Raw genomic sequence first — 114890 nt, 5'->3', positions numbered from 1 at the left:
GGGCTCGACGATGGTCGCACCGGGCCCAACGGCGGTCCCGATTTCACCGGCGTGCCGGCGGAGCAAGGCCATCTCGGTCCGCGTCGGGTAATACTCGGGCTGCTCGGTGATCTGCTCGAACAGCGCCGCACCAGTGGCATCGTACAGGTACTTGCTCGGAATCTGCTTCTGTTGCTGGGCAAGGCCCTGCAGCACGTCGGCTCGGAACGCCGCGAGTTCCTGGTCACGCCCGCGAGACTCAAGCGAAGTCGTGTCGCCTTGCGCAGCGTCGAGATCGAGCACGACGGCTCGGCGCTCTGCGTTGGTGTTGGTCATGGTCATTCAGGCAGTATCTTTCGCGAGGCGCAGGCCGCTGAACTGCCAACGCTTGTCGGGGTGGAAGAAGTTTCGATACGTCGGCCGGATGTGGCTCGACGCAGTGGCGCACGAGCCGCCACGCAGCACGTACTGGCCGCTCATGAACTTGCCGTTGTACTCGCCGAGCGCTCCGGGCTCGGCCGCGTAGCCGGGGTAGGGGTCGTAGCCGCTGCGGGTCCACTCCCAGACGGTGCCGAACATGCCCTCGAGCTCGCCCGGGCCGGCGTGGTCCTCGGCGTCCAGAGCAGTCGGATGGAAGACGCCGCGCTCGAGCATGTGGGCCGTCTCGACGGCGTCAGTCCACGACGCGTCGGTCCGCTCGAGGTCACGCAGGCATGCGGCCTCCCACTCGAATTCCGTCGGCAGCCGCGCGCCGGCCCAGCGTGCAAACGCCTCGGCCTCGAAGAAGCCGACGTTCGAGAGCGGCTCGTTGGGGTCGACGTCGCGCTCGCCGTGCATGGTGGTGACGCGCCAGCCGCCAGCCGGCCCGCACCGATCGCCATCCGGCCTGATCCAGTACATCGGCGCTTCCCAGCCCTCGCGTTTCACCGCCGCGGCGCCCTCGTCGAGCCAGAGGTGCTCTTGCTGGTAGCCACCGTCCTCGATGAACTCGATGAACTGGCCGCACGTCACGGGCCGGCTCGCCAGCGCGAAGGGCCGCAAGAAGACCTTGTGCATCGGCTGCTCGTTGTCGTAGCAAAAAGACGGACCATCGCATCCGATCCACAGCAGGCCGGCCTCAAACTCGACCCACTTGGGTGGCCGTTGACCGGCCCGATGGTCGGCCGGGCCGGCGAGATCGTCGCGCGGGTCGTAAGCCTCGCACGCCACGCCGCACCAGAGTGCATGGCGAATGTCCGTGAGCAGGAGTTCCTGATGCTGCTGCTCGTGGTTGATGCCGATCTCGGTGATGCGTTGCGCCTCGTCGTCCAGGTGGTCCGACGCGAGCAATGCCATCATCCGCTCGTCGACGTACGCGCGGTAGTCGAGGACGGCCTGGAGCGACGGCCTGGTCATCAGCCCGCGAGAGTGGCGGGGCTGGCGATCGCCGACCTGCGTGTAGTAGCTGTTGAAGAGGTAGGCAAAGCGATCGTCGAAGCGCCGGTCGGGCTCGACGCGTGAGAGCACGAACTGCTCGAAGAACCACGTGGTGTGCGCCAGGTGCCACTTCGCGGGGCTCGCGTCCGTCATCGATTGGACGACGCAGTCCTCGGGCGTCAACGGACGACGGAGAGCGTCGGTCGCGGCTCGCACGGCCTCGTACCGCTCCGCCAGCGAGGCGCCGACGAGGGGCGCTCGTGCGATGCTGATTCCCATATCGCCCGTCCTTTCGCGTGGGGGCGTGTCGGATCGCATCAGGCTAGCGCAAGCATGCGGCGCAATCACCCCATCGCCCGGACATAGTGGATTCTCCGAGAATCGTGAGGAACTTCTAACGTCTGCGAGCCCCCGCGGGCGAGAGAACGCGTTCGAGCCCATCGAGCAACAGCGTCAGCGCCACCGCCATCAACGCCGCAGGCACGAGTCCCGCCAGGATGAGCACGGTGTCGACGCGACGGATGCCCGCAAGGATGGGCACGCCGTATCCGCCCGCCGCGATGAATCCTCCGAGCGTGGCGGTGCCGACGTTGATCACCACCGCCGTCTTGATGCCCGCGAAGATGCTCGGGAGGGCGAGCGGCAGTTCCACGTCCAGTAGCATCCGCCCGCGGGGTAGGCCGAGCGAGCGTGCCGAGTCGCGGACCGATTGCGAGATCTGCGTGAGCCCCGCGTGCGTCGTTCGCACGATCGGCAGCAGCGAGTACACGAACAGCGCGATGATCGTGGGAATCTGTCCGGTGATGGCGAGCAGGCTGACCAACAAGGCCAGCAACGCCAGGCTCGGGATGGTCTGCAGGATGCCGCTCACGCCCAGCACGACCTGCTCGAACTTCCGCGAGTGCGCGGCAACCACGCCCAGCGGCACGGCGATCGCGATCGCCAACAGCATCGAGACGCCCACCAGCACCGCGTGCTCGGCCGTGCGCCGGGGAATCTCGCCGACCGCCTGGCGGATACGCTCGTTGAGGGTCAGTGCGCCGCCAGCGATGCCGCCCGTGTCAAAGTAGTTGCGTGCCACGTCGCGCTCCTCGCGGCCCTCCACGTCGACCTGGGCGTTGAGCGACGACATCGCCGCTTCGTCGAGCACGCCAGTGAGCGACTCGATCGCGACGATCGCCTCGGGCATGCGTTGGGCAAGGTCGATGCGGTAGATCCAGACTGCGTCGTAGCGGGGAAAGTGGCCAAGATCGTCGGAGAGCACGGTGATGCCCATGCTCTGGATCTTCGCATCGGTCGTGTAGATCTCCTTTGCGTCGATGGCCCCGCTGCCGAGTGCCTGGTAGCCCAGGTCGTGGTCGATGCCCTCGATGTCGGTCTGCGGCAGGCCGTAGGCGTCGCGCAGTGCTCGCCATCCATCATTACGCTCGATGAATTCATTCGTGAATCCGAAGGTCAATTCCGGAGCATTCCGCAGATCGCTGATCGTGCGGAGTCCGTACCGCTCGGCAGTGGGGGGCATGACGCCGATGGCATACGTATTGTTGAAGCCGATGGGCTCGCTCATGGCCAGGCCAACGCCCGCCAGCGCGTCGCGCAGCTCGGCCTCCGTCGTGAGGCCTTGATCGGCGAAGACCTCGCGTAGCAGCGTGCCCGTGTACTCCGGGTAGACGTCGACCGCGCCCGACCTGACTGCCTCGAACACCAGCCGCGTGCCGCGGAGCGATGACTTGTGCTCCACGCGCAGGCCGTCGCGGGTTGCCCGCTCGGCGAGCATCTCGCCCAGCAGCACCGACTCGGTAAAGCTCTTCGATCCGATCGTCAGCGTTTCTTGGCCTTGGGCCACGGCGGCAACGCACAAGATCAAGAGCGCGATCCGGCCTCTCACGACGCGGCCCCTTGCAGCCCGTGCAGACGCCGCTGAGCGCTGACGAATCGCCGCACGAAGTCGCTGGCCGGCTCGCGCAGCATCGCCTCGTGCGGACCGTCCTGGGCGATCTTGCCCTCGTGCAGCAAGACCACGCGGCTGGCCAGGTGCTGCGCCTCGGCCAGGTCGTGCGTCACCAGCACCACCGTCTTGTCGAGGCGGTCGAATAGCTCCTTGAGTTCGTCCTGCAAGTCGGCCCGAACCATCGGGTCGAGGGCGCCCAGCGGCTCGTCGAGCAGCAGCGCCTCGGGATCGTTCGCCAGCGCCCGCATGAGTGCGACACGCTGACGCTGCCCACCGCTCAGTTCGTGCGGAAGTCGAGCCAGCAGTGATGCGTCGAGTTGCACGAGCTCTGCGAGTTCGCGTGCTCGCTGACGCGCATCGGCCCGGCTCCACCCAAGCCGCCTCCCCAGCAACGTGGCGTTCTGCTGCGCGGTGAGGTGCGCAAAGAGCCCGCCCTCCTGCACGACGTACCCGATGCGCCGCCGCACGGCCGTCAGCAACGACGGCTCCAGCGGACGGCCATCGAACGCGACCTCTCCCGCGTCGGGCTCGATGAGCCCATTCATCAGCCGCAGCAGCGTCGACTTGCCGCAGCCGCTGGGCCCGATGAGCGCCACCGTCGTTCCGGGCTCGATGGTCAGATCGATCCCGTCGAGCACGACCGTCTGCCCGAAGGCCTTGTGGATGCCGCGGAGCGCGAACATGCCCGAGGCTAGCGCGCTGCGATGGTCGATATCACGCGAGCTTCGCAACCACGAACGTCACATCGTCCTCGTGGCAGTGCTCGCCGCATTGCTCGGTGTGGTCGCTGCGGATCGCCTCGGCGATGTCCTGGGCCGATTTGCCGGCGTTCTCGCGCACGATCTGCTGCAGCCGATCCATGCCATAGAACTCGCCGTCGGTTCGCTTGGCTTCCCAGATGCCGTCGGTTGACAGCACCACGACGTCACCCTTCGCGAGCGGCTCGGCGTCGTACGTCTCGTAGGGCTTGGCCCCGAACAACCCCAGCGGGATGCCTCCGCCCGAGAGCTCGAGGAACCGGTCGTCCGCCGCACGATAGACCATCGGCGGTCCGTGACCCGCCGACGCCCACGACAGCCGCCCGCGCTGCGCATCGAGTACGACCAGCAGCATCGTCATGAAGCGCTCGCCGCCCGTGTCTTCGACGAGCAACTCGTTCAGGTGCGTAAGCAGCTCGCCGAGGCTCCCCGGCTCGTGGCAGCGGCTCCGGAGGATGCCGCGCGCCGTCGCCATCAGCATGGCCGCCGCCACGCCGTGGCCGACAACGTCGCCGATCGCCAGCGCCGCGCAGGAGTCATCCAAGCCTTCGATGTGAAGGTAGTCGTAGTAGTCGCCGCCCGTCTCGTCGCAATACACGCTGTGCCCCGCGACGTCGAGCCCTTCGACGTCAGGCGGGTCCTGCGGCAAGAGATTCTTCTGGACTTCCATCGCCAGGAGCAGGCTCTCTCGCAACCGCACGCGGTCCTTGAGATCCTCCGCCATCACGTTCACCGCGTCGGCGATGCGTCCGAGCTCGGCCGTCGCACCCGGTTCTACGCGCTCGTCCAACTCGCCCTCGCCCACGCGGCCGATCTCGCGCACGAGCCGTGAGACCGGGAGGGTGGCGAGCAACCCCAGCACCAGGCCAAGCAGGATCGTCGACACGAACGCGATGGTGATCGCCCGGTCGCTGCTGGTTCTCGTGGCGGCCAGGGGCTCGAGCAACTCGGCCTCGGGCAACGCCGTGATGATCCGCCAGTCGAGCCCCGGGGCCTCGCGGTAGCTCGACACCCGCACGAGCATCGGCGCCGACGCGATGACCGCCGTCGACGTCGTCGGCTGACGCCGGGGCGCGGGCTGGCCAGTGGTGCCGCCCGATGGTGCTTGTCCATCAGTGTCGTCGAGCGCCTCGCCCTGCCCAGCGACGATCCGAGCAGCGTGGTTGGCGGCATCGCGCACCCGGGCGTCGGGGCTCTGGGTGGCCAGCGGCGCAACGGGAAGCCCGTCGACCTGGGCGATGGTGGGTACCTCTTCGGGCGGCAGCGAGTGCGCGATCAGCCGGCCGCCCTCGTCGACAACCAGCACGAAGCCCGCCCGCCCCACGCGCAAGGTGCGCAAGAACGCGGAGAGGTCCTCGAGCCCGATCTCCGCCGAAAGGACGCCCAGCAGCTCACCGCGTCCGGCCTCGTCATCGGCCGGTGCGTGCACGGGCTCGACGAACGGCAGACCGAGGGTCGTCGCCTGACCGTCCACGTTGAGCCACGCGTACGGCTCGAGGAACGTCGCCCGATCGGCCTTCACCGCGCCCACATACCACGGCCGCACGCGAGGGTCGTATGGATAGCCGCCCGTGCGATCGATGATCTCGCCCGCGGCATCGACGGCGTACTCGACGACGAATCCGGTGTCGGTCGAGTCGTTGTCCGTGGCGGTCTGGGCATCGGCGACGGCGAACTCGGCATGCAGCTTGCCCGGATAGCGAAACACCCACGTGGCCCGGCCGTCGGTGCTGCCCCAGCTCAGCCCGCTGAGCATGTCCATGGCGGTGGTAAACTCGAACAGCGGCTTCCGCCAGGAGCGAAGGTCGCTGGCGTCCAGCCTGCCGCTGAGGATGTGGCCGCGCTGCACCCTCGTCGCCCGGGCCGGTGTTTCGAGAAGCGTGCCCAGGCGCTCGTTGATTCGGCCATGAATCTGGGACATCTCGGCCGCGTTCAGGCGCCGCGTCGTTTGGGCCGTATCCTCGATCCACAGCTCGACGAGCACCAGCGTCGCGAGCGCGACCGGCACGCCCATCAGCAGCGGCAGCAGCACGCGGATGGACACGCGACCAAGCAAGCCGCCGTGGCCCATCAGCCGTCGCTTCACACGCCCTCCACCGGCAGCGTCTGCACGATGTTCTCGACGATGGGGTCGCTATGCACGCCCTCGGCTTCGGCCTCGAAGTTCACGACGATGCGGTGCCGCAGCGCCGGAAGCGCGATGGCCTGCACGTCCTCGATCGCCACCGAGGGCCGGCCGTCGACGAGCGCCCGGCACTTCGCGCCCAGGATCAGCGCCTGTGCCGCACGAGGCGAGGCCCCGACTCGCACGTACTGGTTCACCATGGGCGTCGCGAACCGCCCGTCCGAGTCGCGTCCCTTCGGGTGGCTGCTGAGCACCAGGCGGATGGCGTAGTCGCGAACCCGGTCGGTCACGGCCACGCGGCGCACGAGCTTCTGGTGCTCGAGGATGGTGGCGGCATCGAGCACCGCTTCGGCGTCCTCGGCCGTCGCGCCCGTCGTGCGGGCGATGATCTCGCCCATCTCCTCGCGTGAGGCGTACCCGACCTGCAGCTTGAAGAAGAACCGGTCGAGCTGGGCCTCGGGCAGCGGATACGTGCCTTCTTGCTCGATGGGGTTCTGCGTCGCCAAAACGAAGAACGGCGCCGGCAGCTCGTGCGTGGTGCCCGCCACCGTCACGCGCCGCTCCTGCATGGCCTCCAGCAGCGCGCTCTGCGTCTTGGGCGTCGCTCGGTTGATTTCGTCGGCCAGGACCATCTGCGCGAAGATCGGCCCGCGCTGAAAGGCGAATTGCCGCTTCACGTGCCCGCCCGCCGTCTCGACCTCGTCGATGACCGTCGTGCCCGTGATGTCCGCGGGCATCAGGTCGGGCGTGAACTGCACGCGGCCAAAGTCCAGCGAGAGGGCGCTCGCCAGCGTGCGCACCATGAGCGTCTTGCCGATGCCCGGCACGCCCTCGAGCAACGCGTGCCCGCCCGTGAACAGGCACGTCAGCAGGCCGTCGACGATCTCCCGCTGGCCCACCACGACCCGGGCGACCTGGTCGCGTACGGCGGCGTAGTCGGCCCGGAACTTGTCGGCCGCGGCTTGCGTTGCTTCCGTCGATGTCGTATCCGCGTCCATGCAGGCTCCGTTGGCGTGCTCGTAGTTGGTCGAAGATCAGGGAATCGGCGTCTCGAGCTCTTCGCTCGCCGCTCCGGCCGCCTTGATGTCGGCCCAGGTCTTGACGGTGCGCGTCGAGAGGCCACGCACGGCTCCTTCGACGGCGCCCACGGTGCCGGCCGGGAAGCCCTTGGTCAGCACGACGGTATCGCCCTCAACGGTGACCCACGAGAGATCCCGCTCGGTCCCCACGCCGATCTCCAGCCGGCCGCCCTCGTCAAGTCGCTTCTGGCGGCCTGCCTCGCCCTCGAAGCGTCGTCCCTCGTGGTAGGCCAGCTCTTCGGCGAACTGCCGTGCATCGGCGTCGCTATCCCACACGCTGATCCACGCCGCCGCAAGCCGACCGTCGTCGTGCTCCCACACCTGGAAGCGGTCGCCGTCCCAGCCCTCGGCCGCCGCGATCGCATCGGGCGTGTTGCCCAGCAGCACCCGCGTCTGGAACTCGCCGAATGTGTTCTGGGCCACGGGCGTCCAGCCCAGGTCTTCGAACACGACCTCGGGCATCGTGATCGCAACCGGATCATCACGCTCGTCGCCCAGGTACTTCTCGATGTGTAGTAGCTGCTCGGTCGACAACGGCGGATCGTCGAAGGCCGCGTCCACGCTCTCGAAGCCGCCCCGCTGCACCATGGTCGTCACCAGCACGTAGCCGTGGATGTACGGGAAGATGAGCGTTTCCTTGAGGATGGCGGGCATGGCGTTGGCCTCGGCCCCCATCATGCCCCCGCCCGCGCCCATCATCGCGCCCATCGCGGCGGGATCTTGCCGCAGCAGGTTGGTCATGTCACCGTCGGCGTCCATCATGGCGCCCGTGCCGATGAGCGTGGCGTCGCCCTCGACCAGGGCCGTGAGCGCCAGCCGGACGTCGTCGTCGTCCATCGACAGGCCCATGATGGTGTTCAGGTCGTGGTGCTGGTCTTGCAGCGCGTGGGTGAACTCGTGCGTCAGGATGTTGCGCATCATCGGGTCCATGAAGCCCGGCGCACCCGCGGCCATCTCCCCGACCATCTCGCCCATGAATTCCTCGAGGTCATCGGGCAGGATCACGTGCTTGGCCTCGGGGTCGTAGAACCCGCCCGCCTGCGACACGACCAGCTTGATCATGTCCGTCAGCACGTCCGAGTCTCTCGGCACCAGGTCGAACGCCTTGTACCCGCGGTCGATCTGCACGCGCCACTCGGGGGGCATGTCGCGGTCGACGATCGAAAGGATCTCTTGCTCGATCTCCGCACGAGACATCAGCTCGACCGGCACGTCTTGCAAGAACAAGAGGCCGCGCATCTTCTCGGCCCGGGCCTTGCCCTCTTCGGCCCAGCGGCTGAGTTGCTCGGGATCGCTCCCCAATGCAGAGCCGCACGTGGTGACCAGGACAGCGGCAAGTGCAAGCGTTCGTACGATCATGGATGCCTCCGGCGTGACGCCAAGTGTACTCGGGACGCCTCTCTCAGATGCCCGAATACAGCTTCTCCAGCACCTCGATGCCGCGATCGATCGTCTCGGGAGACGACGCGAAGCTCAAGCGGAAGTGCGTGTCGCGGTCGCTGAAGATGCCGCCGGGGATCACCAACAGCTTTTTGGCGATCGCTTCTTCGACGAACTGCGTTCCGGTCTTCCCTTCGGGCACGCGGGGAAACAGATAGAACGCCCCGCCCGGCACGGCGACCTCGGTCCACTTGCTCAAGGCCTCGACCAGCGAGTCACGACGCTGCTTGTACTCGCGCACCGTCTCGGTCATGTCCACGTCCATCGCCGCGATGCACCCGTGCTGGGCCATCGACGGGGCGCACACGTACGTGTACTGCTGGAACTTGGCGATGTGGCCCATCAGCTCGGCCGGCCCCGCCGCATAGCCCATCCGCCAGCCCGTGACGCCATACGTCTTGCCAAAGCCGCGGATGACCAGCACGTCGTCCTGGGCGCCCAGGAACCGCGCCGGGGATGGGCAGCGGGGGCTGCGAGGCTCGCCCACCATCGCGTCGTCCTCGAAGTCGTCGAACGTGAACTCGTCGTAGATCTCGTCGCTGATCAGCAGCACGCCCTTGCTGCGGCAGAGCTCGAGCAACTCGCGGCACTCGTCGACCGTGCCCACAACGCCAGCGGGGTTCGATGGTGCGTTGTACAGCACCAGCTTTGTGCGCTCGTTGATCAGCGGCTCGACCCGCTCGGCCGTCATGCGGAAGTCGGGGTACGTATCGCACCGCACGGCCGTGCCGCCGCACATGGTCGCCACGTGCGGATACATCACGAAGTAGGGGTCGGGGATGATCGCCTCGTCCCCCGGCCCGACGAGTGCCATGAATGCCAGGAAGAGCGCGCCGCTGGTTCCGCTGGTCACCAGCACCTCCGGGTCGCCCGGCCCGCCGAAGGTCCAGCCCAGGTCTCGCGCGAGCCAGTCCACGAGCTTCTCGCGGAGCGGGGCGATGCCCTGGGTCTGCGTGTACCCATTGAAGTCATGCTCGATCGCGTCTATCGCGGCGCGCTTGATCGGCTCGGGCACCGGAAAGTCCGGCTGCCCGATGCTCAGGTTGATCGGGTTCTCGATCTGGGCGCCGAGCTGGAAGATGCGGCGAATGCCCGAGGCATCGACGGCCCGGGCGCGGTCGGTCACGAGGCGGCGTACGTCCATGCCCCCATCGTTCCCACCCGTGCGCCGAAAAGCGCACGCCCCGGCGGAGAATCGAGGGAACGGCCGCGCAGGCCCCTAGAAGACGCGGACCTTCGGAAGGCCCAGGGCCTTCTTCTCGTCCTTGACCATCTTTTTCTCTTCGAGCAGCTTGGCAACGCGCTCGGCCCGGGTCAGGACCGACCGCTTCTGGACCAACGCGCCACCCGTGCGAAGCGAACTGTGGAGGCTCATGCCGATTCTCCTGCGAAACAGCCCGAGCCAACTCGCCGGCCCGGGCTGAGATGATAGACGGAAAACCACCGAGCCGCCACTGGAGGGCACGGGAGCACCAGGCAAGACGACTCACAGGACGACTCAGCCGTCGAATCGGATCCAGAAATACTGCCCAGTCGCGTCGTAGGGGCCGCCCTGGTCGCGTGGTGCCCGCTGCAGCAGTCCCACGACCCTGCGAACGAGTGCTTCACGCTCGGATGCCGTGGCCCTGAACTGGCCGCTCGGCACGGCCATGGCCGTGTAGAGCCCGTAGCCGTCCTGTCCCGGTTCTGGCAAGGCCATCGCCGGGATCCCGTTGCTCACCAGGTAGTTCGCCAGGCTCTCGCTCCGCTCGCGGGCCATGCCGCCAGCCAGCTTGAGGTAGTTGTGGTTGAGCTTGCGGACATCGACCGAGACGTCGATCGGCGCCGGCTCGGGGTCGGGCGTTGCCGCCGGCGGCTCGCTTCGCTCGGGTGGCGGCTGCGTTTGGGTCTCGCCCCGTCGCGGCGTCTCGATCTGCGACAGTGCCGAGGGGTCGATCGGTCCGGCTGTCCCGCCTTCGACGTCCTCATCAAGCGGATCGCTGATCGGGCCAGGCTGCCCCGCACGGTCGAGATAGGCCCCGAGTTCCGCCTTCTGATTGCGCTCGCCCAGGTTGTATCCGAGCGCCCACACACCCACGACTGCCAGCAGCACCGCGACCACGGCGCCGTAGATCCACAGCATGCGCACCCGGACCGAGCTATGCGGATGCATGCCCGACCAGTCGGCCGCTCCCGCGGGCCGCTCGGGCTTGGGTTCGGGCTTGGTCCGCTGAGGCGTCGGCTCAGGCTCGGGCCGTGCTGCTGCTCGCCGCTGCTCGCGTTCGGGCTTCGCCGGTGCGGCGATTTCCTCGAGCGAAGCGGCCCTGGCCGGCTTGCCGGGCTTGCTCTCGACGGCGCCAGATGCATGCCCGTTGGTGGGTTGCGGCGGCTCGGGCTCGGCCACCGGCTTGGTCGGAGTGCCGCGAAGCACCCCCGGCTGCCCGTTGCCCCCGGCGCGGCCTTGGCGTGATGCCTCGTTCTGCTGGAGCAACTCGAAGAGTGGGGGGCGGCGGCTTGCCATACCAACAGTCTATCTCGGCCCGAGGCCGCGTCGTTCATCGGGTTTCCGGCCGATTTCTCCCGCGACGGCGATTCCCTCCACGCCGCCATCGGCCGAACGGTCCTTGCCCTATCATCGGCCCCATGACCGTGCCAGAACAGGACATCCTGCGGATTGCGCCCACCCCGACCAGCGCCACCGAACGGCTCTATGTCCGAGAGGTCGTCGTCGGATTCGGCACCACCATGCGGCACTTCTTCACCAGCTTCGGCCAGGGCAAGGTCTTTCCGGGCAAGAACACCAACCGGGCCCTGCAATATCCCGAGGAGCGGCGAGAGCACCTCCCGGTCGAAGAGGGCGGCATCAACGCCAGCAACTTCCGGGGCGTTCACCGCCTGAACCGGGACGAGGACGGACGCGTCAAGTGCGTCGCCTGCATGATGTGCCCGACCATCTGCCCGGCCAACTGCATCCACATCGTGGCCGAAGAGAGCCCGTGGGACGACCGCGAGAAGTACCCCAAGAAGTTCGAGATCGACGAGCTTCGGTGCATCTTCTGCGGCATGTGCGAAGAGGCCTGTCCGGTCGACGCCATCGAGCTGACGACCGAGTACGACATCACCGGGCAGAGCCGCCAGGAGCTGATCTTCGATAAGGAGAAGCTCCTGCACGTCTACGACGTCACGATCGACAAGAAGCCGATGTGAAGCCGGCGGCTTCCCAATGCAAACACAATCCGATCGTTTCATGTTGACGAAACGCAACGCGGACGTCGTTTTCGTTATCAGACGTCTAGGTTCGACGTCGAAAGCCCGATAACACTCGCAGCTCCTGACTCCGGACCGGATTTGGCAAGCTGGGTAACCGGAAGAGCGAGCGTCCAGATAATTCAGACACGAAGAAGAGAAAACGCTCTGGATTCCTAGCGGAGGGTCGGTTAGGCTGTAAGCTAAGAGGAGATTGTCCCGATCCCACCGGGAGACTGGGCGGCCTATTGGTCGATCGTCGGGACGCATCGAACGGGCACGAAGCCCATGAGGAGATGCAGAGATGGGTCACACCAAGCTTCTTGCGATCGCAGGCGTTGCTGCTACGGCAGCCGTTGCAAACGCCCAAGCCATCCTGACGTTCGGGTTCACCGACGTCGACGGCTCCTTCACGGCGAGCGATAGCTCGTTCGTGGGTGCCTCGACCGCGGCGACCTCGGGCGACGTGACGCGCCTGGCCAGCCCGGGCGGCACGGCCGTGTTCGAGCCCGGCTTCGTCGGCACCGGCGCGTCTGATTTCAGCTTCGATATCGACGTCATGATCACCGGCGCCGGCACTGCTGACGGCAACGGCACGTTCAGCATCGTCGATGTCCACGGCGAGACGCTCTCGGGCAGCATCGATGGCGAGTTCATCCAGCTCGGATCGGGCGGCATCATCGCCTTCAACGGCCTGCTGTCCGGCGTCGATTTCAGCGACGTCAGCGGCGACGGCACGTTCGACGGCCCGACCGCTGGTTCGTTCTCGACGGACCTGCCCGGCACGGCACCCTACGACGGTGCCCTCGTCCAGCTGTTCATCTCGGGTTCGGGCGGCTTCTTCGACGCCGACTTCACGGGCGTGTCGACCCAGGTGAGCGGTGAGGTCATCCCCGCTCCCGCGACGCTGGCCCTGCTCGGCCTCGGTGGCTTGGCCGCCGCTCGCCGCCGCCGGTAAGGCGAGCACCAGCCTCGGTCGCCTCCCTCGATCGAGTAATAGACCCATCGCCGACAATCCCGCTGGGATTGTCGGTTTTCGTGCGCCGATGGCGCAGTTCGTAGTGGATCTTGCTCACATGATTCGGTGCGTCATGCCCTACTCAGTCGGCGCGACCGCGGGCGGCAGCAAAGCCGATCGGAGCTGAGTGTTGAGATCAGCGGCGGCCGCCGACACGCCCCGGGTCCAGTCGGCACCCTGCCCCGCGTAGATCACCGATCGGCTGGCGGTGGCCAGCAAGCCACGCGACGGATCGTCGCCAGCGTGGCGTGGGTGGATGGCAAAGGCGCAGAGATCCTGCACGCTCGCGCCCTGGGCACCAAGTCCCGGCAGCAGGAACAACTGCTCTGGCATGACCGCCCGCAGGACGCCGGATTGATCGTGCTGGGTCGCACCGACGACCGCATGCACGCCCGACCGGCTCCGGCCCAACTCGGCCACGAGTCGTCCCACGTGCATCGCCAGCGTGCCCCCCGACCGCAGCGGCACGTCTTGGACGTCTGCCGAGCCGGGATTGCTCGTACGCACGAGCACGAACACCGCCAGCCCCGCGTCCAGGTACGGCTCAACGGTCTCCATGCCAAGATACGCACTCACCGTGATAGCCTGCGTGCCAAGGCTTGCGGCTGCAGCGGCGTAGTGGCGTGCCGACACGCCGATGTCCCCCCGCTTGGCGTCGAGGATCACTGCGAGCCCGGCGTCGCGTGCGTGCCGGATGCCCGCCTCGAGGGCGACGAGCCCCGCAACGCCAAGCCGCTCGTAGCACGCCGACTGGAACTTGACCGCGCTCGCCGACGGCGCGACGGCGTCGATGACGCCACGCGCGAACGCCTCGAACGCCGGCCCGGGCTCCGAGCCGCTCAGTGGTTCGGGCAGCTTCTCGACCAGCGGATCGATGCCGACGCACAGCGGGGCCCCGCACCGCTTGTTGGCGTCGTGCAGGGTGCGGTCGAACTCGGTGCCGGCGCTATCGTGGTGCATGTCTAGGACGATAGAACCCCCGCGAGCGCGGCACGCTTGCTCGGGACGCAAGGCATGAACCAGGAGCCGGCCCCGGCCAGCCTCGACCTCGACCGCGTGAAGGGCCTGACCGTGCGCTGGCAGGACGGCAGCGAGTCGTTCTATCCGCTCGCATACCTCCGCCGCATGTCTCCGTCGGCCGACATGCGGCAGCTTCGCGAGGAGATGCAGACCAACCCGCTGGTAGTCGTGCCCGATAGCGGCTCGGGCTCGGAGCTCCGGGCCGTCGATGCGCAGCTCGTGGGCCGCTACGCCATTCGCGTGACCTTCTCCGATGGCCACCGGACCGGCATCTTCAGCTGGGACTACCTCCGCTCGATCGATCCCAATGCCGATCGCGCCGGCGCGGACGAAGACCCATCGGCATGACCGAGCAAACCCTGAGCCTGACCAGCCCGCTCATCGAGCTCCACGGCGTCGGACCGCGCCGCGCCAAGCAATTCGCGGCACTGGGCCTGACCAACGTCGGCAAGCTCGTTGCCCATCTGCCGATGCGGCACGAGTGGCACGAGCCCACGCGCCCGATCGCCGAACTGGTCGAGGGCGAGCAGGGCTCGGCGGTGGGGGAGATCACCTCGACGCGGATGGCCGGCCGCTTCCCCAAGCAGCGGCTGCAGGCCAAGCTGACCGACGACTCGGGCTCGATCGACCTCGTCTGGTTCAACGGCGGGTACCTGCGCTCGCAGGTCCAGCCCGGCGTGCGGCTCCGCGTGCAGGGCAAGGTCGCGACGTACAACCACCACCCGCAGATGGCCAACCCCACTTTCGACGTATTGCCCGAGGCCGACGAGGCCGACGTACCAAACGCCGGCCTCGACCGGCGCCTCGTTCCCGTGTATCCCGCGGGCGAGGGTCTCAAAAGCCGGGCCATCGCCGACGCCATCGCCGCCGCCCTGCCCGCAGCGCTCCCGTTCATCGAAGACCACTTGGATGAGGCCTTCCGCGACCACCACGCTTTGCCCGAGCTGCGCGAGGCGTACCGGATGCAGCATGCACCCGCCAACAAGGACGAGGTTGCCGTCTCGCGCCGCCGCCTGGCATACGACGAGCTGCTCATGCTCCAGCTCGGCGTGCAGCTCCGCCGCGCCGAGCTGAGGCAAGAGGGCCGTGCCATCGCGCTGCGGGCAGACGACGCGCTGCACGAGCGCATCGTGTCGCGGCTGCCCTACACGCCGACGCCCGGCCAGCTCGCCGCGATGCACGAGCTGGCCGGCGACCTCGCCCAGACGACGCCCGCCAACCGACTGATCCAGGGCGACGTGGGCTCGGGCAAGACGATGGTCGCCGCCTATGGGATGCTCATGGCCGTCGCCACCGGGCACCAGGCCGCGCTCATGGCCCCCACGGAGATCCTCGCCGAGCAGCACGAGCGTTCGCTTCGGGCGATGTTGGAGAGAGCAGACGTGCGCGTGGCGATGCTGACCGGCGCCCTCGCGCCCGCCGATCGCCAGCGCGTGCTGGCAGACCTCGCGATGGGCCACGTCGACATCGTCGTCGGCACGCACGCCCTGCTCACCGACACGGTCAAGTTCAAGAGCCTCGCCCTGGCCATCATCGACGAGCAGCACCGCTTCGGCGTGCACCAGCGTGCGGCCCTGCGCGAGAAGGCCGGCGAGACGATCCCCCACACGCTCGTCATGACCGCGACGCCCATCCCGCGCACCATCGCCATCAGCGTGCTGGGCGACCTCGACGTGACGACCATCGGCGACATGCCGCCGGGCCGCCAGCCCGTGCACACCGAGCACATCCCGACACCCTCTCGCGACTGGGCGTACCAGCGGCTGCGCGAGCACGTCCGCGGCGGGGGTCTCGCGTTCGTCGTCGCACCCGCGATCGGCGACAGCTCGCAGCAGCTCGAGCTGGTCGAGCCATCCGAGCCAACGGCGAGCAAGGAGCCTTTCGTCGGCGTCATCGATCTCATCAAGGAGCTCCAGTCAGGCCCGCTCGAGGGCGTACGCTGCGGGCTCCTGCACGGCAAGATGCCGACCGCTGCGCGTGAGGCAGCGATGGAACGCTTCCGCAGCGGCGAGGCGCCCGTGCTCGTCGCGACCACCATCGTCGAGGTCGGCGTCGACGTGCCGGGCGCGACGTGCATGGTCGTCGAGCAGGCCGACCGCTTCGGGCTCGCCCAGCTCCACCAGCTCCGCGGGCGCGTCGGTCGCGGCGGCATGCCCGATGGGCTTCGCGCCGAGTGCCTGCTCGTGGCAGACCCGACCACCGACGTCGGTGCGCGGCGGATGGAGGCGATCACCAGCACCAACGACGGCTTCAAGCTCGCCGAGGCAGACTTCGCGCTTCGCGGGCCGGGCGAGATGTTTGGCTCGCGCCAATCAGGTGCCTTGCCCCTGCGCGTGGCGGATCTGGTGCGAGACGCTGAACTGCTTGAACTCGCACGCCGCGACGCGCAAGCCTGGGTCGAGCGATCCCCCAAACTGGGGAACGCCGAGGACGCCGTGCTTAGGCGTCGCGTGTTGCGAACGGTGGGCGAGTGGCTCGGGCTTGCCGACGTCGGATGAGCGGGACACAATACCTGCGTGAGCCGAGATGGGATCGCAGCGAACGACGGCGTGCATGCGGGCGAGCGGTTGCACGACCGGTTGCAGATCGCCGTCGGCGATCGGACGTTCCGCCGCGTTGGTCAGATAACCAACACCCACCCCGAGACCGTGCGCCGATACCTCGGCGGGCATGCACCGAGCGTCGACTTCGTCTCGCGGCTCTCCGAGTCGCTCGGGCTCAACATCAACTGGGTGCTCACCGGCCGCGGCCCCATGCGGCAGGCGCAGGTGAAGCCGCACGTGCTGCGGGAGGCCAACGCCACCGATCTGCTCACCCACGTGGCACTCGCCATCGAGCGGCTCGAGTCGCGGATGGATCGGCTGGAACGCTACACTCAGGTGCTCGAAACGATGATCCGCCAGGGCGAAAACGCAGCCGCGAAGCCTGCGACGAGCGTCGAGGCCAAGCCGCCAGAGGGTGACCATGTCAGCCCAGCCTCAGCCGAAGGACGATCCGACGCCGCCCGATCACGGGCCGATTCCGTCGCCGACGCTCTCGCCCAGCGACCACGTCCAGATGCTCGTTGAGTTGCTCCGTCCGGCCGGCGCCGAGCTTGGCCGTCGCTGGCTTGCCTGCCTCATGCTCGCGCCCGAGTCCGAGCGCGAGGCCATCGTCGACTCGATCGAGCGACGGATGGCCGAGCTCTACCTGAGGCCGGGCGGCGACCGCTCGGTCAGCGTCGCACACCCGCCCGAGCAGCGCGAGGGCTTCGTCGAGCAGAAGTTCACGACCTACGGCGTCAAAGAATCAGACGACTCAGTCTCGTGAGCCGGCGCTGACGGTCAGGGTCGCCGCCGACGATTCGGCAGGTGCCTGCGTGTGCAGCTTGCGGGCGCGGTGCTCGCTCCAGTCGGTCACCTGCAGGTCGGGGCTCTCGGGTCCGTCGTGCGTGCGGATAACGTCGTAGGTGTTGTCGCGCTGCGAGGGCACGTAGCCCGCGTCGCGAATGAGCCGGCACAGCACGGGCTCGTTGAGGCAATACGTCGTGCCCGCCGACGACACCACGTTCTCCTCCATCATCACGCTGCCCATGTCGTTGGCGCCGAACTTCAGTCCGACTTGGCCAACGTGCGGGCCCATCGTGACCCAGCTGCTGCCGATCGAGTAGATGTTGTCGAGCATCAGGCGACTGAGGGCCTGCGTGCGCAGGTATTGCGTCGCGCCCGCGAGCCTGAGGCGGCGACCAAACTCGGGGTGCTCGTCCTTCGTCCCGCTGCCGTCGAGCTTCGCGACGACGTCGCCCGGGAAGTCGCCGGCGTCGCCCTCGCCCTCGCCCCACTCGCGCAGCCGGCCCAGCGGCGTATTCTCGCGCTGGAAGGGCCAGCTAATGAACGCCTTGTAGTGCCCGAAGCTGGGCGTGGCGATTGGCTCGCCCGGCCCGGCGTCCATGGGGTCTCGTGCGCCGCCCTCGAGCAGCGCCCGGTCCTGCCAGTCTCGCACGAGCCGCATGTGGTGCACGCGGTCGCCCAGGCCCTCGATGTGCCCGAACATCATCGTCGCACTGGTGAACATGCCCAGCGTGTGCGCGACGTACATGCAGGTCAGCCACGCCTCGGCGTTGCACTTGCCCAGGCCGATCTTTCGGCGAACGGCCGGCGCGAAGATCTCGCCGCCGCCGCCGGGCAGGCTGTCCAGCCCAGCTTCACGCAGCCGCACCATGACCCAGCGGATCTTGTCCTCGAGCGTCGCGCCGGGCGGATCGAAGAAGTGCACAAACTCGATGAACTCCGGCGGGCTGAACGCGTGGATGTGGATGTGCGGGAAGCGCTCCTTGATCCCGCTCAGAAGTCCAAGGTACCAGTCCAGCGGCAGCGCCGGGTTCATGCCGCCCTGCATGAGGATCTGCGTGCCGCCGATATCGCTGAGCTCGGCGATCTTCTCGTAGATGTCCTCGTACTCGAGCGTGTACGAGTCGTGGTCCTCGGCGTCTCTCCGGAACGCGCAGAAGATGCACTTCGCGCTGCACACGTTCGTGTAGTTGATGTTGCGGTCGATGACGTAGGTCCGGTAGGTGTCGCCGTGTACCTGCCGGCAACGCGCGTCGGCCCAGCGCCCAAGCTCGGCGAGCGGCATGGTTTGCAGGATCTCCAGTCCCTGCTCGGGTGTCAGCCGGGCCTGTCCCCGGACGACGGCACCCAGCAGCCCGGGGTCCTTCGCCGGGAATTCGGGGTGCTGCGGCGGGGCTGCGTAGATCGAGGGCATCGAGGTCTCCCAAGGAGTCCAGGTCCGTGCTTCGGGACATTGTTGACGCCCCAGGACCATCGGTACAGCATACTTTCAGAAATAATTGAAACCTGCTCGACGCGTCCGATCTTCCCGGAATCTGGGCCGGCCCTCCCGCTCGCGCGGGCAGTATCGACTGGGCAAGCGCCCGATCCGGCAGTGGTCGGCCGCGTCGCTTGGAATCACCCGGATCCGATTCGATACGTCTCCTTGAGGTGCCGCGCACCTCGTAGGAGGATCGTGCCGATGCCCTATTCCGCCCGCCCCCACGTCTCGGGGGCCCTGGTCCAGCTCCGCACCACCGTGACCTGGTCGGCCATGGCCGTCATCCTGGCGGCGGTGCTGCAGATGCTGTCCTTCGGCTTCGTGCACTTCACCGACGTCCGCTGGACGGTGCTTGAGACGCCGCCGGCCGCCCAGCAGCTCACCGTCGTCACGCCCGAGGCCGGCTCGGGCGAGGCCCGCGGTTCTCGGACGGGCCGGGCCGCGACGCGCGGTGCTCGAACCGTGTCGACCGAACCCGAGAAGGTCCTCAGCCGCTGGGACGGCACGCTGCGCACGTTCACCGACGCTTCGGCGTCGATCGGCCTGATCTCCGTCGCAACGCTGTGGGTGGCCGTGGGGCTCGGCTCCGTGGTCGCCGGCGGCGGGAGCGTGCCGGGCGTCGAACAGGCCGTGCGGGCGAGCACGTGGGCAACGGTGCTCGGCCTTGCCTCGTTGCCGCTGGTGATCAATCTCCCGGGCCTGCCGCTCAACGGGACGTTCGTGAGTTATCAGACACTGCTGTCGTCCAGCCAGGGCCCGCAACAGCTCGACTCGGTCGCGTTGCTGGCCTCGCACGTGGCGTTGCCGCTGGTGGCCGCCGTGCTGGCCGGCTACGTGCTGTGGTGCTTCCGCGAGGGCGTCGAGGCCGGCGTCATCGTGCGGTCGGTCAGCGAACTCGACCGCAAGCTCGACAAGGAGTTGGAGACCATCCGCTCCTCGGGCGTTGGCAGCAACCACGGCCAGCGGACCGTGGGGGTCGTCGATCGACCAATGGGCGATCACGGTCCCTCCGAGGCCGAGCGCCCCAAGTCCCGATCGTGGGTCTCCGACCGCGACCGAAGCATGGGCGACAACAGCCCGGGCAACCCGCTCCGCCGCCCGATGTGAGCCGGGCCCACGGGCCCGTTGCCGCGGCGTAGGTCCGGCTGAAGTTGAGCATGTCGGTGGTTCCAGAAGGGAACGCGAACACCCGTTCCTGTTGACGGCCATGTGCACCCGTCGGACGCATGACCGGGTCGTCTCCGGTGCGAACCGGAAAGATCCTGGGCTCGGCGACTCGCATGAACCAGGTCGACGATCTTGGTCGCCTGAGGCCAGTCCCTCTTGCGTCGCGGGCTTGGATCGGTCAGAATGTGGTCATGATCCGTCTGACCCTCATCCTCATGGCCTTCATCGTCGCCAGTAACACGCTCGGAGACGAGCCTTGCGGGCCGCAAAGACTCGTCGCGCCTCCGGGGGTCGAGGCAAACGGATTTGGAGAATCGACTGCGACGAACGGGCGATTCTGGTTCGTAGGAGACACGCAGGCCAGGGTTGGCTGCTGCACCACAGGTACAGTCCACGTGTACGAGGATGTCGGCGGCGAACTCGTGTACACGCAAACACTGGTGCCGCATGATGCGGCCGGATTGGACATGTTCGGTACGTGGATCTCGGCGGATGGCAACCGGGTGCTGATTGGTTCATACCGCTTCCGGTGGACGATGACTCCGGGTCGCGGAGGCGGCTTCGTCTACGAATTCGATGGCGAATCCTGGGTAGAATCGGGGAGGCTTGCGCCACCTTCAGATTTTGAGGGCGACGGTGGTGGAGCCTTCGTTTCGCTCAGTGAAGATACGGCCGCCCTGTCTGTTTCAGACTACTTTCCTCGTCAAGTTTGGATCTACGGGCCGACTCCGGAAGGTTGGACGCTCGAGCAGAAGGTCGAGTCTCCAGACCCAATGACGCCCGACGAGGGATTCGGATACACATCGGTGCTGCATGATGAGTGGCTGTTCGCCCCGGCGTACCGGGACGCCACGCATGTACGAGATGGCGGCTCGGTGTATGTGTTTCGTCGCGACAGCGAAGGCGCTTTTGGGTTCTCGCAAAAGATCATGCCGCCCGAACCGTATGAAGACAATCGCGAGTTTGGATTCTGGCTCGCTCTAAACGGCCACACCCTCGCCATCGCGGCCCGCCGCGTCAATCGCGACGTCGAGTTCCAGGGCGCCATCTTCATCTACGAGCTCGAAGGCAACCAGTGGGAGCTCCGGCAGGAACTGACCCAGAGCGAGCCCCAGCAAGGCGACGAGCTGGGCCACCGCATGGCGCTCACCGGCGACCTGCTGCTCGCGCGCACCAACCGCAACGGCAGCGACCCCGGCCACGACGGCACCGTGCTGCGATTCGAGCGCGACGCCGCGGGCGAGTGGCACGAGGTCGGCGAGCTCGTACCCAATCCCCCCAGCTACGCCGGCTTCTACGGCATCTCGATCGCCACCGACGGCCGCCACGCCATCGTCGGCGCGCCCGAAGACCACGCCGGCGGCTCGTCTTGGCCCGGCGCCGGATACTTCTTCGACCTAGCCTGCAACGCGTGCCCCGCCGACCTCGACAGCGATGGCACCCTCACCATCTTCGACTTTCTCGCCTTCGCCAACCGCTTCCAGGACGGCGACGCACAAGCCGACTTCGACGGCGACGGCGAGCTGACGATCTTCGACTTCCTGGCGTTCCAGACGGCGTTCGATGCGGGGTGCTGAGCAAAAAGGAAGCGACGGAGCGACGAAGGGGTGATGGGAAGCCGGCCTGCCCTCCGACGCCATCGCCCGTTGCCAACCACCCGGCCCTGAAAGTCCGCGTCGTCAGCCCAGTGGCAGGTGCTTGGCGACGACGTCTTGCAGCCGGTCGCCGTCGAGGTGCGTGTAGATCTCGGTGGTGGCAATGCTGGCGTGGCCCAGCATCTCTTGCACGACGCGCAGGTCGGCGCCGCCGGTCATCAGGTGGGTCGCGAAGCTGTGCCGAAGCATGTGGGGGTGGATGCCGGCCAGGCCGACCCGCTTGGCCCAGCGGTTGACGATGACCCACACCGCGGTGCGTTCCAGCGGGCGCCCGTTGCGCGAGACGAACAGCCGGCCCATGTGCGGGGCACCGCGCTCGACGAGCCGCGGCCGGCATTCCTGGCGATACCGTGCGATCCAGTGGACCGCGGGCATGCCCATTGGCACCACGCGCTCCTTGTCGCCCTTGCCGCGGACGCGCAGGATGGCCACGTCGCGGACCGGGTCGTCGTCGGCCAGGTCGCACAGCTCGGTGGCGCGCACGCCGCAGGCGTACATGAGCTCGAGCATCGCGCGATCGCGCAGCCACAGCGGTGGCCCCTTGCCGTGCTCTGGCGGATGCGGTGCTTCGACCAGCGTGCTCACTTGGCTGGGCGAGAGCGTCTTGGGCAGCCTGCGCCAACGCGCGGGCCGCAGCAGCGGGTCGGTGGGATCCTCGGCGACGACGCCCCGTGCGTGCAACCAGCGGCACCAGGCGCGCACGCTGGCGAGATGGCGGGCCAGGCTCGGAGCCTTGAGCCCGCGCTGGCTCGAGAGCCGGCCGAGGTGGTCAGCCAGCGCTCGCGGATGGACGTCCCTCGGATCATTGACGCCGTGCTCGACGAGATCGGTCGCCAGGTCTCGCAGGTCGCGGGCGTACGCGAGCCTGGTGTTCTGGCTCAGCCCGCACTCGATGCGCAGGAAGGCCAGGAAGCCGCGTAGCGCGTCCTGGTAGGCGGCGGGCAGCTCGGCCATCCCTGGAATCTCGAGCGGGTTCTGTGCCACGCTGACCCCTATCGGCATCCGTGGGCGCATGGCAAAAGGCCCGCCCCGAGATCGGGACGGGCCTTGGAAGGTTATCTCAGAAGGTCTTCGCTACGCGGTTTAGCCGAGAAGCTGGAGGACCGACTGGGGCTGGCTGTTGGCCAGGGAGAGGATGTTGGTGGTCGAGGAGACCAGGATCTGGCTGCGAGTCAGCTGGGCCGTCTCGGTCGCGAAGTCGGTATCACGGATCACCGACTCGGCCGCACGGGTGTTCTCCAGCGAGATCGACAGGCTGCGGATGGTGGCGCCAACGGTGTTCTGCTGGAACGCACCGAGGCGGCCACGCAGGGTCGAGACCTGCTCGATGGCCGTCTCAACGACCTCCTGAGCGCCCGAGAGATCGGCACCCTCAGAGATGTTGAGCGACTTGCCCGAGGCCAGATCGCCCAGGAAGCCGTCGGTCGAGTTGCCCAGGTTCCGAACGGCAACGTTGCCGATGCCCAGGCTCACCTTGCCGGCCACGTCGACCTGTCCGGCGAGCTGGAAGTCGGCGCCACCGCCGGTGATCTGCAGGGTCGGCGCGCCGGAGCTGGCCTCGACGGCGCCCAGCGTCTGGCTGGACGTGGTATCGAGGGTGAGCTCGATGTCGAGGAAGTCGGTGTTGATGCGCAGGTTCTTGCCGTCGGCCACGGCGCGGATGCCGTTGATGGTGCCGGCGATGTCCTGGCCCAGATCGCGGACCTCGTTGGTCGCGTTGGCGAAGGTACTGCGGATGGTCGTGTCGGCGGTGCCGAAGTCTTCGTCCTCGAGGTCGTAGATGCCCACGCCGGTACCCTGGACGCTGGCATCGTCGATGACCTTGACCGAAACGAACTCGTTGTCGCCGAACTCATCGCTGCTCAGCAGGATGCCTGTGCCCGACACGGTGGCCGTGATGCCGGTGACCTCGCTGAAGTTGTTGATGGCCGCGGCGATGTCGGCGTTGGCCACGCCCGAGCTGAAGCTGAACTCGCGGCTGCCGAGGCGGCCGCCGATCTCGATGCGGAAGTCGTCGCCGCTGCCGTTGAGGTCGAGGCTGCCCGTGGTGGACAGGAAGAAGCCGGCCTGCTGGGCCGACTGGGTGACCAGGGCATCGACGTCGAGCGTGGCGCTCTCGAACTTGGCACCGTTGATCTTGAAGTCGGTGACCTCGCTGGCAACGTCCTGGGCGCGATAATCGAAGCTGCCGTTGAGCAGCTTGGTGCCCTGGAAGCTGGTAGCCGAGGCGATGCGATCGATGGTCTGCAGGATCGAATCGACCTGCTGCTGGTTGGCCAGCTTCTCCTGCTCGCCCAGGCCGGCCTGGTTGGCCGTCGTGGTCAGCAGGCCCTGGAGCTCGTTCAGCAGGTTGGAGACCTCCTGGAGACCGCCCTCGGCGATGTTGATCACCTGATCGGCGCGCTCGGCGTTGCCGATGGCGGCGGTCAGCGCGGTGGCCTCGGCACGAAGGTTCTCCGAGGCGATCAGGCCCGCCGGGTCGTCCTTGCCCCGGTTGATGCGGGTACCCGTGGACAGCCGCTCCAGCGACTGGTTCAGGTTCTTGTTGTTCATGCCAAGCACACGCTGGGCGAGAAGCGACTGCACGTTCGTGTTGATCCGACTCATTGCGACGATCCTCCGTGGACCTGTGCCCCGCATACTCGCGGCACCGGGCGTCACCGCGGGGCGGCTGCCCCGCACTTGCGCACGTCGCTGCCTGGCGTCCGTACCAGGTGCTGTCCCGTGCGTTGGAGGTTGGATCGACGGAAGCCAGACGCCAATTCAGTCCGTCTGGCCCAGAACCGGAAAATCGCCCCACAACGCGACGTGGCCCGGGGCAAACCGGGCCGCATCGCGTGCGATGAGAGTCTGATAACCGCCCTGGGGCGGGTCACGACTATGTTATAGGGCCTAGCCGAGCAACTGCAGGACGCTCTGGGCCTGCTGGTTGGCCAGCCCGAGGATGGTGGTGCCCGAGCTCGCCAGGATCTGGGCCCGGGTCAGCAGGCTGGTTTCCTTCGCGAAGTCGGCATCGCGGATCAGCGACTCGCTGGCGGTCAGGTTCTCGACCGAGAGCGCCAGCGACCGGATGTTGGTCTGCAGCGTGTTCCGCTCGAAGGAGCCCAGCCGCCCACGGACGATGGTGATCTCGTCGATGGCCGTGTCGGTGATGCGGCTCGCGGCGGTGAAGTTGCCGCGGTCCTTGCTGCTGGCCAGGCTGTTCTCGCGGCCCGACTTGAGCGACTCAAGGAACTCCAGCGAGCCGTCGACGACCGTCCCACCCAGCCGAGACGCCGCAACGGAGTTGATTCCGAAGTTCACCTGCTGCTGGGCGACGACCTCCGAGCCGAGCTGGAAGAGCGAGCCGCCGCCGGTGATGTCGAACGACGAAGTCTCGCCGGCACGCGTTGCGAAGTCTTCGGTGAGGATCAGATCGAGCGAAAGCTGCGTGCTGGCAGTCTTGACGCTGAGTCCGTCGCCGGTCGCGAGGGCGCCGTTGATGATCGCCTGGACGTCGCGACCCTGATCGCGGACGGCCGTCAGCAGGTCGGTGCCCACGCTGGTCCACGGGAAGGGGTCGTTGTCGCCGATGGAGAGCTCGTCCGCAAACTTGTACGTCTGCCACGCACCGTCGGGGCCGGGGTCCTGGAGTCGCTCGACCGATACGAAGGAGCGCGTTCCGTATCCCTCGCTAAAGAAGACGAGGCCGCTGGCGGCATCGCCGTTGATGAGCTCGGCCGTCACGCCGGTCGAGGGCGTGAGGCGGTTGATGGCGCTGGCGACCTCGGTAAACGACTGGCCCGAGGTGAACTCGAGGCTCACCACGCCGTCGGGTCCGCGAACCTCGAGGACCACGGTTGAAAGAATCGTGCCGTTCCCTGGTGCACCCGGCGTGGGAAGGTCTCCGCGGACGTACAGCCCGCCCTGCTGGGCAGAGTTGAGGATCTCGATGTTGACGTCCAGCGAGTCGCCCTGGGAGAAGCTTGCCGCGCGGACGTCGGTCTTGGCGACGGCCGACGTGGCGATGCCCGAGGTCTGGTAGCCCAGCGAGCCGTCCAGCAGCCGCAGGTCGCCGAAGCGCGCAGTGTCGGCGATGCGGGTGATCGAGTCGATGGCCGAGTCGATCTGGGCCTGGTTGGCGGCGATCTCCTCGTCGGAGAAGGCGCCGGTGTTGGCCGCCTCGACGACCAGGGCCTTGATGGAGTTGAGCAGGTCGTTGACCTCGGTGAGCGAGCCCTCGGTGGTCGCGATGACCGCCGAAGCGCGCTCGGAGTTCTTGATGCCCTGCTCAGCACCGCGGATGTTGGACCGCAGCCGCTCGGAGATGATCAGTCCGGCGGGGTCGTCGGCACCGCGGTTGATCCGCAGTCCCGTCGAGAGTCGCTCGAGCCGGGTATCCAGCTCGCGGTTGGTCCGCGAGAGGTTTGATCGGGCGATCATGCTGGGGACGTTGGTATTGATGCGAGTCATCGCGATCCTCCGTGAGCCTCAGCCGCACTCCGTCGCGGCCTGCTGGAACTGTCCGTCGAAGCGACGTGGGCCGACGGCCCTCAAGGCGTGATCAAGGTCAGGATGAAGCCTGCCTCCGTGTATCGTTCTTGGCGGGTGCAACGCGGGCGGGCTTGGGCGCCGCATCGGCGTGGTCGGCCCCATTGCTCGTTGCCGAGCCATTGCTCTGGCCGATGCGCCCCGCCGGGCTGAGCCCCGCGCGGCGGCCGGGCCGGATCGCCGAGCTGAGCGCGCCGAACTCGCTGCCCTTGGCCTCGGCGGCGCGCCTGTTCTCGGCCTTGATGGCCTCGTACACCTCTTTGCGATGGACGGCGACCTGGGCCGGGGCGTTGATGCCCAGCCGGACCTTGTCCCCGCGGATGTCGACGATGGTGATCTCCACCGCGTCGCCGATCATGATCGTCTCGTCTCGTTGCCTCGACAGCACCAGCATCCCTGCGCTCCGTCCCCCCATCGGTGGGGGTGTTGATGTGGCTCCGGTCCTTCATCGCCACGTGCCGTCAGGCCGTTGCGGCCGTCGTCTGATCGCTGCCGACCTGCATGATCGTGTGCCTGGTCGACCAGCGCTTGTCGGCGAGCACGAGTTGCTGGCCGCTGAGGTTTAGGGTGTTGATGAGCAGGGGGCCTTGGAGGTTGGCCGTCAGGACCTCGCCCACCTTGTTGACGATCACGAAGACCTGGGCGTCGTCCATCTTCTCGATGCTCAACGCCTCGGCCTGCTCGGGACGGATCGGGACCTCGTACTCCTTAAAGAAGAGCGCCGGATCCGTCAGCACGAACGCGAGCGCGGGCTCGTCGACCGATTGCAGCCAGAAGAAGCACGCGTCTTCGCCCGGCTCGAGCAGGCAGTACCGCCTGTGGTCGGGGAAGCCCAGGAGGCCCTGGGGAAACGTGATGACCTTGTCGTCGGCGATGTCCACCACGCCGAATCTGGTCGTCTTGACTTGCATGCCGTACTCCTCCGGCCGGGCGTTCGCCCACGTGTGTGCCGATGTCTGTCCTAAACCAAACGAATCCTTCGATCCGAGCCCGGGGTTCCTACCCCAGGAAGTCGAGCAGTGATTGCTGGCGGCTGGTCGCCGTCACCTGGAGTGCTGCCTGGAGCTGGACCTGCAGCTGGCTGAGCTCGATCGCCGCCGAGGCGAAATCGGTGTCCTGCAGCCCGCTGCGTGTTGCCTCGTCCAGAAGCACGATGTCCTCCCGCAGTTCCTGGGCTTCCTGCACGCGTCGTGCATCGCCCCCAACGATGGCCCGCACCTGCGCGATCTCGCTCAGGCGGGTCTCGACCGCCTCTCCCGCAAAGGTGATGCCAGTTTCGTCGTTGTCGAGCAGCGCCTGGCGCAGATCCAGCAGGTCGCTGAAGATGTTGCGCACCCGCACCTGCGCGACGTCGTTCCCGACGAGCGTCGAGCCCTCGGCATCGAACGTGCCGTCCGCAAGGCCGAGATCTCGCAGCGAGCCCGAGCCGTTCAATGCTTCGACCTGCAGCGGGGCCGCGAAGGCGCCCGACTGCTGCAGAGCCAGCCCGCCGGGACCGGTCTGCACGAGGCCGGCCTCGAACTCGCCCGGCACGGCGATGCCCGCGTCGGTCGCCGCCTGGTTGATCCTTGTCGAGATCGCCGCCATCGTCGTCAGGTCTTCGGGGCGCAGGTCGACGTCGAAGCTCCGGCCGTCGCCAAGGGTGACGCGGAAGTCGGTGTTGCGATCGGGGTCGAGGACGCCGGTCTCAGGATCCGCGACGCCGTCGATGATCCGGATGCCGCGGCCGTCGTTGAGGCTCGAGACGTCGGTTTCGGACGAAAAACTGCGGATTCCCAGTCGCTGGGCGGTATCGAAGTTGCCGTCGATCTCCTCGACGCTTAGTCCGTTGCCCACGGCGACGGCAAGATCGCTGACCAGGTCGATAGTGTCGGTCTCGCTGTTGAGCTCGACGCGGACGCCCAGGCCGGTCGCCTCGACGGCGTTGCGGATGTCCTGGATCGTCTCGGCCTCGCTGAGGTCGACGATCTCGGTCTGCCCGCCGTTGCGGATGCGGATCTGGCCCAGCGGCAGGTCGTCGATGGTGGGAATCGAACTCAGCCAGGTCAGCCTGGGATTGAGGTCTTGGCCCGCGCCGGCGGTCGCCGTGAAGGCGCCACCGCCGCCCAGGCCCAGGTCCGCCGCCGTCGTGCCTTCGGCGACCTCGCCGAAGGTGAGGCCCGGCACGGGTCCCGTGGCATCCTCGGCCAGCAGGTCGATGCGCAAGGACCGCGCTTCGAAGCGCACGCCCTGCGGACCCAGCAGCGTTCGCCCGGTCCGGTCCTCGATCCGGCGGATGCCCGCCTCGATGGCGTCGGCCACGTCGCCGGCCACGTCGGCGCCGGTCAGGTCCACCCGCTCGGTCTCGCCGTCGATCGCCAGTTCGATGTTGCCCAGTTGCACGCCCTGGCCGCGCGCGCCGCGCAGTTCGTCGACGGGCGTGTCGGGCTCGACGGGCGCCAGCAGCTCGGCGAAGCCGCGGACCCGTGCCGAGGTGCCGCCGAGCGGGCTGCCCGGCCCGAGCGTGAGGGGCACGTCGACGCCCGGACCCAGATCGATCTTCAGGCCGTCGCCCGAGGCCGCGAAGCGATAGCCGCCGAGCATCTGCGTGACGGGCTGGCTGCCCGGGAAGTCGCCGCCGAACATGTGGCCCACGTTGCTCTTGCGATTGGACACCTCGAGCACCTTGTCGAGCAGGCCCTCGACGGTGACGGCGGCGCCCGCGCGGTCGTCGGCGTTAAACGTGCTGTTGACGTACTCGAGGGCGATGCTCTTGGCCTCGAGGGCCGAGTCCTGGGCGTCGCCCAGTGCGCCATCGAGCAGGTCGAGGGCGGTGCCGGCGGTGTCGAAGTTGCGCAGCCACTGGGTCGAGCGATCGAGGGACTGGTTGATCGATGAGATGGCCGCGGCCCGGACCGGATCGTCGCTGACGCGGTTGACGTCGCGGCCGGTCGCGAGGCGCTGCTGCACGTTGAACAGGTCGACGTTGTTGCGGTTGATGCGGTCGAGCTGCACCTGCGCCAGGAAGAGCGTGGGCGCCCGTGCCAGTCCCGCGGGAATGCTGCTCATGGCCGGCCTCCGATGGTGGGGGTGTGTGCCATCAGTTGAAGATCGCCAGCAGCTCTTGCTGCAACTGGTCGACGACGGCGATGAACCGGGCGGCGCCCTGGTAGGCCTGCTGGTGGGTGACGAGGTTGATCGCTTCTTCGTCCAGGCTCACGCCGCTGGTGGCGGCACGCTGGGCCTCGATGGACTCGCGAACGACCGCGGCGGCCTCGGCGTTGGTCCGCGCTGCGTCGACCTGGGCTCCTACGCCGCCGGCCACGGTGGTCCAGAACTCATTGAGGTTCTGCCCGCCCAGGGCCTCGAAGCCGCCGTCCTGCAGCCCCGCCATATCCAGGGCGGCGGCGTTCTCGCGGAATTCGCCGTCCGAGCCGATGCGGCCGACCTGCAGCAGCGTGGGGTCGTCCGCGATGTCGCTCCGGACGGCGATGTCGTCGGCGCTGGTGCCCTCGAAGAACGCGTTCATGCCAATCGCGCCGAGCAGTCCGCTGCTGTCCTCGCTGAAGCTGAAGCGGGCGCCGTTCTCGCCCGTGACGCGGAGGCGGCCGTCGGCGGTGAATTCGGCCGAGATGCCCTCGACCTGGTCGAGCGCCTGTCGTATCGACTCGATCGAGGCGTCGTCGATGGTACCGGCGGTGCCGTCGTCGCCCAGACGGTCGAGGTCGACTTCGATGCGTGTCGCCTCGCTCGTGCCCGTCGCGGGGTTCTGCACGTGCACAAGGAACGAGCCATTCTGAAACTCGAAGGGCAGGTCGGCGGTGGAGGGATTGGCCTGGTCGTTGAGCGGGAGCAGGCGATCGTCGGGCGGAACGCGGAGCTGGCTGGTGGCCTCGGTCAGGCCGTCGGGCCCGCTGGCCGTCGCGTGGATCTTGTTTGTCTGGAAGATCAGCTCGGCTGCCAGGCGATCGAGCTGGTCAAGCGTCTCGCCCACGGCGTTGGTCCGCGCATCGAGCAGCGCGCCGACCTGGCCCGAGATGACCGGCAGCTCCGAGCCGTCGGCCCGCGTGCGCACCGAGACCTGCTCGACGCCGTCGATGCTCTCGCGGCGGAGCTCGATGCCGCGGCTGTCGCCGGCGAGCACCATGGGCGTGCTGCCGACGTAGACGTCGACGATGCCCGACTCGCGTTCGACCGTGTCGATGTCGATCAGCCCGGCGAGCTCGTCCAGCACGCGGTCGCGCTGGTCCTGCAGCGTCGACGTGTCGCCGCCGCCTACGCGGGCGCGGGCGATGTCCTTGTTGATAGCGGCGACCTCGCCCAGGAGGTCGTCGGCGCGGGGCACGAGCGTGTCGAGCAGGCCGTCGGTCTGCCGCCTCTGCTGGACCAGGTCCTGGCGAATGCGCTTGATGTTGCTCACCAGCGTCTCGGCCTGCTGCACCACGACGCCGTCGGAGGCGACGAGGGTGGAGCGATCGGACCAGGAGCCGAAGAAGTCGGTGAGCTGGCTGGTCAGGCCGGTCTCGCTCAGCTCGCCGATGGCCGATTCGAGCGACGCGAGGGTCTGGAGCGTCTGGTTCGACTCGCGCTCGCGGGCGATCTGGCCTCGGAGCCTCGCGATGACCGCCTCGTCGATGATGCGATTGAGCGACGACGGCGCGACGCCGCTGCCCGACTGCAGGCGCTGGAAGGGGTCGTTGGACTCCTGGGGCGTCAGCAGCAGCGAGCGGCGTGCATAGCCGGGCGTGGCCACGTTGGCCATGTTGTTGCCGGTCACCTGCACGCCGAGCTGGTGCGTCGACAGGGCGCTGGCGCCGATGCGCAGTGCGGAGGTCAGGCCCATGTCATCGCCCCTCTCGGTTGGCTTGGCGTGGCGTCACGAGACAAGGTCCACCCCCCGCACCGCATGACTACCCGACAGGGCGCCCGTCGATGCGTAGACGCCCGCGCGATTGGCGTGCGCCAGCACCTGGCGTGCCAGCCCGTCGAGGTGGGCCACGACGCTGCTCGCGGCCGCGTGCACGATGCGCTGCTGGCCCTGACACTCGAGGACCGCCTTGCGGGCATGATCCGCCGCGGTCGCAAGGGCCCGGCCGACGTCGGCGTCGTGCCGACCGACCGCGCGTGTCAGGTCGCTCAGGCTCGCCGCCTCGGGCAGCTTGAGCGCCTGGCAGAGGCTCCGAACGGCACTACGCCGCGACTCTTCGGCATCGGCCAGCTCTCGCCCGATGGCCCGCTGCTGCGCGACGACGTCGGCGACCTCGCTCGTCCGCATGCCGGCGATGGCCGACCGCTGGGCGCGGGCGAGCGACGCGAGGGCGTCGTTGGCGCGCGCGATCGCGTCGATGGCGACGACCAACCGGTTGGCGTGTTCGAGGACGTGCGTCATGCGAAGAGGCCCTCCGTGGCCCTGGATTGCTGGCGGGTGAGGTCGGCCTCGATCCGATCGACGAGCGGGAACCTCGAAGCGCGCACGAGCTGCCGGCTGAGCACGCGGTCCATGATCTCGCCGAACTGCTTTTCGCCCGAGCCGGGGCCAAAGGGCGGGGCCGCGTTCGTGCTCTCGCGCATCTGGGCCAGCAGCGGCTCGACGAAGGCCATGGCGACGAAGTCCTCGGCCGCGCGGCGTGCCGATCCCTCGGCGCGCGGGTTCGCGTCGTCTCGTGCGATGACGGCCGAGAAGTCGCGCTGGCGCTCTTGCACGACGGATTGGTGCGTGATGGCGGTGTCGATACGCATGGGCTAATCGATGTAATCCACGTCGGCGTGCAGGGCGCCGCTCTCGTCCATCATCTCCAGGATGTCGATCTGCTGGGCGACGGGCATCTCAAGTGCCCGGAACGCGGCGAGCAGGTCGCTCAGCTTGGCCGTCTCGCGCCCATCGGGCGTCGACGCCAGCCCCGTCCAGACCTCCTCGCTCGTCACGGGCGTCTGCGGGGTGATGATCGGCGCGGGCTGGGTGACGGTGAGCTGCATCGCCTGGTGGGCCACGCCTACGGGGCTGATGTCGACGTTGGCCGTCGCGACGATGGCGCCCGTTCTGCGATTGATGATCACGCGAGCCGGCAGCTTCAGCAGGTCGGGGTCTCGCACGCGCCGCGTCATGATGAAGTCGAGGAACTGCGGGAGCGCCCCGCGATCGGCCTCGGGCACGGAGATTTGCACGATGCGGTCGTCGATCGGCTTGGCGACCGGCGGCAGATCGAGCGCGTCGGAGTTGTAGTACGCGTCGTTGATGGTCGTGGCGACGAGCGAAGTCGCCGAATGCCCCGCGTACTGCTGCTTGACCTTGAGCTTGAATTCGTCGCCGATCTCCACCGGCACGATGTCGCGGACGAGCTCGACGCCGTTGCGGATGCGCGCGTTCTGGAGAGAGGTGGCGCTGTCGATGATGAGGCTACCTCGCGCGAACCCGAGCAGCTCTCCGCCCGGTTCCGCGCGCCGCAGCGGCGAGATCGTCAGCTCGCCGCCCTCGAGGCTCGTGGCGCCGTTGAAGGACGTTAGCGTGGCCGTGAACTCGTCGCCCCTGCGCCCGCCGGTGTTGGGGATGGTGGCCCGCACCCACACGAGCGCGACCGATCCCGAGTCGGCGAGTTTCTCGGGGCTCGAGACCGGCAGGCCCTGGCTCCGCATGAGCGCTATGAGCGGTTCGACCGAGACGCTGTCATCGAGTGGGTCGCCCGTGCCGTTCAGGCCCGTGACCACGCCCAATCCGAAGAGCTCGGTGGTGGTGGCGTTGGCGAACTCCACGATCTCGCGGATGTCGAGCTCCGCCCGGCGGGGGAGCGGCTGGGGCGTTTGCACCGACCCCAGCTGAGCGAGGGCGGGTGCGGCGAACAAGATCATGGACGCGATGTATGGGGTGATGCGCATGGGCCTTCCTTAGAACGGCAGGATCCACTCGACGAAACGCGTCAGCGGCCCCTTCGTCGCCGCGTCGCGGACCTCGCCCTCGTGCTTGACCTCCAGCCGAAGGTCGGCGAGCTGGTTGCTCTGGATGGTGTTCTGCTCGGTGACGTCCTCGGACCGGCAGTTGCCGCTGAGGACCACCGTCTTGGTCTCTTCGTCCGAGGCCGTGAAGCGGCGGGCTTCGAGCACCAGCACGCCGTTGGGCTTGACGTCGATGACGGTGGCACTGAGTCGATCGGTGATGCGGTCGGTGCGTTCGTATTCGCCCTCGCCCTCGAACTCGCGCTCCGCGGCGTAGCGGAGCAGCTCGAGGTCGCTGATGCTGCTGTTCTCGAGCCGCAGGTTGAGCAGTTCCTCGATGCTGAGCGTCGCGCCTAGGGTGGCCGATCCCTCGGTTTCCTTCGTGGTCTCGAGGGTTTGCTCGCTCGTCTGCGTCGACGATTCGTTCACGATGATCGTGATGATGTCGTGGATCTTGAACGCCCTGGGCTCGGGCGGACGCACCACGAAGAGCGACACGCCGTAAAGGTTGGCCGCAGGGTCGCGCTCGACCGGCGTCGAATCGCTCGGGCTCGCGGATTGGGCGAATGCCGGCATCGCAACCGCCGCGATCAGGATTGCTGGGAGAATCGCTTTCACGGCGTCGTGCTCCTGCTCACCATGACGGCCGCGCCCGGCCCTTCGATGCGTGCCCGGAATCGGATGCGGTCGGCCCGCGTCGGGGCGATCTTCTCGAACTCGATGACCTCACCGGGACGTCCGGCCTCGCGGGCTCGCGCGAGCATGACGACGGTGATCGTGGGCGTGATGACGCGGACCTGGATGCGATCGCCACGCTCGACGGCGACGGCGGCGCGGACGTCGGATGCGCCAACCACGTGGTCGGCCTTCAGGTTCGTGGCCGCCTCGTGGTCGACCACGACGTCACCCGGTGCGGGGGTCTGGCCGGCGTCCAGCCACCGGCGTTCGAATCGAACGTCGGCGGGCGTCAGCACCTGCCGGGCCCGGACGTTCCGCGTCATGACGGCAACGTTGCGGCGGATGCGGACCTGGGCGTCGGCCCGGCCGCGGACGGCGACGCCCGCCTCATCGTCGTACATCACGATCTCGAGTCGCATGGTGTCGGAGAGGCCCGAGTCGTCGAAGTACGGCACGAGACCCGCCGTCGTGTGATCGAGCAGCCCGTCGGTCGCCGACGTCCAGCGGACCTCGACGTCGCGCGGTGCGACCTTGAAACGCTGGGCGATCCAGCGCTCGGCAAGCTCGCGGACGGTGCCCGGTGTGGCCGCTCCGGCAACCGCGGAGGTCTGCGCCGTCGAGCCATCGACTTCGGGAGAGACGGCGAGCGTCCGCACGTAGCAAGGCCCGCCGCGGAGCTCGAGCACGCCCCAGTTGGCGTCCGCTTCTTCCAGGAGATCGCGCAGGGCCTGCGCGTCGATCTTGCGCCATCCGGCCGGGTCGGCGGAGATCTCGGCAAGCTCGATGGGCGTGCCTCCCAGCCGCTCGGCCTCGTCGCCGTGCAGGGAGGCCACGTCCGCCAGCGTCACGTCCTGCCCAGCAGGCGTGAGCACGGTAGATTGCAGCGTGATGGTCGACGTGCCCTGACCGGCCACGAGCGTCGCGGCGAGCAGGACGACCAGGATGGCGAACGCGGTGCGCATGGTGCTTCTCCGCCCATGCAACCTCAACTGGCGTGCCAACCGCCGGCGTGATCGGGACTAGCGGCGGAGCTGGGAGATCGTCGAGAGCGCCTCGTCGGCCGTGCGGATCGACTGGCTGTTCATCTCGAAGGCCCGCTGGGTGCGGATGAGCTCGATGAGCTCGCGCGTCGGGTCGACGTTGCTGGACTCCAGCGCGTTGTTTCGGAGGCCGCCGCGGCTGTCTTCGAGCGGCGCGCCGGACTGGGGAGCACCGCTGGCCACGGTCTCGGCAAACAAGTTGTTGCCGAGCTGCTTGAGGCCCTTGTTGTTGATGAAGGTCGCCAGCTCGATCTGGCCGGCAGACTGCAGCTGTTCGCTTCCGGGGACCCGCACCCAGACCTCTCCGTTCGCGGAGATCTCGATGGGTCGGATGGCGTTGTCGGGGATCTTGATCCCGTCCACCAGCCTCCGCCCTTCGCTGTTGGCCAGCACGATCTCGCCGTCGGCGTTGAGCGTGAAGTTGCCCGCTCGGGTATAGGCGACGCTACCGGGGGCGATCGAATCCTCGACCTGCACTCGGAAGAAGCCGTCGCCCTCGATGAAGATGTCCAGGTCGTTGCCGGTCTCGATGGGGGCGCCCTGCTCGAAGCTCACCTGCGTGCCGCTGACCTTGACGCCCAGGCCGACGTACAGGCCCGTCGGTCGCTGATCTCCGGTGGCGGTCTCGACGCCGGGCTGCTGCCGCTCGATGTAGTAGAGGTCCTGGAAGTTTGCCCGGCTGGCCTTGAAGCCCTCGGTATTCACGTTGGCCAGGTTGTTGGCCGTGACGTCCAGGCGGGTCGAGAGGGCGCGCAGGCCCGAGGCGGCGGATTGCAGTGCGATGGCGGCCATGGGCGGGGTCTCTCCTCAAGAAGCCAGCGAATCGGGAATTCAGCCAACTCGCGCAAACGTATTGATGGCCTGGTCGAGCAACTGGTCGTGGTAGCCGATCATCCGCGTGTTGCTCGACACGCTCTTGCCGGCGTTGGTCACGTCCATGAGCGCCTTGATGGGGTCGACGGCCGAACCCTCGAGCATGCCCTGCCGCACGAGCACGCCGCTCTGCAGGGGCTGGCCGATGGCCTCGTTCATGACCTGCTGGGGCGCTTCGTACAGGCCCTCGCCGCGCTTGTGCAGGCGTGACGGGTCGGGCACGCTTACCACGCCGACCTGGCCGAGCATGCCGCCGTCTTCGTCGTAGATGAATCCTTGGACGTCGATGGTCACGGGCTCGTCGGGCAACGCGATCGGCCCGCCGCCCGGCGAGAGCACGGGGAGTCCCGTCGTGCTCTGGACGAGGAAGCCCCGATCGTCGCGCGTAAAGCGGCCGTCGCGGGTGAGCTGCGTCTGCTGCCCATCGGGCGTGGCGACCGAGACCAGGAAGAAGCCGTCGCCCTCGATGGCCAGGTCGAGGTCGTTGCCGGTTTCTTGCAGCGGGCCCTGCTCGAAGCTGACCCGCCTGGGTCCGGCGAGCACGCCCGCACCGAGTTGCTCTAAAAGAGGATCGCTCGGCATGAACGGCAGCCCGTCCTCGGCCCGGACGACCGTGCGGCCCAGGGCCGTTGCGCTGTCGGGCTTGAAGGCGGTGGTGTTCACGTTGGCCAGGTTGGCCGCCGCCACGTCGGTGCGGTACAGCGAGACCAGGGCTCCCGAGGCCGAGATGCGCATGCCCTGCTGCATTTAGTTGCGCTCCCACGGGTTCTGATCCGAGCCGCGGGCGTGAGCACGAGGACCATGCCCGGTGCTGGCCGAGCCGCCTTGGGCCGCGACGAGCTGGATGAGACCCAGCGCCTGCCCGCCGATCTCGCCGCGGCGGAGCTTTTCCTGGAGGCTCACGACGCTCCGCAAGGCTTCTTCGGGCGGGCTCGGCTGCCATTGGTCGGCGTGGGATTCGCGCATGATCTGCCTCCCGGGAGGGGTCGATGCCGTCCCGCGGGCGGATACACTCAACTCGCGTGCCAACCGGCATCCCCATCGGCACCGGAACGCACGGGCCGCCTTAGCTCAGCTGGTAGAGCAGCGGTTTTGTAAACCGCAGGTCGTCGGTTCGAGTCCGACAGGCGGCTCTTGACCCCCGTCACGGCCTGCGCCCCGGGCGCAGCCCCTGCGCTCGTTCGCAGCCCCTGCGCCAGTTTGCAGCCCCTGCGCTCTCATGCCCGACCCGCACCCAATCGTCCTCTTCGACGGCACCTGCGCCTTCTGCGATCGAACGGTCCGGCTGCTGACACGGCTCGATCGGAGGGACGTGCTCCGCTACGCACCACTCGCGAGCGAGGCGGGCCGCTTCCTGCTCGATCGCTTCGACGTGCCCGAGTCCATCGACTCGATCGTGCTGATACATCCTAATGGCCGGGATGATCATGCGCTGGTCGAGAGCAACGCCGCCATCGCCGTCGCCCGCCGGCTCGGCTTCCCGTGGTCGCTCGCGGCCATCCTCAAGATCATCCCCCGCCCCCTCCGCGACGCCTGCTACCGCTTCATCGCCCGGCACCGCTACACCGTCTTCGGCCGCGTCGAGCGGTGCTCGCTGCCGACCGAGACCCAGCGGCGGCTGGTGGTCGAGACGAAAGAGGCAGCAATGGGGTTGATCGAGAGCGACGGAGGGAGCGAGCGCACGCCGTAGTTCCACGGGCGACGGCTTTGTGGAAGTCGAGCGACACTTGGCGTGAAGGTTCTTGCGCCCTAACCGCAGCCGGCATCGAAGCGATTCTGGAATGCCAAGAGATCGAAGATGGTCAGGACGCCATCGCCATCGAGATCGGCCTGCAAGTCGCCCAGGTCGAACTGATTCTGGAAGGCCAGGAAGTCGAACAGCGTCAGCTCGCCATCGCCGTCGCGGTCGGCGGCGCAGGGCACGAGCGTGACGATGCTCGTGCCGTAGATCAGGTGGGCCGGGCCGATGCCCGCGGGGTCGGCGGATTCGACCGCGTCGAACCGTCCGTGCACGGTCAGGCCGGTGATGATCTGGAAGCGATCGGCAAGGCCGGGCAAGTACCCGCCCTCGTAACCGACGGCCAGCGTGCCGCCCAGCGTGATGGAGTCCGGGCCGGTCAGGCCGTCGTGCTGGTCGGGCTCGGGCCCGGCGATATCCAGTTCGAGCCTGGAGGACTGCTCGAAGTCGAACACGCCGCGGAGCTCCATTCGCCCAATGCCGCCCGCGCCACCGTCCGAGCCCGGAGCCACCGTCCCGGCGATGGTCGCCGGGCCGAAGATCCTGCCCTGCCCGGTGATGCGGGCCGAGGGACCCAGCGTGAGCGTGCCGGCATCGGGATAGACGAACGCGTCGCTCGTCTCGGCGCCGTGCAGACGCACCAGCCCATCGAGCACGGCGCCCTCCTCCACGAACAGCCCGGCCTCGTTGGTCGTCGTCACGCCGTCGCTGACGACGATGGCGCCCTCGATGGCGACGTCGGGACCCAGCGTCAGGTCATAGAACGGCAGCACGCTCATCTCGCCTCGGATGGTCGAGTGCCGCACGACCGTGTCGCGATCGGTGAAGAACCTGCCGCCGGCGGTCGCATCGATGAGCACGCCGTCGAGCAGGCGGCACTGCTGCAGGACGACGCGGCTGCCGGCGTTGCTGCGCAGCTCGCCGCCGGTCAGCGTGCCGATGAAATAGAGCACGCCATCGGGCCTGGCCTCGATCAGTCCGTCGCTGAAGATGTCCCCGATGATGGTGCCCTGGCCCGACACCACGGTGTCTTCGCCCAGGAAGACGTCGCCGCCCGCGACGCCGGTCGAGTCTCGGAACGTCGCCTGGATGCCGGCCGCTCCGTTGAGTCGGATCACGCCATCGACCGTGACGCCGCCCCGCACGAACAGCGTCGCGGCTCCGGCGATCATGACGCCATCGCCGACGATGATCTCGTCTTCGATGGTGACGCCCTCGCGTAGCGTCATGGCGTTGCCCGGATCGATTCGGTACGTTCCGCGGATGACCGTGGCGCGAAGGAGCGTGCCCGAGTCGGTGCGGAACGTCCCGTCGGTGGCATCGAGGATCGCCTCCCAGAGCAGGATGTTGCGCATGTCCAGCGTCTGGCCCGCCGAGCCCAGCACCGTACCGGCCCACACGTCGTCGCGGATCCTGCCTTGTCCGGTGATGACGCCGTTGCTGCCGAGCACGATGCGGCCCTGGCCCTGCGCCTCGGCGTTGTGGTCAGCCGCTCCGTCGAGTCGCACCAGGCCATCGATGAGTGCGCCGGACGAGGCGTAGAGCACGGCCACGCCGTCGGTCGTCACGCCGTCGCTGACCGCGAAGACGCCGGGCCCACGCGTCCGTTCGTAGACGAAGAGCCTGCCGCCGTTCTCGATCTGGACCGCTGCCTGCGGGTTGGTGAGTTCGACAGATCCCACGTCGCCTCGCCCCGTGACGCGTACCACGTAGGCTCCGACGCCTCCGAACACCGCCGTATCGAAGACGGATGGCACGACCGCCGGGAACCAATTGCTCGCCTCGCCGAAGTCTCCATCGACCGGCATGGCCCATTCCATGGTGCTCTGGGAGTGGCTCTTCGTGGTGATCATCGCAAGCCCGGCGATGGCGAGCACGGCGGCGGCTGTCGAGTACTTCGGCACGTCGTCTCTCCCTGGCCCGCGACCGGGCGTCGCGGGGCCATCAAGATACCCGGACGCAGGCTCGATCGCAAGCGCATTCTGCTGGCCGGCGGCGGCGTCCGAGAAGAGAGCAGCCTTCCATAACTCGAACGCGACGACCGATCTTGCACCGGAGGCGGGCTTCCAACGTCCGCCCGCGTTCCATCGTCGCCGGCCGATGCAATCCTGCGAGCGACCCGCAGAGTTCTGCGAGCCCTCAGAAGAGTTTTGCGAGCGACCCGCGGAGTTCCGTGGCCTCCCCGAGCAGTTCTGGGCGCTCCCCGCGGAGCTCGGGGAGCTCCCCGCGGAGTTCCGGGCGCTCCCCGCAGAGCTCGGGGCGCTCCCCGCGGTCTTCGGGGCGCTCCCCGCGGAGCACTGCCCGGCGCCCGTCCGCGCTCCCCAACCGACCCCCCGGCCCGTTCGTATACAATCGATTGGGTGCAGATGCCGCCCGCCCGGCCCCAGCGGCCGCAGGACGCGTGGCGATCACCCCATTGCGGCGTGCGAGTGGTCGCACGCCTCCCGAAGGGAACCCAAACCCATGCCCTATTACACCAAGCTCGGCACCCTCCCCAAGAAGCGGCACACCCAGTTCCGCCGGCCCGATGGCAAGCTCTATAGCGAAGAGCTGTTCGGCACCGAAGGCTTCGTGGGGCCGACCAGCACGATGTACCACATCCACCCGCCGACCCAGGTGACGGGGTGGACCAACCTCTACGGCACCAAGCCCGAGTACGTCGAGATGGACACCATGCGCATGCGGCACCTGCGCACGGGCGGGCAGTTCACGCCGCCCAAGGGCGACAGCGTGACGGGGCGGGTCGTGCTGTTCGGCAACGCCGACGTCGAGATGGCGGTGTGCAACCCGGCCGAGCGCATGCAGTACCACTTCAAGAACGGCCAGGGCGACGAGTGCATCTTCGTGCACTTCGGCAGCGGCACCGTGCGGACGTTCATGGGCACGCTGAAGTTTGGCCCCAAGGACTACATCGTGATCCCCAAGGGCATCATCTACCACATGGCATGGGACGAGCGGCCGGAGAGCGGCGACGAGGATAACTTCGGCGGGCACTCGAAGGCCGAGATGCCCTTCGGCAAGTTCGTGCTGTTCGAGACGGTCAACGCGAGCCATATCCTGCCGCCGCCGCGGTACCTCAGCAAGAAGACCAGCCAGTTCCTCGAGCACGCGCCGTACTGCGAGCGCGACCTGGTGCTGCCGATCGCCGACGACGAGCACCCGCTCTTCACCGACGAGCTGGGCGACTACGAGGTGCGCATCAAGAGCCGCGACAGCGTGCACTCGTACCAGTACAAGTACCACCCGTGCGACATCGTGGGCTGGGACGGGTGCTACTACCCCTACATCTTCAACATCGACGACTTCGCGCCCATCACCGGGCAATTGCACATGCCCCCGCCCATTCATCAAACGTTCGAGGGCCATAACTTCGTGATCTGCTCGTTCTGTCCCCGGGCGCTCGACTTCCATCCCGAAGCGATCCCGGTGCCGTACAACCACAGCAACCTCGATAGCGACGAGATCCTGTACTACGTCGAGGGCAACTACAAGGCGCGGCGGGGCATCGAGCAGGGCTCGATCACGCTACACCCCCAGGGCATCCCGCACGGGCCGCACCCCGGCACCGTCGAGAAGAGCCTGGGCGCCAAGTGGACCGACGAGCTGGCGGTGATGTGCGATACGTTCCGCCCGATGTTCCCCACCAAGGCGGCGCTCGAGATCGACGACCACGCCTACCCGGCGAGTTGGATCGATGCGCCCGCGCCCAATGCGCACGCCAACGGGCAGTCGAACGGCTCCGCATCTGGTTCGACGACCGGCAGCACGCCCGCGACGGCGAGGCTCGACAAGTGAGGCTCGCGCTCGCCGTCGTGGCCTGCGTGGGGCTGTGTTCCACGCTCTGCGCGCAGGACGACGAGCCAGTGCAGGACCGAGTTGCGCAGCTCGAGGCCCAGGTCGCAGCGTTGACGGCCGAGCGCGACGCCCTCCGCGAAGAGCTCGCGGGCTTCCGCGTGCGCCTGGCCGAAGCCATCGAGATCTTGCGCAACCTGGGCTACGCCCCGCCCGCGCCCGTGCTGGCCGAGCCGCGTGACCCCACGGCCTCGCCCATGGCCGCCATGCAGACGCTCCGCCGACGGGCCCGGCTCGAACTGGCGACCGTGCCCCGCCGCACGCCCGACGACCGCGCCGCCTACGCCCGCACCGCCCGCGACTGGGCGGACGCGATGAACGAGGCCCTCGACGTCGAGAAGGACTGGCTCGTGCGCGTGCTCTCGGTCGACCTGCCCACCAGCGGCTCGTCGGTCGCCCGAGCTTTGGTCCGGCTGCAGCTCTTCGACGCGGCGACAGGAGCGCCGCTCTCCGCCCCGATGGACGTAAGCGTGCCGAATCGCGTGGGCCGGAAGATGGCGGCGGGGCTCGACGCCGAGGACGGCTCGGCCGCCTGGACCGCGAGCGTCCGCCTTCGCCCGAGCGTGCGATTCAACGCCGACCGGCTGGAACGCGGGCCCTTCGACCACCCGCCGTTCCTCGCCCCGCAGGTCGAGGCCGAGCTCGGCGTCGACTGGCTGCGCTTCGAGCCGGCGACCGTGCCCGAGGGCTTCTTCCCCGCCCTGCCGGGCGACGACCCGCTGGCCGTGCCCGACCAGTCGCGTCCGACGGCAAGCCCCGATCCGGCCCCCGCGCGTCAGCCGCGTTGAAGATCGTGCTCGACATCCTCGCGGTCGCGATCGGGGGAGCGCTGGGCGCTTCGGCCCGCTACGGCGTGGCGCGCACGGCGATGGCGATCTTCAAGGAGCATCCGCTCGCGCTCCCCGCGGCGACGCTCACCGTCAACGTTGCGGGCTGCCTGGCGGTTGGCCTCGTGCTGCCGTGGCTGATGGCACGCGAAGGCGACGGCTCGCCGCACCACCTGCGCTTGCTCGTGGTGGTGGGGGCGCTCGGGGCCTTCACGACCTACAGCACGTTTGGCGTCGAGACGTTCACGCTGTGGCGCGAGGGCAAGATGGGCATCGCCCTCGGCTCGGTAGCGCTCCATCTCGTGCTCGGCTTCGCCGCGGTCGCTGTCGGCGTGCTGATCGGCGAGCGGGTGCTGGCCTAGGCCTTGGGCTTCTTATACAGGGGGTTCGCGCGTACCTCGGCCTCGAGCTCGGTCCGCCCGGTGTCGATCGTGACCTTGGTGCCCGCTTCGTTCACGCCGCGGTCGATGATGCCCATCGCAATCGGCACGCCGAGCGTCGGGCTGCTGCAGCCGCTGGTGACGACGCCGACGTCCTTGCCGCCCGCCTTGATGGCCATGCCCTGCCGCGGCGTGCGCTTGCCTTCGACGACGAAGGCCGCCAGCGTGCGGGCCGGGCCGCCCTCGGCGATCGTCTTCTTGAGCGCCTCTTGACCAATGAACGGTTCGGGCATGTCGCCCTCGTCCTTGTCCATCTTGATGGCAAAGTCGACGCCGCACGACAGGGCGTTGATGTCCTCGCCCAGCTCGTGGCCGTAGAGCGGCATGCCGGCCTCGAGCCGAAGCGTGTCGCGGGCGCCCAGGCCGATGAGCTTCATGTCGCTCTGCTCGGCGTCGAGGTCGACGTCCTTGAGCAGCAGCTTGAGGGCCATATCGACGATGCTGGCCGGCAGGATGACCTCGACGCCGTCCTCGCCCGTGTAGCCCGTGCGCGAGACGAGCAGCTTGGCGATGAGCAGGTTCTTGATCGTGAATCGGTAGCGCTTGAGCGTGGGCACCTCGCTGCTCACGCGGCTGACCAGGTCCATGACTTTCGGGCCCTGGATGGCGACCATGGCGGTCTTGGTCGTCTGGTCGTCCATCTTTACGACCAGCTCTTCGGCGGCGATGACCGACTTGAGGTGTTCGACGATCTTCTCGCGGTTGGCCGCGTTGACGACGACGAGGAACTCGGTGTCGTCCATGCGATAGACGAGCACGTCATCCTTCACGCCGCCCTGCTCGTTGAGGATCAGCCCGTAGCGGCACTGGCCCTGTTGCATGTCGCCGATGCGGCGCGAGCACACGCGTCCGAGCAGCCGGCGGGCGTGGCGGCCGGTGATCTTCAGCCGGCCCATGTGCGAGACGTCGAACATGCCCCCGCTCGATCGGACCTGCACGTGCTCCTGCTGGACCGAGCCGTAGCTGATGGGCATGTCCCACCTTGCGTACTCGACCATCTTGCCGCCGTGTTCGAGGTGGAGCTTGTGGAGCGGGGTCTTGAGCACGGCGGCCTCCGATTCGAGATGCTGGCGAGTACGCTCGGCGGCCCGTCCGGCCGCCAAACGCCTAGTTTAGCGGCCACGATGCCTCGTCACAGAGATCGCAAGGGGGAATCGGAGGGCAGCGGCCAAGAGGCGTTGTCCAGCAGCCTCGTCTGGCCCAGCCGGCAGGTGATCAGGCCCCGGAACTGGCCCTCGCCCGGTTTGGTTGCCGGGTCGATTCGCTCGAGCGTGGTGGCGTGCCGAACCGTGGCGTACTCGACGTCGAGCCCGGCGAGCGCCTCGCGCATCGCCCGCTCGGCCAAGCCGGCGGTAGGGGCGTCCGATGCGGCTCGCAGTGCTCGTGGGATTGCTAGCGCCGCCGCACGCTCATCCTCGGAGAGGAATCGGTTCCGGCTGCTCAGCGCGAGCCCGTCGGCGTCGCGAACCGTCGGCCCGTTGATGATGTCGATGCCCAGGCGCTCCTGTTCCACGAGGGCGCGGGCGAGTTGGAGCTGCTGCCAGTCCTTCTCGCCGAACACGGCGGTCGCGGGCTCCACCAACGCGAACAACCGCGCGAGCACCTTGGCCACGCCCACGAAGTGACCGGGCCGAAACTCGTCCTCGAGGCCCTTGTCGACCGCGACAGCGGGCACCTTGGGCCCCGGCGCATCGACGCCGTCGGGGTAGACCATCTCGACGCTTGGCGCGATCACCGCGCTCGCGCCGGCCCGTTCGCAGGCGGCGGCGTCCTCGTCCAGCACGCGGGGGTATCGCTCGAAGTCGTGGGACTCGTCGAACTGGGTCGGGTTGACGAACACCGTCACCACGCATCCGGCGCCGAGACCTCGGTCCCGTGCTTCGGCTGCGGCCTGCCGGATCAGGGCAACGTGCCCCGCGTGCAGGGCGCCCATGGTGGGCACCAAGACGCCGCCGGGGTTGGGCCCGATCTCGTTCTGGTAGGCGGCCAATTCGTTGGCCGTCCGAATGATCCGCATGGCGCAGCGTTCGGCGGCCGCGGGGCAAGGTCAAGTCCGCGAAGGTCCGGTCAGCGCTGCATGATCCACTGGCGGATCTCTTCGCTGCTGGGCCTGGGGACGAGCTCGATCTTGACCGTGTAGAGCGCTTCGCCGTCGTACTCGCACTCGGTCACGCGGCCCGCCAGGATCGTCGGCTGATCGTCGATCAGGTGGACGGCCACGAGCAGCATCTTCTTGGCGTAGCACATCCGCCGAGAGCGGATGGTGAGGCTCGAGCGATTCACGGACGAAGAGCGGGCCGACCACGTCGTGACGGGCCGCAGCCGCTCGTCCAACTCGGCGACGTCCAACTCGGCGTCGAACTCGTGGAACGTCGGGGCACCCTCGGTGCCCCCGACCTGCTCGGCGGCTGACTCGGGCATCGGAAGGTCCTCGATCGGCTCGGGCTCTGCCTGGGGCTCGGCATGCGCTGGGCTGGCGGTCGCGGAGGCCTCGCTGGGCTCGCGTTCCGGGCTCGTGCTTGGGCGGACCTTCGGCGGCGGGGGCGCTGCGCCCCACTGGTCCCATACGCTCACGCCAGGGTCGATCCATGCGAATCGATCGCCTTGCCTTGCTTGCTGGCCCGGAGCCTCGCCCATGCCGGCGCTATCGACCATCGGGCAAGCCTCCACCAGCCGGATCCCACCCGCCGGGCGTTCTCGACGGGTTACAGGACGATGCGATGACCACCACGCCATCCCAGCCACTCGATCGGTGGACCGCCCGCCTGAGGGCCATCGTCGGGCCCGAGCCGCCGTCGGGAGTCGTCGCGGGCGAATTCGCCGACGAGTCGGGTCATCGCCGGGCCGTTGATGCGCCACTGATCGCCTGGCTGACCGAGAACACGACGCGACCGACGAAGGGCCAGGGCCTCGACGTCGACCTCTGGCATGCGCTGGCCAACGACTCTGACCTCGCCGCGACGTTCTCGCCCGATGGCCCCCTGCAAGACGCCGACGCCCCGGGCCGAGGCGAGGTCGCCATCGAGGTCTGGACCGAACGCGAGCTCTCGGCGATCCAGGCGCTCTGGACCATCGGCGTGCAGCGCGACGAGCCTCGGCTGGTGCAACGGGCCGAGGCGGCGGCCGCCTGGTGCGTGCAGGAACTGCAGCCCGACAACGCGACCGCGCACCCGTGGGGCGTCAACGCGTTCGCCTCGCTGGCTGCCAGCGGCGACATCGAGGCCGACCTCTACGCGCAAGCGCTGGTGCACAACGCGCAGGTCGCCACCGGCCGCGTCGGCCGCTTTGCGAAGCTGGTGCTGCTCGCGTCGCTGCGATCGCTGGAGGTTGCCGAAAACTGATTAGGCCGGCTGCGTGCGCTTGCGTGGCGTGCGGAGCCATCGCTTGACGAGGTTCGAGACTTCCTTAGGCCCGGCCTCTTCGCCGTCACGCGGTCCCATCGCAACACGCCGCGCGATGGCGGCGGCGCACAGGCCCATGAACATGGGCTGGGGCTCCAGCGGCCGGCTCGTGAGCTCGGGGTGGAACTGCCCGGCCACGAAGTAGGGGTGCGTCGGGCCGTCGTAATCATCATCGTGGCCGGGCTGGGGCAACTCGAGCACCTGCATGATGGGCTGGGTCGGATGGCGGCCGCTGAAGACGAGGCCCGCCTCGGTCAGCCGGTCGATGTAGCCCGGGTCGACCTCGTAGCGGTGGCGGAATCGCTCGCGCTCGGTCTGGCGTCCCGAGAACAGGAAGCTCGCCAGCGAATCGGGGGTGAGCGCAACGTCCTGGGCGCCAAGCCGCATCGACCCGCCCAGGCCCTCGATCTTCTTCTGCTCGGGCAGCTCGCTGATGACCGGGTCGGGCGAGTCGGGGTCGAACTCGGTCGAGGCCGCATCGGCGATGCCCAGCACGTTGCGGGCATACTCGATGACGGCGACCTGGAACCCAAGGCAGATGCCCAGGTACGGCAGGCCCGACTCGCGGCAGTGCTTGACGACCGCCAGCTTTCCATCCACGCCCCGGGCTCCGAAACCACCCGGCACGATGACCGCGTCGACGTCCGAGAGTTCGTCGGCAATGCGCGACTCGGTGAGGTCGGTGGTATCGAATCGCTCGACCTCGATGTCGGCGTGCAGGTTCGCCGCGCAGTGCTCGATGGCCTTGTCGATCGAGGCGTAGGCGTCGCCCAGGTCGGTGTACTTGCCCGCCAGCGCGATGCGGATGCGGTGCTCGGGCTCGCTGGTCAGCCCCCGCACGAACGAGCGCCAGCGCTCGCGCTCGCGGTCCTCCTGGCCCATGTCGACGCGGTCGTGCAGGTCGAGCACGCTGAGGATCTCGCGGTCGAGCCCGTCGCGGCGCATCTCTTCGGGGATGAGGTAGATGCTCTCGCGGTCGTGCATGCTGAACACGCGCCGCAGCGGCACGTTGCTGTACATCGCGATCTTCTGCATCGCCTGACCAGTGACGGGATTATCGCAGCGGCAGGCGATCATGTGGGGCTGGATGCCCGCTTCCATCAACCGCTGGATGCCAAGCTGGGCCGCCTTGCTCTTCTGCTCGCCCAGGACCTTGGCCTCGATGACGTACGTCAGTGCGACGAAGCAGACCGACCTCGGTCCTTCTTCGAAAGCCAGTTCTCGGAGGGCCTCGATGTAGAACCCGTTCTCGTAGTCGCCCACGGTGCCGCCGACCTCGACGAATACGACGTCGGCCGGGCGTCCGGACCCGTCGCCATACATGGCCAGCTCGCGGAGCTTGCGCTTCACCTCGCCCGTGACGTGGGGGATCATCTGCACGTCGCGGCCCAGGTAGTCGCCCAGCCGCTCGCGCTCGAGCACCTCGCTGAAGATCTGGCCCGAGGTCGTGAAGTTCCGCCGGCTGAGGTTCTGGGCCAGCATGCGCTCGTAGGTGCCCAGGTCCATGTCGCACTCGGTGCCGTCGTCGAGCACGAACACCTCGCCGTGGCGGTAGGGGTTCAGCGTGCCCGAGTCGATGTTCAGGTAGCCCTCCATCTTAATGGGGGCGACCGTGAGGCCCTTGTCCTTGAGCAGCTTGGCAGCGCTGGCGGCAAAGATGCCCTTGCCCAGCCCGCTCATGACAGTACCCAGCACCGCGACGTACTTCGTCCGCCCGCGGCGATAGCCCGACGGCACGGGCGAATAGAACTCGGTCGTCAGCGAGCCCTCGGCCGCCTGCACGAGCAGCTCATCAGCTCGCCGACGCCGCGCGTCCTCGCTCATCGAGCCGGCCGGCTGGGTGGTGCCGCCGCCGACGGGCGTGGGCCAGTCGTTTGCAGTTGGGTCGTTGCCACCATTCGAGTTTCGTTGGTCGGGCACCAGAGAGGATAGCCGACCCGGCCGCGCACGTCATCCGCCTTGGCTGGTCCGAAAGCGTTCCACGAACGCCGCGTACTGCTCGGGCGTGTCGATGCCCTGGTGCGAGCAGCGACGGACGGCCACGGCGATCGGCAGGCCGTGTTCCAGCCAGCGGAGCTGTTCGAGTTGCTCGCTGCGTTCCAAGGGCGTCTGGGCGAGCGACACGTATCGCTCGAGCGAGAACACGTCGTAGGCATAGATGCCCACGTGCCGCAGCGGCGTGGCCGCCGACGAGTGATCTCGATCGAACGGGATGGGTGACCGGGAGAAGTACAGGCCGCGCGCGACGCCGAGGTCTGGCTCGATGAGTCCGGTCACGACCTTGACCAGATTCGGACTTGCGGCGTCTTCGTGCGGTTGCAGGGGCGTCGCCACCGTGCCGAGCTGGGCGATCCGATACATCTTGTTCACCATGCCGGGCAGCATGTGCTGGCCGACGGCGATGAGGGCCGCATCGACGATCTCCGGCTCGATCTCTGGCTCGTCCCCCTGCACGTTGACGATCGGCTGCTGGCTCTTCAGGCCCATCGTCTTAGCTGCCTCGGCCAGCCGGCTCGTGCCGTTGGGGTGCTCCGCGCTGGTCATCACGGCGTCGAAGCCGTAGGCCTCGACCGCCTTGCGGATCGCCTGGCTATCGGTGGCCACGACGACGTTGGCGACGGCCCGGGCCAGCTTCGCTCGCTCGCACACGTGCACGACCATGGGCTTGCCGGTCTCGCTCGCGAGCGCCTTGCCGGGGAACCGCGTCGAGCCCATGCGGGCGGGGATGATGGCGATGGCCCGGGGCTGACCCATGAGGCCCTAGGCCTGCCGCAGCTCGACCAGAAGCTTCTTGATGGCGTCGCGCTTGGCTCGGATCTCCTTGAACCCGATGTCCTTGATGGCGATGCTCGAGGCGATCTTGTCGGCCTCGATGGCGGCCTCGAGGTCGCGGTGGTCGGTGGCCTTGGTCAGGAGCGCATCCATCAGGCCGTAGTTGATCTCCATGCCCGTCTCGTCCCCGTCGCGGCCGTGCGCTTCGAGCGCCTGGCGGAAGGTCGTGACCGCCTCGTCGCCCCACTGCATGGCTAGGAACGACTGGGCGAGCATGTGCAGCGTGCGCACCCGCAGCTTGGGCTCGCCCTGGGCCTGCTGCAGGTTGGCGATGGCGTCCTCGAACTGGCCCTGGCTGAAGTATCGCCGACCGAGCTCGAATTTGAGCGTCATGTCGGTCGGGTAGGCCTCCACCCGGGCGGCGTAGACCTTCGTCTCGGCCTCGAGCACGTCTTTGCGGGCGCTCTCGAGCTCCTGCTGTACGCCTTCGTCGTCGGGATTGTCGACGGCCTTCTTCTCGAGGGCCATGAGCCGGCGGCGCCACGCGCGCATCTTGATGTCGTCGGCCGCCTGACGGAAGCGGAACTCCTTGGTGAGCTGGTAGGCCTTCTTGTAGAGCTCGTACGCTTCCTTCTCATCTTTCGGAGAACCGCGTTCGAGCAGCCGCTTGGCCAGGGCGTTGAGCGTGGGCGGATCTTCCGGACGCTCCTCGAGGTCGGCCCGGGCCCGCTCGATCAGGCGCTCGATGGTGCCCTCGTCCTTCGACAGCGCCTCCTCGTCCTGCAAACGCTGCTGCTTGGCAGCGTCGCGGATGTTCTTGCGGAAGCCGCCCTCCTCGCCCACGTTGTCGTAGCCGCCCTGGCTCATGGTCGCCTGGGCCGAGAAGTTCTTGACCGCGTTGGCCAGGTCGCTGTCGGAGGGGTTGAGCTGGACGGCGATGTTGCCGGCCTCGACCGCCTCGGTATAAGCCCCGACCTTGGCGAACTGCTGCATGAGACGCTTGAACACGATCGGGCTGGGGCGCTTGGCCTGCTTGGCAAGCGTCATCGAGCGCTCGAGGCACCAGTAGGCCTGCTCGTCGAGTCCGGCGTTGGCCGCCGCCTCGCCCGCACGCATCGCCGCGTCGCCGTCGCTCAGCCGCGTCGCCCAGTTCAGCAGTGCCGCGAGGAACTTGTCCACCGGCGTCTTGGTCGGCACGTCGACCTTGGGCTTCTTCTTGGGGTTGGCCCCCGCGAAGGCCGCGGCCGAACGGAAGAAGCTCTCCATCGCCGTCATGTTGCTCGCGTCCTGCCGCAGGCCGCTGAGCCACAGGTTCATGGCGTACTCGTAGTTGGTCGTCTCGTGGGCGGTGCGGGCGTGCTCGAAGAAGCGATCGGCGCCCTCGGGGTTGAAGGTCGGTCCGGGCTCGGCACCCTTGCCGCCGTCGCCGCTCTTCCCGCTGCTGGCCGTCTCCGGCTCCGGGGTCCCGTTCGATTCGGGAGTCCCCTGGGCATCCTTCTTCTTCTTGCCGCCGAAGATCGCCAAAATCCTGCTCCAGTCTGGTCAACCGTCCGCCGAAACGCCCGCGGCCGCGATTCTAGGGCCATCGCATGACCCTCCCCGACGCCGCACAATATCATCCCCGCGATGCCCCAGCATGCCCACAGCACGACACGGCCCGACGCCGACCCGCAGAGCCTGCACCTGCGCTTCCATCCCGACCGGGTCCTGCGTACTAAGGCGGAGCCCGTGGGCGAGGTGACCGACAACGTCCGCGAAGTCGCCGCCCGCATGGTCGAGATCATGCGTCAGGAAGAAGGCATCGGGCTGGCCGCGCCACAGGTCGGCCTGTCCTGGCGGATGTTCGTCTGCGCCATTCCGGCGGATCGCTCGTCCGGCTCGCTGCCCGACCACATCCAGGAGCACACAGGCGGCGAGCCCTGGGCCTGCATCGACCCCGTGCTTCGACCGGTGGGCGACCTCGAATCGATCGAAGAGGGCTGCCTCAGCCTGCCCGACATCCGAGGCCAGGTCAACCGCCAGCACGCGGTCGTCATGGAGGCAACCGGCCTGGATGGCAAGAAGTTCGAGGTCCAGGCCGTCGGCCTGCTCGCCCGGTGCATCCAGCACGAGGTCGACCACCTCGACGGCGTGCTCATCATCGACAAGTTCGGCCAGCTCGACCGCCTGCGCACGCGCTCGGCCGTCCGAAAGCTCGAACGCAAGGCACGCTAATTATCTACAAGAGTTCCCAACAAGGGCAGGGAGGCCCGCCGGCATGAAGGTCGTGTTCTTTGGTTCGGGAGCCTTCGGCGTGCCCACGCTCCGCATGCTCGCAAAGCGGCACGAGGTGGTTGCCGTCGTGACGCAGCCCGATCGACCGGCGGGCCGAGGAAAGACGCTCAGCCCGACGCCCATCGCAAGCGAAGCCGAGTCGCTGCTGACGGGCGTTGAGGTGCTCAAGCCCGAGCAGGTCAACACGCCCGAGGTCCGAGATCGCATCCGCGGCTTCGAGGCCGATGCCTGGGTCGTCATCGCCTTCGGCCAGAAGCTGGGTCAGAAGCTCCTGGCCGACAGGTTCGCAGTGAACTTACACGCCTCGCTCCTGCCGCGGTGGCGCGGCGCGGCGCCCATCAACGCGGCGATCCTGGCCGGCGACGAGACCACCGGCGTCAGCGTCATCACGCTGGCCGACGAGATGGACGCCGGGTTCGTGCTGGGCCAGTCGAGCCGGCCGCTCGACCCGGGCCTGACCATCGGCGAGCTACACGACGTGCTGGCGGAGGACGGCGTCGAGGTCGTCGCGGGCGTGCTCGATCGCTTCGAGGCCGGCACGCTCGAGCCCGTCAAGCAAGATGCCGACAGGGTCACCCTCGCGCCCAAGCTCAGCAAGGCCGATGGTTGGATCGACTTCGCCGACACGGCCCACGCCTGCCGGCGCCGCGTCCACGGCCTCACGCCCTGGCCCGGCGTGAGCATCACGCTCGCGGGCGTCGTGCTGAAACTCCTGCGCGTTTCGGCCGAGCAGCACGACCACGACGCGGCACCCGGCACGCTCATCGATCCCGCGGGCCTCATCGCGTGTGGCCAGGGCACGGCCCTGCGCCTCGTCACCGTGCAGCCCGCGGGCAAGAAGCCGATGGAATTCACCGCCTTCGCCAACGGCCATTCGCTCGCCGCGGGCGAGGTCGCAACCCCGGAGCGCCGACCATGCGCACGCTCTGGGACCTGATCCCCAGGAGGAAGCCGCCCGCGCCGCCGCGCCCGGTGCGGGTCGCCGCGCCACCCAGGCGGCGCACGCCCGCGGCGGATCGCTACGAGGCCGTGGCCCGGCAGATGCTCGCGCAGTACGACATCCGCGTACGCAAGTGGCGTAGCAGCACCAGCGGTGTGGCGTGGGAGGTGCACTACGCCGACGGCACGATCTCGCGGCTCATCGAAAGCCCCCGGCCGCGCGGCCCCATCTCGGCGGCGGTGTTCCTGCACGAGGTCGGGCACCACGCCATCGGCCTTGGCGCCTACAAGCCGCGCTGCCTCGAAGAGTACCACGCGTGGCTCTTCTCGCTGCAGCAGATGCACGCCCACGGGCTGAACATCACGCCCAAGGTGCACCAGCGCATCGACGAGGCGCTGCGGTACGCGGTCGCCAAGGCGCGCCGTCGCGGGCTGAAAGCGCTTCCGGTCGAACTGACGCCCTACGTGGGCAGCGGCCCGGTCACGCCCATCCCGTACCTCGAGGATCGGACGGTGGCCTAGGCGGCCTCGTCCTTGCGAGGCGTCGCGGGCCCGGTGCCCGGGGCGGCGAGGCGCGGCGGTGGCGTATACATCAGCGGCGCCTTGCAGCTCGGGCACGAGCTGCCGTTCACGCCGCGCACGTCCTCGCTGCACCGGGCGCAGACGCCCTGCCTCACGGCCCACGCGGTGTGTGACGCCCATCGCATGAGCGAGCCGGCCGCGCCCGCGTGCCACGCAATGATGGCGGCGAACGTGGTCGTCGGCGTGTCGTCGTGCGAGAGCGAGGCGCCGGCAACGAGCATGGTCAGCACCAGCACATGCCAGAACACCGACGCCGAGGCCGTGCCAAGGTACAACATGGCGCTCGTCGCCACGCCTCCCACGACCAGAACCAGCGCATAAGCCAGGGATTCGACCATCGTTGCCGACACGCCCCAGCTGCTCAGGATCGGCGACATGGTCCCCGCGCCGAAGTCTTCGCCGATGGGCAGCCACATGCCGAAACCCGCCAGCCACGCCAGGGGCAGGAGCGCGGTCAAGCCGGCCTGCCTGCGTGCCAGCCCGAAAGCCGCAAGGGTGTAGGCCATGCAGAGCAGCCCCAGCGCGAAGAGGCCGGCCTGCGGGTCGTACGGCAGCAGCCAATGCGCCGTCGCCGCTGCACCGAGCACGGCCAGCAGCCACACGCCCATGGCGGACCGAACGATGGTCGATTCTCCTGCCATAGCCAGCGCACTCCTCGCCGTGGCTATCGGCCATCGCGCGGATTCATCGGGCCGCAAAAACGAAACGGACGCCCATGAGGCGTCCGTCTGTGCCGGCTGGGCAAGCGCCCGGCCGCCGTGTAATTGTCGGCGGACCTACTCCATCTCTTCCATGACCGCACGGACGCCCGCCTCGAGCTGCGGGTCGACGCCCTCGACCTCGTCGCCCGGGTCGACGAGCACGACCACGTCCGGCATGGCGCCGTTGTTCTCCATGTCGGTGCCGTCGGGCAGGTACCAACCGCGGAACGGCCGCCGAACGGTCGTGCCGTCGATCAACCGGTACGAGCCGGTCGAGATGACAGCGCCGTAGGTCTGCTGGCCAACCAACGGCCCGCGGCCCGTGGTCTTGATGGCGTGCGAGAAGATCTCGGCATTCGAGTACGAGTTCTCGTTGCACAAGACCGCGATCGGGCGCGAGTAGCCGTAGATGAGCCGGCGGTCACGCGGGTACGCGTCTTCGGGCACCGAGTCCGGGTCGGCGCCGCGCGGGATGGTGTACGCGTGCCGCGGCGCCGTCAGCGAGCTGAGCAGGATGTCGGTCGTCCAGCCGCCGCCGTTGTCGCGCACGTCGATAAGCAGGCCGTCCTTACCGTTGGCCGCCGCGAACAGGTCTCGCTCGAAGTCCCGCAGCGACGGCTCGTTCATGCCGCGGATGTGAAGGTAGCCAACGCGCCCGTTCGAGAGCTCTTCGACCTTGGCCCGGCGATGGCGCACGCCGTCCTCGTACCGCAGGTTGCTGTCGCCGCCCGACGACGTCGGCACGATCAGCACGTATGCGGAAGACTCCGGATCGGCAGGCACGATGTCGAGCAGCGTCTCCTGGCCCGACGTCCCAGCCATCGCCTCGCCGAGGTCCATCGTCGGCATGCCGCCGCCGGGCGCCAGGGGTGCGCCGTTGATGGCCGTGATGACGTCGCCCACGTGCAGGCGGCTCGTGTCGCGGGACGCCGGTCCCTCGGGCAGCACATTCGCCACCTCGTAGCCCCCGTCGACGGGCACGGCATCGATGCCAAGGTAGCCCGTGCGGATCGACGGCGCGCTGTAGGGCTGCGTGCCGCCCCAGATGCCCAGGTGCGAGCCGTTCAACTCGCCCATCATGAGGCGTGCGACCTGGTAGAACTCGCTGGGCGTGCGCGTCACGCGTGCCAGTTGGAGATAACGTTCGGTCAGGGCGTCCCAGTCCAGGCCCTTCATGGTCGGGTGGTAGAACTCGCGGCCCAGCATGTTGGCCGCATCGCGGAACTTCTGGGCCTGCTCGGCCGCCACGTCGATGCGCACGGTCGCGTCGATGCCCAGCGTGTTGGCGCTGCCACCCGAGGGCTTGGCCGTCGCCGCCTGGCCGCCGCGGATGAACAAGGCCTTCGAGCCGTCGGCCGTCACGCGGACCTGCGAGACGCCGCCGCTCTGCACGGTCTTGCGATCGCGGCCCCGGTAGTCGACCGAGTACAGGCTCGTGCTGCCGTCGATGCTGGTGCTGAAGAGCACGCGGTCGCCGCCGGGCGTGAGCGCCAGGTCGCTGGCGCCGTCCACCCGGGTCAGCCGACGCACGCGCTTCCACGCGTCGTCGACGTCGAACTCCAGCGCTTCGCGCTCTTCCGGCGGCTCGGTCATGTCGGGCGTGTCGATCGCGCCAGCCTTGCCGACGGCCTTGGCCGCGTCCTTGAAGTACTCGGCCAACTCGTAGTCGGTCTTGCCCTCCAGCGTGCGGTCGAGCATCACGCCGTACACGTCGTACGACCAGTTATTACCAGCACGATCGCTCAGGAACACGAGCATCTTGCCGTCGTGGCTCAACTGAGGCGACGTATCGATGTCCGGGTGCCGCGTGATGTTTACCGGCTCGCCGCTCTCACCGTCGAGGTCGAGCAGCCAGACGTCGGAGTTGAAGTCCAGATCGGCAACCTGGTAGACGATGTGCCGGCTGTCCGAAGCCCACTGCACGCCCGGCTCGTTCCAGCTCTCGAACACCAGAGTGTCCTCGCCCGAGGCCAGGTCGCGGTGCCACAGGTCGCCCCGCTCGCGGACGTACAGCAGGCGGTAGCCGTCGGGCGACGGCATGGGCCGCACGGTCCGCTCGCCGCCGTCGATGAACGGCTCGACCTCGAACCGAAGTCCTTCGGACCAGCGCTTGCCGAAGTCGATCTTGTCCTCGTCGGCTTCATCTTCCTCGGTGGCTTCGTCTTCGTCGGCTTCCTGCGAGGCGTCTTCGTCCTCGGCGCCGTCTTCGGTCTCTTCCTCGGTCGCCTCGTCGGCGGTCTCGTCGACTGCCTCGTCCGCCTCCTCGACGACTTCTTCCTCTTCCTCGGGCATCAGGTCTTCGCGCGAGAGGCTCACCGTCGCGCGGTAGATCGCGAACTCGCCCTCTTCGTCGCTCGCGAAGTAGAGGTACTGGTTGTCGGGGCTCCAGGCCAGGTCCTGCTCACGTCCGCTGGTAAAGGTCACCCGCCGCGTCGGGCGGTCGTCCTCGGTATTGCGAATGAACACCTCGCCGCGTGCCACGACGGCAAGCGTCTTGCCGTCCGGGCTCAGGGCCGCCTCGCTCACCTGGCGGTCGAGCGTCTCCAGCCGTGTGTCGAGCGTCTGGGAGTCGCCCGAGGCGTAGACCTCGATGGCCCTGGGCTCGGCGCCCCGCTGGGTCAGATCGAGCGTGTAGAGCGTGTCCCACACGAGAAACGTTGCGGTCGAGCCGTCGTTCGAGACGTTCAGGTCGTGCACGCCGTGTGCGATCGTGTGCTCGCCTTCCTCGGGTGCGAAGTCCGTCAGCCGGCGCGGCCCGACGGCGTCGGTCTGGCCCGCGGGAATGTGCCACAGGTTGTTCTGCCCGTGCCGGCTCGACGTGTAGACCACCGAGCCGTCTGGCAGCGCGAAGCCGTTGGCGTCGTTGCCGTCGAACGCCGTGAGCTGCGTGAACCGGCCCGTCTGCGTGTCCATCGCCCACACGTTGCCGGCAGCCGGTCCCTGGTAGGCGGGGCGGTCGTACAAGTCGCGCTGACGCGTGAAGAGCACGGTCGATCCGTCTGCCGACATCCTGGGCATCAGCCCAAACGCGTCGGTCAGCGACTCGATCGGCCCGCCCTCGAGCGGCACCGACCACATGTTCACGCCGCGGTACATGCTGGGCTTGAGGTTCGCGTGCACCAGGACCGACTGGCCATCGGCCGCGAAGCCCGAGAGCGTCAGCGAACGATCGCTCAGCGTCAGCCGGCGGACGGCGCCGCCCACCACGCGGCCGTCCTCGCTCGAGATCGGCATCGCGTACAGGTTGCGGCTGCCGTCACGCGTCGATTCGAACACGAGCGTCGAGCCGTCGGGGCTGAAGGCGCTGCGCAGGTCGTCGGCCGGATGCGTGGTGAGACGAGAGGCAATGCCGCCATCGCGCGACACCGCCCACAGGTCGCCCGCCCACGTGAACACGATCTTCGAGCCGTCCGGGCTCAGGCTGGGCATCCGCGGATAGCCGACCCTGGCCTGCTGGGCCATCCACGCCGCGGAGGCGGCCGCGCCGCGCTCGCCCTCGTCCGTGAATCGTGTCATCGTGGTCGCCGGCTCGGCCGTCGGGGCCGAGTCGCTTGCACAGGCCATCTGCAAAGACGTGCCGGCCGCGAGGGCCATCGCCAACGCCGCCGAAACGCGGCACCTTCCCGTGTGGTCCAACGCTGGCATGCTGCTCTCCTGATGTTGAGGGACCGACGGCCCGTGATGCGTGCTTTGGGGTCGAATCGACGCCGCACCCGCCGGCTCCTTCTAGCCGCAAGTGCCCCGTTCGCTACAGATTACAGCGTCCGATGCGCGAGGTCTAGCCGCCCGTCGCGCGACAACGCCCGCGCGGGCCAGGCATCTGTTGTGGCATTGTTCGGACGCCTCGCGTGCCGACCGCCCTAGCGACGGGCCGACCGCACCGCCTCGGCCTGCTCGCGCTCTCGGGCGGCAGCCGCCCAGCGCCGGTTCACCCGGTTCTCGAGCGTGCTCGCATCGCCGAAGTGCCGCTCGAACCGTTCGAGGTGCTGCTCGGCCGTCTGCGGCCCGCGGGGAAGGTCGGCCAGCTCCATGAGATAGGCGGCCAGCTCCTCGCGGTTCGTGCGGTGCAACTCCTTGAACAGCCCATACGACACCGCGTACAGCGGCCGGGCCGTGTCGATCCGCAGCCCCGTGTTGTCGTCCAGCGTCACCACGTCCGTGAGTTCGGGCACGGTGCCGGCGGCTGCCAGCGACATCAGCTCCAACTCCCGCGGCTCGTACTCGAACGCGAATCCAAACTGGCCGTCGATGCTGTGAGACTCGAAGCTCGACGCCAGCCCTTCGCTGACCCACAACGGGTACTCCGAGCCCCGCCGCTGCAGGCCCGTGTTGAACGCGAGCAGGTGGATGGCCTCGTGCAACACCTTCGCCACGCCGAACCGCAGCACCTGCGTTTCGATGCGCGCCCGCTCGCTGGCGATGTGCGCTTCGAGGTCGGCCGCCGCATCGCGCAACAACCCGGCTTGCTCGGTCTCGCCCTGGGCCTCCGCGTCTTCGGCTCGACCGACGAGCAGGTCGGCACGGTCCTGAAAGCCCTGGAGCTGTCGGTTGACGCGGTACAGGCTGGGCGACGTGCGGTCGTCGTGGATGACGATGGCGTTGTGGGCCATGCTGTAGTAGCCGGCGGTCCAGCCCGCATCGAAGCCATCGTGTTCTCTCGCAAACCCGAGGTAGTCGCCGTGCTCACCGAAGAACACGCACACCAGCCGGTGGGGGTGGGGGTGTACCGGCACGGACAGCCGATCGAATTCACGGAAGTACTGCTCGCGGGCTCGTTCCAGGAGCGTGATGCGCGACCGCGTCCACTCATCGTCCGCGTCGCTCAGCACGTAGTACGACCGCGAGCGGTACGTCCGGAAACCGGGACCGACCCGCTCGCGCAAGCGATCAACGGCTGCCGCATCGTCGTCCGATGACACGCGGGCGATGCGCTCCAGCGATCGGGCTCGCCGCGCCGACTCCATGCGCAGCATTGGATCGGTCCAGGCCCGCAGGTACGCATCGAACGCCTCGCGGTATCGACCCTCGAGTTCGGCCTGCTGGCCCGCTTCGAAGTCCTCTTGTGGATCGGCGGCAACGCCGACCGCGCACGCCAGCCACGCCGCCAGCACGGCACACGCCCCCGCCCATCCCGATCGAACCATCGGCGAGCCCTCCCTTCGGCGGGCCTATCGACCGGAGAGGCGGGCAACACGCGTTGCGAAGGGTTGTGCGGGCAAGACCGCGTCCGAGAAGCGCATACCATGGGCCCACCAGGGGCGGTAACTCAACTGGTAGAGTGCCAGCTTTGCAAGCTGGAAGTTGGGCGTTCGAGTCGCCTCCGCTCCATTCCCCCTACAACGCTGGAAACGCTGTTTTCGTCGGTGTTTATGGCCCCTGCCACGCTCGGGCCGTGCCCGCTCGAAGTGCCCCGTTGCGCCACTGATTGCCCGCTCTGGCCTTGCATGCGCTGGTGTATGCGCGGGGGTTCGTTCTCGGGCCGGGCGTCCGTGGTGCCCGTGGCTTGCCTTGCGTCGGGCGTGCCGATGCAGGGCAGCGCGGCAACCGCGCCGGCCGTGTCGGCCAGCCCCAGCACCGTGTAGTGGCTCAGCGTCGTCCGGTAGTCCGAGTGCCGCATCATCCGTTGGGCCACTTGGGGCGTCACGCCCGCTCGGGCCAGTTGCGTGCCCAGCGTTGTCCGCAGGGCGTGCAGGTCGGCCACGCGGCCGTCGTCGTCCACCAGGGGGATGCCGGCCCGCTCGAAGTCCTTGCGCCGCGTCAGGTCCGTTACCGTCTCAGGAAACACGCGGGCCGAACCAACGGCAGGACGTTCGGCCAAGCGCCGGCGCAGGGCGTCGGCCAACTGGGGATGCATGGGCAGGGTGTCGATCCGCTTGGCCTTCCCCTCACGGACCGTCAGCGTGGCGTCGGCGAAGTCCACGTCAGCCCACGTCAGCCGTTGCAGGTCGCCTTTTCGCGTACCGGCGAAGGCGCACGCCAGATACCACGCCTCGCGGCCACGCTTGCGTGCCACGTCGATCAGCCGGGCCAACTCCGCGTCGGTCAGTGTCCGACGTACGCGCCGGCGGTCCCGTTGTTCGTTCAACTTCGGCACCACCGACAGTGGGTTGGATTCCAGCCGGCCTTGCTTCACGCACCAGGACGCGAACGCCACCGCCACTTGCCGGCCAAGGTTCCAGGTGCGGGCGCTCTGGCCCTTGTCGCGTAGCCGGCGCAGGTACCGCTCCAGGGCATCGGCTGTCAGGTCGGACAATCGGCCGTCGTCCAGGCTCTCTACCAACCGGCCTAGGTGGCGTTGCTTGTTGTCGATGGCCTTCTCGGCGTGGCCCGCGTGGCGGCAGTGGTCCAGGTACTCGGCAACGTGCCGGGCCAGCGGCTTGCGGCTCTCAGCGATGAACCGGTCCTGCCGGGCGTCGATCACCCCGTCTCGCCGCAGGGCGGCATCGGCCACCAGCTTGCTCAGGATGCGCTCGGCCGCGCCCTTGTCCGTCGTCCGCGTACTCCGCTCGCGCCGGCGTCCGTCCGCGTCGGTGTAGACGGCAATCCACGAACCGCGACCGCCACGCTTGAAAATGCTCCCCGTGCCCCGGCTCCGTTGCTTAGCCACGCTTGGCCCCCTTCCGCTTGCTCGCCTTGGCCACCAGTTGCAGGTCCAGGTAGTCGGCGAGTACGTCGATGTTGTCGCCCCGCAGCGCCCGCCCCTCGGCCACGAACCGGCTCAGGGTCGATTGCGGGATGCCCGTCGCCTTGCTCACCGCGTACCGCGTCTGGCCGCAGTGTTCCAGAGCGTCGCGGAGTTTTTCTGTCACGCTTGGCATACTGAATTGTACTCCAATACTTCGATTTATGCAACTATATTCTGTTGGGCACCACAGCGTCGCCAGCAGCATCAGCCATAGAATCCGGTTGTATGAAGGGGGGCACCGTGGCGAACAACGAACAAGAGGAAGCCGTGTACCGCGCGCTCAAGCGGCGCGACGATGAACAAGAGTTCGGCCGCCTGGGTCGCTGGGTGTTCTTTCTCGTAGTCATCGCCATCGGCATCGCAACTGTCGCGTGGGTGTTGTGGGGCATCTTCTCTTAGCCGCCCCTACGGCTCGGATTCGTTTCAGCCGCTATGGGTCTCTGGCGATTGAAACGAGTTCGGGGGCCGCGTGTAGGTGTAGGGCGAGCCCTTCGCTCCCTCGCCGCTTTCTACCCAGCGGCCAGTCTTGTGTCCGGCCCTCAGCACACCGCGCAGTTTGGTTATGCCCGGCTTCCAGTCAGTCGGCCACGCCTCCGCCACGTCGGCGGGGGTCATGCCCTTCCCGTCTGCCGGCAGCAGTTCGGCGATGGTGTCGGCAACTTCGGCAGCACGCACGCCCGTGGGCTCGCCCAGCATGATGTACCCGTCGTCGGTCAACTCGATCACCACTTCTGCGGGGATGCCTTCGTAGCGTCCGGTCGCCACCAGCTTGCGCCGGCGGTCGCTGGCGTCGTCTCTCTGGTAGGGCTGTAGCTCCACCAGAATGTCGGCGAACCCCGGCAGCGCTCCGCTTCCCCGGCTCGCTTGGAAGTTCTCGCCCTCGCCCTTGCGGGGATGGTGGCACAGCAGCACCGCAGCGCCGGCTTGCGTCAGGTCGCGTAGCAGGGCGAGCGCTTCCTGTACCTGCGCCGCATCGTTCTCGTTGTCCACGGGCCACAGCCCCGCCAGCGTGTCGAACACTACCAGTGCCACGCCATCGCGTCGGATGGTCTCGGCTAGCGATTCGATCCACGCTTGCCACTGTTGCCGGCTGGGCTTGGCGAAACTCTCACGCTGGGCGATGCGCACGTCGGCAGGAAGGGGTAGGGCGTCGCGTCGTCGTCTCCACAGTGACAGCGGTTCCTCGCTCACGATCAGCGTGGGGCCGTCGATGGGCGAGTCTACCAACCCCTCGCCCCGGTACAGGTCGCGCAGCAGGTGGCCTAGCAGCGTGGTCTTGCCGCCCTTCCATCGGCCGGTCAGCAGCGTCACGCTCCCTCGGGCGATGTACCCCGGCCACAGCCAATCGGTGGGCTCAGAGGGGCCAATGTCCGCCACGGAAACGAATCGCAATTCGTTTCGATCGCCTCGCACCCTAAGCGGCTGAAACGAATCCGCAACAGGTTCGGCCGCATCCGCCAACGCCTCGACTTCCGCCCGCACGGTTTCACCGTCACCGCCGCGATGGTCCAACAGGTCCACCATATCACCGCCTTCGGGCATCCCTGCCCACAAGTCCGCCAACCGAACCACCCGCACCGACTTCGCACCCGCAGCCGTCACAAGTCCCGCCACGTCGTCGGCGTACCCCTCGCCGGCTTTGTCGCGGTCGGGCAGGATCACTACGTCATGCCCGGCCATCGGGGACCAATCCGCCTTGCTTGCCGACTGTGACCCGTGCGGGCTTGTCGTCGCCGTCAGTCCTACCGCTCGCGCATCATCCGCCGCCTTCTCGCCCTCGCACACCCACACCCGATCCGACAGCGGCGCGGCCAGCAGGTCGGGCAGGGCGTACAGGGGTCGGGGGTCCGACATCCCACCGATGCGCCAGCGTCCATCGTCGCCACGCGCAACCGGCCGCACGATCTTGTCCGTGTCCGTATTCCACCGTACCACCAATCCCACGGGCTCACCCGCTGCGTCCGTGTACGTCCAGGTCGCCGAGCGTCGGCCGTGCCGGCGTTCCAGCTCGCGCACCGCATCATCCGCCGTCGTGAACGTCCGGGGCTTCGTGGTCGATTCCTGCCGGCACTTCGTGGCTGTCCGTCCGGTGGGTCCATCGCTGGTAGACGCGAACAGGTCGGCGGGCCGCAGCCCGATGGCATCGCACACCGCCTCGACGCTACAGCCCGCGTGGCAATACACCAGTGCCCGCCCTTCGTCGCCGGCGCGGATCGACAGCGAGGGATTGGTGTCGTCGTGGGCAGGGCATCGGCAAGACCAACCACCGCCAGACTGGCGGGGTTCGTGCCCGTGGCCGCGTAGGGCGGCCAGAACGTGCTGGACGGGCTCGCTCATGCTTGCCCCCTCTCTGAACCCGCCGTAGCACGCGACGCCGCAGGGGCCATCCTCGGGGCGCTACGGGCCAGTCTGGCGTCGATCCAGACGGCAGCAGGTCGGCCGCTCGACGTGTGCCGGCGCTCGCCACTGTCCACCACCAACCCCAGCCGCACAAGTTCACCGCGCCGGGGCGTGTACGTCTGCGGCTTGATCCACAGCAGCGCTTCGCCTTCGTCGTCGGTCAGTCCGTGCGCGCCGGCTGCGACGATGGCCGCGTGGATGCGTTGTCGCAGGTTTCCAGCAGCGCCCGCGATGCGTCGCGCCGCCACTTCAGTCGTGCCGCTCGGAGCCGCGTGGTGAGCCGGCGCTGGGATGGATTGCGTAGAATTAGTTCGCCTTTCTGATTCGTGGACGTGTGCCCCGGTTGCCGCCGGGGTCGCGTCATTCTGGGGATTCGGTGGTCCCCATTCCCACAGGTGCGGCTCGCTCATGCCGTCACCGCCTTGCGCAGCACGTGCAAGATGCGTCCGCCATCGCCGGGTTCGTCTGGGCATCCGTGGGCAACCCACAATTCCAGCGCCGCACGCGGAAACAGACGCGACCGCCCGACCGTGGTCGAAGGGATCGCGTTGCTCGACACCAGACGTGCAAGCGTGCGGGGCGGGATGCCGTAGTGGTCGGTAACCTGCTTCGAGTTCAACAACGCGGGGAGCGTTCGGTCGGCGTCCAGTGCCATCGGGTCTCCTGTGCTTCGACGATGGCAAGGGGTACCCGAAAAATCCGCAAAAAACCCTCCGTCAAGCGGTGGGGTGTGCCCTGTCGGAAGCCGAATCCGATCTAAACGCCACGGACGAAACCACTTATACAGTCCTGTCGGTTGGTTAACTAGGGAAAGTGCTTAGTTAGATCGTGGTTGTGACGCGCCCCGAACCTACAATTGGTGGTTGACGCAGCGCGCCGCGTTGGGGGTCGGGGGGGCGGTCCGTCCGCTGGCCACCAGTTCGGCCGACCGTCACTTCCCGCTCGCCTCGACCATCGCAACCACGGCCCGCTTGATCGGCTCGGGCAAGCTCGCCCATTCCTCAACAACCACCGCCAAGTCGGCGTCCAGGTCGCCCGATTCGTGGCCGTTCTGGCCGCAACTGCTGGGGCATGCGCGGGGGGCGTCGGGCGTCGGCTCGCAAGTGCCGGTAGAATCAGGGGTTACGGCGTGGGGTTGCCAGCTTTGCAAGCTGGAAGTTGGGCGTTCGAGTCGCCTCCGCTCCATTGCCCTGCTTCCCGCTCGCTGCGTCCAGGCGGTTTGCACGTCTCGGACCACACGGACGCGCGGCCAAAGTCCACGCCGGCGAATCACTGGACGGCCATCGGCCCCTCTGGTCGATCTTCGTCGCTCAGGACGAGAGCACGCGTGCGACGTGCATGCCTCCGAGCGGGTCGAGCACTCCAGATCGGTCCGCGTCGACGCCACGACCGTCGGCACGCAAGGGGCCCGTGGCAAACCAACCCCGATGGAAGCCGGAATGCGTCCACGGATCCGTCGGATTGCCGTCCGCACCGATTGGCCACCGCTATAGTTGAGACTCTGTCTCAATAGGGTCTGCCCCAACGCGGCCGGCTTCGGCCTCGGCCTCGGCATCGCAGAAGGAGCCTCTCGTGACCGCACTGCTGTCCCTGGTGCTTGCCATCGCCCTCTCGTTCGGCCCCGGCAACACGCCCGAAGACGCGTCGTCGCAGGAAGTCGTCAACGTCTACTCGGCACGCCACTACGACACCGACGACGCCCTGTACGAGCGGTTCACCGCCGAAACCGGCATCAAGGTCAACCTCATCGAGGGCGGGAGCGACCAACTCCTCGCCCGCATCCAGCGAGAGGGCGATCTGAGCCCTGCCGACGTGTTCATCACCGTCGACGCGGCCCGCCTCGAACGAGCGTTGCAAGCCGGCGTGCTGGCATCGGTCGAGTCCGAAGAGCTCGAGCAGCGTGTGCCGGAGTACCTGCGCGATCCCGACGGCCGGTGGTTCGCGCTCACGCGGCGGGTGCGATTGATCGTGGCCTCGAACGACCGCGTGCCCGCCGGGGCGATCACGAGCTACGCCGACCTGGCCGACGAGCGTTGGCGCGATCGAGTCCTGATTCGCAGCTCGTCGAGCGTGTACAACCAGTCGCTGGTTGCTTCGCTCATCCATCGGCTTGGTGCCGAGGCGACGCAGGCGTGGTGCGAAAGCGTCGTCGCGAACCTTGCACGCACCCCGCAGGGCGGCGACCGAGACCAGGTCCGCGCGATCGCCGCCGGCGAGGGCGACGTGGCCGTCGTCAACCACTACTACGTCGCCCGCATGCTCGCCGGCGAGGGCGCCGATCGCGAGGCCGCCGAGTCGGTCCGCATCATCTTCCCCGATCAGGACTCGAGCGACACGCCCCTCGGTGGTGCCCACGTCAACATCAGCGGCGCGGGCGTCGTGAAGAACGCTCCGAACCGCGAGAACGCGATCCGCTTCATCGAGTTCCTGCTCAGCGATGCGGCCCAGGAGTCGCTCGCCAAGGGCAACTTCGAGTACCCCGTCGTCGAGGGCGTGGAGGTGGCCGACGTGCTGAAGCGGTTCGAGGCGTTCCGCCCGGCGGACGTCCCGGTGTCCGCCATGGCCGAGAAGAACCGAGAGGCCGTCGAGACCATGGACCGCGCCGGCTGGCGGTGACCCCGGCCATCCCTGAAACGCTGCAAAGGAGTCCGAGATGATGGAACGCCGTGAATTCATGATGGCTGGCGTCGCCGCGGCCGCGGGCGCCACCCTGGCTAGCCGAGGCCTGGCCGCGTCAGCGACTTCCGCACGCGCAACCCTGCGGCCGACGCCCGAGCACGAAAAGGCGGTCGCCGAGGGCATCGCCTACTTCCAAAAACGGTGTCAAGACCAAATGCCCCTGGTACGGGAGCTCGCGGCCGCTGTCGCCAGCGGCGACCTGCAGCGTGCGAAGCGGGCCTACGTCGAGTCGCGCCCGCCCTACGAGGAGATCGAGGTGCTCGCCGCGTCATTCGAGGAGAGTGACTCGGACATCGACGCGCGGCCGTACGCGTTCGAGCGCGGCGAGACCGATCCCGAGTTTCGCGGATTCCACAAGGTCGAGGCGCTGATCTTCGCGTACGAAGACCTCGCCGCTGCCAAGCCGTTTGCCGATCGCCTCGTCCTCAGTATCGAGCGCCTGGATCGAGAGCTGGGCGAGCTCGACCGATTCAGCGTCGAGGGTCAGTTCGGTGGCATGTACATGCTGACTAATGAGGTCGCCGCAAAGAAGGTCTCCAGCGAGGAAGAGACCTGGTCCGACCAGAGCCTGCTCATCTTCCGGCACAATTGGATTGGCGTGTACAGCCAGTTCAAGCCGTTCGCGAGCATCCTGGCCGAAGCGAACCAGTCACGCGTTGACGCTGTCGACCAGGCCTACCGCGCCGCGATGGCGACGCTCGAAGGCCACTTCCGTGAGGGCTCGGCCGCCGGCACGCCCTACAGCCGGATCGGCATCGCCGAGCGACGCACGATGGCCGATGCGAGCAATCGGTTCCGCGACGCCATCGCCGGCGCCGCCGCTGCGATCGGCGTCGACGTCCCGGCATGAGCGCACCCATCGGCCGGCTGTCGGCACTCGGCTGGACGGCGATCGCATGGGGCGTTGCGCTGACGGTCGTCGTCCCGCTTGCGGTCGTCGTGGCGAGCCTTGCCGGCGACAGCGACGGCATCTTCGGCCACATCGTCGAGACCCGGCTCGCCACGTACGCGGGCAATACGGCGTTGCTCTGCCTGGGCGTCGCCGCGCTGACGCTGTTGCTCGGCGTGCCACCGGCGTGGTTCGTGACCATGCATCGATTCACCGGACGTCGCATCCTGTCGATCCTCTTGCTGCTGCCCTTTGCCGTTCCGGCATACATCGCCTCGTATTCGGTGACCGACCTCTTGCAGCCCTCTGGCCCCTTGCAGCAACTGGCAATCGGTGAGGACGGCGTCCGCTGGTGGTGGCCAAGGATGCGTTCGCTGCCGGGCGCCGTGGTCATCCTCTCCTTCTGCCTCTATCCCTACGTCTATCTCGCCTCGCGGGCCGCGTTCCTCGCGCTGCCCGGTTCGCTGATGGATGCCGCCAAGACGCTCGGCTGTGGGCCGGCGAGCGTCCTATTCCGCGTGGTGCTCCCGATCTCCGCACCGACCATCGCGGGCGGCCTGTTGCTCGTCGTCATGGAGACCGTCGCGGACTTCGGCGCCGTCGATTACTGCGCCGTCGATACCTTCGCCACAGGCGTGTACCGAGCGTGGGCCACGCTCGGCTCGCCCGTCGCCGCGGCCCAACTCGGCTCGGTACTGCTCGGTGCGATGGCGGTTGCGCTCTTCGTGCTGGCCGTCGCCCGCGGTCGTCGTCGCTTCCATGCCTCGGACGCCAGCTCGCACACGCCGCACCCGACGCACCTGCACGGTCTTCGCGGCGTCATCGCGCTCGGCGTCTGCGCCCTCCCGATCATCGGCGGGTTCGTGCTCCCCGTCGGCTGGCTGACGGTCCTGACCATCACGAACGGCGATCGTCGCGCGGGCGAACTCTTGCTCGATCACGGGACCGCCACCATCGCGCTCTCGGCCTGTGCGGCCCTGCTCGTCGTCGTGACCAGCCTCCTGCTCGTTGAGGCCAGGCGAATGAACAAGACCTGGGCGACGCGGGCCTCGCTCAAGGCAAGCTACCTCGGGTATGCCGTCCCGGGCACCGTGCTCGCCGTCGGTCTGCTCATCCCGCTTGCGTGGCTCGACCACCGCCTCAACGACGCGTGGGCCTGGCTCGGCGGCGAGCGGCTCGGCCTCGTGCTCACTGGCACGGTCGTCGCCGTCCTCCTGGGCTACCAGGCCCGTTTCCTGGCCGTCGGAAGTGGCTTCCTGCGGTCCGGGCTCGACCGAGTCTCGCCCAGGCTCGACGAAGCAGCGCATTCGCTCGGCGGTTCACCGATTCGGATCTTCGGGCGCATCCACCTGCCGCTGCTGCTGCCTGCGATGTTCGCCGCGATGCTATTGGTCTTCGTCGACGCCGCGAAGGAACTGCCCATGACCCTCATGCTCCGACCGTTTGGCCTCGACACGCTGGCCGTCCGCGTATACCAACTCGCCAGCGACGAGCGCCTTGGCGAGGCCTCTTCGGGCGCCCTGGCGATCGTCGCCGTCGGGCTGGTGCCCGTGGTCGTGCTCTCGACGGCGATGGAGTCCCGCATGAACAAACTGGCGAGGTCGCCACGATGACGCGAGTAGATGCGACGGCCGATAGAAACGCCGGCGGCCTGGTGATCGAGGACCTGTGCTTCGCGTACGAGCGCGACGCGGAGGTCGTCTGCGGCCTCTCGCTCAACGTCGCGGCCGGCGAGGTACACGCCGTGCTCGGGCCTTCGGGCTGCGGCAAGTCGACGCTGTTGCGGCTGATCGCCGGGCTCGAGCGACCAAGGTCGGGCAGGATCGAAGTCGGTGGGCGATGCGTCGCGGGCGACGGCGTCTTCGTTCCAGCGGCCCGCCGCCGCGTGGGCGTGGTGTTCCAGGACTACGCGCTCTTTCCCACGATGACCGCGGCGGCCAACGTCCGCTTCGCCATGCGACACCGGCCGCGAAGCGAGCGGCACCAGAAGACGGCCGAACTGCTCGACCTCGTGGGCATGAACAGCTTTGCGCGCGCGATGCCCTTCACCCTCAGCGGCGGCCAGCAGCAGCGCATCGCCCTTGCCCGCGCCCTGGCGCGCGACCCGATCGTGATGCTGCTCGACGAGCCCTTCGCCAGCCTCGACCCCGAGCTTCGCCAAGATCTTGCGCCGCGCACGCTGTCCCTCCTCCGCGAGCGCGGCATCGCGACCGTGCTGGTAACCCACCACGCCTCCGAGGCCAACGCCGCCGATGCCCAGACGTTCATGCCAAGCGCAGCGCTTGCGGCGCAGACGTAGAGGCTCGAAGTGCGGCGCATTCGTGCCCGAAGGGCCGGGTGCCGCGGCTTCTACGCCGCCGCTTCGGGCGGGTCATCGTGCGTGCCAAGCCGTCCGATGACGCGCGTCCGGAACACCTCGAACAGGTCTCGGTCGAAGGCCGTGCCGCTGTCCTTTTCGAGGAGCTCGAGACAACGCTCGCTGGAGAGTCCCGCGCGATAGGGCCGGTCGCTCCTGAGTGCGTCGAACACGTCGGCAATCTGGATGAGCTGGCTGCAGAGCGAAGGCGTTCGATCACCGCGAGCGTGCGGATAGCCCTTGCCATCGATACGCATGTGGTGCTCGTAGGCCGCGACCACCGCCAGGTCGTTGACGCCCCGCACGCCAGCAAGGAGGGCCGCCCCCGAAGATGGGTGCTTTTGCATCTCGGTGCGCTCGGCGTTGGACAGCTTGCCCGGCTTGCCCAGCAGACGGATCGGCGTGAGTCGCTTGCCGACGTCGTGCAGCAGTGCCGCCTCGGTAATCTGGTGCAGCGTGTCGCCCGACAGCCCGGTTGCCTGCGCGAGGGCCGAGGCGATCAGTCCCACGTTGATGGCGTGGACGTAGGTGTATTCGTCGTGCGACTTCAGGGTGACCAGTGGCACCATCGCGTCGCTATTGGCGAGCATGGCCGCACTCATCCTGGCTGCGAGCTGCGCAACATCATCCCCGATTCGGCGTTCGCCCGCAAGCAGCGACGTCCAGGTCTCCTGCAACTGGTACGCACCGCCACCATCGGTGATGTCTGTGTCGTCACCAGGCCGACAGGCCTTGGGTGGCGCCGCGCCCGCGAGCGTGCCAGGGTCCGACCGGACGATGGTGCTGCGATGGATCCGCCCCGACGGACTCGATGACCACGCCGTACCGCTTCCTTGATCCAGCAGCCACGAAACGTCGGACTTGGTCAAGCCTCGATCAAAGGTAACGAGCTGGATGCCGCCCTGTGTAAGCTGCCGTGCGAAGGCTGCATTCTTCGCCCAGGGCTCGATGACGATGATCCTGTTGATGATCAGGCCAGTCCGCACCGAACTCAGCGAGATGCTCGCGTTGGCGGTAGCGGCGGTGACGTCGCCAAGGGCCCGCTCGATCGCTTGCTTCGTCAGCGCGTGCTCACGCCCGTAGAGCCGTTCGGCTTCTTCTGCCATCACCAGAGCCCGGATCGCCTGATTCGGAGAGATCGAAGTCACGCGGCGGTCCTCCTCTGCAGGGCATACTCGTGCTGATCTGGTGCGACTGCTCGGATTCGCAACCTTGCGGCCTGGAGCGCCAGCCTCGAAAGCCTGGTCTGGGGCCTGCGAGAAAGCACGCTGACGAGCGCGTTCAAGGCATCTGTCCGGAGACTGAATGCGAACCGGCGCAGCGTCCATCGAGCGATGTCGTTCGTCAGACTGTCCGACCTGTCGCGATCCATGATGAGGGCCAGCCGTCGCGCCTCCTCGATACCGGGCGCCGCGCTGCCCACGTCGCCGCGTAACCGCTCGATCAAGACGCCTACGTGGTGCGGGATGGCGGCTTGGGCTCCAATCAGTCGGATCTCGTCGTTCTCGTCGCTCAGCGCACGAATGATCAAGGCCCTCGGCCACGTGCCGCCCAGCCGCTCCATCAACCGGAACGCGTGCTCGCGGCTGGTCGCATCGGCACCCAACAACGCGCTGCGCAGGAGCGTCGGCATCTGATCCGCGTCGTGCTCCGCGACGAGGAACGCGAGCCGTACCGCGTCGGCCGGATCCGCGTCCGCCAGCAGGATGCACCGGTCGACGAGTTCGCCTGAGGGCATCTTTCTCGAAGCATCGATGACCGCGGCCCGAACGCCCGAACTCTGCGTCCGCCGAGCGACGTCGAGCAGAAAGTCGAGCGCATCTCCGCCGCGTTCGCGATGCAGCGCCAACTGTTCGGTCAGGATGAGCGCACTGGGACACCGGGCTAGCGCGTCGGCCAGCCACTGCTCCCTGCTGGCAATCTCGAGCAGCGCGTGCGCTGCCCGCCGCTGCTCCTTGGATGCGCCCTTCCGAGACGTCGCGGTCGCGAGCCTGATGATCCGCTGCAGGGTATCGAATCGGCCGTCCGACGCCAGCCGAGCGGCCCGGTGCGTCAGGATCTCGTAGAGATTGCTGACGTCGATATCGTCATCGGGCGGCGACTCGGCGAGGTCGCAGATGATCTCGGTCGCCAGCGCGGACAGCGAAGACTGCTCGTCCTCGAGCCGCAACCCGATCGGCGTGGGCGGCAGCGCTTCGCTCGACAGCATGCGATCCAAGAGGACCGAGTAGGACTCGGAACGGAACTCGCCCCTTGACTTGCGCTCCAGGATCTCTGCCGAAACGCGGGCCGCCCGCTCTTGTCCGGGCGTCGCCGCGCTCCCGTCGTCCAACCAGCGGGTGGCAATCGATGCCAGCGAACGGAGATCCGTCGACGATCCGACGGCGAGGTCGGCCAGGCGCCGCAAGAGGAGGAGCGACGTCTCGCTGATCTGCGAGTCCTTGCGGGCCAGCACCGCCATCGCGTCGGTCAGGTTCGTCAACGGCACTTGCGACAGCGCAAACGCCGCTTGCTCGTACGTGACCGAGTCCTGGGCCGAAAGGGCCTGGAGCAGCTGGCGTTGATGCGAACTCTCCATCTGATGGAACTGATGCTGGAACCACTGGATGGAGTCACCGGACTCGCCGCCGTCCGTCGGATCGCTCGCCTCGCTGGCGGACGCGCGGAGCCGTTCAAGAGTCTGCCGCACCTCGGAGGGCATCGACGCAACGGCTGCGCTCCGCGCCCCCCCGAACGAAACGGCCCGGTCGTCTCCGGTGTCGTCGGCGAGTCCATCATCCGCCGGGTGAGCCGCGGTTCGCTCTGACGGCTGGAACGCCCGAACGGCGCCCTCCGTGCAAGAGAAGACCTGCTCGATCACCTGCGAAGGAGTCAGGTCCTTCGAGCCCAGCACACGGACGAGGCCGACGAGCGCATCCCGCGAAGCTGGTCGGTGCAACGAAAGCCCCACGATGCTCCGCGATCGAAGCGTCCTTGCGAGGCCGCTGGCAATCTGCCGGTCTTCCGCGCCATCGATCGTGAGACCCGAATCCAGAACTCGGAAGATCAGCGGCTCCCGGACCCCTCGCATCGCATCCCGGCACTCTTGCAGGGCGTGCTCGAAGGATGGATGTCCCGGCTCATACAGGGCCGAACACTCCCAGAGTGCACCGATCGCCTGGGCAACGCGGATCGCACGATCAGAGCTCGCATCGACGCGATCGCGACGCGGGGCCTCATCACCGCAATGGTCGGTGGACGCGTGATCCATCACGCCCTCCGCACCGATTCGGGCCCGGAGTCCAGGTGCCAGTCGGACTTGCGACGCCGACGCAGGTCGTCTCCATCCGAGCCCGAGTCGAGACGCACGACGAGGCTCTTGCCCGTCGAGAACTTGGCCGAGTACATCGCGGCGTCCGCGTGCTGGAGCAGCACGTCGATCGACTCCAGCGGTCCAGCAACGCTGACGACGCCGATGCTTGCCGGACAATGGACGGCGTGGCCAGCGGGTCCGTAGGGTGCAGACAGCACATCGTACAGGTGCGTCGCAAACGCTTCGACCACGCTGGCATCGATGTCGACCAAGACGACGACGAACTCGTCGCCCCCGATGCGCGCCGCGAGCGGCATACCCGCCTCGCCCCGGAAGGTCGAACCAACGACGCCAACCAGGCGTTCGGCAAATTCGACGAGGACGGCATCGCCACGCTTATGGCCATGGGCGTCGTTGACTTCCTTGAAGCCGTTCAGATCGAGGTATGCCAGTGCGATATTCGGCGAAGGCTCCTTGACGCGCTCCAGCCTACGGGCATACGCCTCGAACTTGCGGCGATTGGCGAGCCCGGTCAGCATGTCGGTGTAGGCAAACGACCGCAGTTCTTCCTCAAGCTGGTGCCTCGCCGTGACGTCGCTGACACGAATGAGGGCCGTACTGCCCGAAGCGAACGCCCAGACCTCGAAGCGAGAGTCGTCGCCACCCGTATCGCTCGAGAACCGGGCCGGCGCGCCGGTTGAGCAAGCCTCGCGGACCGCGCCGAGGACGCACTCACGCAGCGAAAGCGGCGCGACGTCTTGCAGCGACGTCGCGCCGCGTAGCTCGCACAAGATCGACCCGTGTGCGTGCTCGGAGACGCGCACGAACTCGATCGCCAGAGGCATGGAACCGTCCTCGAGACCGTGGGCAACGATCAACGCGTCGGCGGTCGAATCAAGGAGCGCCGACAGGCTCTTGCCCGACATAGCCACCCCAAGATCGATGTCGATGAGTGCCTGATCCATCAGGCGGCGGCGGCGAGCGCCGTCTGCGATGAACGCCAAGGCGACCAGGCCCGCCACCGCCGTGAGCACGCCGAGCGCCTCGATCACCCTCGATACGGCCAGATTTCCTGGCAACGACAGCGAATCGCCCCAGGATGCCGAGCCATACACCACGCCCGCCAGTGCCAGCAGGAAGATTCCGACGGACGAAGAGAGCAATCCAAGCCACGCCGCCAGCTGACGACTGCGCCAGATCAGCGGTATGAGGCACCCCAGGGCGAGCAGCGAGATGCTCAGCCCGATGGCCTCGGTCGCTTGGAGTTGCGGCACCATGCTCGCTTGATCGGGGCATCTCACGGCTCGATTCGTCCGGGCAGTGCTCCGCCTGGTCAACGAGGCAGGTGCTTCCGCACATGACGCTTGTGCCGCGCACGAGACCGCAGTTATCAGGCCCCAGGGCAGCCCACACGCGTGCTCTGGGGCGGTGAATGCAGCAAACACGCCACGATCCGCGGCACAACGCCCGAAGATCTCGATCGACGGGAACAACGCCGGGAAGCGAGTGCTTTTCCGCCTTCGTGAGCCCGCGACAGTCCATCCAGCACTCCCCCCGATGCGACCGCCGGGACGCGAGCCAGGCCGAACTCAACGGCACGGGCCTCTCCCTCTTCTAGCGATCTGCTGCTGCCCGCGCGCCCAGGGTGCGCGCACGCTCCGTTCTTTCACGACCAACGAACACCACCAATGGCACGCGCATCACGATGCGCCGTGCCCGGAGATCGCACATGAACAGCACGCTCGTCATCGTCACCCTCGTCCTGACCGGGGCCGCCGCCATCGCCGGCGTCGGACTGGCCGACCAGTCCTCGACCGCCTCTCAGGACGCGGCGCCGCCGCGCTCGCCGGCCCACACCATCCCGCTCGGCGTGAGCGGGTACAGCCCCGTGTCGTACCTGACCAGGGGCAAGGCCGAGCCCGGCTCGCCCCGGCACGCCGCCAAGCACGAGGGCGTCACCTACTTCTTCACCGACGCCGGCCAGGCCAAGGCATTCAAGGCCGACCCCGAGCGCTACCTGCCGGCCTACGGCGGGTTCTGCGCCTTCGGCTGCTCGGTCGATTCCGATTTCGTGCCCGACCCCACGAGTTTCGAGATCATCGAAGGCCGCACGCACCTCTTCCTGAAGAACGAGGAGGTCGACGCCAAGGCCCTCTGGCGTGATGCCGAAGAGCGGGACGTCCGCTCGAAGGCCGACCGCTACTGGGAGCGCAAGCAGGCCCGGTAGACTCTCAGAATCCGTCCCGCCCACGCGAAAGCGTCGGCGGGGCCTTCTCGCCCGTCCAAAGGACTCGCCCATGCGCCTCACCGTGCTACTCGAAGAGGTCCGCAGCTGCACGCTGTGCGCCGAGCACCTGCCCCTCGGCCCCAAGCCGCTGGTGCAGGCGGCTGCCGGCGCGAGGGTCCTGATCATCGGCCAGGCCCCCGGCTCGGCCGCCCACGCCAGCGGCAAGCCCTGGGACGACCGCAGCGGCCAGCGACTCCGCGAGTGGCTTGGCGTCGACGAAAAGACCTTCTATGACCCCAAGTGCATCGCGCTCGTGCCGATGGGCTTCTGCTTCCCCGGCACCGGCGCCTCGGGAGACCTGCCCCCACGCCCCGAGTGCGCACCCGCATGGCACGCCAAGCTCCGCGCTTCCCTGAAGCGCATCGAGCTGACGATCCTCCTCGGGCGCTACGCCTTCGAGCACGAGCTCGGCGACCGCTACGGCACGCTCACCGAAGCCACGTGCGACTACCCGAACCTGCTGCCCAGCTCGATGGTGCTGCCACACCCCTCGCCGCGCAACAACCGCTGGCTCGCGAAGAATCCCTGGTTCCTGAAAGACGCGGCGCCCACGCTCCAGGCACGGATGCGAGAGCTCCTGGGCGAGTAGCCTGGTTCACTCCTCGCCGGCGACCTGGTCGACCTCTTCGAGGCTCGTCACGCCCTGGGCCGCCAGCCGCAGGCCGAAGCTCCGCAGCGTCGTGAACAGGTCCGCCTCGATGACCTTCTTGATCGCTTGGATCGAGGGCTCCTGCAGCACGATGTCGCGCAGGGCGTCGTTAAATTCGAGCAATTCGAAGATCGCCCGCCGGCCGACGAAACCCGTCCGCAGGCACCGGGCGCACCCGGTGGGCGTGTAGACGTGGTTCGCCTTGCTCGACGCGCCCGAGTGCTTGCTGAGCGTCGCGCCCAGCTTGCTGGCCTGCCCGGGGCTCAGCGGCACCTCGTGCCGGCAGCTCGTGCACAACACGCGTACCAGCCGCTGGGCGAGCACCAGGTCGAGCGCATTCGCGACGAGATAGGGCTCGACGCCCAGGTCAAGAAGCCGGAAGATCGCCGCCACCGTGTCCTTGGCGTGCACGGTCGAGAACACCAAGTGCCCGGTCATGGCCGCCTGCATGGCTGTCCGCGCCGTCTCCTCGTCGCGGATCTCGCCGACCAGGATCACGTCGGGATCCTGCCGCAGCACGCTGCGCAACAGCCCGCTGAAGCCCAGCCCCTGCTTCTCGTCGACGGGGATCTGCGTCACGCCCGACAGCTTGTACTCGACCGGATCCTCGATCGTGATGACGTTCTTGCGCTCGCGATCGATCTCGCGCACGCAGTTGTGCAGCGTGGTGGTCTTGCCGCTGCCCGTCGGCCCGCACACGAGCAGCATGCCGGCGTCCTTGCCCACGACCTTGCGGATGCGCGGATGCATGTACGGCGCGAGCCCCAGGCTATCGATCGAGTGCGGCACGCCCCGCCCGTCCAGCACGCGCATCACCAGCTTCTGCCCGCCAACGGCGGGCGTAAAGCTCACGCGATATTCCACGCGGCGGTCGCTGCCGCCCTCCCCGTCGCCGCCGAACATCGCCGACATCGTCCCGTCGTGCACGGCCTGCTTGCCCGACACTTCGAGCTCGCACGCGGTCTTGATCAGGTTGCACGCCAGATTGCCCGCGCTGCTGGGCAGCTCGGCCAGCGGCACCATCTGCCCGTCCACACGCAGCCGGGCCTGGTACGTCTCGCCCCGAGGCTCGAGGTGGATGTCCGTCGCCCGGCTCTTGTCGGCGCTGGCCAGCAGCAGCCGCACCGCCACCGGCCCGGGGCTCTCGCCCAGCAGCGCGCCCGAGCGCTCGCCCGACGCGTTCAGGATCGTCAGGTCCTCGACCATCCCGCCCGCGGGTGGCAGGCTCTCGATCGTCCGGCGGATCTCCTTGGCCCACGACGACCTCGTCGCCGATGCCGTCGATCCCTTCTTCTTGCGCCCCGTCCGCAGCGCGGTCGCCGTCGACGAGTCGCCGCCGTCGGCCTCCTCGTCGTCGCTGCCTTCGACCAGTTCGACCAGGAACTCGTGCCCGCCCACGCGGATGACGTCGCCCTCGTCGAGGTAGGTCTGCTGCACCTTCACCTCGTTCACGCGCGTGCCGTTCCGAGAGTCCAGGTCAACGACCAGGTAGCGGCCCGTCACGTCCGATCGCACCGCACAATGATGCCGGCTGGCCTTCTCGTCGGCTAGGCGAACCGTGTTCGACGGGTGCCGACCGATCGTCACCTCGCGGCCGTCGAGCGTGTGCGTCCGTCCCTGCCAGCCATGCGGCCGCAGGACGAGTCGTGGGGTAGCGGGGGCCATGATCCGGTGCTGCTCCTGGTGCCGGTGTCGGGGCCGGCCGCATCGCCCTCCCCGAGGGCTGGCTCTCCTACCAGTCTACAACGGGCAGGTTGCACGCGTGACGTTCGACCGCTTCGACCGCCACACGAAGTGGTCTTATGGGGCGAAGCAGGCGACAATGCACCGTGGATCTCCCGCCCATCGAACTTGAGAATGACCCGACCCCGCCGCTGCTCCGCGACACCGTCGCGTTCGAGGCCTCGACCGAAGAAGCGCTCGCCGCCCTCGCCAGCGACCTCACCCTCCAGGCGACCGCCTGCGTCCGGGAGTTCGGCAGCTTCCACCTGGGCGTCTCGGGCGGCGCCACGCTGAGCCTGCTCGAGCGACTCTGCCGAGAGCTCATGACCGACCCTGCCTACCGATCCCTGCCCTGGCGCGACACCCACCTCTGGGCCATCGACGAGGCCCCCGTCGCGCACGACCAGCCGCAGAGCGTGTACGGTGTGCTGCGAGACCTCATCATCGGCCACTCGGGAATCCCAAGAGACCAGGTCCACGGCATCTCTGCTTTCAGGCCCGCCGCCGACGACGAATACGAGCGCCAGCTCCAGAAGCACCTCGGCGCCCGGCCCACCGGCCACGACCGGCTGGACATGGCCGTGCTCGGGCTGGGTGGAGACGGCGTCGCCGGCCGGCTCGACCCCGAGCACGCCCGCCGCGAGGACCGCCTGGTCGTCCGCCTGCCCGACCAGTCGGTCACGCTCACCGAGCGCATGCTCGCGGGCAGTCGGTTCCTGGGCGTGCTCGCGGTGGGCAAGCAGGTACGCGGCGCCCTCGAAGCCATCGCCGACGGCGGGCAGTCGCCCGTTCCCGAACTCCTCGGCGGCCACACGCGCTGGTACGTCGACCACGACGCGACCGGCCAAGAGAGCTGGTAGGACGGGCCCGGGAACCACATGAACCTCAGCATCGAGCCCAACGAGCGCGTGACCTTCACGGTCTGCTACGAAGACGAGCACCTGCTGGTCGTCAACAAGAAGGCGCGCCTCGCCACGGTGCCGGGCAAGGCGCACGCCAGCGACACCCTGCTCAACGGCTTGTTCTGTCGGTACGGCGCGAAGCTCCAGAACGTCGGCAAGGCTCGCGAGTTCGGCATGATGCACCGCCTCGACAAGCCCACCAGCGGCTTGCTCCTGGTCGCCCTCTCGACCGAGAGCTACGACGCCCTGGCCGACCTCTTCCGCAACCGGGAACTGGCCAAGTTCTACTACGCCATCACCCGCCGAGCGCCCGCCAAGCTGCCGACCGGCACGATCAACCGCCCGATCCTCGAAGAACAGAAGGACAAGAAGCTCGCCCGCATCGCCAGCAGCGGCAAGCCCGCGCTCACGGCCTACCGGCTCGTCGAGCAGAACCCCGCGGCGGCGTTGCTCGAGTGCCGGGCCATTACCGGTCGCCTCCACCAGGTCCGCGTGCACCTTGCCTCCATCGGCTGCGCAATCCTGGGCGACGACCTCTACGCCAATCCGACCGTGGCCGACGCCGCCAGCCGCATGATGCTGCACGCCCACCGCCTGGCGTTCAAGCATCCCATGACCGGCCAGCAGGTGGACGTGCACGCGCCGCTTCCCAGAGACTTCGTCGCCACCCTCAAACGCATCGGCCTGGGCAAGCCGGGCACTTCCAGCCCGAATCCCTAGAGAAGCCCCATGAACTCGGCCGCGATCCCGTCGGCCAGCATCATGCCGCGGTCGGTCAGCCGCCAGCGATCACCGTCGATCTCTAGGTGGCCGCGCTCGTGCTGCCGCAGCGCCTCAGCGTGCAACCCACCGGGCAGTTCGCTCGCGTCGATGCCCTCGCGCAGCCGCAGGCCGGTCATGATCCGCTCGGCCATCGCGCGCCGGGCGTCCGGCTCTTCCACGTCGATCGCCGGCGGCACGCCGCGCGCGCTCGGAGCGCTGAGGTACGAATCGAGCCGCGGCACGTTCTTCCAGCGCCAGCCCGCGACGTGCCCGCTGGCCGACGGCCCCGCGGCGAGCCACTGCTCCTGCCGCCAGTACGCGAGGTTGTGGCTGCACTCGGCGCCGGGCCTGGCGTAGTTGCTGACCTCGTAGCGGTCGTATCCGCGCGCGCGGAGCGTGTCGAGCGTCAGCTGCAGCATGTCGGCCTCGAGGTCTTCGTCCGCGGGCTCGAACTGCCCGCGCTCCATCCGCGCGGTCATCGCCGTGTTGGGCTCGTAGGTCAGCGCATAGCAGCTGAGATGTTCCACGCCGAACATGACCGCCTCGTTGAGGTCGGCTTCCCAGTCGGCGAGCGTCTGGCCCGGGATGCCGAAGATCAGGTCCACCGATTGGCGCGCGATGCCGGCGCTCCGCGCCAGCTCGATCGCCCTGCCGACGTTCGCCGGGTCGTGCCAGCGCTCGAGCGTCTTGAGATGCCGGGGGTTAAACGACTGGGCCCCGATGCTGATGCGGTTGACGCCGCCGTTCGCGAGCGTCCCGAAGAGCTCGTCCGAGGCCGTTTCGGGGTTGCATTCGACCGTGAACTCGGCACCGCCCAGCTCGAACCGATCGTGCAACGTCGCCAGCAGACGGGCCCACAGATCAGTCCTGAGCAGCGTGGGCGTGCCACCCCCGACGAAGATGCTCGTGAGCGTACCGGCGAGCGGGGCGATGTGGGCGAGCTCGGCGATCAGGCGATCCGTGAACGGGCCCTGCCGATCACGGGTATCCACGATGCTGTAGAAGTCGCAGTAGTGGCACTTGTGAAAGCAAAACGGCACGTGGATGTACAGGGCCTGGACGGGTACCGACACCCCCCCGCGAGCGCGCAATGATTCCAGCGGATGGGCCACGCCCTGGCGTTGCCCGGCGACGGTGATGGGGGTACGGTCCACTTCTGTCACCCGGAGATGGCCCGGCGTCGGGCCAGACGCAATCGATGCGGCCCCATCCCGGAGGCCGATCGCAACAGGCTCGGGCCCGAAGGCGTGGCCGCAAGCGGGAGTGTACGCCGTGTCGATCGAACTCGTGCTCGTGACGTCAGACGGTGAGCAGCGCCCGTTCGCGGTCTCCCGGGCCCGCATCATCGGCCGCGAAGAAGACTGCGACCTCCGCGTCCCCGTGGCCGAGGTCTCACGCGAGCACTGCCGCGTCGAGCCCAACGAGCACGGCGGCCTCTCGGTCGAGGACCTCGGCTCGAGCAACGGCACCTTTATCAACGGTCTGCAGATCGAAGAAGCCGAGATGTCCCCCGGCGACGTCATGAAGATCGGCCCGGCATTCATGGTGCTCCGCGTCAACGGCGACCCCGCCAGCATCGATAACGACGCCGCCATCGAGAAGGGCACGCCCAGCGAGCTCGAGCAACCGACCAGCCAGCCGCAGGCCTCCAAGCAGGTCGGCCAGGGCTCGGTGCTCGAGGACGACGACGAGGACCTGTTCTCGGACTTCGACTTCGACGACGACGACGACGACGCACCGAAGCTCTGAGGCCGGAGCTCCGCCCTAGGCCGTCTTTCGAGGATTGGGTCCGTCGTCCGGCCGTTGCGCGGGGATGCGGATGGCCGTGCCGCAGGCCTTGCAGCGCACGGTCTTGCCACGCGCCGACGTCGGCACCGCCAGGATCTTCCGGCAGGTGAGGTTCGGGCACATGATGCTGAGGCCGTGGTCTTTCTTGTCTGCCATTGGTGCCCGTCCGTCCATATGGTTGAGTCTTGGGATCATCGGACCATTCGAGCGTCCGATCGAGCCGAAATCGCCGATCACCGCGAGCTTTCCGGAGCAGCATGTCAGGACAAACCCCAATTGCCCCCGACGCCGCGTCGGATCGCCAGTCGGCCCTGGCCCACACGCTCTGCCCCACGGGCCAAGCGGCCGCGGTGGTGGGGCTGCAGTGGGGCGATGAGGGCAAGGGCAAGTACGTCGACCTGCTCGCCCCGGGCTTCGACGCGGTGGCTCGGTACAACGGCGGGGCCAACGCCGGCCACACCATCGTCGTCGGCGGCCAGAAGTACGCCCTCCATCTCGTGCCCTCGGGCATCCTGCACCCGGGCACCAAGGCCGTCATCGGGAACGGCGCCGTCGTCGACCCGTTCCAACTCGTAAAGGAACTCGACGCGCTCGAGGCCCGCGGCATCGACACGGCGGCGCTCGTCGTTTCGAGCCGGGCGCACGTGGTGATGCCCTACCACAAGGCCATGGACGCGCGCCTCGAAGCAGCGATGGAGGCGCTCGCCCGCGAGCAGGGCGTGAGCACCACCGCGATCGGCACGACCAAGCGCGGCATCGGCCCGACCTACGCCGAGAAGGCGATGCGCATGACCGCGGTCCGCATGGGCGACCTCATCCGGGGCGGCGCGATCCTGGCCGATCGTGTGAAGCTCGCCGCGAGCCTGCACAACCAGTCGAGCGCGGCCTCGGGCGAAGCGCCGCTGGATCCCGAGGCGATGCTCCGCGAGCTTGCGCCCATTGCCGAGCGACTTCGCCCGAACGTCGCCGACTCGACCTACCTGCTGCACGAGACGCTCGCCGCCGGCGGACGCGTGCTGTTCGAGGGCGGCAACGCAACGTTGCTGGACATCGACCACGGCACGTATCCGTACGTCACCAGCTCCAATTGCTCGGCCCTCGGCATCGCCACGGGCAGCGGCGTGCCCGGGCGTATGCTCTCGGGCGTCATCGGCGTGATGAAGGCGTATACCACTCGCGTCGGGCTCGGCCCCATGCCCACCGAGATCGAGGGCGAGCTGGCCCAGCGCATCCGCGACCGCGGCGGCGAGTACGGCACGACCACCGGCCGGCCGCGACGCATCGGCTGGCTCGACCTCGTGGCCCTGCGTTACTCGGCCATGGTCAACGGCGTGACGCACGTGGCAATGACCATGCTCGACGTGCTGGGCGGCGTCGACGAGATCAAGGCCTGCACGGCCTACGACGTCGACGGCGTCAAGACCGATCGTTTCCTGCCAGACGCGGCCGACCTTGCGCACGCTAAGCCGCTGTACGAGACGCTGCCTGGGTTTTCGCAGGACGTCAGCGGCTGCCGGAGCATCTCGGACCTTCCGAGCGAGGCCCGGGCGTTCATCGAGCGCGTCGAATCGGCCCTGGGCGTGCCCGTGGCGTTCGTGGGCGTAGGGCCCGATCGCGCCCAGACGATCCTCAACCTGGAGCGGGGCGTAGCTTCGGCATGAGCGCGACCGCGACCACCACCGGCGAGCATCCGCTCGGGCTCGACCCCGCACGCGTCCCCAGGCACGTGGCGATCATCATGGACGGCAACGGCCGCTGGGCCGAGGCGCAGGGCCTGCCGCGCATCTGGGGCCACCGCGAGGGGGCCGTCCGCGTGCGCGAGGTCGTGGAGCGCGCGGGCGAGCTGGGCGTGACGCACCTGACGCTCTATGCCTTCTCGAGCGAGAATTGGCGGCGGCCTCAAGACGAGGTTGCCCAGCTCATGCTGCTCTGCGTGGCCTACCTCGACGGCGAGGCCGAGCGTCTCATCGAGGAGGGCATCCGCCTGCGCGTCATCGGCCGTCGCGAGGGCCTGCCGGACGAAGTTCGGTCGGCGATCGAAAGAGTCGAGGGCATCACGGCGCGTGGCACGCGAGCGAATCTGACCCTGGCACTCAACTACGGCGGTCGGGATGAGATCGTTGATGCGACGCGGGCCATCGCCGCGAAGGCCGCCGCTGGCGAGATCCGTCCGGAGGACATCGACCCGGCGATGATCGCCCGGCACCTCTACACCGCCGATCTGCCCGACCCCGACCTGCTCATCCGCACGGCGGGCGAGCGGCGCCTGAGCAACTACCTGCTGTGGCAGGTGAGCTATGCCGAGTTGTTCATCAGTGACGCCGCATGGCCCGAGTTCGGAGCGGAACGCTTCGATGAGGCGGTGCGGGACTATGCTGGGAGGGTGCGTCGGTTTGGGAAGACGGATGCGCAATTGCGCTAGGTCCGCGAGACTCCGACCAAAGCAATGAATACGCGTGGAGGCTAGAGACACTATGGAACCACCGACGCCGACCGCATTTCATATCACGCACTGGAAGGCTGGTAGCCAGTGGATCCGCAAGATCCTGAACAGGCTTGAACCCGATCGGATTGCGGATGAGCCCGGAGTTCCGTTTCTCGATAGCCTGACTATTACCCCCGGCCACATTTACACGCCGGTGTATCTTCCTCGCTATGGATTTGTTGAAGCTGCAGGCACTGATCCAAGTTACAAGTGCGCTGTGTTTATTCGCGATCTTCGTGATGCCATGGTTTCATGGTATTTCAGCATGCGTCATTCGCATCCACTCAATCCGAGCGTCGTTGAGTTCCGTGAAAAGCTCAACAGCGTTTCACTTGAGGATGGGCTGCTCTTTGCCTTGGAGAAGCCAGTTGCGGTGATGGCGCGGTGTCAACAGACTTGGCATGAAGCCGCGGCGGACGAACGAAAAATTGTTCGATACGAAGACGCAATCGCCGATCAGCAAGCCGTTCTCGGCGACATGCTAAAATACCTCGGCGTAGGAAGAGATGACGCGCATCGCCGCCAGGCGATCGAAGCAGAGTCGTTCGAACGCACTACAGGCCGCAAGCCTGGTCAAGAGGACGTCGGGCACCACAACAGGAAGGGCACCTCGGGCGATTGGAAGAATCACTTCACAGATCGAGTGACAGATGCGTTCAAGCAGCATCACGGACAATTGCTCATTACTCTCGGGTACGAGCAAGACCTTGACTGGTGACCGGCTTTTCGGGTCGAGACTTGCCGGAGTATTGGGCTCTCACGTGGGATATCGCGACTGCACTTTCTAGACCGTCCTGCGATCATACCCAAACATCTTCATATCATCGGCAAACTGTTCTTCGAAAAGGTCATCCAGCTCGGGTGAGACGTCTGACAGGTTTTGGCCTGAGCGGCCCTGGTTAATGAAGAACATGCCGTCCCTCAAACCCCCAAATTGTCCCTTCTCTCTCGCCTCGACTTCCGATTTACGGAGTCGCTCCATAGACGATTTTTCGGCAGCCTTATCAATGAGGTGTCGGTAGACCGGAAGTTCCAGGAACTCGCAGATCTTCACCAACTCTGTTTCCGTGTTCGATTTGAGGTCTTCATAGCGGACGACGCTCACAGGGAACTCGTCTTGATTCATCCAGCTCTTCGCGTGCTGGGACCAACTGCCATATCCCATACGGATCCAAGCAGGGTCTCCGCCACATTCCAGGTAGTTCCGGATATAGGATTCGTCGTCGCCGTTGTAGTCGCGAGTTAAGCGGGCATAGTGGAGCCCGCTAAGCAACACGTCGAGGGGGTCGCGAACAAGCAGTATGGCACGGCGCGTGTGCCCAGCAAACGTATGAGTTGGCGACCAAAGATCATGGCTCTTCACGAAGATCTGGTCGCCGATGGACGAAGCAGTTGGCTGGCCTGCGGCGACTTCTCGCAGTTTGTCAAGTGTCTGTGCCTCATCCCATCCGCGCTCTAGCATCATTTCTCTATAGAAATGCAGCTCGAACGCGAAGGCGTTGAGGCCACCTGTCCAATCGAACGGATGATCGCTAAGGCAGTTTGCGATCAGAAATCGCAGCCAAGTGTTTCCGCTGCGAGGATACGAGGCGATCCAAGAAACGCTTGCTGTCATGGTGAATTCTCTCTTGTACGCGGCCGAATCACCTAGATCCGATCGAAGAAGTCTCGCAGGCACTCCGGATAACCATTGCTGAGCCGATCTCGCTGAAGGTTACTCGTGTCGATCAGATACAGTACGTGCGCATCGTTGAGCGGTGACTTAAACGCTCGGACACGATTCACAGGTACGCCGAACAGATCGAGCACATGCATCAGGAGCCCTTCGCTCATCGTGCAGTGAGTAAAGCTGATGCGGCGATTGTTTGGGTCGCGGAAAGTCTGAAACCGAAACTGCTGCTCGGGCTTTGCAATCACGCCGGAGTTGTCGAACACGACTAACTCCTTGGCCAAATTGAGAACCCTCAGCAGCCCGTAGAACGGTAGCGGGAAGTGGTTGTGAACCTCTGAAAGAAACACAATGTCGTGAGGCTCGATAGAGCGGTCGAGAAGTGCATCGGTGCACCGGAACTCTACATGATCAAGTCCCTTCGTCTTCGCCGCCCATTGAGCCGCATCGACTTGACCTCGTAGGAGTTCTAGGCCCAATACTCGCTCTGCTCCCAGAGAGGCGAACGCTAGAGAAAAGAATCCGTTCGAACTTCCCAATTCAAGTACAGACTTGCCGGCCAGATCAGGAAGCAGGCGTTCAATGTACTTCCACTTGGGCATCGGCCGCAAGATGGATGCTTCATGAGGGGTAAGTCGCCCTCCGAGACGATTGAGACTGCCGGGAGATTCACGAACGCGGGGGTGATCGCTCGTCGTAGATACATGTCGATCGTCAAATGTGATTCGCTGATACCATCCGCCGAATGACCAAATCTCCCGACCGAAGTCGGATTCGATGGCTGCCCGAGTCTCGGGAGTCAAGTCGGCTGCCAGCAGCTCCCGAAGTTCCTCAGCCCAAGCATCGGCTTCCTCTTCTGTAAACAGTGTCTCATGCTTGGGACATGGCACTGCATCGTGATTGCCAATGACAAGGCGCTCGGCTGGCGGTGCGATCTCGACCGAACGTTGGCTAGTTGTCATGAGCACTTTCCTAGATGATGATTGGATGATTGCCACCTCGATCAGAATAGGCGAGGGGCCTGTAGGAAGAGCTGTACGCGGTCCACCGATCAGAAATCGGGCTACCATCGCCCCTTATGGCAGACCTGCTCAGCTTCATCTCCGCCCAGCTCATCGTCAGCGTCCTGGTCTACGCCGTCATGGTCCACGTGCTGCTGGCCGGGGCGGGGTACTTCACCTATGCCGAGCGGAAGATTTCGGCCTACATCCAGGACCGCCTGGGGCCCAACCGCACGGGCTTCGACCTGGGCCTGCCCTTCCTGAAGTTCCTCAAGGGCCCCCGGCTGCTCGGGCTGGGCCAGCCGCTGGCCGACGGCATCAAGTTCATGCTGAAGGAGGACTACACCCCCGGCAAGGTGGACAAGGTGTTGTTCACGCTGGCCCCGGGCATCGTGGTCATCCCGGCCCTCATCGGCTTTGCGATCATCCCCTGGGGCGGCCTGTGGGAGTGCCCGAGCTTCACGATTCCCTTCCTGAGCCTGCCCGTCGAGGGCGGCGTGGTGCAGATCGCCGCGTTACCCGTCAACGTGGGCGTGATCTACATGATCGCCATCGCGTCGCTGGGCGTGTACGGCATCACCCTGGGCGGCTGGGCCAGCAACAACAAGTACTCGTTCCTGGGCGGCCTGCGGGCGACGGCCCAGATGCTGGCGTACGAGCTGCCCCTGGGCATCAGCCTGCTGTGCGTGCTGGTGATGGTGGGTAGCTTGCTGCCGATGGACATCATCCGCTACCAGGAGACCAACGGCTGGCTGATCGCCAGCCAGCCCATCGCGGCCTTGATCTTCTTCATCGCCATGCTGGCCGAGGCCAACCGCACGCCGTTCGACAATGCCGAGGCCGAGAGCGAACTGGTTGGCGGATACCACACCGAGTACAACTCGATGCGGTTCGCCCTGTTCTTCCTGGCCGAGTACAGCCACGTGGCGGTGAGCGCGGCGTTCTTCGCCCTGCTCTTCCTGGGCGGGTTCACGCTCTCGCCCGTGCCGGGCATCAGCGACCCGCTGACGGCGACCGGGGCGACCGGGCTGCTGGCCGTGCTGGCCAAGCTTGGCGTCTACTTCGCCAAGGTCGGGGCCCTGGTGTTCCTGATCATGCTGGTGCGGTGGACGGTGCCGCGGCTGCGGTACGACCAGGTCATGAGCTCGGCGTGGCAGGGCATGATCCCGCTCGCCCTGGTCGTGCTCGTGCTGACGTCGGTCGCTGTCTACTTCGGTATCCCCCAGGGCTGGGCCCACCCGGTCATGATGTTCGGCGGCAACCTGGTGCTCATCGCCGCCCTGTGGTTCGTGGTCGGCCGCCTGCCGTCGTACAACCCCAACCGCAAGATTCAGATGCTCGGCTCGCGGTTCAACCCGCTGCCCGGCGAGCGGGTGACGCTGACGCCGAGCCACCCGATGGCCCGCGAGGATCGGCCCGTGCAGGGCACCGTCCAGCCGAGCTGAGTCCCGAGCTGAGCCGGGCACGCTGAAACGGATGGCGGCGGGGTTGCCCTATGCTCGGGCATGAGCGAGCCATCACGCCGGCACAAGGTCCTCCGCGAAGCCAGCTTCGATCCGAAGCTCTCGACCTACCACCTGATCAGCGGCACCATCGTGCTCGTCGTGTGCATCGTGACGATCCCCCTGGCGGTCGTGTACCTGCTGGTCGGCAAGATCCTGATCGACAAGTACATCGAGCGGATGAGCTGCACGCTGACCGAGCGGACGCTGGAGATCCGCAAGGGCTGGCTCAACCGCGTCGAGAGCACGATCCCCCTCGAGAAGATCACCGACCTGCAGATGATCCAGGGCCCCATCATGCGGGCGATGGGCCTGCACGGCTTCAAGGTCGAGACCGCCGGCCAGAGCTCGGGCCCGGGCGGGCATCTGGTGAGCCTCATTGGCATCGTCGACGCGCCGGGCTTCCGCGAGGCCGTGCTCGACCAGCGTGACGAGCTTTCCGAGGGGCGTTCACGGCGTTCGAGCGGCGGCCCCGAAGCTCCGGCGGCGGTGCCGGCCGAGTCGTCGGCGGCCCTGGACGACATCCGCGCGACGCTGCACCGGATCGAGAAACTGCTCCAGCACCGCCACGACATCTGAGCCGATGGGTCCCAAGCGGCGCACGAAAAAGCCCGGCCAGAGAGGCCGGGCTTTGCAATTGCGTGTCTGCCGGAAGCCGGATTAGCGGCGGCGGCGGGCGGCGGCCAGGCCACCGAGGCCCAGCAGGGCCAGGCTGGCGGGCGCCGGGATGGCGCGGATGCCGACGTCGTCGATGTACCAGCCGGTACGCTCGACAACGGTCGTGCTCGTGAAGTTGAAGGTGATGTCGACGCTGCTGAGGCCGTCGTAGGCGCTCAGGTCGAGGTTGACGGCGCGCCACGCGTCGCCGGAGTCACCATCGCTCAGGTAGAGCTGATCGCCGTTGACGATGACCGAGGCCATGTCGAAGGTCGAGCTGCCGCTGTCGCTCCACTCCTGGAAGGAGAGGGTGACGTCGGTGAGGCCGGAGAAGTCGAAGTTCTGGCTGAGCTGCTCGTCGCTGCCGACGCCGTGGTCGCCACCGATGACGGTGCCCCACACCCAGTCGCCACTGAAGCCACCGAGGGGCTCGGTGCTGCCGGAGCCACCGACGAAGCCGGTGCCGATGCCGCGCTCCCAGTCGCCGTTGACGCCGCTGGCGGTCCAGCCGCCACCGTCGGCCTCGAAGTCGGAGAAATACACCGTCGACTGGGCGGCGGCCACCGAAGCGGCGCCGGCCAGAGCGACAACAGTCATTGCGTTACGCATGTCTTCTACCCTCTTCCTAGGAAATGGACGCCCCTTCTGGGCCGCCCTCACGAGGAACAACACCGGACCCGATTGCTGCCGGATCCGCACTCACATTACGGTAACGGGAATGTTCACCCATTGCGAGCTTTTTCTGAGACAAATGCCAGACTTTTTGGCTTTCGGACTTGCGAAGGTCCATTTTCGAGTTCTGTGAGGCAAGATTATTGGACCTGGCTCGGGCGTCAGCCGACGGGCCCCAGCAGGTCCTGCTTCAGCGCGCGCTCGAGGTAGTGGATGTCCACGGCGTCTTCCTGGAAGGCGCTGTGCTCGAGCAGCCGGAGATGGAGCGGTATGACCGTCTTGATCGGCGCAACCCGGAACTCGCGGAGCGCCCTGGCCATGCGCGTGATGCACGCGCGGCGGTCGGATGCGTGGGCGATGAGCTTGCCGATCATCGAGTCGTAGGTTGGGGGCACCATGTACCCCGGCACCACGTGGGTGTCCATGCGGATGCCCGGCCCGCCGGGCATCTCCCAGGTCTCGATCCGGCCGGGACTGGGCATGAAGTTGCGGGCGGGGTCCTCCGCGTTGATGCGGCACTCCATCGCGTGGCCGTTGACCGAGACGTCCTTCTGGCGCAAGCCGAGCTTCTCGCCGGCGGCGATCAGGATCGAGTTCTTCACGATGTCCACGCCGGTGATCATCTCGGTGACGGGGTGCTCGACCTGGACGCGGGTGTTGACCTCGAGCATGTAGAAGTTCTGCTCGTCGTCCATCAGGAACTCGACGGTCGCGGCGCCGGCGTACCCCGTGTTGCGGATGAGCTTGGCCGCGTTCTCGCAGACGGAGGTGATCTTCTTGCGATCGACGCCGGGGGCCGGGGCCTCTTCGATGAGCTTCTGGTGGCGGCGCTGCATGGAGCAATCGCGTTCGAAGAGGTGCACGGAGTGGCCGTGCTTGTCGCCCAAAACCTGGACCTCGACGTGTCGTGCGTGCTCGAGGAACTTCTCGATGAAGACGCTGCCGTCTCCGAAGGCGGCCTTGGCCTCTTGCTGGGCCTTCTTGATGTTCTGGCGGAGGGTGGCCTCGTTGTGGCAGACGCGCATGCCGCGGCCGCCGCCACCGGCCGCCGCCTTGATGATGACCGGGAAGCCGATCTCGCGGGCGACCTCGACGGCCTCGTCCTCTTCCTCGATAGCGCCCTCCGAGCCGGGGAAGATCGGGACCTTGGCCGCCTTGGCGGCACGCTTGGCCTGGACCTTGTCGCCCAGCTGGCCCATGGCCTCGGGGCTGGGGCCGATGAACTCGATCTTGCACTCGCGGCAGATCTGCGAGAAGTCGGCCCGCTCGGAGAGGAAGCCGTAGCCTGGGTGGATGGCGTCGGCATCGCTGACTTCGGCGGCGGCGATGATTCGCGGGATGTTGAGGTAGCTGTCCTTGCTTGGCCCGGCTCCGATGCAGATGGCGCGGTCAGCCAGCCGAAGGTACGGCGCGTCCTTGTCGGCCTGCGAGTAGACGCAGACGGCCTCGATGCCAAGCTCTCGGCAGGCGCGGATGATGCGGAGCGCGATCTCGCCCCGGTTCGCGATCAGGATGCGCTTGAACATGGGCTAGGCCGGCCTCACCATGAACAGCGGCTGGCCGAACTCGACGGCGTCGCCATTCTTCACGCAGACGCGTTCAACGGTCCCCGCCATCTCGGCCTTGATCTCGTTGAAGACCTTCATGGCCTCGACCAGGCACACCACGCTGTCGGGCGAGATCGACGCGCCCGAGCTGACGAACTCGGGCGAGTCGGGATCGGGCGCCGAGTAGAACGTGCCCACCATGGGCGACTCGATGGCCACCAGGCCGTCGTCTGCAGGGGCCGCGCCCGAGGCAGGGGCGGCGGCCTGCGGCGCGGGGGCGGCCTGGGGCGCGAACGCCTGCGGCTGGGGCGAGACCTGGAACGCGCCCCCCGTGCCGCGCTTGATGGTGATGGACTGGTCTTCGTCGCTCACGTCGACCTCGGTCAGGTCGTGCTCCACCATCAGGTCCACGAGTTGGCGAAGCCGGTCGATATCGATCATGAGGGCGCATCTCCACAAGAAGCAATCGGGGCGGCCGGCGGGGAGGGGACGGCCTGGTACGTCTCGAGGTGCGATGATACCGACCGGCCACCGACTGGGCGCTGTCCGATGGACCTCAAGCCCGGTCGAGCAGCCGGTACTGGACCGCCTCGGCGACGTGCTGGACGTCCAAGCCCTCGGCGCCCTCGAGGTCGGCGACGGTGCGAGCGACCCGGCGGACCTTGTCGTACGCGCGAGCCGACAGGCCGAGCTCGGCGATCGCCTGGCCGAGCAACGCGCGGGCGGGCTCGCTCATCGGGGCGAGGGTGTCGAGTTGCTTGCCCCGCAGGCGGCCGTTGAGCGCGCCTTCGCCCTGGCGCGAGGCCTGGACCTTGCGGGCCCGCAGCACGCGGTCGCGCATCATCGCCGAGTCGGTCGTGCCGTTCGCGCTCGTCGCCGAAAGCTCCTTCCACGGGACGGCGGGCGCCTCGACGTGGATGTCGATGCGGTCGAGCAGCGGGCCGCTGATGCGGGCCCGGTACCGCTCGGCGGCCTTGATGCCCGCGGCCGACGTGCCGGCCGAGCCGCCGGGGGCGGGATTCATCGCCGCGACGAACAGGAAGTCGGCCGGGAAGCGAACCGTGCCGCGTGACCTGGAGATCGTGACCTGGTGGTCTTCGAGCGGCTGGCGGAGGGTCTCGAGGACCGACCGGGGAAACTCGGGCAGCTCGTCCATGAAAAGGATGCCGTGGGTAGCCAGCGAGACCTCGCCCGGCCTTGGGACCACGCCGCCGCCCACGATGGAGGCCGCCGATGCGGTGTGGTGCGGCGTGCGGACCGGCCGGCTGGCGACGAGGCCCTGGCCCGGCGGGAGCTCGCCCGCGGCGGAGTGAATGCGCGTGATCTCGATGGCCTCGCCCGAGCTCATCGGTGGCAGCACGCCCGGCAGGGCGCGCGCCATCATGGTCTTGCCCGTGCCCGCCGGCCCGAGCATCACGACGTTGTGCCCGCCCGCCGCCGCGATCACGATCGCCCGCTTGACGGCCTCCTGGCCTCGCACTTCGGCGAAGTCGATGGGCGCCTGGGCGGCGTGGAGCATCGACTCGAGGTCGGGCGGGCTCTGCGGCTCGATGTCGAGCACGCCGTTGAGCAGTCCGACGACTTCCGCAAGGGTGCGCACGCCGTAGGTGGTGGGGCCGGCGACGGCGGCCTCGGCGGCGTTCTCGGCCGGGACGATGACGGCGTCGAGGTTCTCCTGCCGGGCAAGATCGGCCATGGCGATGACGCCACGAACGGGCCGAACACGCCCGTCGAGCGCGAGCTCGCCGGCGATCATGCAGTGGTGCATCCTCGGCGGGCTGTCGTCGGGGGTGTGGCCTCGAAGCACCCCGGTGGCGTGGAGCAGCGCAATGGCGATGGGGAGGTCGTAGATCGGCCCCTCCTTGCGGAGGTGGGCGGGCGCGAGATTAATGACGAGCCGGCCGTTCGGGAACTGATAGCCCGTATTGGTCATGGCCGCCCGGACGCGCTCGATCGACTCTCGGATCGCCGCATCGGGAAGGCCGACGATCGTTTCCTTCGCCAGGGCCGCATCGTCGAGGTCGACCTCGACCTCACAGGGCGTGGCATCGACGCCCTGGAGCAGGAATGATCGGGTCTTGGACGGCATCGGCCCACAGGATAGCCCGATATCGCGGTGGGGAATCGTTGGATTGGATGGGACGTGCGGGTTGAGACGGTTATTCGGAACATCCCGATAATGCCGGTTTTTTTGCCAATTTTGCTTGCATTCTCGAAAATGGGTTGATCCGCATAGCCATTTTGTGGTATCTTTGGCCCAGGAAGAGACAATCCCTGGTTCCAACGTCAGGAGAGACGAGACATGACCGCAACCAAGATCGCCGCTTTCGCGGGCGCTGCGCTGGGTCTGGCCGCCATGGCCAGCGCCACCGTTCAGCCCAACACGTATGAGATCCGCGTGAGCAACGTGGTCAGCCCCGGCACGCCTTCGGCAACCGTCGAAGTGTGGGCCGATTGGGACTCCGACCTGTTCTACGCGTTTGCTGCTGCCGAGTGGAGCCTCCGGGGCGACGGTACCGGCGACTTCTCCGGCCCGTCCTCGGCGTTCACCGATCCCGGTCAGGACGACGGCACCCCCTCGGGTGGCGATGTCCTGGACATCGTGACCGGCCAGCTCCAGTTCCCCTCGGGCGGCATCTTCGCCGACACGAGCGACCCGATCCTCATCTGGTCGGCCACCTGGAGCACGACGGACTTCACGGCCCGCACTGTTGACCTGGCCACCGAGACCGCTCGCTACAACCTGTATCTCGACGATACCGGCCTGAGCAGCGAAGTGACCGCCACGGTCCTCGAGGGTGCTGGCCGGATCGAGGTCATCCCGGCTCCGGCGTCGCTGGCCCTTCTGGGCTTGGGCGGCCTGGCCGCTGCTCGTCGCCGCCGCTAATCCGGCGATCGGGCTCCTGAACTGAAATCTGCTGCCCGCGTGGTTGCACGGGCAGCTTTTTCGTGCGCGCTCGCAGATTTTCGTAACGCTATCGGACCTTGATTGAAGTTGGCCTTCCTATCGGTCGATGAATCTGCGTGGCCGCGTCGACGCAGCAAAACCTTGAAGCAGCGAAGACCCTCACCGGGCTCACCAAGGCGATGGTGCCTCCCGCCTTTGCGCCCAAGGACGCCGGGCCGCGCCGCACGTTCCAGGCCACAAGCCCCGCAACGGGAACGCCCGCCGGCCCGAAGGTCGAGGCCTCGACGCCGCAGGAGGTGAGCGGCGCCGCGATGGCGGCCTGGGCGGCGTATCACGGCATGATGGAGATCGATGCGAGCGAGCGTGCGGCGATGCTCGAGGCGATCGCCGACGCGGTCCATGGCTTGGGCGACGATCTCGTGAAACTCGCGGCCAACGAGACGGGGTTCAGCGCGGTTCGGATCGTGGCGGAGCGCGAGCGGCTGATGCTGGTGCTCAGGATGTTTGCGGCCGCAGTACGCGACCGGGCGTTTGATCACTCGAGCATCGACACCGCCGAGCCGAGCCGCCGGCCGCTTCCGAAGCCCGATCTGCGGCGGTTCCGTCGTGGCATCGGGCCGGTGGCCATCTTCGGCCCGGCGAATCAACCGCTGACAGGCGGGGCGCTCGGGGCCGACGCGGTCTCGGCGCTCGCGGCCGGCTGCCCGATCGTGTGCAAGAGCCATCCCGAGCATCCGCTGACCGACGCGATGATCGCACGCGTGGCGATGATGGCCTGCTCGGCGAAGGGGGCGCCGCCCGGGCTGATCACGCTCGTCCATGCCGACGCAGAGGGCGAGGCGGCGTTGCTCGAGACGCTGGTCGAGCACCCGTGCATGCGAGGCTTGTCGTTCGTGGGATCGAAGCAGGCCGCCGACGAGATCGCCGGCGCCGTCTCGTGCCGGTCTCCCGGCATGGTGTTCTCGGCCTCCATCGGCACGATCAACCCGGTGTTCGTGCTGCCCGGCGCCCTCGAAACGAACGGGCCGACGATCGCGGAGCGGTTGTTCCAGTCTTGCGTGAACGTGGCGGGGCAGACGTGCACGCGACCGAGCGTCGTGGTGCTGCAGCGCGGGGCCGAGGCGGAGGTCTTCGCCAAGCAACTCGCGTCGATGTTCGACCAGATGCCGGCGGCGAAGATGCGCGGGCCGCGCATCCGGTCGAGGTTCATGCAGGACGTCGCGGCGCTGCTCGATACCAAGGGCGTGCGTCTCGAAGGCGGCGCCTTCCACGCCGCCGACCAGGAAGCCGGCAAGGCCGCGATCGTGAACGGGTGCCTGCTCCGGTGCGCCGGCGACGTGTTCGTGCGCGAGTCGATCGTGCGGCAGGAGGTGTTCGGGCCGGCGATGGTGCTGGTGATGGCCGACGATGCCGCCGGCGTGCTCGCTGCGGCGAGCGCCGTGGGCGGTGCGCTCACCGGCTCGATCTGGATGGGAACGACCGACGGGAACGTGGGCCGCCGGCTGGCCGGCACGCTGGAGCACCGCGTGGGTCGCCTGGTCTTCAACGCTACGCCGACCGGATTGGAACTCTGCCCGTCGCTGGTGCATGGCGGCCCCTACCCCGCCAGCCAGGGCGTGCCGGCGACGTCGGTCGGGACCGATGCGGCCGGTCGCTGGCTTCGCGACGTGTCGTACCAGAACGCGCCCGAGGCCGTGCTTCCCAAGGAGCTCCGCTCGGCCAACCCGCTCGGGGTCGCTCGGCTCGAGGACGGGGTGCTGGTCGACGGCTCGCAGGACGACGAGCCGGTTGGCGATGAGCTTTCCGAGCCGCACGAGCCGACGAAGGCGGCCTAGCCGACCCCGCCCCTCGGGCGGGCCTCAGAGGTGGGGCATTCCTGCCGCGCCGGGGCCCGGCGAGCCGATACCGTTGGTCCTATGGCATCTCGGGTCACGGATGACGAAGGGGCGGCGCTGGCGCCCGTGCTGCGCTGGGTTGCGTGGCTGGTGGTCAGCGCGCTGTGGCTGTTCATCGCGGCCAGCCTCGTCGGGTTCGACGCGGCCGATGCTCCGGGCTTCGCGGCCTGGCCGGCCAACGACCCGGCGGCCAACTGGATGGGCGGCATCGGGGCGCTGATCGCCTACTGGTCGTACTACACGGTCGGGCTGGGGGCGTGGGTGTTCCTGGCCGGGCTGGCGCTGCTCATCGGGCTGCACTTCGGCGGGGCTCGGGTCGACCACCCGCTCATCCGCATCGTGGGCGTGGTCGTCATCGCCATCGCGGGAGCGGGCGTGCAGGCCGTCCTGCTGCCGTCGACGGCCCGATTGCCCGACCTGCCCGGCGGCGTGATCGGCTTCGTGGGCTCGGCCGAGCTTCGCGAGCACTTCAACGTCGCGGGCACCTTGCTCTGGATGCTGGTTGCCTGCGTGATCGGCGTCATCGTGGCGTACGACCGGTGGATCGTGCCCGCGGGCGCGGGACTGCTGCGGCAGGCGGGCTGGCTCGGCCGTACGGCCGGCGGTGGCGCGAGCTCGGTGCGAGGCGTGCTGCCCGCGATCGGTGCGTGGTTCGCCGACCTCGGCGAGAGGCTGAAGCCCGTGAAGCGCGCGCCGGTTCGCGTCAACGACCTGGACGACGACGAGCGGATGCGCCCGAAGGTCCAGAGGCGCAAGAAGGCCGAGGCACGCGCCAAGCGCATCGAGAAGGACATCGCCACCGACGAGGGCGAGCTGGACGAAGACGAGCTCGAGGACGAGTACGAAGAGGAATACGAGGACGAGGAAGAAGACGAGGCGTACGAAGAGGACGAGTACGAAGACGAGGAAGACGAAGAAGAGCCCGAGGAAGAGGAGCTCGAGGAAGAAGACGACGAGGTCGGAGCGCCCCAGGTGTTCAGCGAGGATCGCCTGCGCGAGAAGATCCAGAAGATGCCCGTGCTCTTCGCCAATCAGAACCGCTCGGTGGCCAAGGAAGAGGACCTGCGCGACCTCCAGGGCGTCGAGCTCGAGGGCTACAGGTTCCCCGGCCTCGACCTGCTCGAAGAGCCCGAGGAAGACTTCAACGACAAGCTCGACGAGATGGTGCGCGAGGGGGCCGAGGCGCTCGAGCGTGCCCTGCACGAGTACCGCATCAAGGGCGAGGTCGTGGGCATCGAGAGCGGGCCGGTCATTACCTTGTACGACGTACGGCTGGCGCCGGGCACGAAGGTCAATCAGCTCAACGCCGTGAGTAGCGACATCGCGCGGGCGCTCAAGGCCGTCAACGTACGCATCGTGGCCAACCAGGTCGGCCGTGACACGGTGGGCATCGAGGTGCCCAACCCCACCAAGGAGAAGGTGCGCCTGAAGGAGCTCATGGGCCGGCCCGAGAAGTTCCAGGGCATGAAGCTGCCGATGTTCCTGGGCAAGGACGCGTCGGGCGAGCCGCTCATCGCCGACCTGACCAAGATGCCCCACGTGCTGATCGCCGGCACGACGGGAAGCGGCAAGTCGGTGTGCATGAACACGATCATCATGTCGTTCCTGTACACCAAGAAGCCCAACGAACTGCGGCTCGTCTTGGTCGACCCGAAGATGGTCGAGATGAGCCAGTTCAAGGACATCCCGCACCTGATGTGCCCGGTGGTCACCGAGATGCACAAGGCCGCGGCGATCCTCGAGTGGGCCGTCACGAAGATGGACGAGCGGTACGAGTTGCTCGCCGAGGCCGGCTGCCGCGACATCTCGAGCTACAACGATCTCGACTGGGAGGAGATCAAGGAGCGCCTCGGCCACGAGACCGACGAGCAGGCCGCGCGTGTGCCGCGCAAGCTGCCGTATATGGTTTTTATCATCGACGAGCTGGCCGACCTGATGATGACCAACAAGGAGGTCGAAGGCGCCATCGTCCGCATCGCGCAGAAGGCCCGCGCGGTCGGCATCCACCTCATCCTCGCGACGCAGCGCCCGCAGGCCAACGTCGTCACGGGCCTGATCAAGGGCAACATGCCCTGCCGGATCACGTTCAAGGTCGCCAGCGGTCTCGACAGCCGGATCATTCTCGACCAGAAGGGCGGCGAGCTGCTGCTGGGCCAGGGCGACATGCTCTTCCTGAGCCCGAGCAACCACAAGCTGATGAGGAGTCAAGGCACGCTGGTGGACGACATCGAGATCCGCCGCGTCGTGAAGTTCGTGCGCGAGGTCGCGGGGCCGAGCTTCGAGCGGCAGATCATGCAGCTCGGCCAGCCCGAGGGCGGCCTGAGCGACGACGACCGCCTGCTCCAGAGCGCCAACAACAACTCCGCCAGCCTACGCCGTGCGTTGAAGGACCCGCTCTTCGACCGCGCCGTCGAGATCGTGCTGGAGACCAAGCGTGGCAGCGTGAGCCTCTTGCAGCGTCGCCTGGCCATCGGCTACACGCGGGCGAGCCGGCTGATCGACCTCATGGGCATCGCCGGGGTCATCAGCGACCACAAGGGCAGCGTCGCGCGCGACGTCAAGATCTCGCCCGAGGAGTGGGCGGCCATGAAGGACCTGGCCGCGAAGGACGCAGCGGCGGATCCGGACGACAGCGATCTTGCTGGATACGAAGACGAGCCGTTCGATGATGAGGCGAGCGTCGAGGTCGAGGTCGTCGGCACGCTCGACGGTGAAGAGGAAGCGGCCGAGCCCGAGGCTCGCGATGGCGTCGACGAAGAAGATGATGAAGACGTCGAGGAAGACGAAGAAGACGAGGACGTAGAGGAAGAAGACGACGAGCTCGAAGAGGACGAGGACGAGCTCGACGACGAGGAAGCTGACGAAGAAGAGGACGACGAGGAAGAAGACGAAGAGGAGTACGAGGAAGACGAAGACGGCGACGAAGAGGAAGAGGAAGAGGAGTACGAAGACGACGACGAGGAATACGAGGAAGACGACGACGAGGAATACGAGGAAGAGGACGAGGAGGAGTATGAGGAAGACGGCGACGAAGAGGCCGCCGACGAAGAAGATGTTGAAGACGAAGAAGAACTCGAAGAAGAAGAGGACGAGGAAGAGCCCCCCTTCGAGCCCGACCCGCCACGCGTCGTGAGCAAGCCCGCGGCGAGCGCGTCGAAGCGCCGGCGGCGCTAAGCTCCCCGCTTCATGCCAGTTTCTCCGCCCGAAGCCCAGCTCGAACATGCGACCGAGTCAGCGCCCGACGCCCCGGACCTTCTTCCCTCCCAACCGGCGCAGCCGAGCCCTTTTTACGGCCCCGTCATCGCCGCGGCGTGCACCATCGCCCTGGTCGCCACCGCGCCCGGGCAGACGGTCGTCGTCAGCCAGTTCAACGATTCCTTCACGACGACGCTCGGCCTGAGCGCGACGCAGCTCAGCACGGCCTACCTCGTCGGCACCGTCACGGCCGCGATGCCGCTGACCTTCGTCGGTGCCATTGCAGATAAGTTCGGCCCGCGCCGCGTGATGTTCGTCATCGCCCTGCTCTTCGGCGGCGCCTGCATCGCCGCGGGCCAGGCCCGCTCGCTGCCCGTGCTGACCCTGTGCTTCTTCGGCCTGCGCTTCCTGGGCCAGGGTTCCCTTTCCATGCTCAGCGGGCACATACTCGCGCTGTGGTACGAGCGCAAGCTCGGCACGATCAACGGCCTGAAGATGGTCTTCGCCCAGGGTGGCTTCGCGCTCACGCCGCTCATCGCCATCGGGCTCATCCAATGGATCGGCTGGCGCTGGGCCTACGCGGCGCTGGGTGTCCTTGTCTGGCTCATCGTCCTGCCGCTCGCCGCGTTCGTCCTTCGCGACCGCCCCGAAGAGAAGGGCCAGCAGATCGACGGTGACGCTGCGCCGTACGAGCCCGATGAGTCTGCGACTCCCGAGAAGCCAAAGCACCCCGATCCAGCGTTCACGCTGAAGCAGACCGTCTCGACGCGCGCCTTCTGGATCCTCGCGGGCGCGATGGTCCTCAGCGGCTTCACGGGCACGGCGCTCCTGTTCCACGCCCAGCCGATCCTGATCGCCCGCGGCCTCGACCCCGCGCTCTCGGCGGCGATGAGCATGAGCTGGGCCCTGGCCGTCGCCGCGCTCGTCCTGCCCGTCGGCTACCTGGCCGACCGCGTGCCCCCGCGCGGCCTGCTCGCGCTCGCCGCGTTGCTCATGGCCGCCAGCCCCGGGCTGGTCATCGTCGCCGACTCGGCCGTGCTGCTGTGCGCCGCGATGGCGCTGTACGGCATGGCGATGGCGATCGGCTCGGCGGTGGGGGTGCCAACGGTCGCCCGCTACTTCGGCCGCCGCCACCACGGCAGCATCCGCGGGTTTCTGACTTTTCTCGGCGTCGCCGGCACGGGCCTCGGCCCGGTGGTGCTGGGCGTGAGCCTGGACTACTTCGGCGGCTTTGCCGCCGGGCTGGCGCTCTGCGCCGCGCTCGCGGTCGCGCTCGCGTTCGCGAGCATGACGCTGCGGCGCCCGCTGGGGGCCACCGAGGTCGCCCGCACGTAGCTCCGATCGTGCCGTTTGACGGACGATTCAGATTGCGCAACTTTTCTAGCTTGTCACATGAGTACCCGCGTGATTCCGCGCTCCCGGTATCAGCCCGCCCCGAGACATCGACGAGGACCCGCGGCCGCGTCGGCCGCGGCATGCATCCCGGGGCGCGATACAGGAGGCGAATCATGGACCGCATTCCAAACCGTTTCTCCGCCCGCAGCGCCCTGGCGCTCGCCCTCGCGGCGGGCGCGTGCGCCACGGCCACCACCAGCGCCCTGGCCGACGATTGCTGCCGCTGGGAGCTGCGCATCGAGCGCACGGCGATCCTGTCGGACAACTTCACCGTCGAGCTCTACGCCCACTTCCCCAGCGACGGGTTCGCGTTCGCCAGCGGGTCGCTCGACATCCTGTCGGACGACATCGACTGGGTCAGCTGGGACTGGTGCGGCGTCACCGACGGCCCGGGCATCTCCGCCGGCGTGCCCACGGCGACCGGCGACATCGAGGACATCTTCCTGGGCCAGATCCACTTCCCGATCGCCGGCATCATCGCCGACGACGACAACCCCGCGCTGGTCTGGTGCGGCGAGTTCGAGGCCAGCGGCGACGGCTACCGCACGCTCACGACCGATTCGTTCGGCATGACCTTCTACGAGTCGGCCGACACCGCCGTGAGCCGGACGTGCTCGCGCGTGCTCGAGAGCGTGCGCACCGTCTTCGTCGGCCCGCTGGTCATCGATGAGTGGCTCGCGTCGCCCTTCCCGGGCACCATCGGCCGCTCGACCGGCGACGAGCTGGTGCTGCGCAGCGACCCCGCCGGCCCGGGCGGCGTCGGCGCCGCCATCACCGCCGAGGGCGCCGCGTGGGCCCCCGACACGCGCTTCGAGCACCACGTCGACCTGGGCGACCTGCAGCCGGGCGCTCCGGTCGACCTGACCTGGTTCCCCTGGTGGAACTGCGGCGACTTCGTGGCCGAGAGCCTCTCGGCAACGATGACGCGCACGTCGGCCGCCGGCGAGCCGCCCACCGTGTCGCTGAGCCTGAACTTCGAGGAGGTGGGCGCGCCCCGCGTGCCGCTGACGCTCATGCTCGACGGCGAGCGCATCGCCGCGCCGATCCTCGGCTCGGGCCAGTCCTTCCGCCTGTTCGACCCCTGCTTCGAGCTGACCTGGTGCTACGTGCTGAACAGCAACGACCAGCTCGTCCTCGTGCTCAAGTGCGAGAACCCCTTCGAGATCGAGGTCGGCGGCGAGCGCTACCGCGTCGACACGGTCATGATGGACCCGGGCATCGGCAGCAGCGGCGTCGACGGCCTCGACCGCGTCGAGATCCGCTCGCGTGAAGCGCGGTCGCTGACCATCGGCGGCCAGGGCTTCGTCGACGGCAGCACGAAGTGCCGGGCCGACTGCGACGGCAACGGCCGGCTGGACATCTTCGACTTCCTGTGCTTCCAGAACTTGTTTGCGAGTGGTGATCTGGCCGCCGACCTGGACGGCGACGGCCGGCTGTCGATCTTCGACTTCCTGGAATTCCAGAACCAGTTCGCGGCCGGCTGCGACTGAGGCGCCGCCGCGTTCCGACGATTCCGACGATTTCGAACCGGCCGCGTGAGCGGCCGGTTCGTTGTCGTCGACGCGCGGGCTTCAATCACCGAGCGTGGGCCATCGGCACGCGTTCGGGATGCACCCTACGCAGAGCCCCGCAATCCGATTCGGTGCCGTTACGACACGCGCTGCAACGACGTGGCGACTTGCCGCATAGCTTGCAGGCGGGGCGCGTCGCGCCCGTCCATCCCGAAGGAGGCACACCATGACCCAGACGACCGCACCTTCCGCAACCCTCGGCGGCGACGCCGGCGATCGCGGACCCTACAAGGCGACCTACGGAAACTTCATCGGTGGCACGTGGGTCCCGGCGGCCGACGGCCGCACGTTCGACAACACCTCGCCCGTACACGGAAAAGTTCTCTGCCAGATCGCGCGTTCGGGCGCGCAGGACGTCGAGGCGGCGCTCGATGCGGCGCACGCGGCCAAGGCCGGCTGGGCCGCGACGACCACGACCGAGCGGGCGATGATCCTCAACAGGATCGCCGATCGCATGGAAGAGAACCTCGAGCTGCTCGCCCAGGCCGAGACGCTGGACAACGGCAAGCCCATCCGCGAGACGCGGCTGGCCGACATCCCGCTCGCGATCGACCACTACCGCTACTTCGCCGGCTGCATCCGTGCCCAGGAGGGCACGATGAGCCAGATCGACGAGGACACCGTCGCGTACCACTTCCACGAGCCCATCGGCGTCGTCGGCCAGATCATCCCCTGGAACTTCCCGATCCTGATGGCCACGTGGAAGCTCGCGCCGGCGCTGGCCGCGGGCTGCTGCGTCGTGCTCAAGCCCGCCGAGCAGACGCCCGCGTCGGTGCTCGTGCTGATGGAGCTCATCCAGGACCTGCTGCCCCCCGGCGTGGTCAACGTCGTGAACGGCTTCGGTCTTGAGGCTGGCAAGCCGCTGGCGTCCAGCCCGCGCGTCGCCAAGGTCGCCTTCACGGGCGAGACGACCACGGGCCGCATGGTCATGCAGTACGCCGCCGAGAACACGATCCCCGTGACGCTCGAGCTGGGCGGCAAGAGCCCCAACATCTTCTTCGAGGACGTGCTCGAGGCCGACGACGCGTTCTTCGACAAGTGCCTCGAGGGCTTCACGATGTTCGCGCTCAACCAGGGCGAGGTGTGCACCTGCCCCAGCCGCGCGCTCATCGCCGAGAGCATCTATGACCGGTTCATGGAGCGGGCCCTCAAGCGCGTCGAGGCCATCGTGCAGGGCGACCCGCGCGCCGAGAACACGATGATCGGTGCGCAAGCATCAAGCGAGCAGAAGGAGAAGATCCTCTCCTACTTCGACATCGCGAGCCAGGAGGGCGCCGAGGTGCTCACGGGCGGCGCGGCCGCCGACCACGGCGGCGAGCTCTCGGGCGGGTACTACGTGCAGCCGACGGTCCTCAAGGGCCACAACAAGATGCGCGTGTTCCAGGAGGAGATCTTCGGCCCGGTTGTCTCGGTCACCACGTTCAAGACGCCCGAGGAGGCCCTCGAGATCGCCAACGACACGCTGTACGGCCTGGGCGCGGGCGTGTGGAGCCGCGATGCGAACACGTGCTATCGATTTGGTCGCGCGATCGAGGCCGGCCGCGTGTGGACCAATTGCTACCACCTGTACCCGGCCCACGCGGCGTTCGGCGGCTACAAGCAGTCGGGCATCGGCCGCGAGAACCACCTCATGATGCTGCGGCACTACCAGCAGACCAAGAACATGCTGGTGAGCTACAACCCCAACGCGATGGGCTTCTTCTAAGCTGAGCGTTGAAGGCCTCGGAGAATCGAACGTCCGCGCGGCTCTAGCGGGCCGCGCGGGCCTTATGACCGACACGACTCCCGCTTCCACTTCCGCTTCCACTTCGAAGGGCGCCCCGCCGCGCGTCGTCGCGACCGAGGCCGCCGAGGCGCTCATCGCCGAGATCCGCGCCGAGCACCCCGAGATCCTGTTCCACCAGTCGGGCGGCTGCTGCGACGGCTCGTCGCCCATGTGCTACCCGTCGACCGAGTTCCGCGTGGGCGCCTCGGACGTCAAGCTCGGCGAGGTCGCCGGCGTGTCGGTCTACATCTCGGGCCGCCAGTTCGAGGCGTGGAAGCACACGCAGCTCGTCCTCGACGTCGTGCCCGGCCGCGGCGGCATGTTCAGCCTGGACAACGGCCGCGAGGTCCGCTTCCACACGCGCAGCCGCGCGTTCACCCAGGACGAGCTGCGGGCGCTGGACTCCGCGTCGCCGGACGCGGGCTGACCGGGCCGGTCGCTCGAGCGGCTGCGCCGGAAACCGAACACCCGCCAACCCATGCCGAACCGATGCCGTATCGATGCGCGGCCGACGCCTTCCAAGTCAAGGCCCGGAAGGCCCGGGCCTTGATCCGGACGCCTGGGAGCTCGATCCGAGGGGCCCATGGCTTGATCCGGACCGTCGCGGGCTTCAACCGAAACGCCCGGGCCCAGGCGCACGAGCCCCGGGGCCTGGATCGGAGGGTCCGGGTCCTGATCCGCAGCCCCGCGGGCCTGGTCGCGGGGGCTCGGGGCGTGACCTGGAGGACTCCGGGCTTGCTTGAAGGGCCTCCGAACGAGCCCAAATCCCCTCCGGGCTTGCTCGCGAGGGTTCTGGGGGCGTCCGAGGGCATGGGGGTGTTGCCTCCCTCTCCCCGCGCGCGGGGAGAGGGCCGGGGTGAGGGGCTCTTTCCTTCGACGCTCCGCCCGTGCGACTCGACCGCCCACGCAGCCCCGCCGCCCGCATCGGTCTCTCGGGCTGGGTCTCGCGGCGGTTCCTGGGTACGTTCGTAGTGATGGTGGTGGTTGTGGTAGTGCTGGCGGCGATGGTCTCTTGAAGTGGCGGAGGCTGCTCCAGCGATCCCTCGTCCTGAGAAGGGTGTCAGGCGTTCGCGGCGCGGTCTGAAACGGCGTGTGGATGAGAAACGGGCCCGCGAAAGCGGACCCGCATCGAACCAAGCCAAGATGCAGCGATTAATCCTTCTGTTCGTCGTACGCGTCATTGTAGATGATCGCGTCGGTCGAGTCGGTCGTGCCGTCGGTGTTCATGTCCACGCGGCGGGCACCGGTCGAGTAGTAGTCGTTGAACATGGCCATGTCTAGCAGGTCGACACCGCCGTCGCCATTGAGATTGGCGTTGTTGCAGTTGATAACGGTTTCGAAGAACCAGATGTCACGCTTGTCATTGACCGTCAGGTCGTCTTCATGAACGAGCGTGTGGGTCGACCAGAACACGCAATCATTGCTCGGGTCGGCCTGCATGTCGGCAAAGTCGGCCCAGCCGATTCGGTGCTCGGGGTCGGTGGTGAAATACTCGTTTGCAACGCCGCCCTGGACGGTCACCTCGCTGTTCGGCACGATGTCGGTATACGCGTTGTTGAGCTGCACGCGTCGGACCTCGGGCCAAACGGTCGAACTCGTGTACGTAAACTCGATGTATGCGACGCCCTGCTTCGTAACGCCGATCACCGGGTGGATCCGGTCGCCGTCGTCGTCGTCGAGCCGACCCATCGCGACGATCTGGGGATCCCAACTCGACGACGGGGTGGTTCCGGTAGTACCGGAGATCGAACGGAATTTCGCCAGATCCGGGTCAATGACGTACCACTGGACCACCCAGCGGTCTTCCGGCACTGCGGGATTCTGCGAGTCGTCCATCGGCCGGACGTGATGCACGGCGAAGATGCACTCATCGCTGTTCCCGTCCTTCACGAGGACGGCCGATGGAAAGAAGGTACCTCCCGTGCGGATCTCCCAGTCGCCCGCGGCCGTGTCGGGCGTCACTGCCCGGTAGGACCCATCGGTGCTAAACTCGAGTCCCGGGTTGAGATCCATGTCGTCAGGCGTTGTGGACGTATCCGTCGCAACTCGCTGCGAGTAGTGCCATCGCGGTGCGATCGGGTCATCGTCGTACCACAAACCACCGAGGCGAATGGTGTCTTGGTCGTCACCGCCAGGCCCGCTGACGAAGAACTGTGCGTTCGAGACCTGATCGTACGGCTCCTGCACCGCATAGTGGCGATTGTGGCCGTCGACCGCCGGCAGTTCGTTCATGCGGATGAACGTAAGGTCGTCGTAATCGGGCTTATCCCCGTCGTAGATCGACAGGCCGCTGCCGTGCGACGTCGGGATGATGAGCAGGGTGCCGTTGATGTTCTCCGTCGAGTCAATCGAGCCACCCGTCGTAGCAATGTACACTGCCTGCTCGTCGACGGCCATGTGCGGCTTGTCGACGAGGCTGTTGGGTCCGTCAGGAAACGTCGTGTGCGGGCCGCCATCGGGATACTCGGCAATGTCGTCGTTCTGGAGGTCGAAGTACGCGCCCCCGTTGCCGATGCCGGTGGTGGCCACGCTCTTGCCTGTGTAGTACCACCAGTAGTCGTCGTCGAACGTGTCCAGCGTGCCGCCGACGGGGAAGAAGGCGGGATCCTTGTTCACTGCCAGGTGCAGGGCCGAGATGTCGTTGTCGCCGGTGCCGAACGACTCGCCGCTGCCGCTCGTGTTGTTCTCCGAGTAGACGATCCAGAGTCGCCCCTCCTCGGGGTCGTACACGGTCTGTGGATCGAAGAAGCGGCTCGGGAAGTCGCCCGAGCCGGTACCCACGAAGTCATCGACACGGATGAAGGGGAACGTCGCGTCCGTCACGCCATGGTCCTCTTGTACCACGCCCGACTTGTTGAGAATCGAGATGTGCATGTTCTGCGTGCACACGACGGCCGAACTGCCGACGCTTATGCCGGCATCGGTGTTCCAGGCGCCGAAGTCGTCATCGTCGTCCGTCGTCCAAACCACGTCCGCGATCTGCGCGCTGGCCGCTGAGGCCGCGAGCCCGGACGCCACGACGATGGCGGCGACAATATTCAGGTTTCGTCTCACAATGCACTCCAATCTCAAGCAGTCCATTCAATCGATACGTGCGACGGCCGCATACACAAGCCACTCGAGTGAACCATACCGCGGGTGCGAACGAAAGCAATGAGGGAATGTGCTCGGTCGGGCACGTGTTCAAACAACGTTTGGAGCAAACCACGCCTATCTCTGTGCAAATGTTGTTGAGGAAAATCAATGCTCGATGTATGATTGTCGTATGAGAAATGCAACGCTGAATGTTCCGATTGCCGCTCTCACCTGCGTGGGGTTGGTGACGACCTCGTGCCTCGCCCAGTGCGAGCCAGAGCGCATCGTGTCGCCCTCTGCCGAGGCGAGGGACTTCGGCTTTGGCGTCGGCATGACCGAGCGGCACTTGATTGTCGGCGATCGCCATGATTGGTCGCTATGCCCTACGAACCCCGAGTGCTCGAATGGATGGGCCCATGCGTATCGCCGCACGCCGGATGGTGGTTGGGAGTGGGCGCAAGACCTCGTGCCGGCCTCACTCGCACCGGGATTTGCATTCGGCAGCGCAGTCGTGCTCGATGGCGATCGGGCTATCGTGACGGCGTCGCTGAGCACGGCGGGGCCGGGGCTGGGCGTACCCTACGTATTCGATTTTGATGGCGAGCGATGGGTCGAAACCGGGGCGCTGTTCCCGCCCGACGCACGCGGCATCCACGGCGAACGCCTAGCGCTTCATGGTGATACGGCGATCGTTGGTAAGGCTGGGAGCAGGGTTCTCGTCTATCACAAGCAAGGCGACGATTGGGCGGTAACCCACGATTTATTCAACGAAGATGCGATTGGAACCAGGAGTGACTTCGGCTGGGGATTCGATCTCAACGACGAGTGGATCGTCATCGGCTCGCCTCTCGAGCGGACGATCGCCGGCAATGGCGGCGCCGCCTATGTCTATGAGCGACTGTCGGGCGGCGATTTGCGGCTGGTACAGAAGCTGCTTGCCCCCGACGTCCTTGAGGGCCCCCGCTTTGGCTACTCGGTCGCCATCGACGGAGACACCCTTGCCATCGGGGGCATCAACTCCGATAGCCCCGCGACGGCCCAGGGGGCCGTGTACATCTATGAGCGCAACGATGGGCACTTGCAGACCGACGGGCCTTGGCGACTCGCGCAGACCGTGACGCACGCCGACGGAGGGCCTGGTGACCAATTGGGTGTCTCTCTCGCGCTGTCGGGAGATCTACTCGCGGTCGGCTCCATCCGTGTTCGAACTGCAATGAGTGGTGGCGCTGCCTACTTGTTCCAACGAGGCATCGATGGTCGCTGGCAACAGGTCGCTGATTTATTGCCAGCGGAGCTGCGCGTGGAATTCGGGTATCGCATGGCCATGGCGGACGGGATGGTTGCAATCGGTGCGGCGGACACCCCGATCGACGGCTTGGACCGTGGCGCGGTAGACATCTTTGATCTTTCCTGCTTTGTGTGCGTTGCCGACCTCGACCTCGACGGCACCCTCACCATCTTCGACTTCCTCGCCTTCGCCAACCTCTTCCAGGACGGCGACGCCCAAGCCGATTTCGACGGCGACGGCGAGCTGACCATCTTCGACTTCCTGGCGTTCCAGACGGCGTTCGACGCGGGATGCTGAAGAGAGGCACCGAGGCACGAAGGCACGCAGGCACGAAGGGTTGGGATGGCGAACCCTTCGTGCCTGCGTGCCTGGGTGCCTGAGTGCCTTCGTGCCTTCCCAGTTACCCCCCCTCACGCCCCGCCAGCCCGCACCGCCCACGTAATCGGACCCCAACACAAGATCGATGGCGGAATCTTCTGGCCCACCACTGAAGTGGCCCGCAGAACCCACCGATGAACCCCTCGGCCGCGGCAGTTCGCCGCGGCCGCCAGCGGCGGGCGAACGCCGGACGAAGGCATAGAGCAATGGCACGACTCCCCAACCGGGAAGAAGCGTTCCTCACCTGGACCCAGCAGCACCTGGCCCTGTGGGCCGCCACCGGCGTGCCGCCGACCATCGGCTTGACCGATGAACAGGTGGCCTCGGCGCAGGCAAAGCTGGATTCGGCCCAGGCGCTGCGCAGCTCGGCGATCGCCGCGCGGCTGGCCTCGGTCACGCGCACTTCCGAGAAGGACGCGATCGTCGGCGAGCTGCGGAGCGTCATGGGCGGCCTCGTCGGCCAGGTCGACGGCTTCGCCCGCGCCACCGAGGACGAGAGCGTCTACGACAAGGCCAGCATCCCCAAGCCCAAGGACCCCGAGCCCCGCACCGAGGCGCCCGTGCCCGCCATGCTCGCGCTCCGCAGCACGACCAACGGCAACCTCGTGCTCACCTTCGAGGCCAACAAGGGCCAGGGCTCGGTCTTCGTCATCCAGCGGCGCTACGAGACCGTCGATGGCGTGGCCAGCGACTTCCAGTACCAGGACACGACCGGCGAGAAGGCCTGGACCGACACCAGCGTGCCCGGCGGGCTCAAGTGGATCGGCTATCAGGTCGCCACCCGCCTGACCAACAACGTCCTGAGCGACTGGAGCGACGAGAAGCAGTTCAACTTCGGAACGATCGGGTCCGAGAGCCCCGTAACGGGCGGGGGCGAAGAGTCGCTGACCATCGAGGACGCCCAGGCCCTTAAGGACGCCCAGACCGCCAAGGGCGCCGACAAAGCCGGCTGAGCCTTCCAGACAGATCGAAACACACAAAAAGGCCTGGGGCGGATTCGTCCCGGGCCTGTTTGATTGCTTGCTTATGCAGTGGCGATCAGCAGCCCGCGTCGAACTCGTCCTGGAACGCGAGGAAGTCGAAGATGGTGAGCTCACCATCGCCGTCGAAGTCGGCGCTGGGCAGGCCGGCGTCGAACAGGTTGGTGAAGGCAAGGAAGTCGAAGATTGTCAATTCGCCGTCGCTATCGAGGTCGGCTCGGCAGGTGAGGCAGCCGGGCCATCGCGGCAGGAGGCCGACGAATTCGCCGCCGATGAACTCCGACCCGCCCACGGCATACAGCCCGCGCAGATCGCCGTCGTCCCAGCCCTCGATCACGACCACGCTGCCTCCGACGGATTCCTCGAAGGGCCGCCAGGCCACGCCATCCCAGCGTGCGATACCCTCGATCGGCTGCCCGCCGATCTCCTCGAACCAGCCGGCCGCGTAGAGCGCGGGCCGGTCGCCGCGATCGAACGACGTGAGCGAGAGCACGTCTTGCTCAAATCCCTCGCCGAGAACGGTCCAGGTGCTGCCATCCCATCTGGCAACACCCGCGTCGTACGAACCAGGGAAGCCCAAGCGGCCGCCAACATACAATGCCTCGCCATCGCCGTCATCGAATACCAGCATGTCTCGGACGACGTAGGGTGGTGATCCTTCGACGGTCGAGAACGAATCGCCGTCCCACCGGATCATGCCGCGTTCGACCGTTGGATCATCGGGCCTGATGCCATCGCCAGCGAGGTACAGAGCGGGGCCGTTGCCATCGTCGAACACCTCTAAGTCGTGCACGAGCCCAAGTACGCCGTCGAACCGACCGGTCGCGCCGAAACCGGCCCACGCACCATCCTCGAGTCTCGCGACGCCGTTGACGCGCTGGTCATCGATGGAGGTGCTGATGTCGCCCGCCGCGTAGAGCATGGGGCCCGAACCGTCGTCAAACGCGACCAGCCATCGCGCGACGCCGTCGAGTTCCGGCCCGAACGGCACCCACGTATCGCCATCGAGAACGTGGATTGTTGAAGATGACGAATCACTGACGGCCGCGTAGAGGCGCGTGCCGTCGCCTAGATCGAGCGTGTCCAGCGCCGAGATCCAGGCTTCACCAAGATCACCGACGGCCGACCAGGAGTTGCCGTCGAATCGGCCGATGGAACCGAAATACTCGCCACCGGCCCTCAACGTACCGGCCGACACGTACAGGGCCGGGCCGCTGCCGTCGTCATACACGACCAATTGCCGACGCCACTCCGCGTATGGGCGCACGGAGGCATCGATGCTCTCCCAGCCGCAGTCCTGGGCCAGCGCCACCCCAGCACCGAGCCCCGGCAGCGCCAGCCCGCCCGCGGCCGCCACCAGCGTCCCGATCGTCTTCGTATTCGCTCGCATGATCGAAACTCCTCGTTCGAGATGTCCGCCCCGATCGTGCGTGCGCACGCGTCGGGGTCGTCCCGCGGCCGGGGGACGAAATGAATGTTGGCGGGTCCGGGGAATCAATGGCAACATGCATGGGACCCGATGGCCGCACGTATCGATACGAGCCGTTGAGATGGCTGTTCTGGCGAGGAACGGATCTTCGCGCTTGCGGAAAGCGGCGTTTTCTGGAGCTCTCAGACCCGACCCTCGAATTCGCGGTCCCTTTCGGACGGTTGAGGATGCCCCGGCGAAGGCCCGTTCCTACCCTGCTCGCCTTCCAACCGACCGCACCCCTGGCACACCAGACGGAGACCGAGCATGACCAGCCCCACGCCCAAGATGAACACCAGCCGCCCCAAGATCAGCATCATCGGGGCGGGCAACGTCGGCGCGACGTGCGCCCACTGGGCGGCGGCCAAGGAGCTGGGCGACGTCGTCGTGCTCGACATTCCCGATAAGGTCGGCGTGGCCCAGGGCAAGATGCTCGACCTGGCTTGCTGCGGTCCCATCGAGCGCTTCGACAGCAACATCATCGGCACCAGCGACTACGCCGACATCGCGGGCAGCGACGTCGTGGTCGTGACGGCGGGCCTGCCGCGCAAGCCGGGCATGAGCCGCGACGACCTGATCGAGACCAACGTGAAGATCGTCAAGAGTGTCAGCGAGAACATCAAGCAGCACGCCCCCGACAGCATCGTCATCGTCGTGAGCAACCCGCTCGACGCGATGGTCTACACGGCGTGGAAGGCCACCGGCTTCCCGACTAACCGCATCATGGGCCAGGCCGGCGCGCTCGACGTCGCGCGCTACCGCACGTTCCTGGCGTGGGAGATCGGCTGCTCGGTCGAGGACGTGCAGGCGCTGCTCTTGGGCGGCCACGGCGACGACATGGTGCCCCTGCCGCGCCTGACCAGCGTGCACGGCATCCCGGTGACCAGCTTGCTGAGCGAGGACAAGATCACCGCGTGCGTCGAGCGCGCCAAGGTCGGCGGCGGCGAGGTCGTCAAGCTCATGGGCACCAGCGCGTACTACGCGCCCGCCAGCGGCACCATCCAGATGGTCGAGGCCATCATCAAGGACAAGAAGCGCATCATCCCGAGCGCGGTCTACTGCGATAGCGAGTTCGGCGGCGCGGCCAAGGGCTACTTCGTCGGCGTGCCCGCGCTGCTGGGCAAGGGCGGCGTCGAGAAGGTCGTCGACTTCGAGTTCGAGGGCGGCGAGAAGGCCCTGTTCGACGAGAGCGTCAGCCACGTGCAGGATCTGGTGGGCATCGTCCAGAAGATGTTCCCCGAGCTGGCGTAAGCGGCCGAGCGGGGCGACGCCTTGGCGGTCGGCGGCGACGGACCGTAGAATGTCCCGTTGCGACCCGAGGAGTGCCCCCATGCCCCGAATCTGTGCCCTGACGTTCGCCACGCTGGCGGCCCTGCTGGCCCCGGCGTGGCTCGCGTGCGCCCAGCCGGCGCCGGCCCCGAGCGGCAACTTCGACGAAGAGGAGAACGAGCCCGCGCCGAGGCCCAGCCTGTTCGTCGGCCAGCCCATCGATGCGGACATCAGCCGCCTGACGTCCATGCTCGAGGGCAGCTGGAAGACGATGAGCTCCGTGGGCGAGGGCGAGGACGCCGGCGTGCTCTGGATGCACATGCTGCCCTTCGAGACCGAGCTGCTCGGCCGGGCGATCTACGTCGAGGTGCACGCCGACGACACGCCGTGGGAGCCGGTGCGGCAGGCGATCTTCCGCGTGTACCGCTACGGCGACGCGTTGCGCCTGCGGACGTACGAGTTCCGCGACCCCGAGCGGGCGCGGATGCTCACGTCGCTGTGGCTGACGCCCGACCACATGCCGCTCGAGGAGATCCGCCTCGAAGAGCTGCTGGCGACCAAGGACCTGCGCTTCGATCGTGCCACCGGCGGCTACGCTGGCGAGACCATCCAGGCCTACCCGACGCCCGACTCGGGCTCGGTCGAGATGACCAGCGCGATGCGCGTGCGACCCGACCGAATCGTCTCGGAAGATACCTTCTACGGCGTCGACGCCACGCCCATCCCGGGCACCGGCGCGATCACGTGGGAACGCGGCACCTCGCTCGTGACGGCCAGCGTCGGCGAGGATGGCCTGGCCGTGATTACCTACGACGCGGGCAAGACCGACGACCCGCCCACCGACGAGGGCGACATGGTGCTGCTCAACTACGAGGCGTGGCGGACCGACGGCACGATCTTCGATTCGACGTTCGAGCGCGGGCTGGCGATGCGGGTGGCCTACCCGCTGCGCGTCGTCGGCGGCTTCAAGAAGGGCATCGAGCCACTCTTCGAGGGCGTGCGCCGCAAGATCGTCATCCCGCCCGAGTTGGGCTTCGGCGACGTGGTCATGCAGAACCTGCCCGCGGGCTCGACGCTGGTCTTCCACATCCACATCATCCGCGTCGAGCAGACCGACCCCATCCCGATGGAAGAGCGCGTGAAGCGACAGGAGCGGCCCTGAACCGCATCGTGACCCAGACCGGTGAACGCGATGGCTGATCGCGACTACTACGACGTGCTTGGCGTGAAGCGATCGGCCACGCAGGACGAGATCCGCGCCGCCTACCGCAAGCTCGCGCGAGAGCTGCACCCGGACGTCAACAAGGCGGCCGACGCGGCCGAAAAGTTCGCCGAGGTGCAGACGGCCTACGACGTGCTGGGCGAGCCCGACAAGCGCGCCCAGTACGATCGGTTCGGCCGGGCCGGCGCGGCGGCCGCGGCCGGCGCCGGCGCGGGCGGGGCGCACTACTCATGGAGCAACGTGGGCGGTCGCGGCGGCACGGGATCGTCGGACTTCGACCTGGACGACCTGGGTTCGATGTTCGACGCGTTCTTCGGCGGCGGTGGCGGTGGGGCGGGGCCGACGCCGCGCAATGCCCGGGCCCAGCGCGGTCGGGCACGCGAGCGGACGCGGCAGGCGGCGCAGGCCGAGCTCGACGTCTCGTTCATGACCATGGCCCGCGGCGGCACCGAGCGCGTGCCCGTCCGCCGCGGCGGCAAGGCGACGACCATCGAGGTGAGCATCCCCAAGGCCATCGCCGACGGCGCGAAGCTGCGCGTGGCCGGCGGGCGGGGCGAGCCCGATCTCATCTTGACCATCCGCGTGGGCAAGCACCCGCTGTACAAACGTGAGGGCGTGCTCGATCTGGCCATCGACCTGCCGCTCACGTACGCCGAGGCGGCCCTCGGGAAGGAAGTCGGCGTACCGACGCTCGAGGGCGAGGTGTTCATCACCGTGCCCGCGGGCACGCGCAGCGGCAAGCGGCTCCGACTCCGCGGCCGGGGACTGACCGACGCCAAGGGTGCGAGTGGCGACCTGTTCGCGGTGGTCCAGATCGTCCCACCCGAGGCGGAGGCGCTGAGCGACACGGACAGGGCCGGCCTGGAGCGCCTCGGCGAGCACACGCCAACCGTGCGACCCAGCCCGCCGTGGCCCGAGCCGCAGGGCTGACCGCGGAATCCGTCGGCCGGCGGGCTTGCTGGAGCGAATCGACGGATCGGAACCGATAAACTGTCCGAAGAGGCGCCGTAGAGGGCAACCCGGCGCGGCACGGAAGGGGAGCACGAGGGCGTGCTGAAGCAACAGCATCAATTCCTGCTGGTCCTGCTGGCGATCGCCGACGCGGTGGTGGTGCTGGCGGCGGCCGCCCTGGCGTGGCTGGGCCGCAAGCTGCTGGTCGTGCCGATCTCAGAGGGCGATCTGGAGTCCCCGCGGACGCTGTCCCAGGTCTTGGTCGACCCCTGGAGCGCCTACCAGCGGGACCACCCGTTCTGGCCCCAAGCCTGGGAAGACTACTTCAAGCAGCCCTTGCTCTTGGCGGCACTCCTGTGCTGCATGATCAGCTTCTATGCGTTCAAGCTCTACCGCCCCCGGCGCGACCGCTCCCTGGCGGGCGAGCTGACGCAGGTGGGCAAGGCGACGGCGGCGTCGGTCGTCGCGATGGTGGTCGTGCTCTGGGGCGTGGGCAGCAGCCAGCTCGCCGGCGGCGACATCCCGAGCCGGCACCTGATGCTGCTGGGCTTCGAGCTCGACGCCAGCCGCGTGCAGATGATCCTCTTCGCCGTCCTGCTGCTGGGCATGATGTCGGCCCACCGGGCGGGCTTCCGGATCTTCCTGCGGTGGCTCCGTCGTCGCGGGTACAACCTGCGGCACGTGGCGATCATCGGGGTCGGGCGCACGGGCCGCATCGCCGCCCAGACGCTCGACCGCAACAGCTGGACGGGCCTGCGCGTGGCCTACTTCATCAGCCACAAGCACGAGAACCGGCTCGCCGAGTGCATGGGCAAGCCCGTGTTCGGCGGGCTGCGCGACCTCGAGCAGACCATGGGCGCGTGCAAGGTCGACGCGGTCTACCTGGCCTTGCCCAGCCGCGAGACGCCCATCACCGGGCGCATCCTGCGGCGGCTCGAACGCTTCCCCGTCGAAGTGCGCATCATCCCAGACGTCAACCCCCGGTACGTGCAGCAGTCGATGGCCGTGCACGAGCTGGACGGCATGCCCGTCCTGAGCTACCGCGAGTCTCCCGCGCACGGCGTGGGCGGGGCGCTCAAGCGCGGGCTCGATTTGGCCGGCGGCGCCATCGCGCTGCTGCTGCTCAGCCCGATCATGCTCGTGTGCGCGGTCGCGGTGGCCATCAGCGGGCCGGGGCCGATCATCTTCCGCCAGCGCCGCGTGGGCCTGGGCGGCGAGGTGTTCTGGATGTACAAGTTCCGCACGATGGCGCAGGCCAGCGACGAGGCGGCCGAGCTCGAGCAGACCGCCCAGCGCTCGGGTGCCGACGACGCCGGCGGCGGCGAGGCGGGCTGGACGAGGCGCAACGACCCGCGCATCACGCCCGTCGGCCGCGTCCTTCGCAGCACGAGCCTCGACGAATTGCCCCAGCTGCTCAACGTGCTGCGTGGCGAGATGAGCCTCGTGGGCCCCAGGCCCGAGCGGCCCGAGCTGATCGACAAGTTCCGCGAGGACTGGCGCGGCTACATGCTCCGCCAGCACGTCAAGGCCGGCATGACCGGCTGGGCCCAGGTCAACGGCCTGCGCGGCGACACGAGCCTGCGCCGCCGCCTGCGCTACGACATCTACTACGTCCGCCACTGGTCGCTGCTGTTCGACCTGCGCATCCTCATGATGACGCCGCTTCGCGGATTCGTGCACCGCAACGCGCATTAGGCTGGTCGCCTCGCCGGCGGGGCCGCGGGCTTCGCCCTTGCGCACGCGAGCGTGCGAGTTTTTTCTTGTCGCCTCGCCGGCGGGGCCGCGCCCTTCGGGCTTGCGCCCGGGGACGGGCGGGGTTCGTTTCGTCGCCGCGCGGCGTCGTCGATCTCGGGCTTGCGGGCGCGGCGGCGCGCGTTGGACCGTTCGGACCACGCCCGCTCAGGCCGCGCGCTCGCCCTCGCCGGCCGGCTGCGTTGCCGCGCCCGGCTCGGCTGCGCGCAGCGGGCCGTAGGGCACGCCGTGGGGGGGCGTCCAGTCGCTCGTCTTGCCGTTGGTCAGCCGCGTGCGGACGCGGTACCAGGCCATGGCGATGCCGCGGGGGGTGCCCGTGTCCACGTGCGTCTTGCTGGCGGTCGCGGCGACGAACTCGAAGGGGCCCGTCCGGCCCTCCAGGCCCTGGGACGCCCGCTCGATCTCGAAGATCGCCGAGCCGCCGGTCGTCGCCTCGATCGTGATCTGGATCTGTCCGGCCCGGTTCATCCGCATCTCGGCGATGCGGGGCGTCTCTGGCGCCGGCCGGGTGCCCGGCGTGCCGGGGGCCTCGAGCAGTGCCCGCGAGTACACCGAGGGGTCGTGCGTGAGCGACGCGTGCGTGTCGATGGCGGCGATGAGCCCGGTCAGCAGGCCGCGTAGCTCGGCCCGCACGTC

The 114890-nt window shown here is 67.7% G+C and carries 99 protein-coding genes, 3 tRNA genes and 1 pseudogene (2 of these 103 cut by a window edge); 48 read left to right on the top strand and 55 right to left on the bottom strand.

Translation table 11 applies throughout. The annotated features are described in order from the left end of the window. From egtD to RIA68_07985, 10 genes are all read right to left on the bottom strand, one after another. Positions 1–321 carry the 5' portion of an L-histidine N(alpha)-methyltransferase gene (gene egtD / locus RIA68_08030; protein ID MEQ8317387.1) on the bottom strand. Its footprint begins 714 nt before the window's first position, so only the first 321 of its 1035 coding nucleotides appear in the window; its start codon is at positions 319–321; its stop codon lies off the left edge, out of view. Continuing rightward, complete coding sequence (gene egtB / locus RIA68_08025; GenBank protein MEQ8317386.1) at positions 322–1674, bottom strand: ergothioneine biosynthesis protein EgtB; 1353 nt, start codon at positions 1672–1674, stop codon at positions 322–324. A 115-nt stretch (positions 1675–1789) separates the two neighbouring features. After that, positions 1790–3283 carry a glycine betaine ABC transporter substrate-binding protein gene (locus RIA68_08020; protein MEQ8317385.1) on the bottom strand — a complete coding sequence of 498 codons (1494 nt, stop codon included), beginning with the start codon at positions 3281–3283 and terminating at the stop codon, positions 1790–1792. Next, positions 3280–4029, bottom strand: coding sequence for an ABC transporter ATP-binding protein (locus RIA68_08015; GenBank protein ID MEQ8317384.1), 750 nt, complete (start codon positions 4027–4029; stop codon positions 3280–3282). The genes RIA68_08020 and RIA68_08015 overlap by 4 nt, the downstream gene beginning before the upstream one ends. Positions 4030–4060: 31 nt before the next feature. Further along, on the bottom strand, positions 4061–6190 hold the full coding sequence (locus tag RIA68_08010; GenBank protein MEQ8317383.1) for a SpoIIE family protein phosphatase: 2130 nt from the start codon (positions 6188–6190) through the stop codon (positions 4061–4063). Then, positions 6187–7227, bottom strand: coding sequence for an AAA family ATPase (locus RIA68_08005; GenBank protein ID MEQ8317382.1), 1041 nt, complete (start codon positions 7225–7227; stop codon positions 6187–6189). Before RIA68_08005 ends, RIA68_08010 begins: the two co-directional genes overlap by 4 nt. Positions 7228–7263: 36 nt before the next feature. Beyond that, positions 7264–8667 carry a hypothetical protein gene (locus tag RIA68_08000; GenBank protein ID MEQ8317381.1) on the bottom strand — a complete coding sequence of 468 codons (1404 nt, stop codon included), beginning with the start codon at positions 8665–8667 and terminating at the stop codon, positions 7264–7266. Between the two features lie 43 nt (positions 8668–8710). Beyond that, positions 8711–9892, bottom strand: coding sequence for a pyridoxal phosphate-dependent aminotransferase (locus RIA68_07995; GenBank protein ID MEQ8317380.1), 1182 nt, complete (start codon positions 9890–9892; stop codon positions 8711–8713). Positions 9893–9967: 75 nt separating this feature from the next. Continuing rightward, positions 9968–10123, bottom strand: coding sequence for a small basic protein (locus tag RIA68_07990; protein MEQ8317379.1), 156 nt, complete (start codon positions 10121–10123; stop codon positions 9968–9970). Between the two features lie 123 nt (positions 10124–10246). Then, the gene (locus tag RIA68_07985) at positions 10247–11248 is read right to left on the bottom strand and encodes a hypothetical protein (GenBank protein ID MEQ8317378.1); all 1002 of its coding nucleotides are present in this window, start codon (positions 11246–11248) and stop codon (positions 10247–10249) included. A 122-nt stretch (positions 11249–11370) separates the two neighbouring features. Between RIA68_07985 and RIA68_07980 the strand changes: the two genes are divergently transcribed. Next, positions 11371–11934, top strand: coding sequence for an NADH-quinone oxidoreductase subunit I (locus tag RIA68_07980; protein ID MEQ8317377.1), 564 nt, complete (start codon positions 11371–11373; stop codon positions 11932–11934). A 343-nt stretch (positions 11935–12277) separates the two neighbouring features. After that, complete coding sequence (locus RIA68_07975) at positions 12278–12931, top strand: PEP-CTERM sorting domain-containing protein (protein MEQ8317376.1); 654 nt, start codon at positions 12278–12280, stop codon at positions 12929–12931. 138 nt (positions 12932–13069) lie between these two features. Here the strand turns inward: RIA68_07975 and pyrF are convergent, their stop codons facing one another. Continuing rightward, complete coding sequence (gene pyrF, locus RIA68_07970; protein MEQ8317375.1) at positions 13070–13951, bottom strand: orotidine-5'-phosphate decarboxylase; 882 nt, start codon at positions 13949–13951, stop codon at positions 13070–13072. A 54-nt stretch (positions 13952–14005) separates the two neighbouring features. Here pyrF and RIA68_07965 point away from each other — a divergent pair, with 54 nt between their 5' ends. The 4 genes from RIA68_07965 to RIA68_07950 are packed head-to-tail and all read left to right on the top strand — an operon-like array spanning position 14006 to position 17320. Beyond that, positions 14006–14359 carry a DUF971 domain-containing protein gene (locus tag RIA68_07965; GenBank protein MEQ8317374.1) on the top strand — a complete coding sequence of 118 codons (354 nt, stop codon included), beginning with the start codon at positions 14006–14008 and terminating at the stop codon, positions 14357–14359. Then, a complete protein-coding gene (recG, locus tag RIA68_07960) occupies positions 14356–16509 on the top strand; it encodes an ATP-dependent DNA helicase RecG (GenBank protein MEQ8317373.1) in 2154 nt (717 codons plus the stop codon). Before RIA68_07965 ends, recG begins: the two co-directional genes overlap by 4 nt. Before the next feature lie 18 nt (positions 16510–16527). Beyond that, the gene (locus RIA68_07955; GenBank protein MEQ8317372.1) at positions 16528–17079 is read left to right on the top strand and encodes a hypothetical protein; all 552 of its coding nucleotides are present in this window, start codon (positions 16528–16530) and stop codon (positions 17077–17079) included. Further along, positions 17069–17320, top strand: coding sequence for a hypothetical protein (locus RIA68_07950; GenBank protein MEQ8317371.1), 252 nt, complete (start codon positions 17069–17071; stop codon positions 17318–17320). The genes RIA68_07955 and RIA68_07950 overlap by 11 nt, the downstream gene beginning before the upstream one ends. On the opposite strand, the gene RIA68_07945 is transcribed toward RIA68_07950, so the two are convergent. After that, positions 17309–18754 carry a radical SAM protein gene (locus RIA68_07945; protein ID MEQ8317370.1) on the bottom strand — a complete coding sequence of 482 codons (1446 nt, stop codon included), beginning with the start codon at positions 18752–18754 and terminating at the stop codon, positions 17309–17311. The two genes, RIA68_07950 and RIA68_07945, sit on opposite strands and share 12 nt — an antisense overlap. A 267-nt stretch (positions 18755–19021) precedes the next feature. Between RIA68_07945 and RIA68_07940 the strand changes: the two genes are divergently transcribed. Beyond that, positions 19022–19927, top strand: coding sequence for a hypothetical protein (locus tag RIA68_07940; GenBank protein ID MEQ8317369.1), 906 nt, complete (start codon positions 19022–19024; stop codon positions 19925–19927). A gap of 989 nt (positions 19928–20916) precedes the next feature. Continuing rightward, the gene (locus tag RIA68_07935; GenBank protein ID MEQ8317368.1) at positions 20917–21564 is read left to right on the top strand and encodes a GC-type dockerin domain-anchored protein; all 648 of its coding nucleotides are present in this window, start codon (positions 20917–20919) and stop codon (positions 21562–21564) included. 102 nt (positions 21565–21666) lie between these two features. Here RIA68_07935 and RIA68_07930 read toward each other — a convergent pair whose 3' ends face one another. From RIA68_07930 to RIA68_07860, 15 genes and pseudogenes are all read right to left on the bottom strand, one after another. Continuing rightward, the gene (locus RIA68_07930; protein MEQ8317367.1) at positions 21667–22626 is read right to left on the bottom strand and encodes a tyrosine recombinase; all 960 of its coding nucleotides are present in this window, start codon (positions 22624–22626) and stop codon (positions 21667–21669) included. A 99-nt stretch (positions 22627–22725) separates the two neighbouring features. Then, positions 22726–24249 carry a flagellin gene (locus RIA68_07925; GenBank protein MEQ8317366.1) on the bottom strand — a complete coding sequence of 508 codons (1524 nt, stop codon included), beginning with the start codon at positions 24247–24249 and terminating at the stop codon, positions 22726–22728. Positions 24250–24534: 285 nt separating this feature from the next. Further along, positions 24535–26094, bottom strand: a complete 1560-nt coding sequence (locus RIA68_07920) for a flagellin (GenBank protein ID MEQ8317365.1) — start codon at positions 26092–26094, stop codon at positions 24535–24537. Positions 26095–26392: 298 nt separating this feature from the next. Then, a pseudogene (csrA, locus tag RIA68_07915) lies at positions 26393–26566 on the bottom strand (carbon storage regulator CsrA). A gap of 67 nt (positions 26567–26633) precedes the next feature. Beyond that, positions 26634–27083 carry a flagellar assembly protein FliW gene (locus tag RIA68_07910; protein MEQ8317364.1) on the bottom strand — a complete coding sequence of 150 codons (450 nt, stop codon included), beginning with the start codon at positions 27081–27083 and terminating at the stop codon, positions 26634–26636. Between the two features lie 88 nt (positions 27084–27171). Continuing rightward, the gene (locus RIA68_07905) at positions 27172–29220 is read right to left on the bottom strand and encodes a flagellin (GenBank protein MEQ8317363.1); all 2049 of its coding nucleotides are present in this window, start codon (positions 29218–29220) and stop codon (positions 27172–27174) included. Positions 29221–29251: 31 nt separating this feature from the next. Continuing rightward, the gene (gene flgK, locus RIA68_07900) at positions 29252–30994 is read right to left on the bottom strand and encodes a flagellar hook-associated protein FlgK (GenBank protein MEQ8317362.1); all 1743 of its coding nucleotides are present in this window, start codon (positions 30992–30994) and stop codon (positions 29252–29254) included. Between the two features lie 33 nt (positions 30995–31027). Next, positions 31028–31540 (bottom strand): hypothetical protein, encoded by a 513-nt coding sequence (locus RIA68_07895; GenBank protein MEQ8317361.1) that lies wholly within the window; start codon positions 31538–31540, stop codon positions 31028–31030. Further along, positions 31537–31890: a hypothetical protein gene (locus tag RIA68_07890; protein ID MEQ8317360.1), complete on the bottom strand. Its 354-nt coding sequence runs from the start codon at positions 31888–31890 to the stop codon at positions 31537–31539. The genes RIA68_07895 and RIA68_07890 overlap by 4 nt, the downstream gene beginning before the upstream one ends. Positions 31891–31893: 3 nt before the next feature. Then, positions 31894–33024: a flagellar basal body P-ring protein FlgI gene (locus RIA68_07885; GenBank protein ID MEQ8317359.1), complete on the bottom strand. Its 1131-nt coding sequence runs from the start codon at positions 33022–33024 to the stop codon at positions 31894–31896. Between the two features lie 9 nt (positions 33025–33033). After that, positions 33034–33699 (bottom strand): flagellar basal body L-ring protein FlgH, encoded by a 666-nt coding sequence (locus RIA68_07880; protein ID MEQ8317358.1) that lies wholly within the window; start codon positions 33697–33699, stop codon positions 33034–33036. After that, the gene (gene flgA, locus RIA68_07875; GenBank protein ID MEQ8317357.1) at positions 33696–34721 is read right to left on the bottom strand and encodes a flagellar basal body P-ring formation chaperone FlgA; all 1026 of its coding nucleotides are present in this window, start codon (positions 34719–34721) and stop codon (positions 33696–33698) included. The genes RIA68_07880 and flgA overlap by 4 nt, the downstream gene beginning before the upstream one ends. Positions 34722–34778: 57 nt before the next feature. After that, positions 34779–35591: a flagellar basal-body rod protein FlgG gene (gene flgG / locus RIA68_07870; GenBank protein ID MEQ8317356.1), complete on the bottom strand. Its 813-nt coding sequence runs from the start codon at positions 35589–35591 to the stop codon at positions 34779–34781. 39 nt (positions 35592–35630) lie between these two features. Further along, on the bottom strand, positions 35631–36419 hold the full coding sequence (locus RIA68_07865) for a flagellar hook-basal body protein (protein ID MEQ8317355.1): 789 nt from the start codon (positions 36417–36419) through the stop codon (positions 35631–35633). Then, positions 36420–36638, bottom strand: a complete 219-nt coding sequence (locus tag RIA68_07860; protein ID MEQ8317354.1) for a hypothetical protein — start codon at positions 36636–36638, stop codon at positions 36420–36422. It abuts the gene before it with no gap. Positions 36639–36732: 94 nt separating this feature from the next. On the opposite strand from RIA68_07860, the gene RIA68_07855 reads away from it, so the two are divergent. After that, a tRNA-Thr gene (locus RIA68_07855) sits at positions 36733–36805 on the top strand. Between the two features lie 86 nt (positions 36806–36891). Further along, positions 36892–37362, top strand: a complete 471-nt coding sequence (locus RIA68_07850; protein ID MEQ8317353.1) for a DCC1-like thiol-disulfide oxidoreductase family protein — start codon at positions 36892–36894, stop codon at positions 37360–37362. A gap of 59 nt (positions 37363–37421) precedes the next feature. Here RIA68_07850 and RIA68_07845 read toward each other — a convergent pair whose 3' ends face one another. After that, the gene (locus RIA68_07845; protein ID MEQ8317352.1) at positions 37422–39314 is read right to left on the bottom strand and encodes a GC-type dockerin domain-anchored protein; all 1893 of its coding nucleotides are present in this window, start codon (positions 39312–39314) and stop codon (positions 37422–37424) included. 559 nt (positions 39315–39873) lie between these two features. Between RIA68_07845 and RIA68_07840 the strand changes: the two genes are divergently transcribed. From RIA68_07840 to crcB, 3 genes are read left to right on the top strand one after another with little or no spacing between them, the layout of a single operon-like run. Then, entirely contained in the window at positions 39874–41205 is a 1332-nt protein-coding gene (locus RIA68_07840) for a homogentisate 1,2-dioxygenase (GenBank protein ID MEQ8317351.1), read from the top strand. After that, complete coding sequence (locus RIA68_07835; GenBank protein MEQ8317350.1) at positions 41202–42050, top strand: hypothetical protein; 849 nt, start codon at positions 41202–41204, stop codon at positions 42048–42050. The genes RIA68_07840 and RIA68_07835 overlap by 4 nt, the downstream gene beginning before the upstream one ends. Before the next feature lie 5 nt (positions 42051–42055). Then, positions 42056–42451 carry a fluoride efflux transporter CrcB gene (gene crcB / locus RIA68_07830; protein ID MEQ8317349.1) on the top strand — a complete coding sequence of 132 codons (396 nt, stop codon included), beginning with the start codon at positions 42056–42058 and terminating at the stop codon, positions 42449–42451. Here crcB and gcvT read toward each other — a convergent pair. The 3 genes from gcvT to RIA68_07815 all read right to left on the bottom strand — a co-directional run bounded on the left by gcvT (position 42448) and on the right by RIA68_07815 (position 45184). Continuing rightward, a complete protein-coding gene (gene gcvT, locus RIA68_07825; GenBank protein MEQ8317348.1) occupies positions 42448–43575 on the bottom strand; it encodes a glycine cleavage system aminomethyltransferase GcvT in 1128 nt (375 codons plus the stop codon). The two genes, crcB and gcvT, sit on opposite strands and share 4 nt — an antisense overlap. An 86-nt stretch (positions 43576–43661) precedes the next feature. Continuing rightward, the gene (panC, locus tag RIA68_07820) at positions 43662–44546 is read right to left on the bottom strand and encodes a pantoate--beta-alanine ligase (protein MEQ8317347.1); all 885 of its coding nucleotides are present in this window, start codon (positions 44544–44546) and stop codon (positions 43662–43664) included. Between the two features lie 50 nt (positions 44547–44596). Continuing rightward, positions 44597–45184, bottom strand: coding sequence for a hypothetical protein (locus RIA68_07815; protein ID MEQ8317346.1), 588 nt, complete (start codon positions 45182–45184; stop codon positions 44597–44599). Between the two features lie 65 nt (positions 45185–45249). Between RIA68_07815 and RIA68_07810 the strand changes: the two genes are divergently transcribed. Beyond that, positions 45250–45870, top strand: a complete 621-nt coding sequence (locus tag RIA68_07810; protein ID MEQ8317345.1) for a hypothetical protein — start codon at positions 45250–45252, stop codon at positions 45868–45870. On the opposite strand, the gene RIA68_07805 is transcribed toward RIA68_07810, so the two are convergent. From RIA68_07805 to RIA68_07795, 3 genes are read right to left on the bottom strand one after another with little or no spacing between them, the layout of a single operon-like run. Then, the gene (locus RIA68_07805; GenBank protein ID MEQ8317344.1) at positions 45871–47850 is read right to left on the bottom strand and encodes a CTP synthase; all 1980 of its coding nucleotides are present in this window, start codon (positions 47848–47850) and stop codon (positions 45871–45873) included. It abuts the gene before it with no gap. Positions 47851–47880: 30 nt separating this feature from the next. Further along, on the bottom strand, positions 47881–48684 hold the full coding sequence (gene kdsB / locus RIA68_07800; protein MEQ8317343.1) for a 3-deoxy-manno-octulosonate cytidylyltransferase: 804 nt from the start codon (positions 48682–48684) through the stop codon (positions 47881–47883). A gap of 6 nt (positions 48685–48690) precedes the next feature. Continuing rightward, positions 48691–50226 (bottom strand): hypothetical protein, encoded by a 1536-nt coding sequence (locus RIA68_07795; protein MEQ8317342.1) that lies wholly within the window; start codon positions 50224–50226, stop codon positions 48691–48693. 102 nt (positions 50227–50328) lie between these two features. Between RIA68_07795 and def the strand changes: the two genes are divergently transcribed. From def to RIA68_07780, 3 genes are read left to right on the top strand one after another with little or no spacing between them, the layout of a single operon-like run. Further along, entirely contained in the window at positions 50329–50916 is a 588-nt protein-coding gene (def, locus tag RIA68_07790; GenBank protein MEQ8317341.1) for a peptide deformylase, read from the top strand. A 43-nt stretch (positions 50917–50959) separates the two neighbouring features. Continuing rightward, positions 50960–51913 (top strand): methionyl-tRNA formyltransferase, encoded by a 954-nt coding sequence (fmt, locus tag RIA68_07785; protein MEQ8317340.1) that lies wholly within the window; start codon positions 50960–50962, stop codon positions 51911–51913. Continuing rightward, positions 51892–52437, top strand: a complete 546-nt coding sequence (locus RIA68_07780) for a hypothetical protein (GenBank protein ID MEQ8317339.1) — start codon at positions 51892–51894, stop codon at positions 52435–52437. Before fmt ends, RIA68_07780 begins: the two co-directional genes overlap by 22 nt. Here RIA68_07780 and RIA68_07775 read toward each other — a convergent pair. The 3 genes from RIA68_07775 to RIA68_07765 form a co-directional block, all read right to left on the bottom strand. Next, positions 52434–53138: a hypothetical protein gene (locus RIA68_07775; GenBank protein MEQ8317338.1), complete on the bottom strand. Its 705-nt coding sequence runs from the start codon at positions 53136–53138 to the stop codon at positions 52434–52436. The genes RIA68_07780 and RIA68_07775 overlap by 4 nt on opposite strands. A 135-nt stretch (positions 53139–53273) precedes the next feature. Continuing rightward, positions 53274–56843 (bottom strand): S41 family peptidase, encoded by a 3570-nt coding sequence (locus RIA68_07770; protein MEQ8317337.1) that lies wholly within the window; start codon positions 56841–56843, stop codon positions 53274–53276. Between the two features lie 215 nt (positions 56844–57058). After that, entirely contained in the window at positions 57059–58342 is a 1284-nt protein-coding gene (locus RIA68_07765) for a DUF1570 domain-containing protein (protein ID MEQ8317336.1), read from the bottom strand. A gap of 111 nt (positions 58343–58453) precedes the next feature. Between RIA68_07765 and RIA68_07760 the strand changes: the two genes are divergently transcribed. Beyond that, positions 58454–58526 (top strand) — tRNA-Ala (locus RIA68_07760). 1271 nt (positions 58527–59797) lie between these two features. Here RIA68_07760 and RIA68_07755 read toward each other — a convergent pair. Then, positions 59798–60016 carry a helix-turn-helix transcriptional regulator gene (locus tag RIA68_07755; protein ID MEQ8317335.1) on the bottom strand — a complete coding sequence of 73 codons (219 nt, stop codon included), beginning with the start codon at positions 60014–60016 and terminating at the stop codon, positions 59798–59800. Positions 60017–60108: 92 nt separating this feature from the next. Between RIA68_07755 and RIA68_07750 the strand changes: the two genes are divergently transcribed. Next, positions 60109–60282, top strand: coding sequence for a hypothetical protein (locus RIA68_07750; protein MEQ8317334.1), 174 nt, complete (start codon positions 60109–60111; stop codon positions 60280–60282). 24 nt (positions 60283–60306) lie between these two features. Here RIA68_07750 and RIA68_07745 read toward each other — a convergent pair whose 3' ends face one another. Next, a complete protein-coding gene (locus RIA68_07745; protein ID MEQ8317333.1) occupies positions 60307–62220 on the bottom strand; it encodes an AAA family ATPase in 1914 nt (637 codons plus the stop codon). A 469-nt stretch (positions 62221–62689) separates the two neighbouring features. Then, a complete protein-coding gene (locus RIA68_07740) occupies positions 62690–62938 on the bottom strand; it encodes a helix-turn-helix domain-containing protein (protein MEQ8317332.1) in 249 nt (82 codons plus the stop codon). A 452-nt stretch (positions 62939–63390) separates the two neighbouring features. On the opposite strand from RIA68_07740, the gene RIA68_07735 reads away from it, so the two are divergent. The 5 genes from RIA68_07735 to RIA68_07715 all read left to right on the top strand — a co-directional run bounded on the left by RIA68_07735 (position 63391) and on the right by RIA68_07715 (position 68150). Next, positions 63391–63468: transfer RNA gene (locus tag RIA68_07735), tRNA-Ala, on the top strand. Positions 63469–63855: 387 nt separating this feature from the next. Next, on the top strand, positions 63856–64899 hold the full coding sequence (locus tag RIA68_07730) for a Fe(3+) ABC transporter substrate-binding protein (GenBank protein MEQ8317331.1): 1044 nt from the start codon (positions 63856–63858) through the stop codon (positions 64897–64899). Positions 64900–64939: 40 nt separating this feature from the next. After that, positions 64940–65812 carry an EfeM/EfeO family lipoprotein gene (locus tag RIA68_07725; GenBank protein ID MEQ8317330.1) on the top strand — a complete coding sequence of 291 codons (873 nt, stop codon included), beginning with the start codon at positions 64940–64942 and terminating at the stop codon, positions 65810–65812. Continuing rightward, the gene (locus tag RIA68_07720; GenBank protein MEQ8317329.1) at positions 65809–67464 is read left to right on the top strand and encodes an iron ABC transporter permease; all 1656 of its coding nucleotides are present in this window, start codon (positions 65809–65811) and stop codon (positions 67462–67464) included. Before RIA68_07725 ends, RIA68_07720 begins: the two co-directional genes overlap by 4 nt. Next, positions 67461–68150, top strand: coding sequence for an ATP-binding cassette domain-containing protein (locus tag RIA68_07715; GenBank protein ID MEQ8317328.1), 690 nt, complete (start codon positions 67461–67463; stop codon positions 68148–68150). The genes RIA68_07720 and RIA68_07715 overlap by 4 nt, the downstream gene beginning before the upstream one ends. A 50-nt stretch (positions 68151–68200) precedes the next feature. On the opposite strand, the gene RIA68_07710 is transcribed toward RIA68_07715, so the two are convergent. The 3 genes from RIA68_07710 to RIA68_07700 form a co-directional block, all read right to left on the bottom strand. Beyond that, entirely contained in the window at positions 68201–69355 is a 1155-nt protein-coding gene (locus tag RIA68_07710; protein ID MEQ8317327.1) for an HD domain-containing protein, read from the bottom strand. Next, positions 69352–71145: a hypothetical protein gene (locus RIA68_07705; protein MEQ8317326.1), complete on the bottom strand. Its 1794-nt coding sequence runs from the start codon at positions 71143–71145 to the stop codon at positions 69352–69354. The genes RIA68_07710 and RIA68_07705 overlap by 4 nt, the downstream gene beginning before the upstream one ends. Positions 71146–71456: 311 nt before the next feature. Next, entirely contained in the window at positions 71457–72776 is a 1320-nt protein-coding gene (locus RIA68_07700; GenBank protein MEQ8317325.1) for a GGDEF domain-containing protein, read from the bottom strand. A 452-nt stretch (positions 72777–73228) separates the two neighbouring features. Here RIA68_07700 and RIA68_07695 point away from each other — a divergent pair, with 452 nt between their 5' ends. Both RIA68_07695 and RIA68_07690 read left to right on the top strand, forming a co-directional pair. Next, a complete protein-coding gene (locus tag RIA68_07695) occupies positions 73229–73726 on the top strand; it encodes a YHS domain-containing (seleno)protein (GenBank protein ID MEQ8317324.1) in 498 nt (165 codons plus the stop codon). A 70-nt stretch (positions 73727–73796) separates the two neighbouring features. After that, a complete protein-coding gene (locus RIA68_07690; protein MEQ8317323.1) occupies positions 73797–74375 on the top strand; it encodes a uracil-DNA glycosylase family protein in 579 nt (192 codons plus the stop codon). A 6-nt stretch (positions 74376–74381) separates the two neighbouring features. Here RIA68_07690 and RIA68_07685 read toward each other — a convergent pair whose 3' ends face one another. Next, a complete protein-coding gene (locus RIA68_07685; protein MEQ8317322.1) occupies positions 74382–76100 on the bottom strand; it encodes an ATPase, T2SS/T4P/T4SS family in 1719 nt (572 codons plus the stop codon). Between the two features lie 164 nt (positions 76101–76264). Here RIA68_07685 and RIA68_07680 point away from each other — a divergent pair, with 164 nt between their 5' ends. Beyond that, positions 76265–77017: a 6-phosphogluconolactonase gene (locus RIA68_07680; GenBank protein ID MEQ8317321.1), complete on the top strand. Its 753-nt coding sequence runs from the start codon at positions 76265–76267 to the stop codon at positions 77015–77017. A gap of 18 nt (positions 77018–77035) precedes the next feature. Next, the gene (locus tag RIA68_07675; protein MEQ8317320.1) at positions 77036–77779 is read left to right on the top strand and encodes an RluA family pseudouridine synthase; all 744 of its coding nucleotides are present in this window, start codon (positions 77036–77038) and stop codon (positions 77777–77779) included. Here RIA68_07675 and hemW read toward each other — a convergent pair. Beyond that, positions 77776–78975, bottom strand: a complete 1200-nt coding sequence (gene hemW / locus RIA68_07670) for a radical SAM family heme chaperone HemW (protein ID MEQ8317319.1) — start codon at positions 78973–78975, stop codon at positions 77776–77778. The genes RIA68_07675 and hemW overlap by 4 nt on opposite strands. A gap of 118 nt (positions 78976–79093) precedes the next feature. On the opposite strand from hemW, the gene RIA68_07665 reads away from it, so the two are divergent. Beyond that, positions 79094–79570: an FHA domain-containing protein gene (locus tag RIA68_07665; GenBank protein ID MEQ8317318.1), complete on the top strand. Its 477-nt coding sequence runs from the start codon at positions 79094–79096 to the stop codon at positions 79568–79570. A gap of 15 nt (positions 79571–79585) precedes the next feature. On the opposite strand, the gene RIA68_07660 is transcribed toward RIA68_07665, so the two are convergent. After that, positions 79586–79765, bottom strand: a complete 180-nt coding sequence (locus RIA68_07660) for a hypothetical protein (GenBank protein MEQ8317317.1) — start codon at positions 79763–79765, stop codon at positions 79586–79588. A gap of 101 nt (positions 79766–79866) precedes the next feature. Between RIA68_07660 and RIA68_07655 the strand changes: the two genes are divergently transcribed. From RIA68_07655 to RIA68_07645, 3 genes are read left to right on the top strand one after another with little or no spacing between them, the layout of a single operon-like run. Beyond that, positions 79867–81270, top strand: a complete 1404-nt coding sequence (locus tag RIA68_07655) for an adenylosuccinate synthase (protein MEQ8317316.1) — start codon at positions 79867–79869, stop codon at positions 81268–81270. Continuing rightward, entirely contained in the window at positions 81267–82031 is a 765-nt protein-coding gene (gene uppS, locus RIA68_07650; protein ID MEQ8317315.1) for a polyprenyl diphosphate synthase, read from the top strand. The genes RIA68_07655 and uppS overlap by 4 nt, the downstream gene beginning before the upstream one ends. A 52-nt stretch (positions 82032–82083) precedes the next feature. Then, positions 82084–82812 carry a sulfotransferase domain-containing protein gene (locus RIA68_07645; GenBank protein MEQ8317314.1) on the top strand — a complete coding sequence of 243 codons (729 nt, stop codon included), beginning with the start codon at positions 82084–82086 and terminating at the stop codon, positions 82810–82812. 66 nt (positions 82813–82878) lie between these two features. Here RIA68_07645 and RIA68_07640 read toward each other — a convergent pair whose 3' ends face one another. Together RIA68_07640 and RIA68_07635 are read right to left on the bottom strand one after the other, a co-directional pair. Beyond that, entirely contained in the window at positions 82879–83709 is an 831-nt protein-coding gene (locus RIA68_07640) for a sulfotransferase domain-containing protein (protein MEQ8317313.1), read from the bottom strand. A gap of 32 nt (positions 83710–83741) precedes the next feature. Then, positions 83742–84725, bottom strand: coding sequence for a class I SAM-dependent methyltransferase (locus tag RIA68_07635; protein ID MEQ8317312.1), 984 nt, complete (start codon positions 84723–84725; stop codon positions 83742–83744). Positions 84726–84841: 116 nt separating this feature from the next. On the opposite strand from RIA68_07635, the gene RIA68_07630 reads away from it, so the two are divergent. Beyond that, positions 84842–86209: a complex I subunit 1 family protein gene (locus RIA68_07630; protein MEQ8317311.1), complete on the top strand. Its 1368-nt coding sequence runs from the start codon at positions 84842–84844 to the stop codon at positions 86207–86209. A 60-nt stretch (positions 86210–86269) separates the two neighbouring features. Further along, positions 86270–86845, top strand: a complete 576-nt coding sequence (locus tag RIA68_07625) for a PH domain-containing protein (protein MEQ8317310.1) — start codon at positions 86270–86272, stop codon at positions 86843–86845. 81 nt (positions 86846–86926) lie between these two features. Here RIA68_07625 and RIA68_07620 read toward each other — a convergent pair whose 3' ends face one another. From RIA68_07620 to RIA68_07605, 4 genes are all read right to left on the bottom strand, one after another. Then, positions 86927–87532: a PEP-CTERM sorting domain-containing protein gene (locus RIA68_07620; GenBank protein ID MEQ8317309.1), complete on the bottom strand. Its 606-nt coding sequence runs from the start codon at positions 87530–87532 to the stop codon at positions 86927–86929. A 224-nt stretch (positions 87533–87756) separates the two neighbouring features. Continuing rightward, positions 87757–89121 (bottom strand): acetyl-CoA carboxylase biotin carboxylase subunit, encoded by a 1365-nt coding sequence (accC, locus tag RIA68_07615; protein MEQ8317308.1) that lies wholly within the window; start codon positions 89119–89121, stop codon positions 87757–87759. Between the two features lie 3 nt (positions 89122–89124). Next, on the bottom strand, positions 89125–89583 hold the full coding sequence (accB, locus tag RIA68_07610) for an acetyl-CoA carboxylase biotin carboxyl carrier protein (GenBank protein MEQ8317307.1): 459 nt from the start codon (positions 89581–89583) through the stop codon (positions 89125–89127). A gap of 115 nt (positions 89584–89698) precedes the next feature. Next, positions 89699–91231 carry a YifB family Mg chelatase-like AAA ATPase gene (locus RIA68_07605; GenBank protein ID MEQ8317306.1) on the bottom strand — a complete coding sequence of 511 codons (1533 nt, stop codon included), beginning with the start codon at positions 91229–91231 and terminating at the stop codon, positions 89699–89701. Between the two features lie 213 nt (positions 91232–91444). On the opposite strand from RIA68_07605, the gene RIA68_07600 reads away from it, so the two are divergent. The 8 genes from RIA68_07600 (at position 91445) to RIA68_07565 (ending at position 102887) form a co-directional block, all read left to right on the top strand. Then, a complete protein-coding gene (locus RIA68_07600; GenBank protein MEQ8317305.1) occupies positions 91445–92029 on the top strand; it encodes a PEP-CTERM sorting domain-containing protein in 585 nt (194 codons plus the stop codon). 137 nt (positions 92030–92166) lie between these two features. Continuing rightward, positions 92167–93885, top strand: coding sequence for an aldehyde dehydrogenase family protein (locus RIA68_07595; protein ID MEQ8317304.1), 1719 nt, complete (start codon positions 92167–92169; stop codon positions 93883–93885). 81 nt (positions 93886–93966) lie between these two features. Beyond that, positions 93967–97119 (top strand): DNA translocase FtsK 4TM domain-containing protein, encoded by a 3153-nt coding sequence (locus RIA68_07590; GenBank protein ID MEQ8317303.1) that lies wholly within the window; start codon positions 93967–93969, stop codon positions 97117–97119. A gap of 12 nt (positions 97120–97131) precedes the next feature. Next, a complete protein-coding gene (locus RIA68_07585; protein MEQ8317302.1) occupies positions 97132–98475 on the top strand; it encodes an MFS transporter in 1344 nt (447 codons plus the stop codon). Between the two features lie 173 nt (positions 98476–98648). After that, on the top strand, positions 98649–100025 hold the full coding sequence (locus RIA68_07580) for a GC-type dockerin domain-anchored protein (GenBank protein ID MEQ8317301.1): 1377 nt from the start codon (positions 98649–98651) through the stop codon (positions 100023–100025). Positions 100026–100272: 247 nt separating this feature from the next. Then, positions 100273–101811, top strand: coding sequence for an aldehyde dehydrogenase family protein (locus tag RIA68_07575; protein MEQ8317300.1), 1539 nt, complete (start codon positions 100273–100275; stop codon positions 101809–101811). Between the two features lie 64 nt (positions 101812–101875). Then, entirely contained in the window at positions 101876–102298 is a 423-nt protein-coding gene (locus RIA68_07570) for a DUF779 domain-containing protein (GenBank protein MEQ8317299.1), read from the top strand. 460 nt (positions 102299–102758) lie between these two features. Further along, positions 102759–102887 (top strand): hypothetical protein, encoded by a 129-nt coding sequence (locus RIA68_07565; GenBank protein MEQ8317298.1) that lies wholly within the window; start codon positions 102759–102761, stop codon positions 102885–102887. Between the two features lie 136 nt (positions 102888–103023). Here RIA68_07565 and RIA68_07560 read toward each other — a convergent pair whose 3' ends face one another. Next, the gene (locus tag RIA68_07560; GenBank protein ID MEQ8317297.1) at positions 103024–104925 is read right to left on the bottom strand and encodes a hypothetical protein; all 1902 of its coding nucleotides are present in this window, start codon (positions 104923–104925) and stop codon (positions 103024–103026) included. Positions 104926–105034: 109 nt separating this feature from the next. Between RIA68_07560 and RIA68_07555 the strand changes: the two genes are divergently transcribed. Together RIA68_07555 and RIA68_07550 are read left to right on the top strand one after the other, a co-directional pair. Continuing rightward, entirely contained in the window at positions 105035–106531 is a 1497-nt protein-coding gene (locus tag RIA68_07555) for a GC-type dockerin domain-anchored protein (protein MEQ8317296.1), read from the top strand. Between the two features lie 287 nt (positions 106532–106818). Continuing rightward, positions 106819–107565 (top strand): hypothetical protein, encoded by a 747-nt coding sequence (locus RIA68_07550; GenBank protein MEQ8317295.1) that lies wholly within the window; start codon positions 106819–106821, stop codon positions 107563–107565. A gap of 85 nt (positions 107566–107650) precedes the next feature. On the opposite strand, the gene RIA68_07545 is transcribed toward RIA68_07550, so the two are convergent. Further along, the gene (locus tag RIA68_07545) at positions 107651–108982 is read right to left on the bottom strand and encodes a GC-type dockerin domain-anchored protein (protein ID MEQ8317294.1); all 1332 of its coding nucleotides are present in this window, start codon (positions 108980–108982) and stop codon (positions 107651–107653) included. A gap of 345 nt (positions 108983–109327) precedes the next feature. Between RIA68_07545 and mdh the strand changes: the two genes are divergently transcribed. From mdh to RIA68_07525, 4 genes are all read left to right on the top strand, one after another. Beyond that, the gene (mdh, locus tag RIA68_07540) at positions 109328–110311 is read left to right on the top strand and encodes a malate dehydrogenase (GenBank protein MEQ8317293.1); all 984 of its coding nucleotides are present in this window, start codon (positions 109328–109330) and stop codon (positions 110309–110311) included. Between the two features lie 79 nt (positions 110312–110390). Next, the gene (locus RIA68_07535) at positions 110391–111491 is read left to right on the top strand and encodes a CpcT/CpeT family chromophore lyase (GenBank protein ID MEQ8317292.1); all 1101 of its coding nucleotides are present in this window, start codon (positions 110391–110393) and stop codon (positions 111489–111491) included. Positions 111492–111521: 30 nt separating this feature from the next. Next, positions 111522–112481, top strand: coding sequence for a DnaJ domain-containing protein (locus RIA68_07530; GenBank protein ID MEQ8317291.1), 960 nt, complete (start codon positions 111522–111524; stop codon positions 112479–112481). A 120-nt stretch (positions 112482–112601) separates the two neighbouring features. Further along, a complete protein-coding gene (locus RIA68_07525; GenBank protein MEQ8317290.1) occupies positions 112602–114197 on the top strand; it encodes an undecaprenyl-phosphate glucose phosphotransferase in 1596 nt (531 codons plus the stop codon). 204 nt (positions 114198–114401) lie between these two features. Here the strand turns inward: RIA68_07525 and RIA68_07520 are convergent, their stop codons facing one another. Beyond that, on the bottom strand, positions 114402–114890 hold the 3' portion of the coding sequence (locus tag RIA68_07520) for a hypothetical protein (protein ID MEQ8317289.1). It continues 201 nt past the right edge of the window; 489 of the gene's 690 nt are visible here — the last part of the coding sequence; its start codon lies off the right edge, out of view — the gene reads right to left on this strand; the stop codon is at positions 114402–114404.

This window comes from Phycisphaerales bacterium (assembly GCA_040217175.1).
In the GTDB taxonomy this organism is placed as follows: domain Bacteria; phylum Planctomycetota; class Phycisphaerae; order Phycisphaerales; family UBA1924; genus JAHCJI01.
This window is presented reverse-complemented; position numbering and strand designations above follow the sequence as displayed.

Excerpts from the sequence above, each read along its gene's own strand:
- egtB (MEQ8317386.1), bottom strand. The coding sequence starts at position 1,674 with ATGGGAATCAGCATCGCACGAGCGCCCCTCGTCGGCGCCTCGCTGGCG.
- RIA68_08015 (MEQ8317384.1), bottom strand. The coding sequence starts at position 4,029 with ATGTTCGCGCTCCGCGGCATCCACAAGGCCTTCGGGCAGACGGTCGTG.
- RIA68_08005 (MEQ8317382.1), bottom strand. The coding sequence starts at position 7,227 with ATGGACGCGGATACGACATCGACGGAAGCAACGCAAGCCGCGGCCGAC.
- RIA68_08000 (MEQ8317381.1), bottom strand. The coding sequence starts at position 8,667 with ATGATCGTACGAACGCTTGCACTTGCCGCTGTCCTGGTCACCACGTGC.
- RIA68_07995 (MEQ8317380.1), bottom strand. The coding sequence starts at position 9,892 with ATGGACGTACGCCGCCTCGTGACCGACCGCGCCCGGGCCGTCGATGCC.
- RIA68_07990 (MEQ8317379.1), bottom strand. The coding sequence starts at position 10,123 with ATGAGCCTCCACAGTTCGCTTCGCACGGGTGGCGCGTTGGTCCAGAAG.
- RIA68_07985 (MEQ8317378.1), bottom strand. The coding sequence starts at position 11,248 with ATGGCAAGCCGCCGCCCCCCACTCTTCGAGTTGCTCCAGCAGAACGAG.
- RIA68_07980 (MEQ8317377.1), top strand. The coding sequence starts at position 11,371 with ATGACCGTGCCAGAACAGGACATCCTGCGGATTGCGCCCACCCCGACC.
- RIA68_07975 (MEQ8317376.1), top strand. The coding sequence starts at position 12,278 with ATGGGTCACACCAAGCTTCTTGCGATCGCAGGCGTTGCTGCTACGGCA.
- pyrF (MEQ8317375.1), bottom strand. The coding sequence starts at position 13,951 with ATGCACCACGATAGCGCCGGCACCGAGTTCGACCGCACCCTGCACGAC.
- RIA68_07965 (MEQ8317374.1), top strand. The coding sequence starts at position 14,006 with ATGAACCAGGAGCCGGCCCCGGCCAGCCTCGACCTCGACCGCGTGAAG.
- recG (MEQ8317373.1), top strand. The coding sequence starts at position 14,356 with ATGACCGAGCAAACCCTGAGCCTGACCAGCCCGCTCATCGAGCTCCAC.
- RIA68_07950 (MEQ8317371.1), top strand. The coding sequence starts at position 17,069 with ATGCTCGTTGAGTTGCTCCGTCCGGCCGGCGCCGAGCTTGGCCGTCGC.
- RIA68_07945 (MEQ8317370.1), bottom strand. The coding sequence starts at position 18,754 with ATGCCCTCGATCTACGCAGCCCCGCCGCAGCACCCCGAATTCCCGGCG.
- RIA68_07940 (MEQ8317369.1), top strand. The coding sequence starts at position 19,022 with ATGCCCTATTCCGCCCGCCCCCACGTCTCGGGGGCCCTGGTCCAGCTC.
- RIA68_07935 (MEQ8317368.1), top strand. The coding sequence starts at position 20,917 with ATGCCGCCCGAACCGTATGAAGACAATCGCGAGTTTGGATTCTGGCTC.
- RIA68_07925 (MEQ8317366.1), bottom strand. The coding sequence starts at position 24,249 with ATGAGTCGGATCAACACGAACGTGCAGTCGCTTCTCGCCCAGCGTGTG.
- RIA68_07920 (MEQ8317365.1), bottom strand. The coding sequence starts at position 26,094 with ATGACTCGCATCAATACCAACGTCCCCAGCATGATCGCCCGATCAAAC.
- RIA68_07910 (MEQ8317364.1), bottom strand. The coding sequence starts at position 27,083 with ATGCAAGTCAAGACGACCAGATTCGGCGTGGTGGACATCGCCGACGAC.
- RIA68_07905 (MEQ8317363.1), bottom strand. The coding sequence starts at position 29,220 with ATGAGCAGCATTCCCGCGGGACTGGCACGGGCGCCCACGCTCTTCCTG.
- flgK (MEQ8317362.1), bottom strand. The coding sequence starts at position 30,994 with ATGGGCCTGACCTCCGCACTGCGCATCGGCGCCAGCGCCCTGTCGACG.
- RIA68_07895 (MEQ8317361.1), bottom strand. The coding sequence starts at position 31,540 with ATGACGCACGTCCTCGAACACGCCAACCGGTTGGTCGTCGCCATCGAC.
- RIA68_07890 (MEQ8317360.1), bottom strand. The coding sequence starts at position 31,890 with ATGCGTATCGACACCGCCATCACGCACCAATCCGTCGTGCAAGAGCGC.
- RIA68_07885 (MEQ8317359.1), bottom strand. The coding sequence starts at position 33,024 with ATGCGCATCACCCCATACATCGCGTCCATGATCTTGTTCGCCGCACCC.
- flgA (MEQ8317357.1), bottom strand. The coding sequence starts at position 34,721 with ATGCGCACCGCGTTCGCCATCCTGGTCGTCCTGCTCGCCGCGACGCTC.
- flgG (MEQ8317356.1), bottom strand. The coding sequence starts at position 35,591 with ATGGCCGCCATCGCACTGCAATCCGCCGCCTCGGGCCTGCGCGCCCTC.
- RIA68_07865 (MEQ8317355.1), bottom strand. The coding sequence starts at position 36,419 with ATGCAGCAGGGCATGCGCATCTCGGCCTCGGGAGCCCTGGTCTCGCTG.
- RIA68_07860 (MEQ8317354.1), bottom strand. The coding sequence starts at position 36,638 with ATGCGCGAATCCCACGCCGACCAATGGCAGCCGAGCCCGCCCGAAGAA.
- RIA68_07850 (MEQ8317353.1), top strand. The coding sequence starts at position 36,892 with ATGCCCGACCCGCACCCAATCGTCCTCTTCGACGGCACCTGCGCCTTC.
- RIA68_07840 (MEQ8317351.1), top strand. The coding sequence starts at position 39,874 with ATGCCCTATTACACCAAGCTCGGCACCCTCCCCAAGAAGCGGCACACC.
- panC (MEQ8317347.1), bottom strand. The coding sequence starts at position 44,546 with ATGCGGATCATTCGGACGGCCAACGAATTGGCCGCCTACCAGAACGAG.
- RIA68_07815 (MEQ8317346.1), bottom strand. The coding sequence starts at position 45,184 with ATGGTCGATAGCGCCGGCATGGGCGAGGCTCCGGGCCAGCAAGCAAGG.
- RIA68_07810 (MEQ8317345.1), top strand. The coding sequence starts at position 45,250 with ATGACCACCACGCCATCCCAGCCACTCGATCGGTGGACCGCCCGCCTG.
- kdsB (MEQ8317343.1), bottom strand. The coding sequence starts at position 48,684 with ATGGGTCAGCCCCGGGCCATCGCCATCATCCCCGCCCGCATGGGCTCG.
- def (MEQ8317341.1), top strand. The coding sequence starts at position 50,329 with ATGCCCCAGCATGCCCACAGCACGACACGGCCCGACGCCGACCCGCAG.
- fmt (MEQ8317340.1), top strand. The coding sequence starts at position 50,960 with ATGAAGGTCGTGTTCTTTGGTTCGGGAGCCTTCGGCGTGCCCACGCTC.
- RIA68_07780 (MEQ8317339.1), top strand. The coding sequence starts at position 51,892 with ATGCGCACGCTCTGGGACCTGATCCCCAGGAGGAAGCCGCCCGCGCCG.
- RIA68_07775 (MEQ8317338.1), bottom strand. The coding sequence starts at position 53,138 with ATGGCAGGAGAATCGACCATCGTTCGGTCCGCCATGGGCGTGTGGCTG.
- RIA68_07770 (MEQ8317337.1), bottom strand. The coding sequence starts at position 56,843 with ATGCCAGCGTTGGACCACACGGGAAGGTGCCGCGTTTCGGCGGCGTTG.
- RIA68_07765 (MEQ8317336.1), bottom strand. The coding sequence starts at position 58,342 with ATGGTTCGATCGGGATGGGCGGGGGCGTGTGCCGTGCTGGCGGCGTGG.
- RIA68_07755 (MEQ8317335.1), bottom strand. The coding sequence starts at position 60,016 with ATGCCAAGCGTGACAGAAAAACTCCGCGACGCTCTGGAACACTGCGGC.
- RIA68_07750 (MEQ8317334.1), top strand. The coding sequence starts at position 60,109 with ATGAAGGGGGGCACCGTGGCGAACAACGAACAAGAGGAAGCCGTGTAC.
- RIA68_07745 (MEQ8317333.1), bottom strand. The coding sequence starts at position 62,220 with ATGAGCGAGCCCGTCCAGCACGTTCTGGCCGCCCTACGCGGCCACGGG.
- RIA68_07740 (MEQ8317332.1), bottom strand. The coding sequence starts at position 62,938 with ATGGCACTGGACGCCGACCGAACGCTCCCCGCGTTGTTGAACTCGAAG.
- RIA68_07725 (MEQ8317330.1), top strand. The coding sequence starts at position 64,940 with ATGGAACGCCGTGAATTCATGATGGCTGGCGTCGCCGCGGCCGCGGGC.
- RIA68_07720 (MEQ8317329.1), top strand. The coding sequence starts at position 65,809 with ATGAGCGCACCCATCGGCCGGCTGTCGGCACTCGGCTGGACGGCGATC.
- RIA68_07715 (MEQ8317328.1), top strand. The coding sequence starts at position 67,461 with ATGACGCGAGTAGATGCGACGGCCGATAGAAACGCCGGCGGCCTGGTG.
- RIA68_07700 (MEQ8317325.1), bottom strand. The coding sequence starts at position 72,776 with ATGGTGCCGCAACTCCAAGCGACCGAGGCCATCGGGCTGAGCATCTCG.
- RIA68_07695 (MEQ8317324.1), top strand. The coding sequence starts at position 73,229 with ATGAACAGCACGCTCGTCATCGTCACCCTCGTCCTGACCGGGGCCGCC.
- RIA68_07690 (MEQ8317323.1), top strand. The coding sequence starts at position 73,797 with ATGCGCCTCACCGTGCTACTCGAAGAGGTCCGCAGCTGCACGCTGTGC.
- RIA68_07685 (MEQ8317322.1), bottom strand. The coding sequence starts at position 76,100 with ATGGCCCCCGCTACCCCACGACTCGTCCTGCGGCCGCATGGCTGGCAG.
- RIA68_07675 (MEQ8317320.1), top strand. The coding sequence starts at position 77,036 with ATGAACCTCAGCATCGAGCCCAACGAGCGCGTGACCTTCACGGTCTGC.
- RIA68_07660 (MEQ8317317.1), bottom strand. The coding sequence starts at position 79,765 with ATGGCAGACAAGAAAGACCACGGCCTCAGCATCATGTGCCCGAACCTC.
- RIA68_07655 (MEQ8317316.1), top strand. The coding sequence starts at position 79,867 with ATGTCAGGACAAACCCCAATTGCCCCCGACGCCGCGTCGGATCGCCAG.
- uppS (MEQ8317315.1), top strand. The coding sequence starts at position 81,267 with ATGAGCGCGACCGCGACCACCACCGGCGAGCATCCGCTCGGGCTCGAC.
- RIA68_07645 (MEQ8317314.1), top strand. The coding sequence starts at position 82,084 with ATGGAACCACCGACGCCGACCGCATTTCATATCACGCACTGGAAGGCT.
- RIA68_07640 (MEQ8317313.1), bottom strand. The coding sequence starts at position 83,709 with ATGACAGCAAGCGTTTCTTGGATCGCCTCGTATCCTCGCAGCGGAAAC.
- RIA68_07635 (MEQ8317312.1), bottom strand. The coding sequence starts at position 84,725 with ATGACAACTAGCCAACGTTCGGTCGAGATCGCACCGCCAGCCGAGCGC.
- RIA68_07630 (MEQ8317311.1), top strand. The coding sequence starts at position 84,842 with ATGGCAGACCTGCTCAGCTTCATCTCCGCCCAGCTCATCGTCAGCGTC.
- RIA68_07625 (MEQ8317310.1), top strand. The coding sequence starts at position 86,270 with ATGAGCGAGCCATCACGCCGGCACAAGGTCCTCCGCGAAGCCAGCTTC.
- RIA68_07620 (MEQ8317309.1), bottom strand. The coding sequence starts at position 87,532 with ATGCGTAACGCAATGACTGTTGTCGCTCTGGCCGGCGCCGCTTCGGTG.
- accC (MEQ8317308.1), bottom strand. The coding sequence starts at position 89,121 with ATGTTCAAGCGCATCCTGATCGCGAACCGGGGCGAGATCGCGCTCCGC.
- accB (MEQ8317307.1), bottom strand. The coding sequence starts at position 89,583 with ATGATCGATATCGACCGGCTTCGCCAACTCGTGGACCTGATGGTGGAG.
- RIA68_07605 (MEQ8317306.1), bottom strand. The coding sequence starts at position 91,231 with ATGCCGTCCAAGACCCGATCATTCCTGCTCCAGGGCGTCGATGCCACG.
- RIA68_07600 (MEQ8317305.1), top strand. The coding sequence starts at position 91,445 with ATGACCGCAACCAAGATCGCCGCTTTCGCGGGCGCTGCGCTGGGTCTG.
- RIA68_07590 (MEQ8317303.1), top strand. The coding sequence starts at position 93,967 with ATGGCATCTCGGGTCACGGATGACGAAGGGGCGGCGCTGGCGCCCGTG.
- RIA68_07585 (MEQ8317302.1), top strand. The coding sequence starts at position 97,132 with ATGCCAGTTTCTCCGCCCGAAGCCCAGCTCGAACATGCGACCGAGTCA.
- RIA68_07580 (MEQ8317301.1), top strand. The coding sequence starts at position 98,649 with ATGGACCGCATTCCAAACCGTTTCTCCGCCCGCAGCGCCCTGGCGCTC.
- RIA68_07575 (MEQ8317300.1), top strand. The coding sequence starts at position 100,273 with ATGACCCAGACGACCGCACCTTCCGCAACCCTCGGCGGCGACGCCGGC.
- RIA68_07570 (MEQ8317299.1), top strand. The coding sequence starts at position 101,876 with ATGACCGACACGACTCCCGCTTCCACTTCCGCTTCCACTTCGAAGGGC.
- RIA68_07550 (MEQ8317295.1), top strand. The coding sequence starts at position 106,819 with ATGGCACGACTCCCCAACCGGGAAGAAGCGTTCCTCACCTGGACCCAG.
- RIA68_07545 (MEQ8317294.1), bottom strand. The coding sequence starts at position 108,982 with ATGCGAGCGAATACGAAGACGATCGGGACGCTGGTGGCGGCCGCGGGC.
- mdh (MEQ8317293.1), top strand. The coding sequence starts at position 109,328 with ATGACCAGCCCCACGCCCAAGATGAACACCAGCCGCCCCAAGATCAGC.
- RIA68_07535 (MEQ8317292.1), top strand. The coding sequence starts at position 110,391 with ATGCCCCGAATCTGTGCCCTGACGTTCGCCACGCTGGCGGCCCTGCTG.
- RIA68_07530 (MEQ8317291.1), top strand. The coding sequence starts at position 111,522 with ATGGCTGATCGCGACTACTACGACGTGCTTGGCGTGAAGCGATCGGCC.